Origin of the sequence: Frateuria flava (genome assembly GCF_017837635.1) — a bacterium.
Taxonomy (GTDB): domain Bacteria; phylum Pseudomonadota; class Gammaproteobacteria; order Xanthomonadales; family Rhodanobacteraceae; genus Frateuria_A; species Frateuria_A flava.
The window spans coordinates 1-114,784 of the sequence record NZ_JAGJRS010000014.1; the positions used below are offsets into that span (position 1 = coordinate 1).

Here is a 114,784-nt window from a genome sequence, read left to right on the forward strand (position 1 = left end):
GTTGGGTCGCACCTCCAGAATCCCGGGATCGCCCCGGGTGAACAACCTACTGAGAGATCACAGCTAGCCGGCGAGACGGTCCGTGCTGCCCCGTCCCCCGTCCGGCCTTCGGCGCGGAGGGCGTGCACGGGCGCCGAGCCAGCGGGCGAACCAGTCACGGGCGAGCTTCGAGGCCATCTCCAGGGTCCCCGGCTCCTGGAACAGGTGGGTGGCCCCGGGCACGACGGCAAGCTCGTTCTTGCCCGAGATGCGTCGCAGCGCGGCGCGGTTGAGCGAAAGCAGCGTGCGGTCGGCGCCCGGCGCGATCAGCAGGGTTGGCGCGGTGACGCGGGCCAGCGTGGCCGCGCCAGCGAGGTCCGGCCGGCCGCTGCGCGCCACGACTGCGGCGACGTCGCGGGGCCGCTGCGCGGCCACCGCCAGTGCCGCGCCCGCCCCGGTGCCGGCGCCGAACAGGCCCAGCGGCAACTCGGCCAGCGCCGGATCGTGGTGCACCCTGGCCACCACCGCGGCGAGCCGGTCGGCCAGCGTGGCGATGTCGAAGGCGGCCGCGTGCGAAAGTTGCTCGTCGGGCGTCAGCAGATCGAGCAGCAACGTGCCCATGCCCGCGCGCTGCAGGTGCTGGGCCAGGAAGCGGTCGCGCGGGTTGCCGCGGTCGGCGCCGCTGCCGTGGGCGAAGATCACCAGCCCGCGCGCGTGCGGCGGCATCGCCAGGTCGCCCGGCAGGCTCGCGTCGGGCAGGTCGAAGTGCATCGGTTCGGGCACCGGCAGTCCGGCCGCCGGCCGTGGCGGGGCCGACAGGCACTGCAGCACGTCCGCGTCGTCCACCGGCCGGAAGTCCCTGTAGAACGCGCCGACCGCGCGGAAACTGGCGGGCGCGTACAGGCAGACCACGTCGTCGGCGACATCGTCCAGGCCTTCCAGGCTGTCCCGTGCCGCTACCGGCACGGCAGCCAGCAGCGCGGCCGGATGCTGCCGGCGCACCGCCTCCAGCGCGGCGCGCATGGTGGCGCCGGTGGCCAGCCCGTCATCGACCACGATCACCACGCGGCCGGTGGGGTCCGCCAGTGCGCGGTGCGGGCTGTAGAGCGCTCGGCGCTTGCGGATCACCGCCAGCTGACGGGCGGCCTCGGCGCGCACGTAACCCATGCCCGCGCCGGCGACGGCGGAGCGTGCCGTCAGCTGGATGCGCCCCTGCTCGTCGACGGCACCGATGGCGAACTCGGGGTTGACCGGCGAGCCCAGCTTGCGCACCAGCACCACGTCCAGGTCGCCGTCGAGCGCATCGGCAACGATGCGTCCCACCGGCACGCCGCCGCGAGGGATGGCGAGCACCAGCGGGTGCTGTCCGCGGTAGCTGGCCAAGGCCTCGGCCAGTTGCAGCCCGGCGTCGCGGCGGTCGGCGAAACGTCGGGATCCGGATGCCACAAAGCCCTTCATGTTGGTATCTCCGGCCGCCGGCGCATTGGACGGCGGCAATCGCTCAACCGATCACGAAGCTGACCCGCATGCACACACGCCAGGCGACGATCTTGCCGTCGGGTTCAGTGACCACCTTGGTCTCGCTGATCCACGCGCCCTTGATCCCGTCGAGCGTCTGGGCGGCCCGCTCCAGGCCCTCCCTGACGGCATCCTCGACGCTCTCGGGTGATTCGGAAATGATTTCGATGACCTTGGCGACGCTCATGGGGCTTGCCCTCCGGCTGGGTTCGCTGCGGTCCGGCCAGCCGGTTCCGCAGGTACCCCACCCTAGGCCGCCAGGCGACCGCGGACTTGATCCCGATCAACCGGCGCAGTCGTGTCCCCGCCCTTGCCCGGCATGCTGGGACACGACCGTTCCGGCTGGATCGAGCACGCGCACGTCGACCTCGACGCCCTGGCGCACGCTGCCGGTGACCACGCAGAAGTCCTCGAACTGCGCCAGCACGCGATCGAGGTGTTCCAGCGACGCAGCCGCGTCGGCCAGTTGCAGGTCGACCTCGATGCGCGGCACGCGCCAGCGCTGGTCCACGTTGCGGGCGATGGTCGCGCGGGCTTTCGCGGTGATCGGCGCCGGCGTGTTGCCGAACTTGCGCAGCGCGAACAGCAGGCTCGCCGCCAGGCAGTTGGCGACCGCCGTGGCCAGCAGGCGCGAGGGGTTGGGGCCGTGGCCCTGCCCCAGCGGCGGCGGCTCGTCGGTGGCCAGTTCGGTTATCGCCGTGCCGTCGAAGCGCACGTTGAACTCGTAATCGCCCACCTGCGTCAGGCTGATCTCGACTGTCTGTGCCTCGCTCACGTCAGCTCTCCTCCGATCGGCGGCGCCCGGTGCGCCAGCCATGCGTAGTACAGCAGCGGGATCACCAGCAGGGTGAGCACCGTGGACACCAGGATGCCGAAGATCAGCGACACCGCCAGGCCCTGGAAGATCGGGTCGTCGATGATGAAGAAGCCGCCGACCATCGCCGCCAGGCCGGTCAGCACGATCGGCTTGGCACGCACCGCCGCCGCCTCGACCACCGCCTCACCCAGCGGCCGGCCGGCGGCCAGCGCGTGGTTGATGAAGTCGATCAGCAGGATCGAGTTGCGCACGATGATGCCGGCCAGCGCGATCATGCCGATCATCGAGGTGGCGGTGTACTGCGCGCCGACCAGCGCATGGCCGGGCATCACGCCGATCACGGTCAGCGGGATCGGCGCCATGATGATCAGCGGCACCAGGTAGCTCCTGAACTGGCCGACCACCAGCAGGTAGATCAGCAGCAGGCCGACCGAGTAGGCTAGGCCCATGTCGCGGAAGGTCTCGTAGGTGATCTGCCATTCGCCGTCCCACTTCACCGAGGGCGCGCTGGTGTCCGGCGGCTGCGCAATGAAGTGCTGGCCCAGCCGCGCACCGGCGACGTCGTGGTCGCGCAGGGTGCCGACCAGGCTGAACATGCCGTACAGCGGGCTGTCGGTGGCGCCGGCGTCGTCGCCGGTGACGTAGGCGTAGGGCAGCAGGTCCTTGTGGTAGATCGCCTGCTCCCAGCTGGCCGGGCGCACGCTCACCACTTCGGACAGCGGCACCAGCGCACCGTTGCGTGCGCGCACTTCCAGGGCCAGCAACTGCGCCAGCGACGCCTGGTCGCCGGCCGGCAGGCGCAGGCGCACCGGCACGGCGTAACGCGCGTTGCCGTCCATCAGGTAGGTGGCGTCCTCGCCGGAGAGCGCGGTGCGCAGGGCCTGCGCGATGCCGGCCTGGTCCAGGCCCAGCCGTGCGGCCCTCTCGCGGTCGACCACCATCACTTCGCGCGGCGCGGCGTCCTCCACGCTGGAATCGACGTCGACCACGTCCGGGTTGTCCTTGAAGCGACGCTCCAGTGCGCGGGCCGTACGCCGTACCGTGTCGTAGTCCGGTCCGTAGACCTCAGCCACGATCGGCGCCAGTACCGGCGGTCCCGGCGGTACCTCGACGACCTTCACCGAGGCGCCGTAGCGCGCGCCGATCTTCGCCAGCGCCGGACGAATGGCCAACGCGATGGCATGGCTTTGGCGGTCGCGCAGCGACTTGTCGACCAGATTCACCTGCAGGTCGCCGACGTTGGCGCCGCCGCGCAGGTAGTACTGGCGCACCAGCCCGTTGAAGGTGATCGGGGCGGCGGTGCCGGCGTAGCCCTGCCAGTTGGCCACTTCCGGCAGCGTGGCCACGGCCTGGGCCAGCTCGCCGAGCACGCGGTTGGTGCGCTCCAGCGTGCTGCCCTCGGGCATGTCCAGCACCACCTGGAACTCGGACTTGTTGTCGAACGGCAGCATCTTGAGGATCACCGCCTTGACCACCACCAGCCCGACCGCGGCCAGTACCAGCACGCCCATCGCGGCGAACAGCAGGCGCCGACGCCGGCGTGCCTTCTCGCCGGCAATGAATGGTGTCATCACCCGCCCGAACAGGCGGTGCAGGCGGCTGTCGGACGGCGCGTGGCCGCCTCCGCCGCCGTGCCCGTGGTGGCCCAGCAGCTTGAGCGCCAGCCAGGGCGTGACGATCAGCGCCACCGCCAGCGACAACAGCATGCCGGCCGAGGCGTTGATCGGGATCGGCCGCATGTACGGTCCCATCAGCCCCGACACGAATGCCATCGGCAGCAGCGCGGCGATCACCGTGAAGGTGGCCAGGATGGTCGGCCCGCCGACCTCGCTTACCGCCTCGGGAATCGCCTGGCGCAGCGTGCGGCCGCCCAGCGCCATGTGGCGGTGGATGTTCTCCACCACCACGATCGCATCGTCGACCAGGATGCCGATGGAGAAGATCAGCGCGAACAGCGACACGCGGTTCAGCGTGAAACCCATTGCCCAGGAGGCGAACAGGGTGAGCATGAGCGTAATGATCACCGCGGTGCCGACCACGATGGCCTCGCGCCAGCCCAGTGCGAACAGCACCAGCAACACCACCGAGCCGGTCGCGAAGATCAGCTTGTGGATCAGTTTGTCCGCCTTGTCGGTGGCGGTCTGGCCGTAGTCGCGGGTGACCGTGACGTGCACGTCGGCCGGGATCGTCACGTTGCGCAGCGCGGCCAGTCGCGCGGTGATGGCGGTGGTGATGTCGGCGGCGTTGGCACCCGGCTTCTTGGCCACCGCCAGGGTCACGGCCGGCGCATGGCCGGATGGGCCGCCCTTGCTCGCCGGTGCGCCGAACCAGACGTAGCGGCTGGGCAGGTCCGCGCCGGCGTGGATGCGCGCCACGTCGGAGAGGAACACCGGCTGGCCGTGCTTGAGGCCGATCACCAGGCTGGCGACGTCGCCGGCGTTGGCCAGGAAGGTGCCGGCGGTCACCGGCACGTCGCGGTCGCCGGCCACCCGGTCGCCGGCCTGGGTGACCACGTTCGCCGCCTTGAGTGCACCGGCCAGGTCGCCGACGGCCATGCCGTAGGCGGCCAGCCGCGCGGCGTCGAGCTCCACCACCACCGCGCGTGTCGGCGCGCCGAGGGTGTAGACATCGCGCGTACCGGGCACGCGCTTGAGGTCGGTCTCCAGCGTGTGCGCCACCTCGGCCAGGCGGGTGGGGTTCTGCGCCGGTGCGTCGCTCCACAAGGTCAGCGCCATCACCGGCACGTCGTCGATGCCCATCGGCCGGATCAGTGGCGGGCCGACGCCCAGCCCGGGCGGCACGAAGTCCTGGTTCTGGAACACCTGGTTGTACAGCCGCACGATCGCGGCCTGGCGGGGCACGCCGACTTCGAACTCGACCGTCAGCACCGCCATGCCCGGCTGGCTCACCGAATAGACGTGCTTGACGCCCTCGATCTCGGAGAGCTTCTGTTCCAGCGGGAAGGCCACCAGGTTTTCCACGTCGCGCACGTCGGCGCCGGGGAACGGCACCATCACGTTGGCCATGGTCACGTCGATCTGCGGCTCTTCCTCGCGCGGGGTGATCGCCGCCGCGGCCAGCCCGAGCAGCAGCGCGGCCAGCGCCAGGATCGGGGTCAGCGGGGAGGCCTGGAAGGCGCGAGCGATGCGGCCGGAGAAGCCGAGCTTCGGCTCGCTCATGGCGCCGCCTCGCCGCGATGCGCACCGATCCAGCGTGCCGTCGCGGCCGGATCGAGCGCGATGCGCTCGCCGTCGTCCAGGCCTGCCAGCACCTCGACCGCATCGCCATAGCGGGCACCGGTGCGTACCTGGCGCAGCTGCGGCGCGCCCTGCCCCACTACGTACACGCCCTGCAGCTCGCCCCGCTGCACCAGCGCCGAGGCCGGCACCAGCAGGCGCCGCTCGCGCCCGACCGCAAAGGCGACCTTGGCGGTCATGCCCGGGTACAGGCCGGTGTCGTCGCCGGGCAGCTCCAGCCGCACGCTGAAGGTGTGCGTATCCGGATCGGCGTAGGGAAACACCGTCACCTTCGTGGCCACCACGCGACGTGCGCCATTGGCCAGCAGCACCTCGGCGTGGTTGAAGCGGCGGATTGCGTCGACCGCGCTCTGTGGCACCTGCACGGTGACGCGCAGGTCCTTGAGCGAGACGCCGGCCATCAGCGGCTGGCCCGGCTGCACCGATTCGCCGACCTGCACGAAGCGGCGCGTGACGATGCCGGCGTAAGGCGCGCGCACCACGGTGTAGTCCAGTTGCTGGCCGACCTCGCGCATCTGCGCCTGCGCGGCCTGCAAGGCGGCCCTCGCAGCGTCGCGTCGGGCGCGCTCCTGGTCCAGCTGCTGGCGCGCGACCAGGCCGCGCTCGGCGATCGCCGCAACGCGCCGGTACGACGCTTCCGCCTCGTCATAGGCCGCCTGCGCCGCGGCGATCTGCGCCTGCGCGCGGTTGCGTGCGGACCTCTGTTCGACATCGGTGAAACGCACGATCACCGCGCCCTCGGGCACGGTGTCATTGACGTCGTAGGGCAGCTCGACCACGCGCCCGGCGGTCTGCGCCGACACGGTGGCCTGGTTGACCGCCTCGACCACGCCGTCCCAGGCCTGCTCGCGCGGAGCCTCCTGCAGGCGCACGACGCGGCTGGCCAGGTCGGGCGGCGCGGAGGTGGCGCGCGGCTCCGGCGGCTCGCCGCTCCGGCAGCCGGCCAGCAGCACGAGCGCCAGGACCAGTACCGGCCATGGTCGGAGCTTGCGCATCAGCGGGCCTCGTCGATCATCCGGCGCATCTGCGCCTGGACCTCGTTGGCCACCGGCTGCAGCGCGGGATCGTCCGACAGCATGCCCAGCAGATGGTCCGGCTCGATCATGCCGATGCGGGTCCGCCCCTCCTCGGTGTAGACCGAGATGCGGCAGGGCAGCGCCATGTTCAGGCGCATGTCCGTGGCCATCACCGTCGCCGCCTGCCGCGGATTGCACACCTCGAACACCTTGCACTCGCGCTCGAACGGCACGCCCTTGCCGCGCAGCGTGGCGCCGATGTCGTGCACGTGCAGCACGCCGAAGCCATTGCGGCGTACGGCGGCATCCAGGTCCTCGGCGGCCTGGGCGAAGGGCTTTGCGGTTTCGGTGATGTAGTACACGGCGGTTGCCTCGTGGTTCGGCGGGAAGGCGGGGTCAGCGGGGGAAGGCGCAGCCGGGCTTGAAGCCGAGCCCCTTGAGGATCATCGCCAGCGGACAGACGCCCGTGAACGAGGACTGCAGCAGGTTGGCGCCGACGAATACGGCCAGCCACAGCCACGCCGGCGACACCCACCAGCCAAGGGCGACGGACAACAGCACCACGCTTCCGGCAAAGCCGAATACGACACGATCGATGTTCATGGAAGATCTCCCTGGGAGGGTTTGACGGACGGCTTGAGCCGCTCGATGCCGAGCAGCTTGAGCACGTATTTCTCGTAGACCGGCTCGGTGTTGCCGGTGCGGATCTTGTGCAGGTAGTACTTCTCGAAGGCGAGCTTGGCCAGGTGTACCCACTTGCCCTCCCTCGCCCAGGTGACGTTGCGCGGCGGGATCTGCGGCAGCGCCACGAACGCCGCGCCGGTGCCGCCCATGTCGGCCAGGCACACCGCGTTCCAGGTGGCGCGCGCATCGGCCTGGCGACCGGCGATCTCCTCGCGCAGGTTGTGCGCGATGGCGGTCACCATCGACTCGATCATGAAGCCGGTCTTGGGGGCGCCGGTGGGCACCGGGGTGGCCTCCACCGGCGGGATCGCCACGCACACGCCGGCCGCGAAAATGTTGCGGAAACGCGGGTTGCGCTGGTGCTCGTCGATGAGGATGAAGCCGCGCGGGTTGGTCAAGCCCTCGATCCCGCGCACTGCGTTCACGCCGGTGAAGGCCGGCAGCAGCATCGCGTAGGCGAACGGCAGCTCGCTCTCGCCCACCGCCGCGCCCTTGGCGTCGACCTCCTGCAGCCGCAGCTTGCCGGCCTCGGCGCCCAGCACCTTCGCGCTGGTGACCCACTTGATGTCGCGCTGGCGCAGCTCGTGTTCCAGCAGGCTCTTCGAGTCGCCTACGCCACCCAGGCCCATGTGGCCGATGTACGGTTCGGGCGTGACGTAGGTGATCGGCACGCGATCTCGGAGCTTGCGCTTGCGCAGGTCAGTGTCGAGCAGGAAGGCGAATTCGTAGGCCGGGCCAAAGCAGCTGGCGCCCGCCGCCGCACCGACCACGACCGGACCGGGCGCGTCGAGGAACGCCTGGTAGGCGTCCCAGGCGCGCTGGGCGTGGTCGGCGGTGCAGATCGATTGCGTATGGCCGTCCGGCCCCAGCCCCGGCACCTCGCCGAAGGCCAGCCGCGGGCCGGTCGCGATCACCAGGTAGTCGTAGTCCAGCACCTGACCGTCACGCAGTCGCACGCGGCTCTCGGCTGCCATCACCTTCTCCGCCGGTACCTCGACGAAGCGGATGCCGTGGTGCGCCATCGGCTCGCCGATCGGGAAGCCAATGTCCTCGCGCCTGCGCGAGCCCAGCGCCAGCCACGGGTTGGACGGGGTGAAGCTGAAGCGCGGCCCGTCCCCTATCAGGGTGACGGCGTGTTCCTTGCCGAGCGCGGCGCGAATTTCGTAGGCCGCGGCAGTGCCGCCCAGTCCCGCGCCCAGAACGATGATGCTGGCCATATCGGTCGCTCCTGGTGGATGCCTCGGCAGGTTGCGCCAGCCTGTCCGGCGTCGGTTGACCGGCATCAACCCCGAGTTACATTAGCAGTAGCTAATATTCAATAAAGCTAATATCCAATGCTGCTAAAGTCAACCCGCCATGCCGTCCGAATCGCCATCCGACCTCTCCGCCATGCACGCCCGCGCCGACGAGGCCGCGCGCCTGCTCAAGGCATTGGGCAACCCGCAGCGCCTGCGGATGCTGTGCCTGCTGGTCGAAGGCGAGCTGACCGTGGGCGAGATCCACAAGGCATTGCCGGACCTGAGCCAGTCGGCGCTCTCGCAGCACCTGGCGCGGCTGCGCGAGGAAGGCCTGGTGCGCACGCGCCGCGAAGCGCAGTCGATCCACTACGCGCTCGAGTCCGGCCCGGCGCAGGCGGTGATCGAAACCCTCTACGGCGCCTACTGCGCGCCCCCGGCCCGGCGCAGGGGCGGTCGGCGCTAGCTCCTCAGGGCGAGTTGATCCCGGTCAACAGCACCACCGCGCCGCCCGCGCATGCTCCGCGCACACGCCCGCGGATGCCACGCCCATGAGCGAATTGATCGTTTCCGTGTCCGAGCCCGAACGCGAGGCGCCACTGCTGGACTATGCGTTTTCGCTGGCCCGCCAGTGGCACGCCTGGGTCACCGGGTTGTGCGTCATTCCCATCGATGCGCTCGTGCTGGCTCTGCCCGATGCGGCCGGCGTGCTGGCCGCGGAGGAAAGCGACGCGCTGGCCGACGGGGCGTGGTGGCAGGAACGCTGCCAGGCGGCCGCCGTGGGCGGCAGCTGGGAAGTGACGCGTGGCGTCTACCGCAAGGTGCTGGCCGAGCGGGCGAGCCTGGCCGACCTGGTGATCGGTCGCCTGCCCGGCTGGCCGGCCGCCCTGCAGGATGTCTCGCGCCGGCTGGCCGAGACGCTCGTGCACGGCGGTTGCCCGATCGTGCTGGTGCCCGACGACTGGGTCGCGCGCCCGGCGCTCGGCCACGTGCTGGTGGCCTGGAACGGCAGCGCGCCATCCGCCCGCGCCGCGCGCGCGGCGCTGCCGCTGCTGCGGATGGCGGAGCGCGTGACCATACTCGACGGGACACGTGGGCCGGGTGCGAGGGCCGCCGCGCCGCTGCGCGAGTGGCTCGCCCGGCAGGGCATCGCGTGCGAGTGGCTGCCGTTCCAGGCCCGTGGCGGCGTGGGCGAGGCCATCCATGCCGAGGCGGCCCGCCTCGGCGTGGACCTGCTGGTGCAGGGCGCGTGGGGACGCCGGCGAACCAGTGAGCGACTGCTGGGCGGTGCGACGCGCCATTCGCTCAGGCACAGCCGCGTGCCCTTGCTGCTCGCGCCCTGAAGCGGCGGCGCTGCTGCACCTCGACGCGCTGACGCGGCCGGCCCGCTAGGGAGATTCGCCCGCGATGGCCACCATTGCCTCGGCGACACGGGCGCTGACGTCGATCGCCGCCAACTCGCCCGGCACGGTGTTGCTGGTGACCAGGCGGGCGATGCCGGCGCCGTGCAGGGCGTCCAGCGCGCGGCGCCCGATCAGCCCGTGCACCACCACCGCGACCGGCGCCGCCTGCGGCAGTTGTTCGCGGATGCCGCGTGCGGTGTCGATCAGCGTGTGGCCGGAGGCGGCGATGTCGTCCAGCAGCACCGGCGTGTACCCGCGCCAGCGCGCCAGCGAAGGCAGCCGCACGCTGACGTCGCGGTCGCCGCGCCGCTGCTTGCGCGCCACCACGCAGGGCGCGTCCAGCCGGTCCGCCACCGCACGCACCCATTGCGCGCTCTCCCCGTCCGGCCCGACCAGCAGCGGCGCGCGGACGTTCGCGCCGATCCAGGCGGCGAGCGCCGGCGCTGCCTGGACCACCGTCGTGCGACAGGCGAACACCTCGGCGAGGTCGTGGATGCGATGCAGGTGCGGGTCGACCGTCACCACCCAGTCGAACGCATGACCGAGCAGGTCGCCGATGACCCGCGCGGAAACCGCCTCGCCCGGCCGGAAGCGCGCATCCTGGCGCATGTAGGCGAGGTAGGGCGCGACCAGCCCGACCTGGGTCGCACCGAGCTCGCGCGCGGTGGCCGCCGCGGCGAGCAGCGCGAACAGCTTGGCGTCCGGTCGCTGCAGCGAGCAGGCCAGAGCCACGACGCCGCGCGGTGGCGTGGCCAGTCGCAACAGCGCTTCGCCGTCGGGAAAGCGGTGCAGTTCGAGCTGGCCTCGCTGCCAGCCTGTGTGGCGGCACAGCGCGCGGGCGAAGGCGGCATTGCCCGGCAACGCATAAAGGAGGCTCATGGGTCGATTCCGAGGCGGACGATGTCCGGATGGCGCGAGACGTATTCCATGGCGTAGGCAAGTTCGCCCGGGCTCTGCGCATGCAGGGTGAAGAGCGGCTGGCCGACCCTCACCGCATCACCCGGGCGCACGTCGACCGTCAGCCCCGCCAGCGGCGAGAGCGGCGCGCCGGCGAGCTTGGCCGCCTGGGCCAGGCGCCGGTTGTCGATGGCGTCCACGCGGCCCGCCCGGGTGGACGCCACCGGCTGCCGGTATGGCGCGACGCCGGGCGTGCGCAGGCCGCCCTGGGCCTCGCAGATCGCCTGGAACTGGCGCCACGCGCGGCCCGAATCCAGGCATTCACGCGCCGATGCGAGTGCACCGTCCGACGTCGTGGTGCCCGCCTCGATCACCGCGGCGGCGAGCGCCAGCGCGCGTTCGCGCAGGTCCAGCGGTTGCGACGGCAGGTTGCGCAGCACGGCCAGCACGTCGTGCGCTTCCAGGGCCGGCCCCACGCCGCGCCCGACCGGCTGCAGCCCGTCCGTACGCAGCACCGTCACCCCCAGACCGAAGCGCGCCGCCACCGAGCGCAGCATCCGCTCCAGCGTGCGCGCGTGCCGTGGTTCGCGCACCTTGGCGGTCGGTCCGACCGGGATGTCGATCACCACGCGGGTCGCGCCGGCGGCGATCTTCTTGGACAGGATCGAGGCGACCAGTTGCCCGGGACTGTCGATGTCCAGCGCCCGTTCGATGCGGATCAGCGTGTCGTCCACCGACGCCAGGTTGATCGCCCCGCCCCACACGATGCAGCCGCCGGTGCGCTCGACGGTGCGCCGCATGTGTTCCAGGTCCAGCTCCACCGGCGCCAGCATCGCCATGGTGTCGGCCGTGCCCGCGGGTGAGGTGATCGCGCGCGAGGAGGTCTTGGGCATGGTCAGCCCCAGCGCCGTGCAGATGGCGACCACGATCGGCGTGGTGCGATTGCCCGGCAGCCCGCCCACGCAGTGCTTGTCCACGATCACCGCGCCGGGCCACTGCAGGCGTGCGCCCGAGTCGACCATCGCGCCGGTCAGGGCGACCACTTCGTCCAGGCCCAGGTGGTCGTTGCTGCAGGCCGCGATGAAGGCCGCCATCTCGACGTTCGAATAGCGCTGCGCGGCGATATCCGCGACGATCGCGCGCACCTCGGTGCCGGCGAGGGTGCGGCCGTAGAGCTTTGCGCGGACGCTGGAGAGCGACTCGACGCTCGGCGGGTGCGTGAGCGTCACCTCCTCGTGCGCGGCCGGCGCCAGCCGCAGCCAGGCCGATTCGGACAGGCCCACCTCGTCCGGGGCGAGTGCGTCGCCCTGCACGATCGCCAGCGTCGCCATCAGCCGGCGGTCGCCCACGCCCACCTGCAGGCGCGAGTGCGGCCCGAAGCCCTCGCCGTGGCAGGCGGGCGAGTCCTTGCGCAGGTAGGCCACGTGCTCGCCGCCGGTGTCGATGCCGATGCGGCGCGGACGAAGCCGCTCGCCCGACGACGTCGACCCGGGACCGGGGTTGGCGGACACGCACGGCTCCTTCAGAGGTAGGCCCGATCGAGCGTCGGCTGGGTGTTGAGCGTCTGGTTGATCCGCTCGGCCAATTCGGTGAGGGCGACCAGCACGTCGTCGGTGCTGACGATGCCGGCCAGCGCACCGGCGTCATCGATCAGCGGAAGCCGGCGCACGCCCCGCTGCTGCATGACGTCCACCACCTCGTCAATCGGCGCGTCCGGCCGGCAGTGCAGAAGCGGCGCGGACATGACGCATTCGAGTGCAGTGGTTGCCGGATCGAAGTGCGCGGCGATGCAGCGCGTGACCAGGTCACGGTCGGTGACGATGCCGACCGGTTCGAGCCGGCCGTCCTGCTCGCGCGTCACCACCAGGCAGCCGGCCTGGTGCCTGCGCATGATGCCGGCGGCCTCGCTCACCGTCGCCGAAGCGCCCGCCTGGATGACGCGCCGGGTACCGATGTCGATGGCACGCATGGGGTTCTCCTCGCCGGCCGCTGCGGTGCACTGAAGGATGACCGCTTGCGCGCATCCCCGGTTGACCAGGATCAACTGCCAGGACGCCGGCCTTGTTGACCGGCATCAACTGGCCGGCCGGCGGCCGTGGCTACCCTGCCCTTGCATGTCACCGCTCTGCCGGAGAGAGCCATGAACAAGACTGGGGTACTGGTGGCCGACAGCAAGAAAGCGCGCCTGTTCGAGTACGAGCACAGCCGCGAGCCGTGGTCCGAGACGGCCTGTTTCGTCAACCCCGATGCCGGGCGCCGCGCGGCCACCGATCGACCGCCGCGGGTCCAGGAGAGCGTAGGCGCGGCGCGTCACGCGATCGAGCCGCGCACCGACCCGAAGGACAAGGCCAACGCCCGCTTTGCCTGCGCCCTCATCGCCGCGCTGCGGGCCGGCCGCGACGAACAGCGCTTCCAGTCGCTGGTCATCGCCGCCGCGCCGCGCTTCCTGGGCACGCTCCACGGCGAGCTGGACAAGGACCTGCAGCAATGCGTGCGCCGCGAGATCCGGCGCAACCTGACTGGCCTGGACAGCGCCGGTATCCGTAGCTACCTGCTCGAGTAGCCGGCTCGCCTGCCCGGCCGCTCAGTGCGACAGCAGGATTGGCCGGTCGACATGGCTGAGCAACGCCTGGGTCATGTGGCTGCGCCCAAAGGCGCTGGTCCAGTGGTGGCCGTAGGCACCCATCACCAGCAGGTCCGCGTCCATCCGACGGGCGACGTCGGCGAGCGACAACGCCCGCTGGCGGGAAGGATCGAGTGACTCCCACTGCGCCTGGATGCCGTGCCGGATCATCCACGCCTGCAGCGGCAGCGGCGACGGGGTGATCCCCGGCAGGCAGGCCTGCTCGCCATCGAGCACGCAGATGTCGGTCGCCTTGGCCAGCAACGGAAGCGCGGCGCGGATCGCGTTGGCCGCCTCGGCCGAGCCGTTCCACGCCACCAGCACGCGGGCGCCGGTGGCGCCGTTCCAGGTGGAGGGCACCAGCAGCAACGGGCCGGCGGCCTGTACCAGCGCGCGGTCGGGTTCGGGCGAGAGCGCGTCGCGCGCTCCCCCGGCGACGGAGACCTCCAGGCAGACCAGGTCGGCCAGCCGCGAACGCTTGGCGATGGCCGGGCCGATCTCCCCGCGCAGGACTTCCCACTCGCCCTCGACGCCGGCCTGCGCGCACTGCGCCAGCCACCAGTCGCGGCGGGCGCGCGCGCCCTGCTCCTCCGCCTCCAGCAGGGTGGTCTCGAAGGAGAGCGCCACCGGCGGCTGCAGCGGCAGCACCTGGAAGCCGCAGGCAAAGCCTTCCACGTGCCGGGCCAGCGACAGCACGGTCTGGAGGAACGGGCCGCCCGCATGGGGGCCGGCATCCACGAGCATCTCGAACATGGGGGCTTCCTCGCATCGAGCCGGCGCCAGCATGGCGCGCGCCAGCGGGGAACGGTTGACCAGAATCAACCCCGCGCAGGAGGCGTTTTGACGCACGCTTGACCCCTTTCGCGCGTCCTTTGGACCATCTTTGGTATATCGCCCTCAGGTTTCGCCCTGGGCGAGGGCCCGCGGGCCTTCCTGATCCTGGCGACCGCACCGCCAACCAGCATGCGATGGGGCTCTCGTGTCAGCACAGGACCCAGACAAGCAAGGGGTGTATCTCCGGCAGGCGCACCTGCTGGTGGTCGACGACGACGTCGAAGTCGCCACGCTGCTCAAGCGCTATCTGTCCGCCCAGGGTTTCCAGGTGAGCACGGCCGGTGACGGCCGGGACATGCTCGCGCGGCTGGGCAGCGATGCGATCGACCTGGTGCTGCTGGACCTGGGCCTGCCGGGCGAGGATGGCCTGGAACTGACCCGCCACCTGCACGAGCACTGGCGCGGGCCGGTGATCATCGTCACCGGGCGCGGCGACTCGGTTGACCGCATCGTGGGGCTGGAAGTCGGCGCCGACGATTACGTGACCAAGCCGTTCGAACTGCGCGAGCTGCTCGCACGCATCCGCAGCGTGCTGCGCCGTACCGGCGAAGGCCCGCGCCAGGCGATGTCGCGGCCGGCGGTCTATCGGTTCGCCGGCTTCCGCCTGGAGCTGGACAGCCGCACCCTGCTCGCGCCGACGGGCGAGCCGGTGCCGCTGACCAGCGGCGAATTCGGCCTGCTGCGCGTGCTGGTCACGCACGCCAACCGGGTGCTGTCGCGGGACGAGCTGATGAATCACCTGTACGGCAGGGACTCCGGTCCCTACGACCGCGCGGTCGACGTGCAGATCGGCCGCCTGCGGCGCAAGATCGAGCCCGATCCGGCGGCACCGGTGCTGATCAAGTCGGTGCGCGGCGCCGGTTACATCTTCAGTGACTCGGTGCGCCAGGAGTGATGCCGTGGCAGCGGACCGTGCCGACGCCGACCTGTTCCGCACGCTGTTCGAGACCGCGCCGGACGCGATGGTGGTAGTCGACGAGGCCGGCGATATCGTGCTGGCCAATCCGCAGGCGCACCGGCTGTTCGGCTACGACCCGGGCGCGCTGCTGGGCCTGCGCGTGGAGAACCTGCTGCCCGAGGGCGCGCGTGCCGCCCACGTGGCCCACCGGGTCGGCTACATGGCGCATCCCCGGGTGCGTCCGATGGGGGTGGGCTACGAACTGGTCGGCGTGCGCCGCGACGGCGACACGTTCCCCATGGAGATCGCACTGAGCCCGGTCGGGAGCGGGCGCTACGCCGCCTCCATCCGCGACATCTCCGAAACGCAGCGGGCGCGGCAGGCACTCAGGCGCGCGCAGCGCGACGGCTACCTGGCCGATCTCGGCCGGCTGGTGCTCGAGGCCGGCAACGACGGCTCGCTGCGCGTCGCGGTATCCGGCCTGATCGCCAACGCCCTGGGTATCGATGCGGTAGCGGTGGCGGCCGGTTTGCCCGGCGCCAGGGCCTTGCCGATCCGCTCGGCCTCGGGCCTTGCCCCCGAGGAGCTCGATGCGCTGGCCGACGCGTTCGCGTGCGACGGCCTCGCCGCACGACTGGCCGAACGGCAGTCCACGGAGGCGTGGTTGCTCTCGGACGGTCCCACGGAGGCCCTGCCTGCACTACGGGCGGCACTCGCCGCGCACGGCATCGTCGATGCGGCAATCGTGCCGTTGCTGGATCGCCACGAGGCCACCGGCGCGCTGCTGGCGCTCTGCCGCGAGCCGTGTGCATGGGATGGCGACCAGCTGGCCTTCCTGCAACTGGCGGCCAACATGCTCGCCGGGGCCGTGTTGCGCGGCCGCAGCCAGGAGCAGCTCGCCCACGCGCAACGGCTGGACGCGCTGGGCCAGCTCACCGGCGGCATCGCGCACGACTTCAACAACCTGCTGACGGTGGTTTCCGGCAACCTGCAGATCCTCGACGCCGAGTACGCCGCCGTGGCCGACGCGCGCGAACTCATCGATAGCGCCTCGCGCGCGGTCGACCGGTGCATCACCCTCACCCGCAAGCTGCTGGGTTTTTCACGACGACGCGCGCTGACCCCGCGCGGCGTGCGCCCGCAGAATATCCTGGACGAGCTCGGCGACATGCTCGCGCGCACGCTGGGCGCGCGCATCCGCGTGGAACTGGACTGCCCTGTCGCGATCCCACCCGTGTATGCCGACCCGGGCGAGCTGGAGACCGCGCTGGTCAACCTGGCCATCAATGCGCGCGACGCGATGCCCGATGGCGGCCTGCTGAGGATCAGCGCCCGCGTGCGCGAGGTGGCCGCCGGCGATTCCGGCACCCTGCGGCCTGGCCAGTACGTCGCCTTCCTGGTCGAGGACAGCGGCACCGGCATGGCACAGGAGGTGCTGGACCATGCACTGGAGCCGTTCTTCACCACCAAGGACGCCGGCAAGGGCAGCGGCCTGGGGCTCAGCATGGTGTATGGCTTCGTCAGGCAATCGGGCGGGCGCATCGCGATCGGCAGCCAGCCCGGCCGCGGTACGCGCGTGGAGATCCTGTTGCCGACCGCGCCGCTGGAGGAGGAAGCCGGCGAGGCGCGCACGCCCGGCAGCGTCAGCCCGGGCCATGCGCGCGTGCTGGTGGTCGAGGACGAGCCGGGCGTGCGCAAGGTCGCCGTCCGCTTCCTCCACGCGCTCGGCTACGACACGCTGGAGGCCGGCAGCGCGAAGCAGGCGATGGAAATGCTGCGCATCGACCACGGCATCCAGTTGCTGTTCTCGGACGTGGCGCTGGGCAACGGCACCAACGGTTTCGAACTGGTGCGCGAGGCGCGCCGCCTGCGCCCGGGTCTGCCCGCCCTGCTGACCTCCGGCTACGAGCGTTCCAGCGACGGCGCCGGCGAGGCCCTGCAGAGCGGCGTCGGCCTGTTGCGCAAGCCGTACCGCCGCGAGCAGCTGGGCGAGGCGCTGGCGCAGGCGCTGGAGGCGCGACCGGGCTGAAGCGGCCTCAGTGCAGGGTTTCGCCCTGCCCTGCCATGCGGCGCAGGCCGTCGGTGTCGAGCAGGCGGATCTCGCGCCGCTGCACGTCGATGCACTGCAACCGGTCGAGCCGGGACAGCGCGCGGGTCACCGTCTCGTGCTTGATCCCCAGGAAGCTGGCGATGTCGGCCCGGCCCATGCGCAGCAGGAAATGCCGCGGGCTGAAGCCCAGCCGCAGGTGGCGCTCGGCCATGTCCAGCAGGAAGGCGGCGACGCGCTGTTCGGCGGTGAGGGTGCCCAGGGCCAGCATCCAGGCGCGGTCGTTGCGGATCTCCCCGGCGAGCGCCGCGGTCAGGCGGATCTGCAGTTCCGGCAGCTGCAGGCAGGCATGCAGCACCGGCGGGTAAGGCAGCTCCCAGATCTCGCTGTCGTCCAGCGCCACCACGTCGCAGGCATAGTGCGCCAGGCCGATCGATTCGACGCCGACCAGGTCGCCGCGCATGCGGAAGCCGGTCACCCGCTCGCGCCCGTCCTCGGACAGCTCGCAGGTCTTCAGGAACCCCGCATGCACCAGGTAGATCGCATGGAACGGTTGCCCTGCGCGATAGACATGCTGGCCCGGCGCGAGCTTGCGGCGAAGGACCTGCACGTGGCGCGAGAGCTCCTCGATGTCGATCGGCCCCGCTGCGGCCATCGCTTGCTGCGCGGGAAGCGTGGCGGGCATGGGCACGTGGGTGGCGAGGGCGTTCATGGCGGGGGTCCCATGGCTGGTGAGGGTTCCACGCTAGCCAGCCATTGCCACGGCACGACGTCGGCCGCGCAACCCTGTGTAACAGTCGGTAACAGTCGCGCGCCAGCCGGTTACGGCAGCAGCACCGCGGCGCCGTCGAGCCGGCCGTGGCGCAGGTCGTCCAGTGCCTCGTTCGCCGCTTCCAGCCGGTAGCGCCGCGTGGTGGCACGCACTCCTGCACGTGCGGCCTCGGGAAAGAAGGCCGCGGCATCGGCGCGGGTCAGGTTGGCGACCGAAACCAGCTCGCGTTCCTCCCACAGCAGCCGGTAGGGGAACGCGGGGATGTCGGACATGTGGATGCCGCCGCACACCACCCTTCCGCCCTTGCGCACCGCCTTCAGCGCGACCGGCACCAGGTCGCCAGCGGGGGCGAAGATGATGGCCGCATCCAGCGGCCCGGGCGCGGGTGCGCCGGCATCGCCCGCCCAGGCCGCGCCCTGCGAGCGCGCGCACGCCTGCGCCGCGAGGTCGCCGGTGCGGGTGAACGCAAACACGCGCCGCCCCTGGTGGCGCGCCACCTGGGTCAGCAGGTGCGCGGCCGCGCCGAAGCCGTAGATCCCCAGCGTGCGTGCCTGTCCCGTGCGGCACAGTGCGCGCCAGCCGATCAGCCCCGCGCAGAGCAGCGGCGCGGTGGCGACCGGGTCGGCGTCGTCCGCCAGCGGCAAGCAGAAGTCGGCGCGCGCCACCAGGTGGCTTGCGAAGCCACCCGGCCGCGTGTAGCCGGTGAAGCCCGGCGCGTCGCACAGGTTCTCGCGTCCGTCCAGGCAGTACGCGCAGGCGCCGCAGGTCGAGCCCAGCCAGGGCACGCCCACGCGCTGGCCGAGGGCGATCCGGTGCACGCCTGCGCCCAGCCGTTCGACCCGGCCGACCACCTCGTGCCCGGGCACGACCGGCGGCGTCACGGCCGGCAGCTCGCCGTCGACCACGTGCAGGTCGGTGCGGCACACGCCGCAGGCCTCCACGCGCAAGCGGAGCTCGCCCGGTCCGGGCTCCGGATCGGCCGACTGCCGCAGTACCAGCGGTTGGCCCACCGCTTCGAGCACCATGGCGCGCATGGCGCGACTTCAGTGGCGGAACAGCACCGGCAGCCGCGCATGCCACAGCACGTGCCGGGTGGCGCCGCCGAGCGCCCATTCGCTGAAACGCGTGCGGCCATAGGCGCCCATCACCAGCAGATCGGCGTGGAAGCGGTCGGCCTGCTCCAGCAAGGCCTCGCCGGCGGTGTGCTCGTTGGTGAGCAGGTCCTGCGAGCGGGCGCGGATGCCATGGCGCTGGAGATAGGCATCGATGTCGAACGGCGGCTTCCAGCTCACTTCCTGGAACGCTTCCTTGGGGGCCCCGCGCAGCAGCAGGACCTCGTTCGCGCGCTGCAGCAGCGGCAACGCCGAGTGCACCGCGCGGATCGCCTCGGGCGAGCCGTTCCACGCGATCGCCACGCGCGTGAGGGCCACGGCCTTCACCGGCTGCGGCGGCACCACGATGCATGGCAACCCCACGGCGAGGATCAGCGCGGCCAGATCGCTGGGTGAGGCCCAGGTCCGCAACGGATCGCGTTCGAGCACCAGCAGGTCATGCCAGCAGGCGATCTGCACCAGCGCGTCGGACAGGATGCCCTGCCCCACCACCCAGGCAGCGTGTTCGATGCCCATGCTGCTCGCCCAACTCACGAACGGCCGCTCGGCGGCCAGCGCGCTCGCCTCGAGCGTGCGCGCGGTCTCCAGTACCGCCTCGATCAGCTCGGGCGTGCTGAAACTGGGCGTGGCGTAGAGCGGCGAGGGATAGACGTAGGCGCCGGTCACCGACGCGTCCATCAGGACCGCCAGCTGCGTGCCGTACTGCACGCCGCGCGGCCACTCCTCGTAGTTGAGCGAGTTGACCAGGATGTCGTACATGGCCCTGCCTCCAGGGGTGCGCCGCGTGGATGGCGGCATCGTGGGCGACGTTAGGCCAGCGGCCACGGCGCGAACTGATGCAGGTCAACTGCGTGCCTGTCCGCCGCGCCACGCGAGGCTGACTTAGGTCAAATCCGCCTGGGGCGGTTGGGCCACGCTTGCTTCGCGGACGTCGTCCGCCATTGAAGAGGAGCCCGCCGTGCGCGACATCGTGGTCCACTGCACGGATTACCGCAGCTGGCACGGCACCGCACGCTACGCGGCCCAGCTTGCCGCTTCGCTGCACGCGTCGCTGACCGGGCTGTTTGTCGCGCCCCGCAGCGGCCCGGTGCCGGGACCGCCGAAGCTGGCGGCGGAAATGGCCGCCTACACGCAGGACGAACTGCACAACGCCATGCTCGCGGGCCGCGATTTCTCGGCCTGGGCTCGCCCGTTCGGCATCGAGGAAACCTTCTGGCAGGTCGCCATCGGCCAGCCGCACGATGCGCTGGCGATGGTCGGCGACTGGCATGACCTGGTGGTGCTCAAGGGCAACGAACCGCTGGGGTTCCCGGGCGAGCGGCTGGTCTGCGAGGTGCTGTTCTCCGGCGTCCCCTGCATCGCCGTGCCGGACGCCAACAATGCGCCCGGCAGCGTGGTGCACGCGTTGGTGGCCTGGAACGGCTCGGCGGCGTCCAGCCGCGCCCTGCACGCAGCGCTGCCGCTGCTCAGAAGCGCTAAGGTGGTCTCCCTGCTGCAACAGGAGCCGGAGCGCAGCGGTGGCCGCGCGCCGGATGCGCTCGCCCACCTGCGCGCGCATGGCGTGCCGGTGGCGGCCGTCGAGACGGTAACCGGCGCGGACGAGGCTGCGGGCGAACGGGTCCTCGCCTACGCCAGCGACACGCGGGCAGACCTGATCGTGATGGGTGCCAGCGGGCAACGGCGCCTGGGCGAGCGCGCGCTGGGAGCGACCACGCGCGCCGTGCTGGCGCAAAGCCGCTTGCCGGTGTTCCTCAAGCACTGAGCGTGCGCCTGTGGAGTGTGCCCCGGGTGATCGCACGGCATGTGCGCGCATGCGCGCTCCTCCCGGAAGCGGGAGTTTGCATGCAAGCGTCGCGCGCCCGGGATGGGCGCGCTCCGCCAGGCCTTGCGCGTCATGCGTGCTCCGGAGCCGTGCATCGCCTCAGGCAATGCGCACCCGGTTCTCCACCGAACGGACACCGGGCGCCGACCAGGCCGCCCGCTCGACCGCCTGCCGCTCCTCCCAGTCGTCCACGCGGCCGTCGATGGCGACGGTGCCGTCGGGACGGACATCGACGTTGATCCGCTCCGCTTCCACTTCCGCATGCCGCTTGAGCGCATCGACGATGCTCTTGCGCACGTCCACCGCGTGCACGTGGGGTTCGACCAGGATGTTGTTGGACACCCCTCGGACGCCGGAGAGCTTGCGGATATCCGCTTCGACGGCCTCGCGCTGGTAGTTCCATGGCACCGCACCGGTCAGCGTGACCCACCCGCCGGAAACCTTGACGTGGATGCCGTCCGACGGCGCCAGCACGTCCCAGGCGAGAATGTTGACCGCGCGCCGGGCGATATCGTCGTCACTGAGTTTCTTGCTCCCGGGAAGCTCGACCTCCAGCTTCTGCGCAATCGCCTTGACCCCGTGCACACGCCAGGTGGCGCGCTCGGCGGCGAATTTTTCCGCGTAGCTGGCGACGTGCCCGGTCAGGGTCACCACGCCGTCCTTGGCCATGACGGCGATGTTGGATGCGTCCAGGCTCGGCTCGTAGTCGAGCTCGCTCAACACGTTCTCCCGCAGCATCAGGTCGCTCATGACACACCTCTTTGGTTGGTGGTGGCCAGGCCCTCGGCGGCGCAGAACAGATACACGTTCTGCGCGATCGCGCCGGCATCGGCGCCGCAATAGAAGCGACGCTCGAGCGGATCGGACACCTCCATCCGCGACAGGTCCGCCACGTAGACCAGGTCCAGTGCGGCGGTTCCCACGAATTCCTGCAGGCCGGTGGACGCGCGTACGTCGCTGGCCAGCACCGCGTGCAGGCAATGGTCTTCCGGTTCGTAGCGCCAGGCACCATCGGCCGCCGCGACGTCGATGTCGATCTCGTGCCAGTTGCGTGCCGACGGCGCCGTGCGCCCACCGGTGGCGGGACGGTTGATGCCGCCCGCTGCCCACAGCAGTCCGGAAAGCAGCTGCGGCGAGAGCGCGCGTTCGGTGTACACGCGCGTGCTGTGCCGGCGTGCGAGCGCGCTCAACAGTGGCATGCCGCCGCTGGTGGCCGGGGCCGGGAGCGGGACGCGGCGGGTGCGTTCGATGTCCACGACGATGCCTCCTTGAGAAAAAGCGCGCCTGCCGGCAAGCCGCAGGCGCGCGCAAATCGCAGGCGCGTTGTGCGGCCCGCGCCCACCGCGTGCGCATCAGGTGCCATCAGTCGCCGAGGCGGCGCGCTGCTCCTGGTCGTGGCCGGAAAGATCGACCACCAGCGTGACCCGACGGTTTTCCATGCCTTCGTCGCGGGTCTTGCCCGGTGCGTCCTGACGATCGCGGGCCTCGCCGTAGCTGACGGCGCGCACCTTGTCGGCAGACAGGCCACCGCTGTTGACCAGATAGTCACGCACCGCCTGCGCGCGCTTCTCCCCCAGGCGCTGGTTGTAGGCATGGCTGCCTGCGGGGTCCGCGAACCCTTCGACCGTGACCAGCGCATACGGGTGGTAGTGCCCGATCACCTTGGCGAAGTCGTCCAGCATGGGTTTGTCCTGGTCCTGCAGCGTGGCGTCGTCAAACGCGAAGTGCGACATGCTGTCGACCTGGATGCGGCCGGCCACCTGGCGGATGGACGCGTCGTACTGGGCGAACTTCTGCTGCATGTCCTGCTCCAGCTGGTCGCTGCGATTCTCCTGGTTCTGCAGGCGTGCCTCGATCTGGCTGATCCTGGCGTCGTAGTCGGCCTGCTTGACGTAGCCGCGATCGGCGCAACCGGCGGCGACGAGCATGGTCAGCCCCAACGGCAGCCACGCCCATGGGTGCGATGCGTGTTTCATGGCGAACCTCCGGGGCGTTGCCGCCCTTGTGCGCCTTGCCACGAGCCTCGCAACCTCGCGGCATGCGGCGATGACCCCTGTAAAGGGGACCGTAGCCGCCGGCCCGGCATGCGGTTTGACGTGCATCAAGTGGGCAGAGGATGCCCCCCTTTCAGGGTGCAGGCTCACCCGCGGCCGTGTCGCGGCAGCATGCGCACAGGGTGTCGTCGCGCATGAAGTAGTGGTGGAAGAGCGCGGCGGCGGCGAGAGGACCGATCAGATACCGGCCCGCTTGCTCATGCCCATGGTCCCTGTTCTTCGGTTGTATGCCCGGTTCGCGTGCCGCCCGGCCATACGCACCCGCGCGCTACGGTTCAGTGCTGCAGGAAGATCGGAATCTGCGCATGTTCGAGCACGTATCGGGTCGCGCACCCGATCGCGCGCTCGCGCATCCGCGAGTGGGCGAAGGCGCCCATCACGATCAGATCAGCGCCCACCTGCTCGGCTTTCTTCAGCAGTGCCGCGCCGGCGGTGCGCGCCGGGATGCCCACGCACATCGGGTCCGCCTCGATGCCATGCCGGGCCATGTACACGAACGGCTCGAAGTGAGGCAGGTAGCACTCGCCTTCGGGGCTGTGTGGCCGGCCACCGTCGAGCAGCACGACGCGACGCGCTCCCTGCAACAAGGGCAAGGCTGCGTGGATGGCACGGATGGCCTCGGTACTGCCGTCCCATGCCACCAGCACGCGCTGGAACGGCGTGTCGCGGTTCCATTCCGGCGGCAGGATCAGGGTGGGCAACCGGCAGGCCAGCAGCACCTCGCCGAGCAGGCCGGTCAGGCTTTCGCCGTCGACCACGTCGCGCTCCAGCACCGCCAGGCTGTGCCAGGCGCCCAGCTCGCGCAGGACGCGCGCCAGCCCGGTATGGGCGACCACCCACGAAGCGTGTGGCACGCCACGGGAACGGGCAAACGCGCGGAACGCATCGGCGGTTTCGAAATCCTGGACCGGTGTGTCCAGCAGCAGGCCGAGTACGGAAGGCTCGCTCTCCGGCCCGCGCAGCATCCGCAGCGACGCGTCCACAAAGCAGCCGGTAAGCAGGCTTTGCCAGCGCGCGGCAAGGGTCGTCGCCACCTGCACGGCGGGGTTCCAGGGCGAAGTCGAGGTGGCGATCGCCACGATATCCGAGGGCTGGCTTTCCACCGGCAGCACGGGCCTGGCGGTACCTTCGGGGATCCGGTCGGGTGCGTGGATTACCGCATTCATGGGCGCGCCCTCACAAAGCCAGGGTATGGATGACCTGCGCCGGATCCTCCGGATCCAGCGAGCGCTTGAAGCCCAGGTACGCGGCGAGCTCCTGCATCGGCTGGTTGTCCGCCGAATCGACCGAGTACATCTGCTTGAAGCCGTGCTGGCGGGCCATGTCGATCAGGTGGCGCATCAGCACCACGGCCAGGCCGCGGTGGCGCCAGTGGTCGGCCACGGTGACCGCGCATTCGCAGCGCGTGCGGTCGCCGTTGGTGCTGTAGCGGCTGACGCCGACCTCGCGCAGTTTGCCGTCCTCGTGCGCCAGCGCCACGTACGCCATGCGCTTGTCGTAATCCACGTCCATCAGCTGTTTGACGAGCTCCGGGCTGGCCTCGCGGAAACTGCACATGAAGCGCATGCGCTTGGCGTCAGGGGACATCGCGCGCACGAACTCCTCCTCGCGCTCGCGATCTTCCGGCTGCAGCGGGCGGATCAGTACGACGGTGCCGTCGCGCAGGTGGTCGATCCAGTGCGTCCCCTCCAGCAGCACGGGTGCGGTCGTGCTGACGGGTGAAGTGATTCCGGTAGGTAGCGTGGCCATGGGCGAACCTCGTCGCGTGTGAAGCCCCTGTGGCTGCATTGGGGCATGGCGATCGCCGGGCGGGATTGATCCGTGTCAACTGCCTGCGTGGTTGCGCTGCGGCGGTCCGCCGCACATCCTGCCGTGGACCGCCAGGCGGACGCCTCAACGGCAGACCAGCACCGGCAGTGGGCTGCGCACCAGCACCTTCTGCGTTTCGCTGCCCAGCAGCAGCTTGGTGAAGCCATGCCAGCCGTGCGAGCCCATCACGATCAGGTCGCACCCGCGTTTCTTCGCGACATCGAGGATCGCGTCGCAGGGGTGCTTTTCGAACACGAAATCGCTGTCGCAGGGCACGCCCGCCTGGGCGGCCTTCTCGCGGACCTCGCCGAGGTAGTGCTCGGCCCAGCGTACCGATTCCTCGGTATAGCTGGTCTCGCTCTCGGGAATGATCTGCGTCATGTAGGACAGCGCCTGGAACGGCAGGATCACGTGCAGCGCGTAGACGCGCGCACCGAGCGTCTTGGCCAGTTCGAGGCCCTGGTCCACCGCGCGCCGGGAGACCTCGGAGCCGTCGGTCGGCAACAGGATGTGCTTGTACATGCGCTTCTCCTTTGGCGGCGGGTGGCCGCGGCTGGGGCCGTTGTGGCCTGCGCAGCAGCCTAGGCCGCCGGAACGGCCGCAACTTGATTTCGGTCAACGCACCGACGCACCGGCGCCGTGTTTGCCGGCCCACGTGCGCGGTTGATCCTGATCAAACGCCTGGCCTGCGCTGCGGCCGAGGATGGAGCCTCGCCGGAGGAACGCCCATGTACGAGTTGATCATCGACGTCGACCCGATGCGCGAGGACCTTCCCGCGATCCAGTTGGGCCTGGCCGTCGCGCGGCAGCAGCAGGCCTTCGTGGCGGGCGTCCATGTGGTTGCGCAGATACCGTCGGTGACCGCGATCCCCGACGCGCTGGCGATCCTGGAGGCCGAGGAGGAATCGGCGCGCCGGCGGGCGCCGTGGTGGCAGGAGCTGTGCCGGCGCGCGGGTGTGCAAGGCAGCTGGGAGGTGTTCCGCGGGATGTATGTGCCCGTGCTGGCCACGCGTTCGCGCATGGCCGACCTGCTCGTCTGCAGTGCGCCGCCCGGCAACGAGAACCTGCCGGTCGGCTGGGACAACGCCACCCGCACCCTGTTCGCCGGCGGCGTGCCGGTCCTGCTGGCGCCCGAGCGCTACGACGTGCGCGGCGCGCCCGAGCGGGTGCTGCTGGCCTGGAACGGCTCGGGCGAGTCCACCGAAGCTGTCCGCGCGGCCTTGCCGCTGCTGCGCAAGGCCACCGAAGTGCACCTGCTCGACGGCTGGCACGAGACCCTGCCCGGGTTCGGTCCGCCCACCCTGGCGATAGGCGAGTGGCTGGCGCGCCAGGGCGTGACCGTGCAGCAGCGCCGCCCGTTCCACCCCGGCGAGGACGCCGGCGTGCACCTGCTGCGCGAGGCCGAGGCGATGCGCGCGGACCTGCTGGTCATGGGCGCCTGGGGACGCTCGCGGATCAGCGAGCTGGTGCTCGGCGGCACCACCCACCACGTGCTCTCGCATGCGCAGCTGCCGCTGCTGCTTGCGCATTGACTGCAGGCCTTCACCCCTTCCACGCGGAGCCGGATCCATGTTCAACGACGACCCGACGCGAGCCCCGGAGCCTGCCATGTCCCTGCCGCTGTCCGACGCGCTGCTTGGCCGAATGGACGCCTATTGGCGCGCGGCCAACTACCTCACCGTCGGCCAGATCTACCTGCAGGACAACCCGCTGCTGGAGGTGCCGCTGGAGCGCAGGCACATCAAGCCCCGCCTGCTCGGGCACTGGGGTACGACCACCGGGCTCAACTTCATCTACGTGCACCTGAACCGGCTGATCAAGGCGCACGACCTGGACATGATCTACGTGATCGGCCCCGGCCATGGCGGTCCCGGCCTGGTCGCGCAGTCGTACCTGGAAGGCACCTACACGGAGACTTGTCCGGACATCGAGCGCGACCGCAACGGCATGCGCCGGCTGTTTCGCCAGTTCTCCTGGCCCTACGGCGTGCCCAGCCACGTGGCACCGGAGACTCCGGGCTCGATCCACGAGGGCGGCGAGCTCGGCTATTCGCTGGCGCACGCCTATGGCGCGGCGTTCGACAACCCCGAGCTGATCGTCGCGTGCATCGTCGGCGATGGCGAGGCGGAAACCGGGGCGCTGGCCACCAGCTGGCATTCGAACAAGTTCCTGGACCCGGCGCGTGACGGTGCGGTGCTGCCGATCCTGCACCTGAACGGCTACAAGATCGCCAACCCGACCCTGCTGGCGCGCATCACGCCAGAGGAGCTCGATGCGCTGTTCCGCGGCTACGGCTACGAGCCGCTGCTGGTCGAGGGCGACGATCCGGCCGCCGTGCACCCGCAACTGGCCGCCGCGCTCGACCACGCGCTCGCGCGCATCGGCGAGATCCAGCGTGTCGCCCGGACGGCAGCTGGCGACCGTCCGCCGGAACGCCCGCGCTGGCCGATGATCGTGTTCCGCACGCCCAAGGGCTGGAGCGGCCCCAAGGTGGTCGACGGCCTGCCGGTGGAAGGCACCTGGCGTGCGCACCAGGTGCCGCTGAAAGACTTCGACAAGCCCGGCCACGTCAAGCTGCTGGAGGACTGGCTGCTCAGCTACCGCCCGCGCGAGCTGTTCGACGCCGAGGGGCGGCTCAAGCCGGAACTGGCCGAGCTTGCGCCGACCGGTCGCCGGCGCATGGGTGCCAACCCGCACGCCAACGGCGGCACGCTGCTCGAGCCGCTCACCCTGCCCCGCTTCCGCGACCACGCGGTCGAGGTGCCGTCGCCGGGCGCGGTGGAGATGGAGTCCACGCGCGCCCTCGGCCGCTACCTGCGCGAGGTGATGCGGCTCAATGCCGACGCGCGCAACTTCCGCCTGTTCGGCCCGGACGAGACCGCCTCCAACCGCCTGCAGGACGTGTTCGAGGCGACCTCCAAGGCATGGATGGCGGCGATCGAGCCGCTCGACGTGAACCTTGCGCCGGAGGGCCGCGTGATGGAGGTGCTGAGCGAGCACCTGTGCCAGGGCTGGCTGGAGGGCTACCTGCTCACCGGCCGGCACGGGCTGTTCTCCTGCTATGAGGCCTTCATCCACATCATCGATTCGATGTTCAACCAGCATGCCAAGTGGCTCAAGACCACGCGGCAGATTCCCTGGCGCGCGCCGATCGCCTCGCTCAACTACCTGCTCAGCTCGCACGTATGGCGGCAGGACCACAATGGGTTCTCGCACCAGGACCCGGGCTTCCTCGACCACGTCGCCAACAAGAAGGCCGACGTGGTGCGCATCTACCTTCCGCCGGACGCCAACTGCCTGCTGTCGGTGGCCGACCATTGCCTGCGCAGCCGCAACTACGTCAACGTGATCGTGGCCGGCAAGCAACCGGCGCCGCAGTGGCTGGACATCGACGCGGCCGCCCGCCACTGCAGCGTCGGCGCGGGCATCTGGGACTGGGCCGGCAACGCCGGCGAGGCCGAACCGGACGTGGTGATGGCCTGCGCGGGCGACGTGCCGACGCTGGAGACGCTCGCCGCGGTCACGCTGCTGCGCGACTACGCGCCGGATCTGCGCGTGCGCGTGGTCAACGTGGTTGACCTGATGGTGCTGCAGCCGCCCGGCGAGCACCCGCACGCGCTGAGCGACCACGACTTCGATGCGCTGTTCACCCGCGACCGGCCGGTGATCTTCGCCTTCCACGGTTATCCCGGCCTGATCCATCGTCTGGCCTACCGCCGCCACAACCACGACAACCTGCACGTGCGCGGCTACAAGGAGGAAGGCACCACCACCACGCCGTTCGACATGACGGTGATGAACAACCTTGACCGCTACCAGCTCGCGCTGGACGCGATCCTGCGCGTGCCGCGGCTGGCGCATCTCGCCTCGGACGCGACCGACCGCTACTGGACGACGATGGAGCGCCACCGCCTGTACATCAGCGAACACGGCGAGGACATGCCCGAGGTGGCGCAGTGGCAATGGACGCCCGGGACGCCGCTGGCGTGAACCCCGGCGGCTTCCATGTGCTGGCGCTCAACGGCGGCTCGTCCTCGCTGAAATTCGGGCTGTTCGGGGCGCGCGGCTGCGAGATGCTTCCGCGCGTCACCGGCGAGGCGCAGGCGATCGGCAGTTCGGCTGGCCTGCTGCGCGTGCGCGACGGCCACGGCGGCACCACGCTGCACGAGGAAACCGTCGCGATCGCCGACAGCGTGCAGGCGTTCAGACGCATCGCCCGCCTGCTGGCCGGCCTGGACGTGCCGGCGCCGGATGCGATCGGCCACCGCATCGTGCACGGCGGGCCGCAGCTTCGCACGCACGCGCGCATCGACACCGCGGTGATGGCACAGCTCGAAGCGGCGAGCATCTACGCGCCGCTGCACGTGCCGGCGGCGCTGTCGGTGGTCCGCGCCGCGCAGGCGCGCTACCCGTCGCTGCCGCAGGTGGCGTGCCTGGACACCGCCTTCCACGCCGGCCTGCCCGAGGTGGCGCGCACACTGCCGGTGGATCGGGCGCTGCAGGCCGACGGCGTGCAGCGCTACGGCTTCCACGGCCTTTCGTGCGCCTCGATCCTGGCGCAGTGGCCGGAGGCGCCGCCGCGGCTGGTGATCGCCCACCTGGGCAGCGGCGCGAGCGTCACGGCGGCGCGCGACGGCCGCTCGATCGACACCAGCATGGGCATGACCCCCAACGGCGGCGTGATGATGGCCACGCGCAGCGGCGACCTGGACCCGGGTGTGCTGGCGTGGCTGGTGCGCGAACGCGGCATGGACGCACGCGGCCTCGAGCGCCTGGTCGATCACCGCTCGGGCCTGCTCGGCGTCTCCGGGATCAGCGGCGACCTGCGCCGCCTGCGCCAGATGGAACGCAAGGAGCCGGCCGCGAAGCTGGCGATCGACATGTTCGTGCTCTCCGTGCGCAAACAGATCGCCGCGATGGCAGCGGTGCTGCATGGCATCGATGCGCTCGTGTTTACCGGCGGGATCGGCGAGCACGATGCGCAGGCGCGTGCCGACATCTGCGAAGGGCTGGGATGGGCCGGGATCCGCCTGGATGCCTCACGAAACCGCGGTGGCGCCCTGCGCATCGGGGCGCGCGACGCGGCGTGCGAGGTGCGCGTCATGGCCTCGGAAGAAGAACGCCAGATCTGCCGCCACGTGCACGTGCTGCTCGCCGGCGCGGGCGATCAGCGCGAGGACAGCGCCTCGCCGCCGCTGCAGTCGCCGAGCAGCTTCGACGCCTGCAACCAGGCCGGGTCCGGATAGTAGGCGAACACCACCGAGCGGTCGGCGATCGCGTCGATCAGCTTGTGCGCCACACCCGCGCGCACGGCCGGGCAACCCCAGCTGCGGCCCAGGCGGCCCTGGCTCTGGGCGAAGGCCTCGCTCACATAGTTGGCGCCGTGGATCACGATCGCGCGTTCCTCGGCGCGGTCGTTGAAGCGCCCGTCGACGCCCTTCAGGCGCAGCGAGTAACCGTTGTGTCCGGTGTAGGTGCCGTCGGTGACGAAGGTGCCGAGGCTGGACATCAGGCTGCCCGGCTGGTTGGAAAAGCGCGTCGCCATGTTGTCGCCGCTGTTGCGCCCGTGCGCGACGCGCTCGTGGAACAACAGGCGCGGCTGCTGGCCGAGCTGGAACACCCACAAGCGGGGCGTGGTGGACGGCAGCGAGTAGTCGATCACGCTCAGCGTGTTCGCCGGCATGCTCCGTTGCACGCAGGCCAGCGCGCGCGAAGCCAGCGCCAGCACTTTCGGATTGGCCCTGGGGGCCGCCTGGCTCAGGGCCTGGGCCAGGTTGTCGGGAGCGGCGGGCGATGCGCCGGCCGCCAAGGGGGCGAGCAACAGCGCGGCGGCAGCAAGGCGTCGGACGAGGGCGGGCATATCGGGCACAGCAGCGAAAGAAGCAGCTTGCCGCCTCCCGCCTTAATAAAGCGCTAGGGGTGACGGGCGGCGGGCCTGGAAACGGCCTCGTTCGCCTCCAGCAGCGTGCCGTAGGGCACTGGCTGGCCACCGCGCGCCGGCAGGTCGGTGACGATCACCGTGGTGCCGGCAGCGATGCGCCCGCGCAACTGCGCGCCGAACGCGTCGGGCACCTTGAGCTCGCCGGCCAGGGTGCGCGGCGCCGGTGCCGGCCCCTCGCCGAGCACGCGGTAGGCCGACCACAGTCCGCCGTCCTGTTCCGCCAACTCGCCGACGTGCGCACGCCGGACGTACAGCAGCATGCCGCCGACGGTGAAGCCCTCCGGCACGTTCAGCGGCGTGCTCGCGATCAGCCGGCCCGACTGCAGCACGTACAGCGCCCGGTCGTGGGTGCTCGCCACCACGCTGACCGGCCCACCGTCATCCGCCGGCCAGGGCGCGCCCTCGTCCCCCGTCGCCGAGGGCTCGAGGCCGCCAATGTCCAGCGGGGCGATCGCCGCGGGATGGTTGATCGCCGGCGGCGCCACGCGCTGGTCGGTCACCACCACCACCGTTCCGCGCGGGCTGACCTCGAACAGGCGCTCGGCGAAGCTTTCCGGCAGGCGGATGCAGCCGTGCGAGGCGGGATGGCCCGGCAGCTTGCCGGCGTGCAGCGCAAGACCATCCCAGGTCAGGCGCTGCATGTAGGGCATCGGCGCATTGTCGTAGAGGTTGGAGTAGTGCTCGCGTTCCTTCTGCAGGATCGTGTAGATCCCGGTCGGCGTTTCGTAGCCGCTGCGCCCGGAGCTGATGCGGCTCGCCCCGATCGCCACGCCGTTGCGATAGACGTAGATGCGTTGCTCGTCCAGGCTGACCAGCATCACCATCGGCCCGACCGGGGCCAGTTCGGGGCGCCAGAACGGCGGGTCCTCGACGCGGCCCGCAGCGGGCCACGCCAGCAGCGCCACGGCACTCCACAGGAGCATGAGCAGGCCGCGGCGATGCGCCCTTCCGGACCTGGACTTGTCGAAACGTTCCACGGGCACCTCGTGTCGGGCCGGGCTCATCCTCGTTCGCGGAGGCGCCGGTCGGCTTGACCGGGATCAACAGCGGACCGCGACATCCGCCGGGGGTTCAGCCCACGGGGCGCGCCGGTTCAACTGTGCCTGTCCGCATCCGGTGGCCGGGCGACCGGCAGACGCCAGCCGTAGCGGATGGCCATGAAGCGCAGGCCGAAGCACAGGCCGGCGCCGGTAAGCGTGGTCGCCGTGGGCGGCATGTGCAGCATGTCGCCCACCACCACCACGCCGGCGCCCGCCAGCGCGGCCATCGCGTAGAGCTCGGCACGCAGCACCGCGGGGATATCCGAGACCAGCACGTCGCGCAGCATGCCGCCGCCGATGCCGGTGAGCATGCCCAGCAGCGCGGCCATGCCCGGCGGCAGGTCGTAGGCGAGCGCCTTCTGCGCGCCCGCCACGGCGAACAGCGCCAGGCCCGCGGCATCCGACAGTTGCATTGGGTTGCGCATGCGCTCGATGTCGGCGTAGCGGAAGAAGGTCAGCAGGCCGGCCAGCATCGATACGCCGAGGTAGCGCCAGTCCTCGATGGCGGCCGGCGGCGTGGCGCCGATCAGCAGATCGCGGGTGATTCCGCCGGCACTGCTCGCGGCGAAGGAAAGCACCAGCACGCCGAACAGGTCCAGTCCGCGCCGCACGGCGACCAGCGCGCCGCTCAACGCGAACACGAACGTGCCGAAGAGGTCGAGCACCAGCAGCAGCGTGTGCAGGGCCCGCGTCGTGTCGATCATTGCCTGGCCCGCCTCGCTTCGGTTTCGCTCGCGACAGCTTAAAGCAGGCGCTGCAGATTGAGTTTTTTCTGCGCCCGTGGGACCAGTCGGCGTCGCGTCCGGGGGAAAAGCTCGACCGCCGTAACCGGGCCTCGTTTCCGCGAAAGCGGATATCCATTCTGGGTTTTCGAACGCGTGGGATGTGAGGCGATATGGCGGGGCCGATGAGCTCCCTCTCCCCTCCGGGGAGAGGGTTGGGTTGAGGGGCCGGGGCTCGCCTGGAGCTTCAGGAGAGGAGTTTGGTTTTCTACTGACGCACGACCGGTTTCGAGGCAAGCCTTGCCCCCTCACCCCAGCCCTCTCCCCGGAGGGGAGAGGGGGCAGTCAAGGCAGCTTGGGATGCGAGGCGCTATGGCACTGGCGCAGACGAGCTCCCTCTCCCCGCCGGGGAGAGGGTTGGGGTGAGGGGCCGGGGCTCGCCGGAAGCTTCAGAAGATGGGTTGGCTTTCTACCGCTGCACACCGTTTCCCGTGGAAAATTTCCGACCTTTTCCTGCCCTCAGCCCGAGGGAAGAGGTGCCGTTGACACCGCACCACTTCGCCAGGCCGCCTGGAGCCCACTCCACGGTTGAGCACCCGCAGCGCGATGGCTACGCTGTCGACATGGTCGTGTTCCTGCGCTCCCGCCGTCGTCTGCGTTGCCTCTGCACATGGGCCCTCTTCGCGTGGCTGATGCTTGCGGTGGCGCCTTTTGTCGCGTGGCCGCAGATGGTGTCCGCGCAGCAGGCCCCGACGCCGCACACCCACGCGTCGATGGCTATGGATGATGCCGGTTGCTGCAATCACTACGCGGGCCAGCCCGATCGCTCCGCCACGCCGACCTGCCACTGTGCCAGCCTGCCCTGTTCGGGCATGTTGCCGTGCAGCGCGGACGGGCTTGCGGCCCTGCCGCTGATCCGCGCCGGTTACGCGCCGCCGCGTCCGATCGCAGCGCCCCTCTCCGGCTTCGCACCGCCTTTGCGACCACCGCTGGCCTGACCCCTGCGTCCGTCCCGATCGCCATGCGCGCTTCGGTGCGCTGGTGCGTGTTCCTGCGCGTCCGCCGGGCGCGCTCGCCAGAGTGGTTCCATGAATCAGCCTTCCGCTTTACCGACGGCCGGCCTGTCGCGCCGTCGCTTCGTGCAGGGCCTCGCCGTGGGCGGCGTGGCCGCCGGATTGGGGCTGGTGCGCCCCGCCCGCGCCCAGGCCGGTGTCCAGCCGCCGGGCGTGCTCGCCGGTACCGATTTCCAGCTTGACGTCTGCCGCACGCAGGTCAACTACACCGGCCGCGTGCGCCCGGCCACCACCGTCAACGGCAGCCTGCCCGGGCCGCTCCTGCGCTGGAAGGAAGGCAGCACGGTCACGCTGCGCGTCACCAACCATCTGCGCGAAACCACCTCGATCCACTGGCACGGCATCGTGCTGCCGTTTGACATGGACGGCGTGCCCGGCCTCTCCTTCGACGGCATCGCGCCTGGAGAGACCTTCACCTACCGCTTCGACGTGCGCCAGTCAGGCACTTACTGGTACCACGCGCATTCGCATTTCCAGGAGCAGACCGGACTGTTCGGCGCGCTGGTGATCGATTCGGCAGGGCCCGAACGCCATGTGGCCGATCGCGACTACGTGGTGATGCTCAACGACTGGACCGACGAGGACCCCGCGCGCATCTACACGCGGCTGAAGAAGCGCAGCGACTACTACAACTTCCACCAGCCCACCGTCGCCGACTTCCTGCGGGACGCCCGCGAGCAGGGCCTGGGCGAGGCGCTTGCGATGCGCCGGATGGGGAACCGGATGCGCATGAACCCGACCGACTTGGCCGACGTCGGCGGCGCGGCCTACACCTATCTGATGAACGGCACGGCGCCAGCGGGCAACTGGACGGCCCTGTTCCGGCCAGGCGAGCGGATCCGCCTGCGCTTCATCAACGGCTCGGCCTCGACGATCTTCGACGTGCGCATTCCCGGCCTGACCATGACCGTTGTGGCGGCCGATGGCCAGGACGTCGCGCCGGTGCCGGTGGACGAATTCCGCATCTCGGTGGCGGAGACCTACGACGTGATCGTCGAGCCGCATGAGGCGCGCGCCTACACCCTGTTTGCCCAGTCGATCGACCGTACCGGCTACGCCCGCGGCACGCTCGCGCCGCGCGAGGGCTTGCGGGCGGACGTGCCGTCGATGGACGCACGCGTGTGGCTCGGGGCGCAGGACATGATGGGAGCGATGCACGCCGGTTCCCCTCTTCCGCCGGGAGAAGGGTCGAAGGTACGCGCGAGCCACGACCACCATGCGTCGCCCGACCCCTCTCCCGCCGGGAGAGGGGTCAATCATGCCCGCACCGAATACGGCCCCAGTGTCGACATGCGCGTGGACATGCCGCGCACCGACCTCGACGACCCCGGCATCGGCCTGCGCGACAACGGCCGGCGCGTGCTCACCTACGCCGACCTGCGTTCGCTCGATCCGCCATCGGATCGGCGGGAACCCGAACGCGAGATCGAGCTGCACCTCACCGGCAACATGGAGCGCTTCCTGTGGTCGTTCGACGGCGTGCCGTTTTCCGACGCGTTGCCGATCCATTTCCGCAAGGGCGAGCGCCTGCGCGTCGTGCTGGTCAACGACACCATGATGAACCACCCGATCCACCTGCACGGCATGTTCAGCGACCTGGAAGACGCCGAAGGCAACGTGCTGGTGCGCAAGCACACCATCAACGTGCAACCGGCGCAGCGCATCAGCTACCGCGTGACCGCCGATAACCCGGGGCGCTGGGCCTACCACTGCCACCTGCTCTACCACATGGAGGCGGGCATGTTCCGCGAGGTGGTGGTGTCATGAGGCGCCCTGCCCTCGCCGCACTGGCATGGCTCGCCTGCATGGCGAGCGTCCAGGCCCAGGAGATGCCGGACAGGCATATGGGCGCCATGCCCGGCATGGATCACCACGGCACGCCCGCCGCATCCGCACCCGTCGACGGACACGATCCGCACGCATCAGCCGCTCACGATGCCATGGCCATGCCGGCCGACGGTCACCACCCGATGCCCGGTGCAACCATCCCGGCGCAGCATCGGCACGTCCCGGCCACGGACCACCCAAGCGCGCCCATGCACCACGACATGGGCCCCATGCAGGGCGGCAGCCCGCCGCCGCACGCGCGCGATCCGGACTATTCGGACGGCGTGCGCACGCCTCCCATGCACGGCATCGACATGGCGATGGGGGACGACCCTCGCTTCGCCACGCTGCATGTCGACCGCCTGGAGACCGTGCACGCGTCGCGCGGCGGCGGCCAGCAATGGGAAGTCCAGGGCGGCTATGGCGACAGCCGCGACAAGCTGTGGCTGCGCAGCGAAGGCGAGCGCAGCGGCGGCCGGCTCGAGGCGGCCGACATCGAGCTGCTCTGGCAGCACGCCGTGGCGGCGTTCTGGGACACGCGGCTGGGTGTGCGCTCGGACACCGGCGGTGGTCCGGGCCGCCAGTGGGTGGCCTTCGGCGTCCAGGGCCTCGCGCCGTACTGGTTCGAGCTGGAGGCGACCGGCTACGTCGGACCGGGCGGCCGCACCGCCGCACGCCTGCGCGCCGACTACGAGCTGCTGTTCACCCAGCGGCTGGTGCTGCAGCCGGAGCTGGAACTGAACGCATACGGCAAGGCGGACCCGGCGCGCGGCCTCGGCAGCGGCCTGTCGGACGTCGCCCTTGGCCTGCGCCTGCGCTACGAGGTCCGGCGCGAGGTGGCACCCTATGTCGGCGGTGTATGGATGCGCCGTTTCGGCGGTACGGCCGAGCACGGCCGCAGCGGGTTCGAATGGCAATGGGTGGCCGGCGTGCGCATCCGCCTGTAGGTCGCCGGAGCACTCGCCAGTCATGATCGGAGGGCCCCGGTCACGCCTGCGAGTGCTTGGACCCGATCGGCTGCTCAAGCCGGTACACCGCGACACACCTGGTGCGCCTGTGCGATGCCAGGAAGCCGTCGCGCTGCGGCGCCGGAACTTCCGCTTCCTGCAGCCCTTCACGCTGGGACGGCGGTGTCCGCGGGCCTGAACAGCACCCTACTGGAGCAGGCGCTTAAAGGTTCGACAGCCTCCTTTTCGCGGTTCGTAGACAGCCGCAACCAGAAACTACATCCAGTTGTTTTGGAACGTGTTTCGCCTCATGACCATGAACGTCCGCAGCCCCTCCACCCTCCGCCGCCATCCCGGTTTCATCCGTGACCACGACTGGACCATCAACGGTCCGGCGATCGGCCCCGAGCAGACCCCGCGCTGGCCGACCGACCAGGACGCGCCGCTGGACCGTCGCCACAGCGACATCGAGTGGCCGACTGAGGACCGTCGCACGCCGCGCATTCCGGTGCCCACCCCGGAACCGGACGAAGACGACCAGTTCCCCTGGATCTCGCCCACCCAGCCGGCGACCTGCTGGCTGATCTGACGGGCAGGCGCCCGCACCGATCCCTTCCGAAGGCCTGTCTGCCGCGACAGGCCTTCGGCGCATTCCGGCAATGGCACGTTGAGCGGCGCCCGGCGCGACGCTAGGCTGCGCCGATGCCTCCTTCCGCACACGGCGGTCGCCTCCGCCACGCCGCCCGCCTGCCATGACCACCGCGCTGATGCTGTTCCGGCGCGACTTGCGTCTGGCCGACAACCCCGCTCTGAGTTCGGCCTGCGCATCGCATGCACGTGTGCTGCCGGTCTACATCCACGCGCCGGACGAGGAAGGCGAGTCTGCTCCCGGCGCGGCCAGCCGGTGGTGGCTGCACCATTCGCTCGATGCGCTTGCGAAGAACCTGCGCGAGCGGGGTGCGGGCCTCCATCTGGCGCATGGCCCCACGCTCGACACCCTGCGCGGGCTGATCTCGCGCACCGGCGCCGAGGCGGTGTACTGGAACCGCCAGTACGAGCCGGCATCCATCGCACGCGACACCCGGCTGAAGGCCGCGCTGCAGGCGCAGGGCGTGGCGGTGCACACGCACAACGCGGCGCTCTGGTCCGAGCCCTGGACCGTTGCCACGCAGCAGGGCGATCCCTACCGGGTATTTACCCCGTACTGGCGCACCTTGCGTGCGCAAGTGACCGCGCAGGCGCCGTTGCCGGAACCGGCGTTCAGCGATTGGGCCGAACAGGTCGACGCGCTGCCCCTGGCTGCGTTCGACCTACTGCCGAGCCAGCCCTGGGATGGCGGGCTGGCCGCCACCTGGCGCCCGGGCGAGGCCGGCGCACACGAGTTGCTGGACCTCTTCGCCGACGATGCGCTGGCCGACTACGCGCGGCTGCGCGACCTGCCTGCCCGCCACGGCACGTCCCGGCTATCACCCCACCTGCATTTCGGCGAGATTTCGCCGGTACAGATCCATTACGAGCTGGAGCGCCGCAACGCGCGCGTCGATGCACGCCGGCGGGCCGACCTGGAACCCTACCTGCGCGAACTGGGCTGGCGCGAATTCGCACACCACCTGCTGTTCCACTTTCCGCACACGCCCAGGCAGAATTTCAACCCGCGCTTCGACGACCGCCTGTGGGAGCCGCCGGACGAACCCGTGCTGGAGCGCTGGCGGCGTGGTCGCACCGGTATCCCGCTGGTGGACGCGGGCATGCGCGAGCTGTGGCACACCGGCTGGATGCACAACCGCGTGCGCATGATCGTCGCCAGCCTGCTGACCAAGAACCTGCGCCAGCACTGGCGCCGAGGCGCCGAGTGGTTCTGGGACACGCTGGTGGACGCGGACCTGGCCAACAACACGATGGGCTGGCAGTGGGTCGCCGGTTGCGGTGCGGATGCGGCGCCCTATTTCCGCGTGTTCAATCCGGTCACGCAGGCGCAGCGCTTCGACCCGGAGGGCGAATACCTCGCACGCTGGCTACCGGAGCTGGCCGGCGCGCCGCCGGCCCTGCGGCACGAGCCGTGGAAGGACCCGGCGCTGCTTCGCCGCAGCGGCTATCCGGCCCCCATGGTCGACCTGGGTCAATCCCGCAAGCACGCCCTGGACGCCTACCAGCGAGCGAGAGGCTGAGCGATCGGCTCAGCCCAGCACGGAGGGGTTGAGCCGCCACACGGCCCAGTTCAACGCAGTGGCGAAGCTGACCCACGCGAGATACGGCAGCAGCAAGGCGCCGGCGATCGCGCGCACACGCCAGAACGCGACCAGCGTGGCTACCAACAGCAGCCACAGCGCGACAATGTCGGCGAATGCCCATCCCCCCAGGTGCCAGGCGAAGAACAGCCAGCTCCACAGCGCATTGAGGACCAGCTGCACCACGAACAAGGTCAGCGCCTTGCGTCGCCCCGGCTGTCCAGGCGCGCGCCAGACCAGCCAGGCGGCGAACCCCATCAGCGCGTACAGCACGGTCCACACCGGGCCGAACACCGACGAGGGCGGCGCCCACGACGGTTGCGCCAGTTGCCCGTAGAACGCCGCGGCCTGGATCGAGGCCAGCGCGCCGAGGGCGGCCGCCGCGAAACTCAGCAGCCACCAGCCGGCCAGGCCGAGCCAGGGGTGGGACGGTGTCTTCGGTGCCATGCAGGACCTCCAGAGATGGGTGGAAACGGACATCGCGGCGCATGCCGGTGATGCCTTTACGGTGGACACCGGCGAACGGATCACCGCAAGGCCGTGCATGCGGCGCGCCGCTCCCATGCATCCGATGGAACCAGCGCCCCCGTATAACCGCCGTCCATCTGGCCCAGTGCCGTGCCCGACTTCTTCGAGCAAGGATCCGCGATGAAAACGACGTCCATGCTGTATTGCCTGCTCGGGGCCATTGGGCTGCCCGGATGCACCCAGGCCGACCAGCCCCCCATCGTCCCGGTCGCCCACGTCGACGTGCCGCGCTACATGGGCCGGTGGTACGTGATCGCCACGATTCCCACCCGTCCGGAGCGGAACAGCTACAACGCCGTGGAGCTCTACCGGCTCACGCCCGACGGGGAGATCTGCACCCGCTACGTGCACCGCAAGGGCGGGTTCGCCGCGCCGATCGACACCATCGGCTCGTATGCCACGGTGGACGCCGATGCCAGCCAGGCCCGCTGGCACGTCCACTTCGCCTGGTTCTTCAAGACCCAGTACCTGGTCGCCTGGCTCGCGCCGGACTACGGCCAGGTCATCGTCGCTCGCGACAAGCGCGATTACCTCTGGTACATGGCGCGCACGCCGCAGGTGCCGGCGAGCGACTACCAGGCCATGCTGGCGCGTGTGGCCACGATGGGTTACGACCCCGGGCGCGTGGTCAAGGTGCCGCAGCGGTGGCCCGATCGTGGCGTGGAACAGGCGGTCGACAGCGCCATTGCCGATTGCCAGTAGCCCGTAGCGCAGCAGGCGTCGGACTGCGCGTACATTTCCGCCCGCAGAACTTGCGCCGCGATCTTTCGCGGCGCACGCGTGCATCGTGTCTCATGGCGCGTCCGCAGGCGTGTCCGGCTTACAGCCCGAACAGCGGTTGCAGGGTCCGGGCGAACCAGCCGTCGAAGCGCAACGTGCCGTCCAGGGCAGCCACGCAGATGCACGTCCCGCCCTCGGCGGTGACCGGCTGGTGTTCGATCTCGTCGTCCAGGTCCGCCATGTCGCCGGGCGCGAAATGGCCCAACTCGTCGTTGTAGGCGCCCTGCAGGATCTGGGTCAGTTCGCTGCCGTTGTGGCCGTGCACGGGCATGCTCCTGCCCGGCCCGATGCGCAGCATGAACAGGTTGCCCTCATCGACCCGGGCGCGGATCAGATGGACGCCCGGCGCCAGCCAGCGCCAGCGCAGAGCGCTCAGCGACGGCCCGAAATACGGATGGAGTGGCGCGGGCAGCGCGTCGGGATCGTCCGCCAGGGTCGCCGGCGGCAGCATCGACGCCCCTGCGGGGGCAGGCGTGTCGTCGAGCCGGGCAAGCATGGCCTGCCGGGCCTGTTCCGGCGATGGCCGGTCCTGCTGCATCTCGATCAGCCCGCCGCCGATGCGTTCGGCCAGGCGCAAGCGCTGCCGACACTCGGCGCAGATGCTCAGGTGCGCTGCGGCGACGACCCCAAGCGCGGTAGGCAATGCGCCGGCGGCGTAGCTGAGCAGCGTGGCTTCGCCCAGGTGGTGGCGTGGGTTCATCGGTCTCATCGAAGTTCGTTCTGCAGCTTGAGGAAGGCCCGGCGCAAATGGGACTTGACGGTCCCCAGCGGCATCGCAAGTTCGTCGGCGATCGCCTGGTGGCTCTTGGCCTCGAAATAGGACATGCGGATCAGCCTGGCCTGCACCGCGGGCAATTGCTCGATCGCGCGGCGGATGTTGGCTTCCTCGGTGAGCGCCTCGGTACCCGGCGGCTCGCTTTCGCCGGCACCGTCGAGCACGCCCATCTCTTCGAGGTATTCCTGCGTCTGGCTCCAGACCGGTTCCTTGCGGGCGCGGTCGATGAACAGGTTGCGGGCGATGCGGAACAGCCAGGTACTGAGGCTGCTGCGCGCCGCGTCGTATTGCGCGGCGCGCTGCCACAGGCGCAGCAGCGCTTCCTGGGCCAGCTCCTCGGCCAATCCCTCGTCGCCGCCGAGGCCCTGCAGATAGCGACGCAACCGTGGCGCGAAGTAATCGTAGATGCGCAGGAAGCTGTCGCGGTCGCGCCGGCACGCGACGGCATCCACCAGCACGGCCCAGTCGTGTCGTGCGGCGGAGGGGGGTCTTTGCAAGAGTTTCGCAGCCTCGAAGCGCGCCACCCGCGTGGTGGGGTGATCCAGGTCCATCATAGTCAGGTCGCCGGGTGGGTCGGCAACCTGTACGCAGCCTTTGGCCGGATGGATGCATCCGGTGCGCGCGGGTCAGGAGGTCAGTGGCTCCAGCACGGCCACCGGCAGGGGCGACAGCCACTGTGCCGGCTGCAGGGCATCGTCGACACTTCCCTCGCCCCCGCCGAGGAGGTTGCGGTATCGACCCGGGGCGACGCCGCGCACGCGCACGTCCGCTGCAAGAAGGGCGGTCGTCGCTGCCGCGTCCCAGCGCGGCTCGCGGGCATCCAGCAGCACGCCGCCGGTGTGCCGCAACGCCAGCACGACGACCGCCTGGCCGTCGAGCGTGCGCTGGAACGCCAGCAACCGGCCGGCGCCTGCCCCTTCCGGTTCCTCCACCGCCAACTGGCGGTAATCGCCTTGCGCGAACACGGCCCGATGGCGCGACCGCAACTGCAGCAGCGCGTGGAGCACGCGCTGCTTGAGTGCGCCGTCGCGCCATCGGCCGAGCAGCGCGTCCCACGGTGCGCCGGTCGCCAGTGCCGCGCGCCGCGCGTCGAAATCGACCGGACTGCGGTTGTCCGGGTCGACCAGGCTGAAGTCCCAGGCGTCGGTGCCCTGGTAGGTATCGGGCACGCCCGGTGTGGTCAGTCGCAACGCAGTCTGTAGCAGGCTGTTGGCGGCGCCTGCGGCGGCAATGCGCTGCACGAAGGCGTGCAGTTCGATGGCGAAACCGTGCACCGGTGCCAGCAGTGCGGCCAGGAACGCGTCGCAGGCATCCTCGTACGGCTCGTTCGGACGGCTCCAGCGCGAACGGCGCTTGGCCTCGCGCAGCGCCTTGCGCTGCCACTGGGCGATCCGTTCGCGGAAGGCGTCAAGACCTTCGCGGTCGTCCGCAGCGAGTGTCAGCGGCCAGGCGCCCACCAGCGTCTGGTAGAGCATGTACTCGTCTGCCGCGGATGGCGCGCGTGCGCCATCGACGGCCGTGCGAAGGCCATCGTTGCGCTCGCGCCATCGTTCGACCGTACTGGCCCAGTGCGGCACCACGGCCGCGTGCGAGAGCACCGCCAAGCGGGCGCGGGCGTCCTCGCCACGTTTGTGGTCGTGGGTGGCAGTGGCCAGCAGGTTGTTCGGGTAGTCGCGTGCGCGCTCGGCGCACAGCGCGTGGAAGGTGGGGATATCCAGCGCCAGGTGGCCCGGGTCGGCGCCTACTTCATTGCGCGAGAGCAGCCGTCCATAGCGATAGCAGGCCGTGTCCTCCACCGCCTTGGCGGCCATCGGCGAGGTAGCCTGCTGGAAGATCCGCATCGCCCGCTCGCGGGCCTGCCGCACGCGTCCCGGCGGCAGCCCGCGCGGCGCCTGGCCGCCGAGCCAGGCGGAGACTTCGGCGAGCAGCTCGCGGTCTTCGATGCGTACCTGGTGGCGCGCGCGTGCATAGGCCTGCTGGAACACCGCCTCGTCGGCCGCGTCGCGGCCCAGGCCGCCGGCGTAGGTGCGGTACACCGGAAAGTGCACCAGCAGCTCGACCAGCACGCGGCGAATCGCCGGCAGGCTGACGTCGCGGGTGGAGACGTCGGCGCGCGCGGCATCGAACAGGGCGCGGGCGGTGCGGTCCAGCTCCGCCTCGAAGCTGTCGACCAGGATCTGCCGCCGCGCCGCGCGCGCCACTGTCGCGAAGTCGGCGCGCTCGCCGCTGATCGCTTGCCACAGTTCGGTCAGCATCGGCTCGCCGGCGCCGTCGTGCAGCAAGGCGCCGACCTGGTCCATGAACTCGTACCCGGTGGTGCCGTCCATGCGCCAGTCCGGGCGCAGTCGTTCGCCTTCGGCCAGGATCTTCTCCACCACGAGGTAGGCCGGACCACGCGGCGCGCCGGCCGGGCGCTGTCGCTGCAGCCGGCGCAGGCGATGGCGCAACTGGCGGCAGTAGCGGTGCGGATCGGCCAGGCCGTCGACGTGATCCACGCGCAGGCCGTCGATCAGGCCTTCGGCGTAGAGCCGGAACACCAGCGCGTGGCTGTCCTCGAACACCCGCGTGCGGTCCATGCGCAGGCCGACCAGTTCGTTGATGTCGAAGAACCGCCGGTAATCGATCATGTCATTGGCGAGCTTCCACAGCGCCAGGCGGTAGTGCTGCTGTTCCAGCAGGGCGTGCAGTCGGCCGAAGCCCGCCTCGCGCGTGCCATCGTGCGCCGACAGCACCCGCGCGGCCTCCCCTGCCCCGCGCAAGGCCTCGATCGTCGGCGGTGCGAGCGGCAGCGGGTTGTCGTGCACGCGCAGGATGTACTCGTCGCTCTCCCGGTCCAGGTGCACGTCGCAGTCGCGCAGCGCCTGGGCATAGGGCTTGCCCAGGATGGGCAGCAGCACATGCCCGCGCACCAGCGGGTCGGGGCTGCGCCAGTCGATGTCGAAGTAGCTCGCGTAATGGCTGGCGCGACCGTGGCGCAGCACGTCCATCCACCAGGCGTTGCCGGGGCCGGCGAACATGTGGTTGGGGACAATGTCCAGCACCAGACCCATGCCGTGCGCGCGCAGCCTTTGCATCAACCGTTGCAGCGCCGGTTCGCCGCCGAGCTCGGGGTTGACCTGGTGGTAGTCGATGACGTCGTAGCCGTGGTTCGAGCCGGGGCGCGCGGTGAACAGTGGCGAGGCGTAGAGGTGGCTCACCCCCAGCTCGGCGTAGTAGTCGACCTGCGCGGCGGCATCGTCGAGGGTAAAGCCGGCATGCAATTGCAGGCGTGCCAGGGCGCGCGGCGGACCGGGTGCGGGCTCATTCATGCCGAGGGCCCTCGACTTCGACGTTCAGGGCGAACGGAGCAGGAGACGCCGCGCCTAGAAGCCCTTTCCCCCCGACAGGGAAAGGGTGCCGCGCTTGCGGGGGAACGGGGGACGCCTCCTTCGCGGCAAGGGCCGGACGAGAGGGGTCGAACGCGTGCGGTCGCACGCTCATGACGCGTTGTTTCGGGCCGTGGCAACGGCAGCGCAACATGCCTGCGCCACCGGGCCGTCGAACAGCAGCGCGGCAGTCTCCGGCAACCGCCGCCTCCAGTTGGGATGCAAGGCGTCGGTAGGTCCCGGCAGGTTGGGCTGTTCCGGCAATGCCAGCAGGTCTTCGGCGGGAATGATGACGAGCGGCGCCGGCGCGCGCGCCACGTGGCCGGCGGCGGCGATGGCTACCGGCGTCACCTCCTCCGGCAAAGGTGGCCGGTTCTCGTCCGGCGCGCCGCCGGCATCCTGCGCCGCCCCCGATGCGCACAGCGCGCGCCAGAGCCGGTCGCGGTCGAGCGCACGCTCGGCGATTTCGTCCACGCCCGGCTCGGCCAGGCCGGCGCGGGCACGCCACGCGATGTCGCGCCCGCTCCACCAGCCAGCCACGGTCGCCACGTCATGCGTGGAGGTGGTCGCCATCGCCGTGGGCGACCAGAGCTTCGGCGCGATGAAGCCGCGGTCGGCCGCGCGCTCGAACCACAGCACGCGGATACCCAGCACGCCCGCCTCGCCGATGCGTTGGCGGAAGTCGGCGGGCACGGTGCCGAGATCTTCGCCGATGACGACCGCGCGGTTGCGATGCGATTCGATCGCCAGCAGCCGCAGCATGTCCTCGAACGGGTAGCGCACGTAGGCGCCCTCGGTCGCGCCGTGGCCATGCGGCACCAGCCACAGGCGCTTGAGGCCCAGCACGTGGTCGATGCGCACGCCGCCGGCGTGCGCGAGCGCGGTACGCAACATGGCGAGGTAGCCGGCATAGCCACTGCGCCTGAGCCCCGCCGGCGAGAACGTGGTCAGGCCCCAGTCCTGCCCGTTGCGGTTGAGCAGGTCCGGCGGCGCGCCGACCGACAGGCCGTGCAGCAGTTCGCCCTGGTGGCTCCAGGCCTGGCTGCCGCCCGGATCGGTGCCGACCGCCAGGTCCGAGATCAGGCCGATCGCCATGCCCGAGGCGCGCGCCGTGTGCTGCGCATCTTCCAGACCGCGCATGGCCAGCCATTGCAGGAACGCGTGGAAGGCCACTTCGCGGCTGTGCTCGCGTGCGAAGGTCGCGACTGCGGCGCCGGCCGGGTCGTGGTATTCGGTCGGCCAGGCCTGCCAGCCGCCGGGCATGTCGTGCGCGCGGAAGTGCACCTGCAACGCCTCGAAGCGCGCGTGGCGTTCGAGCGCCTCGCCCTGCGCCTTGCGGAAGGCGCACAGCGCCTGGGTCAGCTTGGAGTCGGCGGTGGACCATTCGAACAGCGTGCGCAGCAGCGTCATGCGCGCACGCCCCGCCCGCGGCCAGTCGATCAGTTCGAGCCATTCCAGCTCGGCCAGTTCCTGGCGCAGGTTGTGTGCGTCGATGACCGTGCGCAGCGCCGAGGCGCCGCCCACCCGACCCGGGTCGGCGTAGAGCGGATTGAGGAACAGCCGGCTGGAAGGCGCGTATGGGCTGTAGCGCTCCGGCGCCGCGGCGAACAGCGCATGCACCGGACTGATCGCCAGCGCATCGGCGCCACGCGTGGCCGCCGCGCGGGCGCACTGTTCCAGTGCAGTGAAGTCGCCGATGCCGCCATCGCCCGGCCGGCGCAGGCTGGACAGCTGCACGGCCACGCCCCAGGGACGGCCGTGCGCGCCGGCGATGTCGCCCACGCCGAACGCGCGTGCCGGGGCGGCGGCGAGCGTACATTCGTCCTCGCCCAGCAGCAGGCGGTAGTAACCGGGTATCGCCGGCGCGCGCAGCATGCGCTCATCCGCCGCCAGGGTGCCCTCGTCGACCGGACTGCCCTGTTCGTCTTCCATGCGGTAATGGCGTGACGCGTTCGTGGGCGGCAGGCCGAAGGAGCCGCCGGCGTCGGCCACCAGCAGGCGCGGCAGCTGCGTCCCTTCGCGCTCGCGACGCAGCCGCTCGAGACTTGCCTCGATGTCGTCGTCGTTCGCACACGGCAGGCCGAGCGCATCGAGCACGGCGCGCAGCGTCGGCGGCGTTACTTCCTGCGGGCGATCGTTGGCATCGCGCCAGTGCACGTCCACGCCCGCCTGTTTGGCGAGTAGAGCGACGCGGGCATCGAGATCGCTCACGTACGTCCCCGGGAAAGGGGTGCACGCCCCGCAGGGTGGGCTTCGACCCACCACCGCACGCGCCACAGCGCATGGCGGGCTGAAGCCCAACCTGCGAGTTGCGCGGGCCGTGAGGCGTGTCGCTCAGTCAGACTCATGCCGAAGGTTCCAGGCAGACCAGGGTGCAGGCGGGATCGAGGCGGCCTTCGGCCAAGGCGGCGATCGCCGACGCCTCGCCGTGCAACCATCGCGCATCGGGTGTTGGCTTGACGTCGACGTCGGCTGCACGCTCGCCAAGGTTGCAGTAGACGTCGAGCCGGGCGTCGCCCAGCTGCCAGTGCGCCTGCAGCGCTCGATCGCCGAGGGCCCGGGCGCCCAGCGGTCGCGCCTGCTCCAGGCGCGGCACCAGGTAGTGCTGCCGTTGCGCCAGCAGCAGGCGGACCAGGCTGAGCCGCGCGAGGCCCTCCGCGCTGCCTGCTTCGGTGCTGTCCAGCGTGGACCGTTCGAAGGTGGCCGGTGCGTTCGGGTCGGGCACGTCCCCCTTGCCGTGGCTTTCGAAGTCGGCGAACTCCTTGCGCCGGCCCTCGCGCACGGCGGTGCGCAGTGCCTCGGTCTGGTGATCGGTGAAGAAAAGGAACGGCCGGCGGCTGCCCCATTCCTCGCCCATGAACAGCATCGGCACCGAAGGGGTAAGCAGCAACAGCGCGAGCGCCGCTTCGACGAGCCTGGGCTCGACCAGTTGGGTGAGCCGTTCGCCCAGGGCACGGTTGCCGACCTGGTCGTGGTCTTGCAGGAAATCGACGAAACACAACGGGCTCAGCTGACCGCTCGGTTCGCCGCGGGGCGTTCCGCGCATGGGCTCGCCCTGCCACGCAAAGCCCTCGGCCAGGCAGCGGACCAGCCGGTCCACGGGATCGTCGGCATAGGCGCCGTAATAGCCGGCGCGCTCGCCGGTGAGCAGCACGTGCAGCGCGTTGTGGAAATCGTCGTTCCACTGCCCATCGAAACGGTGCGGCCCGAGCAGGTGCGCCTGGTTGGCCTCGTTCTCGAGGATCAGATGCACCTGCCGCCCGTCCGCCGCAGCGTGCACGCGGTCTGCCAGCGAAAGCAGCCAGGCCGGGTTGTGCAGTGCGTGCACCGCGTCCAGGCGCAGGCCGTCGAAGCGGTACTCCTCGATCCAGTACAGCGCGTTGTGCACGAAGAAGTCGCCCACCGGGGGTTGCGCCACGTCGAGCGCCGCGCCCCACGGCGTCGGCGGGCCATCCTTGCGGAAGAACGGCGAGGCGTAGGCGCCCAGGTAATTCCCGTCCGGCCCGAAGTGGTTGTAGACCACGTCCAGGATGATCATCAGACCCTGCCCGTGCGCCGCATCGACCAGCGCCTTGAGCTCGTCGGGCGTGCCGTAGGCCGCGGCCGGAGCGAACGGCAGCACGCCGTCGTAGCCCCAGTTCCGCGCGCCGGGGAACTGCGCGATCGGCATCAGTTCGATCGCGGTGACGCCCAGCGCGCGCAGGCGCGGCAGCATGGCCTGCACGCCGCGGAAGCCGCCGCAGGCGCCTACGTGCAGCTCGTAGATCACCGCCTCGTGCCATGGCCGCCCGTGCCAGTCGGCGTGTTGCCACTGGAATGCCACGGGATCGACCACGACGCTGGCGCCATGCACGTCGCCGTCCTGCTGCAGCCGCGAGGCCGGGTCGGGCACGCGCAGGTCCGTGCCGACGTGGAAGCGGTAGCGGGTGCCCGGCGGCGCCTCGCAGAGGGACTCATGCCAGCCATCGTCCAGCGCGCGCATGGGCTGCATGTCACCCTGCCCGAGTTCCAGTTGCACCTGTGTAACATCGGGCGCCCACAACCGGAAGCGCGTACGTCCATCGCCTTGCCATTCGGCGCCGTAAGGCATGAGGTGGAGAAAACGTCCGCTCATGCACCGTCCTGCCGCGGCGCGGCCGAAAGCAGCATGACGCTCAGCCCCTTCAGTTCGATCGTGGGGGTCTCGACGTTGCGCTCGGGGGCCTCGGGGTTGCCGGTGTCGATGCGCATCCGCCACGGCAACTTCGGCTCGGGCAACTCGAACGCGTGTGGCTCGCCAGTGCCGTTGATCAGCAACAGGGTCACGTCGATGTGGCGCCGCCCCTTGGGCAGCGCACGGCGCAGCATCAGCAGGCGGCCCTGCGCGTCGTTCCAGTCGCTCTGCTTCATCGCGCTGCCGCGCTCGTTGTACCAGGACACCGGTGCCAGTCCGGGCAGCAGGTCGGGGCCGCCGTGCATGAAGCTGTCCGCGCGCAGGGTCGGGTGCTGCTCGCGCAGGCGGATCAGGCGGGCGACGAACCCGGTGAGCGCGAGGCCGCCGTCCGATTGCGCCAGCTTCCAGTCGAACCACGAGATCTCGTTGTCCTGGCAGTAGGCGTTGTTGTTGCCGCCCTGGCTGCGGTCGAACTCGTCGCCGCCAAGCAGCATCGGCGTGCCGTGCGAGAACAGCAGCGTCGCCAGCATGGCGCGCTTGGCACGGCCGCGTGCATCGAGGATGGCGGGGTCGTCGGTGGGCCCCTCCGCACCATGGTTGTTGCTCTCGTTGTCATTGGCGCCGTCGCGGTTGTCCTCGCCGTTGGCCTCGTTGTGCTTCTGCTCGTAGCTGACCAGGTCCTGCAGGGTGTATCCGTCGTGCGCGGTAATGAAATTGACCGATGCCCACGGGCGCCGATGCTGGTGGTCGAACAGGTCGGCCGAGCCCTGCAGCCGACCGGCCAGCGCGCCGCGCAGCCCAGCGTCCCCTTTCCAGAAGCGCCGCACGTCGTCGCGGAACTTCCCGTTCCATTCGGCGAAACCAGGGGGATGGTTGCCCAGCTGGTAGCCGCCGGGCCCCACGTCCCATGGCTCGGAGATCAGCTTGACGCCATTGAGCACGGGGTCCTGGCGCATGGCGTCGAACAGGCCGCAGTTCGGATCGAAGCCGTTCGCCTCGCGGCCCAGGGTCACGCCCAGGTCGAAGCGGAAGCCGTCGATATGGAAGGTCTGCACCCAGTAGCGCAGCGAATCCATCACCAGTTGCAGCACGCGCGGGTGCGCGGTGTTGACGGTATTGCCGGTGCCGGTGTCGTTGATGCAGTGGCGCGGGTTGTCCGGCAGCAGGCGGTAGTAGCTCGCGTTGTCCAGGCCGCGGAAGGAAAGCGTGGGGCCCAGCTCGCTGCCTTCGCCGGTGTGGTTGTAGACCACGTCCAGGATCACCTCGATGCCGGCCACGTGCAGCGCCTGCACCGCGGCGCGGATCTCGTTGAGCGCCCCTTCGGCCATGTACGAGGGCTCCGGCGCGAAGAACGCCAGCGTGTTGTAGCCCCAGTAGTTGCGCAGCTTCATCTCGGTGAGGCGGCGGTCCTGCACGAAGGCATGGATAGGCAGCAGCTCGATCGCGGTGATGCCCAGCTGCACCAGGTGGTCGATCACGTAGGGGTCGGCGAGCGCCAGGAAGGTGCCGCGCTCGTGTGGCCGGATACGCTTGAGCGTGCGGGTCATGCCCTTGACGTGGGCCTCGTAGACGATGGTCTTCGTCCATGGCGTGCGCGGGCGTTGCGTGCGGCCTTCCCAGTGCATCGGCTCGTCGACCACCACCGCCTTGGGCATGGCCGCGGCACTGTCGCGGCGGTCGAAGGAGAGGTCCGCGCGCGGCGAGGACACGCGGTAGCCGTGCAGTACATCCGACCAGCGCAATTGGCCGGCGAGCAGGCGGGCGTACGGGTCGAGCAGCAGCTTGTTGGGGTTGAAGCGATGGCCCTGTTCCGGTTCGTAGGGGCCGTAGGCGCGGTAGCCATAGAGCTGCCCGCCACGCAGGCGCGGCAGGTAGCCGTGCCAGATCTCGTCGGTGCACTCGGGCAGTTCGTAGCGTGCGATCTCGCGGCGGCCGGACGGATCGAACAGGCACAGCTCGATGCGTTCGGCGTGGGCGGAGAACACGGCGAAGTTCGTGCCGATGCCGTCGCAGTGCGCGCCCAGCGGATACGGTAGGCCAGGTTGCATGCGTTCGGGGAGCGTGGGCATCAGGTGTTCTGCTTCGTGTGGACGTGGGTGTGACGGGCTGAGGCAAGGCTTCCCCCATCCGCCCTTCGGGCACCTTCCCCCGCGGGCGGGGGAAGGGTCGGCTTCGGGGAGGCCCGGTAGTGAGCCTCCCCCCGTTCCACGGGGGAAGGTGCCGACAGGCGGATGGGGGTGGACGGAGCGCGATACCCCACGTCGCAGGCAGCCCCCGCGCTCATGCCCGATCCGCCAAGTAGATCAGCGTAGCCAGGGGTGGCAGCGAAAGCGCCAGCGAGTGCGACTGCCCATGGATCGGCATCGGCTCGGCCTGCGCCTCGTCCTGCCCCACGCCGGAGCCGCCGTAGCGGGCATCGTCGGTGTTGATCGCCAGTTCCCAGCGGCCCTCGCGCGGTACGCCGATGCGGTAGTCGTGCAGCGGCGTCGGCGTCAGGTTGCTCACCACCAGCGCCGGGCGTGCGCCTTCGGCGAAGCGCAGCCAGGCGAACACGCTGTTGCCCGCGTCGTCGCCGATCGCCCAGCGGAAACCGCGCGCATCGCCATCCCACGCATGCATCGCCGGCTCGCGCGCGAGCAGGTGGTTGAGGTCGCGCAGCAGTTGCTGCACGCCGCGGTGGCGCGGATCGTCCAGCAGGTGCCACGGCAGTTGCGCGTCATGGTTCCACTCGGTCGGCTGCGCCAGTTCGCCGCCGGCGAACAGCAGCTTCTTGCCCGGATGGGCCCACATGAAGCCGTAGTAGGCGCGCAGGTTGGCGAAACGCTGCCAGTCGTCGCCCGGCATGCGGCCGAGCAGCGAACGCTTGCCATGCACGACCTCGTCGTGGGACAGCGGCAGCACGTAATGCTCCGAATACGCATACACCATCGAGAAGGTCATCTCGTGGTGGTGCCAGCGCCGATGGATCGGATCGCGCGACATGTATTCGAGCGTGTCGTGCATCCAGCCCATGTTCCACTTGTAGTCGAAGCCCAGGCCGCCGTCGGTGGGCGCACGGGTGACGCCGGGCCAGGCGGTCGATTCCTCCGCGATGGTGAGCACGCCGGGATGGTGCTGGTGCACGACCGTGTTGAAACGCTTGAGGAAGGCGATCGATTCGAGGTTCTCGCGTCCGCCGTGGATATTGGGCACCCATTCGCCGTGCTTGCGACTGTAGTCGCGATAGAGCATCGAGGCGACCGCGTCCACGCGCAGGCCATCGATGTGGAAACGCTCGACCCAGGCCAGCGCGCTGCCGATCAGGAAGCCGGACACCTCGTTTCGCCCGAGGTTGTAGATCAGCGTGTTCCAGTCCTGGTGGAAGCCTTCGCGCGGGTCGGCGTGTTCGTACAGCGCGGTGCCATCGAAGCGGGCCAGGCCGTGCGCGTCGGTGGGAAAGTGCGCAGGCACCCAGTCGACGATCACGCCCAGCCCCGCCTCGTGGCAGCGGTCGACGAAACGCGCGAATGCTTCGGGCGGGCCGAAGCGCGCGGTCGGCGCGTACTGGCCCAGCGGCTGGTAGCCCCAGGAACCGCCGAACGGATGCTCGGCGACCGGCAGCAGTTCGAGGTGGGTGAAGCCCATGCCGACCAGGTAGGGAATCAGGCGTTCGGCCAGGCCGTCCCAGCCAGGGGACTCGCCCTCTTCGTTGCGCCACCAGGAACCGGCGTGCAGCTCGTAGATCGACAGCGGCGCATCGAGCCGCTGCCGCATGGCGCGTTCGGCCATCCAGCCGTGGTCGGTCCACCGGAACGGCGCATCGGGGGCGACCACCGAGGCGGTCGCCGGCGGCGCTTCCGTCGCCAGCGCGACCGGGTCGGCCTTCTGCTGCACCGAGAAATCCGCGCCCAGGATCTCGTACTTGTAGCGCGCACCGGCGCGCAGGCCCGGCACGAACAGCTCCCACACCCCATGCGGCAGGCGCACGCGCATCGGGTGGCGGCGGCCGTCCCACTGGTTGAAGTCGCCGACCACGCTGACCCGCCGCGCGTTCGGCGCCCATACGGCAAAGCGCACGCCCGGCACGCCATCGCGCTCGACCGGGTGCGCGCCGAGCTGACGCCAGAGCTGCGGGTGCTGACCTTGCGCCAGCAGGTCCAGGTCGTGGTCCTCGAGCAGGGTGCCGAAGGCGTAGGGATCGTCCAGCTCCTGCGATGCCGTGGGCCAGTGCACGCGCAGCCGATAGCCGCCCTCGCCCGGCACCGGGCCGGCGAACAGGCCATCGGCCACGGGTTCGAGCGGACCGAGGACCTGGCCCTGGCGGTCGATCGCCTCGACGCCATGCGCACCCGGCTGCAGCGTGCGCACCACGCGCTGGCCATCGACCCGATGCGGTCCGAGCACCGCGAACGGATCGGCGTGGCGCGCCTGCAGCAGCGCGTCGACGGCACCGGGATCGGGACGCCAGCGGCTCACGTGCCTGCCCCGCCGATGGCTGCCTCGTCGGTCAGGCGCAGCAGTCCCTGCAACGGCACGCCGAGCCAGCCGGGCCGGTTGGCCGCTTCGTAGGCGATCTCGTAGGCGGCCTTGTCGAGCAGGAACAGCTCGAGCATCGGTGCCAGCGCATCGGCGCGAACCCAGCGAACCGGGGCGCGCTCGAGCACGGCGATGTAAGCGGCGAGGAACACTTCCGAGGCGCGCAGGCGGAAGCGCTCCAGGAACGGCGCGAACAGCGGGTCCTCGATCGGCGCCACCCCTTCCTCGCCGCGCTGGGCGACGGCCGCGACATAGTCCAGCGAACGCAGGAAGCCCGCGACGTCGCGCAGCGGCGTGGTCTTGATGCGCCGGTCCTCCAGCGGACGTGCCGGCTCGCCCTCGAAGTCGATCAGCCAGGCGTCGCCCTGCACCACCAGCACCTGGCCCAGGTGGAAGTCGCCGTGCACGCGCGTGCGCAGCGCGCCTTCGCCGCGCCGTGCCAGCGCATCGATGCGCCGGCATAGCGCCTCGCGCCTTTCGAACAGGCGCTCGCGCTGTGCACGCAGGGCGCCGTCTTCGGGGTCGAGGGTTTCCAGCGCCTCCAGTGCGCGCTGCAGTTGCGCCCGCGCGTCGGCGGCCCAGCCGTCCAGATGGGACGCGTCGGCGGTTTCGGGCCGGAAGGCGTCGTCCTCGCTCGGCTGGGCGAGGACGGCATGCAGCTCGCCCAGGCGCGTGCCCACCGCCGCGGCGAAGTTGTCGTAGTCGGCCAGGATCTCCGCGCGCGCCGCGTCGTCCTCGGCGTGGCTGAACTCATCCCAGGTGCGTTGCAGGTAATCGAGCGTCCAGCGCCAGGCATCGCCCTGGTTGCGCACGAAGCCCTGCAATACCGCCAGCGCCGAGGGAATGCCGTCGGCGCCCACGTGCAGCACCTCGCCGAGCAGTGGCGGCGTGTTGGCGTAGCCTACCCGGGTCAGGTGGCGGCCCATCTCTAGCTCCGGGTTGATGCCGTGCGCGATGTGCCGGTAGAGCTTGAGCATGCCGCGCTCGTGCACGATCACGGAGCTGTTCGATTGTTCGGCCGACAGCCAGCGGTTCTCCGCATCGGGCGGGAATTCCAGCGCGTCGAACGCCGCCGTGGCGGTGAAGCGGATCATCCCGCCGCGCTTGAGCGGCATCTCCAGCCGCTGGCGCAGGCCGCGCAGCAGGCCGGAGATGAAGGCGTCGAGCACGAAACCATCGGTGAGATAGCCCACGCGCCGGCCACGGCGTACCCGTGCCAGCGCCAGCTGTTGCGCACGGGCGGGCGGGTTCTCGTCTTCCCAGATGATGCCCAGTGGCAGGCAGTAGCGCTCGATGCCGCCATCGTCGAGGGTGGCGATGATCTCGGTGATCACCAGATCCTCGCCACGGTCCGGCCAAGGCTGGCCGTACATCATGCTGATCGAGGCGATGCCGCGGTCCTTGGCGCCGAACCAGCGGCGCCGGCCCAGGTAGGTGGGCAGCACGTCGCGCTCGACCACGCCGCGGTGGTGCGCCATCACCGGCCCTTCCACCAGCGGCCCGCGCAGCACCAGTGTTTCGTACTCCGGCATCGGCTCGGCCGGCACCTGGTGCCAGGCCGGCATCTGCGCGTTGGCGCACAGCTGGAAGGCGTAGAAGCCGAACGGCGGCAGCGTCAGCAGGTACGGCAGGCGGCCGATCGGCGGGAACGAGGTGCCGCCGAGGATCTCCACCGGCACGCGGCCGTCGAAGGCGCCCAGGTCCAGCTCCACCGCCTGCAGCGTACGCGACATGTTGGCCACGCACAGCACCTGCTCGTCCTCGAACTCGCGCAGGTAGGCCAGGATCTTGCGGTTGCCCGGATAGAGGAACCGGATGCTGCCGCGGCCGAACGCCTTGTAGCGCTTGCGCACGGTCAGCACGCGGCGGGTCCAGTTGAGCAGCGAATGCGGATCGCGCGCCTGCGCCTCGACGTTGACCGCCTGGTAGCCGTACAGCGGGTCCATGATCGGCGGCAGCACCAGCTTGGCCGGATCGGCCTTGGAGAAGCCGCCGTTGCGGTCCATCGACCACTGCATCGGCGTGCGCACGCCGTCGCGGTCGCCCAGGTGGATGTTATCGCCCATGCCCAGTTCGTCGCCGTAGTACAGCACCGGCGTGCCAGGCATGGTCATCACCAGCGAGTTCATCAGCTCGATGCGGCGGCGGTCGCGCTCCAGCAGCGGCGAGAGGCGGCGACGGATGCCGAGATTGATGCGCGCACGGCGGTCGGCGGCGTAGGTCTCCCACAGGTAGTCCCGCTCGGCGTCGGTGACCATCTCCAACGTCAGCTCGTCGTGGTTGCGCAGGAAGATCGCCCACTGGCAGTTGTCGGGAATCGCCGGGGTCTGGCGCATGATGTCGGTGATCGGGAAGCGGTCCTCGCGCGCGATCGCCATGTACATGCGCGGCATCAGCGGGAAGTGGAACGCCATGTGGCACTCGTCGCCGTTGCCAAAGTAATCCTGGGTGTCCTCCGGCCACTGGTTGGCCTCGGCCAGCAGCATGCGGTCGGGGTAGTGCTCGTCGATCTCCTTGCGGATCAGCTTGAGGATGTCGTGCGTCTCGGGCAGGTTCTCGTTGTTGGTGCCCTCGCGCTCGATCAGGTAGGGCACCGCGTCCAGCCGCAGGCCATCGACGCCGAGGTCGAGCCAGAAACGCATCACGCCGAGCACCGCCTTGAGCACGGCGGGGTTGTCGAAGTTGAGATCCGGCTGGTGCGAGAAGAAGCGGTGCCAGAAATACTGGCCGGCGACCGCGTCCCAGGTCCAGTTCGACTTCTCGGTGTCGAGGAAGATGATGCGGGTGCCGGTGTACGCCTGATCGGTATCCGACCACACGTAGAAATTGCGCGCGGCCGAGCCGGGCTTGGCCAGGCGGGCGCGCTGGAACCACGGGTGCTGGTCGGAGGTGTGGTTGATCACCAGCTCGGTGATGACGCGCAGGCCGCGCGCGTGCGCCGCGGCGATGAATCGCTTCGCGTCGGCCAGTCGCCCGTAGTCCGGATGGACGTCCTTGTACTCGGAGATGTCGTAGCCATCGTCGCGGCGCGGGCTGGGGTAGAACGGCAGCAGCCAGAGCGTGTTGACGCCCAGCTCGGCGATGTAGTCGAGCTTGTCGATCAGGCCCTGGAAGTCGCCCACGCCGTCGTCGTTGGCGTCGAAGAACGACTTGACGTGTACCTGGTAGATGACCGCGTCCTTGTACCAGAGCGGATCGCTGGTGAAGCTGCGCTTGGGGGTTTTCGGATGAGCGCTCATGCGGGGGTCCTTGCACTTCGCCGCCGCAGGGCGGCGCTCCTGCATGGGGTGCGTAGCGCCGGGAAAGCCGCAGCGGCATGGCGGACGTTCATGCCTCCACCCGCCAGATCGCATACGGCATGCCCTGCCCCAGCCACACCTGCTGCCGGCCGCCGCGCCAGGTCAGCGTGGCGTCGTGGAGCAGGTCCTCGACGGTGAGCGGCGCGTCTTCGCCCACGCCCCAGTCGGCCAGCGGCAGGTGCAGGTCCGCCGACTGCGCGTGGTGCGGGTCGAGGTTGATCGCCACCAGCACGCGGTCGCGGCCGCCGGGTGCAGTCTTTTCGAAGAAGAGGACCTGGTCGTTGTCCGCGCGCAGGAAGCGCACGCCCAGGTGGCTCTGCAACGCCGGCTGCTCGCGGCGGATCGCGTTGAGCTGGGTGATCTCGGCGATGATGTTGCCGGGTGCTTCCCAGTCGCGCGGCTTGATCTCGTATTTCTCCGAATCGAGGAACTCCTCCTTGCCGGGGATGGGTACCGATTCGCACAGCTCGAAGCCCGAATACATCCCCCACAGGCCAGAGAGCGTGGTGGCCAGCGCGGCGCGGATAAGAAAGCCGCTGCGGCCGGAATGCTGCAGGAAATATGGGTTGATGTCCGGCGTGTTGACGAAGAAGTTCGGCCGGAAGAAATCGCGCGGCGGCCCCTGCGTCAGCTCGGTGAGGTAATCGGTGAACTCCTGCTTCGTATGGCGCCAGGTGAAGTAGGTGTAGGACTGGTTGAAGCCCAGCTTGGCCAGCCGGTACATCGGCTTCGGCCGGGTAAAGGCTTCGGACAGGAACAGCGTGTCGGGGTAGTCGCTGCGCACGCGGCCGATCATCCATTCCCAGAACGGAAACGGCTTGGTATGCGGGTTGTCCACGCGGAAGATGCGCACGCCCTCGCCCGCCCAGTACAGCACCACGTCGCACAGCGCCTGCCACAGCGACGGGATCGCGCCCTCGGCGTAGAAGTCGACGTTGACGATGTCCTGGTACTTCTTCGGCGGATTCTCGGCGTAGCGCAGGCTGCCGTCCGGTCGCCAGTCGAACCACTCCGGATGCTCGCTGAGCCACGGGTGGTCGGGCGAGCACTGGATGGCGAAGTCCAGCGCCAGTTCCAGGCCATGGGCCTGCGCTGCATCGCGCAGCGCGCGGAAATCCTCGATCGTGCCGAGCTCCGGGTGGATGTCGGTGTGGCCGCCCTCCGCCGAGCCGATGGCGTACGGGCTGCCCGGGTCGTGCTCGCCGGGCGTGAGTGTGTTGTTGCGGCCTTTGCGGAAGGCGCGGCCGATCGGATGGATCGGCGGGAAGTACAGCACGTCGAAGCCCATCGCCTGGATCGCGGGAAGGCGTCCGATCACGTCGCGGAAGGTGCCGTGGCGGTCGGGGCTGTCGGTGATCGAGCGCGGGAACAGTTCGTACCAGCTGGCGAACTGCGCCGCCCGGCGGTCGACCTCCAGCCGCAGCGGCGGATGCTCGACGGCAAACGCGCGCAGGTCGCCCTCGGTCATGGCCCGGGCGGTGTCCTCGGCGATCAGCAAGCGATAGCGCGCCTCGTCGTCCCCGGCCCTGGCCAGCGCCGCGGCCAGGGCGCGCAGGGGTTTGCGTTTGGCTGGCGCGGCGCCGGCGGCGGTCTGTTCGACCAGGTGCTGGCCTTCGCGCATCTCCAGCGCGATCGGCACGCCGGCATCGTGCTTGGCGACGATCTCGTGGCGGTAGCTCGCGTAGGCATCGCGCCACGCCTGCACCATGTATTCATGGCGGCCCATGCGGGTCGGTGTGAAGCGGCCGCGGTAGCGGTCGTTGCCGAGCGGCTCCATGCGTTGCTCGTGCCATTGCTTCTCGTCCAGCGCGCGCCAGCGCAGCGCCACGGCGAGCTTGTCGTGGCCGTCCATGAAGACGTCCGCCTCCACCGTCACTACGTCGCCAACCACGCGCTTGACCGCGAAGCGGCCATCGTCCACGCAAGGCGTCACGGCCTCGATGGCGACGCGCGGCGCCTGCGTGGCCGCGGTCAGCGCCTGTTTCGCGGCAGCCACGCCCGTGCGCGTGGCGACCGGCCGGGTGCGCGTGCCTTCGAGTACCTGCGTCTGACCCGGAGCGAGGGTGATCGGCTCGATCACGGGCGCGCCGTCCGGTGCGCTCCAGTCGGCGAAGTGGCTGGCCGCACCGCCGGCGATCGCCCCCAGGTCCACCGGCGTGCCGCTATCGAGCCGCGCGTTGAAGAGCGACAGCCAGGCGCGCTCGCCCTGCCGGCGCAGCACGCCGACCCAGGCATCGTCGATGTGGATCGCCGCCGGTTCACGCGCCTGTGCGCCGAGGCCGCGCAGCCAGTCGTTGATGGCGCGTACGTCGGCGGTGATGTCCAGCGCCTGCGTTTCGTCGCGCGCGAAGCCGGCGGGCATCAACCAACCGCCCGCGCAGGCCGCGGCGAACCAGGCGGCGCGACGGCGGTGGCGCTCGGCCAGCTCTTGTTGACCGAAACGCGGACCGGCCTCCGGATCGTCGAACGGCGCGCCGGCGCAGGCGAGCGGCGTCGCCACTTCGGCCATACGGCGCAATTCGCGACCGAGCCAGCCGGCGCGGAAATCCCACCATTCGGCCGAGCAGAAGGCGTAGTCGAACGCCACGTCGGCCAGCGCGGCCAGTTCCGCCGGCGCCAGTCCCTGGGTCCATCCCAGGAACAGCGCCTGCGGGGCCCGGCCGCGCAGACCGTCGACGAGGTGCGCCCACCAGGCCGCGGGTGCGGCATCGAGCGATGTCAGCCGGAAACCCGCGGCGCCAGCCTGCAGCGCGCCATGCAGCCGCTCGCACCACCAGGCAAGCGCCTCCGGCGCCACCGCATCATCGTGGAACCGCCAGCGCACGCCGGCTTCGGCGGCCGGGCGACGCGGGTCGGGCAGAACGCTCGTGTCGGCAAGCGCATGGAACCAGTCCGGGTGCTCGGCACGCAGCGGGGCGTCGGCGGGCAACGGACGGATCACGTCCACATCGACCAGCAGCTGAAGGCCATGCTCGCGGCACAGCCGCACGAGCGTGCCGATCGCCCCGGTCCCTTCGTCGAGCAAGGTGGCGGGAGCCAGCACGTGACTGAAACCCAGGTCGGCCGCGTAAGTGAACCAGGGCGTCTGCCCGCTGGTAGCGTCTGGCCCGGCGGGCAGGCTGAAGATGCGCGGTCGCGCAACCGGGTGTGCCGGCATGGAAACTCCCTGTGAGGATGGATCGGCCGCAGCCGCGGTCAGGCGGCGCTTGCGCGGGCCGCCGGTGCCGGGGTGGGCAGGCACGTCCGCTGTCCCCTGGCGCCGGGCCATCAGTCGCCGCGTCGGCGGCTTGCGCCGCGCGGCCTGTCCGCATGGCTGGCCTGCGGCCGGTTGGTGTACTGGCGCACCGCCTGGGTGTTGGTGCCGACGACCGCGATCGCCTCGCGCAGGTCGCGCTCGGAGATGCGCAACTGCTTGGACCAGTACCGCATCGCGAACGGATCTCTGTCGTTGATCGTGCTCAGGGTCCGGTCCGATTGGCTCATGATTCACCCGTGGCCGCGCGGTGCTGCGGCAGCACAGCCATCTTGGTGGGGGCGCATTGAAGGCGCCGTCACGGAAAGATGAGACAGTCGTAAAGCGTTTCTGTACGCACGCCACCTGAAGCCGGACCCTTGCCCTTCCCCACTGCACGCGCCGCGCGTGCGGGCGCCATACTTGCCGCCATGCATTCCGACCCGCTCGCTCGCTTCATTGACACCCATCCGCGCCTGTTCGTGCTCACTGGCGCCGGCTGCAGCACGGACTCGGGCATCCCCGACTACCGCGACAGCGACGGCGCCTGGAAGCGGACGCCACCGGTGACCTACCAAGCCTTCATGGGCGAGGAGCGCACACGCAGGCGCTACTGGGCACGCAGCCTGGTCGGCTGGCGCCACTTCGGAAAGGCCCGGCCGAACGGCACCCACCACGCCCTGCAACGGCTCGAGGCGCAGGGCCGGCTGGAGCTGCTCGTGACGCAGAACGTGGATGGCCTGCACCAGCAGGCCGGCCAGCGCCAGGTGGTCGACCTGCACGGACGGCTCGATCAGGTGCGCTGCATGGGGTGCGACTGGCGCGAGTCACGCGAAGCGTTTCAGCAGGCGCTCGATCGCCTCAATCCCGGTTGGTCCATGCTGGATGCGACGGAGGCCCCCGACGGCGACGCCGACCTGGAGGCGGCCCACTTCGACGAGTTCCTGGTGCCGCCCTGCCCGGCCTGTGGCGGCGTGTTGAAGCCGGACGTGGTGTTTTTCGGCGAGAACGTGCCCCGGGAGCGTGTGATGCAGTCCATGCAGGCGCTGGATGCGGCCGACGCGGTGCTGGTGGTCGGCTCCTCGCTGATGGTTTTTTCCGGCTACCGCTTCGTGCACGCGGCGGCGCGCGCGGGCAAGCCGGTGGCGGCGGTGAACCTGGGTCGCACACGGGCCGATCCGTTGCTGAAGCTCAAGGTCGAGGCGCCCTGCGCCGATGCTCTGGCCTACCTGCTGGCCTGATGATTCGCCGCCGGACACAGGCGGTTAACGGGTCCGCCGCTACCGTGGACTGTTCCGCCTGCACAGGAGACGTCATGTCAGACGTCCTGGATCGACACCACGTCCACGTCAGCGGCCACGGTGCCCGCACCATGGTCTTCGCTCACGGCTTCGGCTGCGATCAGAACATGTGGCGCTGGGTCGCGCCCGCATTCGAGGACCGCTTCCGCGTGGTGCTGTTCGACCACATCGGCGCGGGCCGCTCCGATCTTTCGGCGTTCGACCATGAACGGCACGGCTCGCTGGAGGGTTACGCCCAGGACGTGGTGGCGCTTTGCCGTGCGCTGGACCTGCGCGACGGGGTGTTCGTGGGTCATTCGGTCAGCGCCATGATCGGCGTGCTGGCCGCGCGGCAGGCGCCGGAGCTGTTCGCCGACATGGTGCTCGTCGGCCCTTCACCGCGATACATCGACGACCCTGCAACCGACTATGTCGGCGGCTTTTCCGCCGAACAGATCGAGGAATTGCTCGACTTCCTGGACAACAACCACATGGGCTGGTCGCAGAACATGGCGCCGGTCATCATGGGCAACGGTGATCGCCCCGAACTGGCCGAAGAGCTCACCAACAGCTTCTGCCGGACCGATCCGGACATCGCCCGCCATTTCGCACGCACCACCTTCCGTTCGGACAACCGCGACGACCTGGCCGGGCTTGCTGCGCGCGCGCTGGTGCTGCAATGCACGGACGACGTGATTGCCCCGGAAAGCGTCGGCCGCTACGTGCATGCCAGGCTGCCCGACAGCCAGCTGGTCCTGATGCAGGCCACCGGCCATTGCCCCAACCTCAGCGCGCCCGCCGAGACCGTGGCCGCGATCGATGCCTTCCTCTGAGGCCAGCACCCCCACGCCGGCAACCTCGACCAGCAATGACCAGCTGCTCGATCTTTTCGAGCATGCGCCCTGTGGCTATCTGACCGCCGGCCCGGACGGACGTATCGACCGGGCCAATCGCACCCTGTCCGACTGGCTCGGCGTCGAACCCGGGCAACTGGTCGGTCGCCGCTTTCCCGAGCTGCTGCCCATCGCCGGCAAGATCTACTACGAAACCCATTTCGCCCCGCTCCTGCGCATGCAGGGCGCCTTCGACGAGGTCGCGCTGGACCTGCGGCGCGGCGACGGCACGGTCGTGCCGGTGCTGGTCAACGCACGCGAGCGGCGCAGCGCGGACGGTCGGACAGTGTCTCTGCGCATCACCGTGATGCGCGCGCGTGACCGGCGCCGCTACGAGCAGGAATTGCTCGACGCACGCCGGCGCGCCGACGCGGCCACGGCGGAGCTTCGCGAGCTGACACACACGCTGGAAACCCGCGTCGCCGAGGAACTGACGCAGCGGCAGGAGGCCGAGAACCAGCTGCGCCAGTCGCAGAAAATGGAAGCGATCGGGCAGCTCACCGGCGGCGTCGCACACGACTTCAACAACCTTCTGACCGTCATCCTTGGCGGTCTGGAGACGATCGAGCGGCAGCTGGCGACTCCGGGCAAAGACCCGCTGGCCCGGATCGGGCGCGCCGTCGCCATGGCGCGCCAAGGTGCCTTACGGGCCGCCACGCTGACTGCACGCCTGCTCGCCTTTGCACGCCGCCAGCCCCTGCAGCCCAAACCCATTGACGCCAGCCGCCTGGTCACCGGTCTGGCCGATCTCCTGCAGCGCACGCTCGGCGCGACGATTGCCTTGGAAACCGTCGCCGGGGCCGGCCTGTGGCCGGCGCTGGCCGACGCCGGGGAACTGGAGAACGCGCTGGTCAACCTGGCGGTCAACGCCCGCGATGCCATGCCTGAAGGCGGGCGCCTGACCATCGAAACCAGCAATGCCTGCCTCGACGAAGATTACGTCGCCGGGGTGCCCGAACCGTTGCCGGCCGGCCACTACGTGCTCATCGCGGTCAGCGACACCGGGTGCGGGATGGACCAGGTCGCCCTGCAAAAGGCATTCGAGCCATTCTTCACGACCAAGGACGTCGGCAAGGGAACGGGCCTGGGCCTGAGCCAGGTGTATGGGTTCACACGCCAGTCCGGCGGGCACGTGCGCATCTACAGCGAGCCGGGCCATGGCACCACGGTCAAGCTCTATCTGCCGCGCTGCCTGGATACGCGCTGCGTGGACACCGTGGCTCCGCAGCCGGAGAACCAGGCATCGCCGCGTGGAAGCGAGACTGTCCTGCTGGTGGAAGACCACGAGGATCTGCTGGCGTATTCGGTCGCGGTGCTGCGCGAGCTGGGCTATCGCGTACTGGCCGCGCCCGATGCCGCGGCGGGCCTGGCGCTGCTCGGGCGCGAGCCGGAGATCGACCTGCTCTTCACCGACATGGTCCTGCCCGGGGGCGTGGACGGCCGCCAGCTCGCCGAGGAAGCGCGACGCGACCGCCCCGGCCTGAAAGTGCTTTTCACCTCCGGCTATGCGCGCAACGCCATTCTCCGCAACGGCCGGCTGGAAACGGGCATGGACCTCCTCCCGAAGCCATTCACCGGCGAGGCGCTGGCTGCGCGGGTCAGGGCGGCGCTGGACCGGTAGCCGAAAAGCTGCCCAAAGGCTCAGCGGCGCGAGCGGAAGAACTCGCGCAGCATGTCACCCGACTCGGCGGCCAGCAGCCCGCCCTGCACCAGCACGCGATGGTTGTGCCGCTCGGATATCAACGTGTCGAACACGCTGCCGGCCGCGCCGGTCTTCGGATCGGTCGCCGCGTAGACGACGCGGCCGATCCGCGCGTGCACCAGCGCCATCGCGCACATCGCGCACGGCTCCAGCGTCACGTACAGCGTGGCGCCGACGATGCGGTGGTTGGCCAGCTTTTCGCCCGCCGCGCGCAGCGCCATGATCTCGGCGTGCGCGGTCGGGTCATGCAGGGTGATGTTGCGGTTCCAGCCCAGGCCGACGATCTGGCCTTCGTGCACCAGCACGGCGCCCACCGGCACTTCGTTCTCCGCATCGCGCGCGTGCGCGGCCAGCTGCAGCGCGCGGCGCATGTGCTGGGTATCCTCCTCGGAGAAGGATACCGATGGCAGTTCACTGTTCATCCGGGCCGGAGGCGCTTCGCCTCATTCCCACTCGATCGTCGCCGGCGGCTTGCCGCTGATGTCGTAGACCACGCGGGAGACGCCGCGCAGCTCGTTGATGATGCGGCTGGACACCTTGCCGAGGAACTCGTACGGCAGGTGCGCCCAGTGCGCGGTCATGAAGTCGATGGTTTCCACGGCGCGCAGGGCGATCACCCACTCGTAGGCGCGCGCATCGCCCACCACGCCGACCGATTTCACCGGCAGGAACACGGCGAAGGCCTGGCTGGTCTTGTCGTAGAGGTCCGCCTTGCGCAGCTCGTCGATGAAGATCGCATCGGCGCGCGCGAGCAGTTCGGCGTACTCGCGCCTGACCTCGCCCAGGATGCGCACGCCCAGGCCCGGGCCGGGGAACGGATGGCGATAGACCATCTCGCGCGGCAGGCCGAGCGCCACGCCCAGGCGACGGACCTCATCCTTGAACAGTTCACGCAAGGGCTCGACGAGGCCCAGCTTCATGTGCTCGGGCAGGCCGCCGACGTTGTGGTGGCTCTTGATGACGTGCGCCTTGCCGGTCTTGCTGCCGGCCGACTCGATCACGTCGGGGTAGATGGTGCCCTGGGCCAGCCACTTGACCTGGCCATGGCCGGCTTCGGTGACCTTGGCCGATTCCTCGTCGAAGATCTCCACGAACAGGCGGCCGATGATCTTGCGCTTGGCCTCCGGGTCCGCCACGCCTTCGAGTGCCTGGAAGTAGCGATCGGCCGCGTCCACGCGGATCACCTTGACGCCCATGTGCTCGGCCATGGTGGCCATCACCTGGTCGCCTTCCTGGAAGCGCAGCAGGCCGGTGTCGACGAAGACGCAGGTCAGCTGATCGCCGATCGCCTTGTGCAGCAATGCGGCGACGACCGAGGAATCGACGCCGCCGGAGAGGCCCAGCAGCACGTGGTCGTTGCCGACCTTCTCGCGCACGCGCGCGATCTGGTCTTCGATGATGTTGTCGGCCGTCCAAAGCGTGGCGCAGCCGCAGATGTCGACCACGAAGCGCTTGAGCAGCGCCGTGCCCTGCCTGGTGTGGGTGACTTCCGGGTGGAACTGCACGCCGTACCAGCGCTTTTCCTCATTCTCCATCACCGCCACCGGGATCCGGTCGGTGGTGCCGGTAACGGCGAAGCCTGGTGGTGCCTTGCTGACGTGATCGCCGTGGCTCATCCAGACATCGAGCCGGTGCGCGTCGGCGTGATCGCTCAGGCCATCGAACAGGCGGGTGTTGTCGGCGATGTCGACCTGCGCATGGCCGAACTCGCGCTGGTCGGCCGCCTCGGTCGCGCCGCCGAGCTGGGCGGCCATCGTCTGCAGGCCGTAGCAGATGCCCAGGATAGGCAGGCCGGAGTCGAACACTTCCTGCGGCGCCTTGGGCGCGCCCGGCAGCGTGGTCGATTCGGGACCGCCCGAGAGGATGATGCCCTTGGCGCCGAAGCCGGCGATCTGCGCCGGATCGTGGTCCCACGCCCAGATCTCGCAGTAGACGCCGAGCTCGCGCACGCGGCGGGCGATAAGCTGGGTGTATTGCGCGCCGAAGTCGAGGATGAGGATCTTGTCGGAGTGGATGCTCTGCATCGGGGAAAACTCTCGGGAAGTCCAGAAACGATTGCGGCGTCATCCCCGCCCGTGCGGGAATGACGCCACGAAGGCGGGAAGGTCCGGGATGGGCATGCCGAGGCTCCCGGGATCCATGTGGTCTTACGAGTTCAGCCGGTAGTTCGGCGCTTCCTTGGTGATCTGGATGTCGTGCGGATGCGCCTCGGTCACGCCGGCCGAAGTCACCTTCACGAATTGCGCCTTCTGGCGCACGTCCTCGACCGTGGCGGCGCCCAGGTAACCCATCGAGGCGCGCAGGCCGCCGATCAGCTGGTGGATGATGTTGCGCAGCGGGCCGCGGTACGGCACGCGGCCTTCGATGCCTTCGGGCACCAGCTTGTCGGCGTCGGCCTCGTCCTGGAAGTAGCGATCCTTCGAGCCCAGCGCCATCGCGCCGAGCGAACCCATGCCGCGGTAGCTCTTGTAGGAGCGGCCCTGGAACAGCTCGACCTCGCCGGGCGATTCCTCGGTGCCGGCGAACATCGAGCCGAGCATCACGGTGGAGGCACCGGCGGCCAGCGCCTTGGGGATGTCGCCGGAGTAGCGGATGCCGCCATCGGCGATCAGCGGGATCTCGTCCTTGAGTGCGGTGGCGACCATGTCGATCGCGGTGATCTGCGGCACGCCGACGCCGGCGACCACGCGGGTGGTGCAGATCGAGCCGGGGCCCACGCCCACCTTGACCGCGTCCACGCCGGCATCGAGCAGCGCGCGCGCGGCCTCGCCGGTGACGATGTTGCCGGCGATCACCTGCACCTGCGGATAGCGCTTCTTGACCCAGCCGGCGCGCTCGATCACGCCCTGCGAATGGCCGTGCGCGGTGTCCACCACCAGCACGTCCACGCCGGCCTCGACCAGCGCCTCGACGCGCTGCTCGGTGTCGCCGCCGACGCCGACCGCGGCGCCGACCAGCAGGCGCTCGTGCGCGTCCTTGGCGGCATGCGGGTTGTCGCGCGCCTTCTGGATGTCCTTGACGGTGATCAGGCCGCGCAGCTGGAAGTCGTCGTTGACCACCAGCACTTTCTCGATGCGGAACTTGTGCAGCAGCTGCAGCACTTCGTCCTGGCTGGCGCCTTCGCGCACGGTGACCAGCTTGTCCTGGCGCGTCATGATGTTGCGCACCGGGTCTTCGAGCTTGCGCTCGAAGCGCAGGTCGCGGCTGGTGACGATGCCGATGAGCTTCTCGCCATCAACCACCGGCACGCCGGAGATGTTGTGTGCGCGGGTGAGCTGAAGCACTTCGCGGATGGAGGTGTTCGGGCCGACGCTGATCGGGCTGCGGATCACGCCCGCCTCGAACTTCTTCACCAGGCGCACTTCGGCGGCCTGCTGCGCGGCGGTCATGTTCTTGTGGATGATGCCGATGCCGCCCTGCTGGGCCATCGTGATCGCCAGCCGCGCCTCGGTGACGGTGTCCATGGCGGCGGACACGATCGGAATGTTCAGGCGCAGGTTGCGGGTGAGCCGCGTGGAGGTATCGACGTCGCGTGGGAGGACGGCCGAGTGGGCCGGAACGAGATACACGTCGTCGTAGGTCAGGGCCTCGGCGAGGATGCGCATGCGAAAAGTCCCGCTGCAAAGAGGGGATTATACGCGCGTGGGTGTCGTGGTCGCCAGATGGTGGGCGTGGGTGGGTCTGCGCAAGGCTTCCCCCATCCGCCCTGCAGGCACCTTCCCCCGCAAGCGGGGGAAGGATTCGGGGAGCACGAGCGCCAGCCTTCCCCGCTCGCGGGAAGCACGAGCGTGAGCCTTCCCCTGCTCGCGGGGAGGCACGAGCGTGAGCCTTCCCTGCTCGCGGGGAGCACGAGCGTGAGCCTTCCCTGCTTGCGGGAAGCACGAGCGTGAGCCTTCCCCGCTTGCGGGAAGCACGAGCGTGAGTCTTCCCTGCTCGCGGGGAGCACGACCGTGAGCCTTCCCCTACTCGTGGGAAGCACGAGCGTGAGCCTTCCCTGCTCGCGGGGAGCACGAGCGTGAGCCTTCCCCTGCTCGCGGGGAGCACGCGCATGAGCCTTCCCTGCCGGCGGGGAGCACGAGCGTGAGCCTTCCCCCGCTTGCGGGGGAAGGTGCCGACAGGCGGATGGGGGAAGCCTTGCCAGGCGGCTACCGCGCCTCCGCCGCCTCCAGCGTGTTCTCGATCAGAGTCGCCACGGTCATCGGCCCCACCCCACCGGGCACGGGCGTGATCCAGCTGGCGCGCTCCGCGGCGGGTGCAAACTCGACGTCCCCGACAAGCCGCCCGTCGTCGAGACGGTTGATGCCCACGTCGATCACCACCGCACCCGGCTTGATCCACTCCCCCTTCACCAGCCCCGGCCGGCCCACCGCGACAATGACGATGTCGGCCTGCCGCACGAAACCCTCCAGGTCGCGCGTGAAGCGATGGCAGCAGGTCGTGGTGCAACCGGCGATCAGCAGCTCCAGCGCGAGCGGCCGGCCGACGTGGTTGGAGACGCCGACGACCACCGCGTGCTGGCCGCGCACCGGACGGTCGGTGTGGCCTAACAGGGTCATTACGCCCTTGGGCGTGCACGGGCGCAGGCCGAAGCGGCGCAGGGCCAGGCGCCCCACGTTTACCGCCTGGAAACCATCCACGTCCTTGCTGGCATCGATGCGATCGACCAGCGCGTCCTCGTCGATATGCGGCGGCAACGGCGACTGCACCAGGATGCCGTGCACAGAGGGGTCGGCGTTGAGCCTGTCGATCAGCGCGAACAGCTCGGCCTGCGTGGTGCTTGCGGGGAGGTCGTAATCGAACGATCGGAAGCCCACCTGGTGGCAGGCCTTGCGCTTGTTGCGCACGTACACCGACGAGGCCGCATCGTCGCCCACCAGCACGACCGCGAGCCCCGGTTCCGCCAGGCCGCGAGCCTTGCGTTCGGACACGCGCCGCCCCACCCGCTCGAGCAGTTCCTGCGCGATGCGTTTGCCGTCGAGGATGCGTGCGGTCATGGGGCTGCCTGGTCTGCAAAGCGCCTATTATCCCGTCGCCACCGACCCTGCACAAACGCGCCAGGCATCGTAGGGTGGGCTTGAACCCACCTTTATCGACTGGCGAGGTGGGCTGAAGCCCACCCTGCAAAGTCCAAGGATGCCGCCGTGTCCCTGCCCGCCCATGTGGAACTTGCCGAGGGTCGGCTGCTTTTACGCCCCTGGCAGCCGGAGGATGCACCGGCGCTGCACCAGGCCGTGCAGGAGTCGCTGGAAACCGTCGGCCGCTGGCTGCCCTGGTGCCACGCCGGCTACGACCTCGACAAGGCGCGGGCGTGGATACGGCATTGCCGCGAAGGCTGGGCGAACCACGGGCAATTCGCGTTCGGCGTATTTGAGCGCGATAGCGGCGTATTGCTCGGCAGCGTTGGGTTGAGCCAGCGCAACCTGATGCACCGTAGCGCGTCGTTGGGCTACTGGGTGCGGCAGTCGCGGCAGGGCCAGGGCATCGCCCGGCAGGCTGCCAGGATCGCGGCACGCTTCGGATTCGACCGGTTGGGGCTGGTTCGCATCGAGATCGTTGCGTTGCCGGACAACCACGCTAGCCGGCGGACGGCCGAGCACGCCGGGGCGCGGTTCGAGGTCATCGCCCGGCATCGGCTCTGGGTGCGCGACCGCGCGATGGACGCCGCAGTGTACGCGCTCGTTCCCGCGGATCTCTGACCCCAACCCGTTGCAGGAGCCCGCTTGCGCGGCGATGCGCTTTGCCAACGGTCGGCGAAAGGCATCGCCCGCGAACGAGCTCCTGCCAGAGGCCCTTCACACAGCTATTTCTTGCGCTTTTTCATCTCGCGGATCATCCGCTGGCGCTTGCGCTGCTGGCCCTCGGTGAGGACGTTCTTGCGCCCGGCGAACGGGTTGTCGCCATCGCGGAAATCGATCCGGATCGGCGTGCCTTCCAGCCGGTAGCGCTTGCGGAAGAAGCCTTCGAGATAGCGGCGGTAGGCGGGCGCAATGTGCTTGGTGCGGCTGCCGTGGATCACGATGGTCGGCGGATTGGAGCCGCCCGGATGCGCGAAGCGCAGCTTGGGGGCATGGCCGCGGACCAGCGGCGGCTGGTAGGCCTCGTAGGCTTTTTCCAGCGTACGCGTCAGGTCGGACGAACCCAGCTCGTGTGTGGCCGAGGCATGCGCGCGGACGATCGCGCGCATCAGCTCGCGCAGGCCCGAACCGTGCAGTGCGGAGATGAACACGGTCTTGGCCCAATCGACGAAGACCAGCTTGCGCTCGAGCGTGCGCTGGCATTGTTCGCGCTGGTAGGCGTCCATGCCGTCCCATTTGTTGACGGCAATCACCAGCGCGCGGCCTTCTTCGACCGCATGGCCGATCAGGGTCAGATCCTGGTCGGCCAGGTTCTCGCGCGCGTCGACCATCAGCACGACGACCTGGCTGGCGGCCATCGACTGCAGCGTCTTGATGACGCTGAATTTCTCCACGCCCTCTTCCACCCGCGCCCTGCGGCGCACGCCGGCGGTATCGATCAGGGTGTAGCGCTTGCCGTCGCGCTCCAGCGGCACGCGGATGGGATCGCGCGTGGTACCGGCGACGTCGGAGACGATCAGCCGGTTTTCGCCGAGCAGGCGGTTGATCAGGGTGGACTTGCCGGCATTCGGGCGCCCGACGATGGCGACGCGGATGCTGTCGTCCTCGGCCTGCGCTTCGGATTCGTCCTCGTCCGGCGGAAGCAACGGCAAGGCCGCGGCGATCAGATCCTCGGTGCCGCGATTGTGCGCGGCCGACAGCGGCAGCATGGCGGCGATGCCGAAGCGGGTGAATTCGCCAAGGGCATCCTGCTCCTCCAGACCGTCGGTCTTGTTGACGCCAAGCAGGATCGGTTTGCCGCTGCGACGCAGCTCGGACAGGATGCCCTGGTCCTGCGGCAGCAGGCCGTCACGGGCATCGACCACGAACACCAGCACCTGGGCCTCGTCGATCGCCAGGCGTACCTGTTGCGCGGTGAGCGCGTCGAGGCCTTCCTCGACGCCGGACAGCCCGCCGGTATCGACCACCACGAACGGGCGCGGGCCGAGGTGGCAGACGCCGTAGTGGCGGTCGCGGGTGACGCCCGGCATGTCGGCCACCAGGGCGTCGCGGCTGCGCGTCATTGCATTGAAGAGGGTCGATTTACCGACGTTGGGGCGACCGACCAGGGCGACGACGGGCAGCATGATTCAGCATCTTCCTTGCGGGCGGTCAGCGCGTGCCGCCGAGACGGTAGGCGCCGATGCGGCCCTCCACGTCCTCGACGTACACGACGTCACCCACGACCAGCGGCTGGGCGCGGATGGCGTGCCTGGACAGGCGCTCACGGGCGGCCAGCGCGCCGTCGCCGGTCTGCAGCCAGTGCACGTAGCCTTCGATGTCACCGACCACCACGTAGTCGCCCTGCACTGCCGGCCCGGTCAGCCAGCGGTACTTGAGGTTGTCGTTCTTCCACATCTCGGCGCCGGAGCTCTTGTCGAACGCCCACACCAGCGAGTCGTCGTCCACCGCGTAGAGCGCGTTGCCCTTGGTCGCCAGCGAGACATAGGTGGAGAACGGATGTGCCCACATCGGCCGTCCGCTGGGACCGTCGATGGCCACCAGATTGCCGTGGTAGGCGGCGCCGTAGAGCGTACGGCCGTCGAGCAGGATGGAGCCGTCGGCGTCGTCCAGGCGCTCGATCTCGGTGCGGCCTTCGCCGCTGGCCAGGTTCTGCTCCCACAGCTTCTCGCCATTGTCCAGCCGCAGTGCGACCAGCTTGCCGCCGTCGCTGCCGAAGAACACCACACCGTTGGCGACCATCAGCGGACCGTTGCCACGCAGGCTGAGCAGCGGCACTTCGCTCTGGTCGTAGACCCAGCGACGCTCGCCGCTGGCGGTATCCAGGCCATAGACGCGACCGTCGCCGGTGCGTACCACCACCAGATCGCCCACGATCACGGGCGAGGCAAGCACTTCGGACTTGAGCGTGGCCTCCCAGCGCGGACTGCCGTCCTTCGCGTTGACGCCGTAGACGTGGCCATCGAGCGTACCGACGGCGAGCAGATCACCGCTGACCGCCGGGCCGCCGGCGTAGAAGACGTCCTTGCGCTTCTTGTCGCCCCAGCCGAACCAGCCGTGGGTGCGCGAACTCTTGGACCAGATCGTCTTGCCCGTGTTGGCGTCGAGCGCGACCAGCTTGCCGTCGGCGCTGTCGGCGTAGAGCACACCATCGACCACCGCCGGGCGCAGGCGTACGCCGGTGTCGCCAGCGCCATCACCGATCGTCTCGCGCCACAGGCGGGTGACCTGCACCGTCGGCTTGAAATCCTTCGACAGCGGCGTCGGCGGCTGGACGTTTTCCTTCTTGGCGCTATGGCAACCGGCCAGGGCCACAAGTCCGACCAGCGCCACGGCTATCGCCCGCTTCATGCCCATCACCTTCATGCGCCCTGCTTCCCGGCCACGGCCAGATCGTCGAGTTTGAGTTGCAAGGCGGCGCGCTGGGGCGCGTCTTCAGCCATGGCGGCCAGCGCCGCCTGGTAGGCCTTGCGCGCGTCATCCGCGCGATCAAGCTTGACCAGCGCATCGCCGCGTAGTTCCTGACGCAAGGCTTCGTAGCCCTTCGCATTGACCGCATCAAGCGTGGCCAGCGCGTCCTTGGCCTTGTCGGCGGCCATCTGCACCTTGGCCGTGCGCAGCTCGATGAGCGGCTTGAGCGCGTTGTCGCCCACATGGCTGCGCGCCCACTGCAGGGAGACCAGCGCCTTGTCCAGTTGCTTCGCTTCGACCAGGCGCTGCGCCTGGTCGCTGGCACCGAGCACCGCGTAGGTGGACTTGGCGTAGTCCTTCTCCAGGCGCTCGACCAGCTTGTCGGCCTCACCGGTATTGCCGGAAGCCAGCGCCGTCTGCAGCTGCTGGTAGAGGTTGGACGCCTCCATCTCGCGCGAGGCCTGGTGGTTGCGCCACTGCTGCCAGCCAAAGATCGCGACCAGACCGATGACGATGCCGATGACGATGGACAGGCCATTCTGGCGCAGCCATTGCTGTACGCGTTCGCCTTGCTCGTAATCGTCGTATGCGTCGAATGCCATGCAGATGTCCGTCAAAAGCGCGCGCCGCGACGGCATGGGCCGACCCGGCGCTGGGAAAAGTAGGTTGGAATAGCCCTGACCGAACGGGAACGTCGGTCAATGGGCAAGCATAACCGATGCACCGCGGCCGCGGGCAGTCTGACGTCCTTCGAACCGCGCAATCCGGGCGTTCGCCGCAGGCGAAAGGGATCAGGCGCCGCTGGGTGCCGGCTTGCCGTCCTGCACGCGGAAGTGGGCCACGTTGGCGCGGCGGTACGCCTCCAGCGGCAGCGGCTGGCCGTCGATGCTGACCTTGGCGCCGCCGGCGTTGCCGATGCGCACGTCCAGCGGCTGCGCGCTGTTCCACGTCTTGCTGGTACCGGCCGGCAACAGGCCGTATTCCAGGCGGGAGCCGTCGGCGGCCACCACTTCGACCCAACTGGCTTCGGCCAGCGTGAGACTCACACTGTGCCCGCCCGGCACGGCAGCCGCGGGAGCTGGCATGGGGCTGATGATCTCGGGCCGGGTGGCAGTCAGGCTTCCACTGTCCAGACCGGGGAACGGCGCCATCGAAGCCATCAGCGGCTGCTCCTCGACGGGCGGCGTGATGGTCGCCTTGCGAGCGGCCGCCGCCACAGCGGCGTTGGCATGGTTGCTGGCGACATGCGCGGGGGCGTCCTGCTGGGCGACCGGCGTGGCGTCCAGTGGCGCCAGATGGCTCAGGTCGCGGTCAAGCGTGCCGCGCACGCCCAGCCACACCATCGGCACCACGATCACCGCGGTCAGCACCACGTAGGTGGCGGCAGTGGCGTAGCGTTCGAGCAGGTAGCGCGAATGCGACATGCCGCCCGTGGCCACCAGCGTCGGCTCGGCGCGCTTGAGGCTCGCCAGTTCCGCCTGAATGGATTCCTCGTCCACACCCAGGTAGCGCGCGTACTTGGCGATATAGCTTGCCAGGTAGACGGCGTAGTCGATGCCTTCGCGCTGGTTGCTCTCCAACTGGCGCAGCACGCGCGCCGGGAGCTTGAGCGTGTGCGCGCAGGCATCGATATCCAGGCCGCGCGCCTCACGTGTGGCGCGCAGGCGGCTACCGAAACTGGGGGACTGATCGTTCGACGGGCCATCCGTGATCGCCGCGACGGCGAACAGGTCAATCGCGCGATGGCCGGGATTGGACTGCTGGAAGGTCATGGGCTAGCGGGTGCGTCGAGGGCGCGGGCCTGATCCGAATCCGGGAACTGGCTTTGCAGTCGCCTGCGGTAATTTTGGGCAGCATCCGTGTTACCCAGGCGGGTTTCGATGTCGTGGCCGAGCTTGAGCGCGTCGGCACTAGGCTGGCCCAGCGCGTCGAAGCGCTGGATGAACGCACGCGCGCGGAACGCGTCGTTGTTCAGGAACAGGGCCTTGGCCAGGTGCAGCAGCGCATCGCCATTCTGCGGATTGGCATCCAGCGCCTTTCGCAGAGAGGCTTCGGCGCCGGCCAGGTCGTTCATGCGCAACTGGCAGATACCCTTGTTGGTCAGCGCCACGTCCGGCGTCTGGTAGAACGGGTCTTTCAGCGCGGTGTCGAAATACCTGAGGGCTTCGGCGCCCTTGCCGATGCGGCACAGAAAGGTGCCGAGATTGTTGTTCGGCATGCCCCTGTCCGGCTCCAGCTGGACCGCGCGCCGGTAATGCTGTTCGGCCTGCGCAGGGCGATTGATGCGCTCGTCGAGCACGGCGATCACAGTGTGCGCCGGCGCGTAGTCCTCATCGAACTGGAGCGCCTTGTTGAGCTTCTCCAGCGCGGTCTTGAGGTCGCCGTTGGCCATGTACTGCTGGCCGAGTTCGGTATGGATGCGCGCGGCGTCCTGCGCCTCCTGGCTGCGGCTGGTGTGCGGAATCCGGCCGCCGAGACTGCCTTCCTCGGTGGTCGTGGTGACGCATCCTGCCAGCGCAAGCGCCAGCGCTGCCCCCATCCAGCGTTCAAGACGCATGCACCACTCCTTGTCCCTGATCAAGGCGTTTGCGGAACTCGGCTTGCCGGCGCGTGCGGTCCAGTACCTGACCCTTCAACTGGCCACAGGCGGCATCGATGTCGTCGCCGCGCGTACGGCGCAGCATGGTCAGGACGTTCGCGTTGAGCAGCAGGGTCTGGAACGCGCGGATGGTGTCGGCGTCCGAACGCTCGAAACGCGTGCCCGGGAAGGGGTTGAACGGGATCAGGTTGACCTTGGCGCTGCCGGTGGGCAGCTTGCGCATCAGCTTGATCAGCTGCTTCGCGTGCTCGGGCTGGTCGTTCACGCCCTTCATCAGGGTGTATTCGAAGGTGATCGAGGTGCGCGGCCGGCGCTCGATCCAGCGCAGACAGGCGCCCATCAGCTCGGCGATCGGGTAACGCTTGTTGAGCGGGACCAGTTCCGTGCGCAGCTCATCGTTGGCCGCGTGCAGCGAAACCGCCAGCGACACGTCGATCGTCTCGGACAGCTTGTCGATCATCGGCACCAGGCCGGCGGTGGAGAGCGTCACGCGCTTGGACGCCAGGCCAAAACCCAGATCGTCGCGCATCAGGCTCATCGCCGTGACCACGTTGTCGAAATTCAGCAGCGGCTCGCCCATGCCCATCATCACCACGTTGGTGATGCGACGGTTCTGGTGCGTGACGTTGCCCAGGTGCTTGGCCGCCACCCACATCTGCCCGATCACTTCGGACGCGGCGAGGTTACGGTTGAAGCCCTGCGTGGCGGTCGAGCAGAACTGGCAGTTCAGGCCGCAACCGACCTGCGAGGACACGCAAAGCGTGCCGCGGGTCGGCTCGGGGATGTAGACCGCCTCGATGGCGTTGCCGCCATCCATGCCCAGCAGCCACTTGTGCGTGCCGTCGGCGGCGGCCCTGTCGAACAGCGTCTTCGGGGGACCGACGTAGCACGAGGCCTCGAGCTTGGCGCGCAGCGCCTTGCCCACGTCGGTCATCTTGCCGAAGTCGTCTTCCAAGCGGTGGTAGATCCACTTCATCACCTGCTCGGCGCGATAAGGCTTCTCGCCGAGCTGCGCGAAGAAATCACGCAACCCCTGGCGATCGAAGTCGAGCAGGTTGACCTTGTCGCTTGCGGCTTTCGGGTCGGATGGAGTGGAAGTGGCCTGGTTCATTTTGAGAGTGCGGCCATGGATGGCCGCTTTTTGACCTTCGCGCTCATGGATGAGCGCACAAGTTACCTGGGGGAGACTTCCGTCTCCGCAAAGAAGTAGGCGATCTCGACCTTGGCGGTCTCGGCGGCATCTGAGCCGTGCACCGCGTTGGCGTCGATCGAATCGGCGAAGTCGGCGCGGATCGTGCCCGGCGCGGCGTCCTTCGGATTGGTGGCACCCATCAGCTCGCGGTTCTTCGCGATGGCGTTCTCGCCCTGCAGCACCTGGATCATCACCGGGCCGGAGATCATGAACTCGACCAGCGCGTTGAAGAACGGGCGCTCCTTGTGCACCGCGTAGAAGCCTTCGGCTTCCTTGCGGGAGAGCTGCTTCATCTTCGCGGCGATGACCTTCAGGCCGGCCTGCTCGAAACGGGAGTAGATCTGGCCGACCACGTTCTTGGCGACGGCGTCGGGCTTGATGATGGAAAGGGTGCGCTCCAGCGCCATGGGTCTGCTCCGGGAATACTGGTATCTGAGTGGGCTATCGGCTGGCTTGCCGATCAATGTAGGACCAAATCCGACACGAAATGCGGATTTAGCTCACGAAAGTTTGACAGATTCTAGCCTGATCGCAAGCGGACGCAGCGTGAACCAAACGGCCGTTTGACGGGCCGGAAGCTGCCCGCGTATGCTCAAACGATCGTTTGATTCCCACCCTGCGAGCGAGCCCACGCGTGAACAGTTCCGCCTCGACCAAGGAACGCATCCTCGCCGCCGCCGAGGTGCTGTTCGCCCAGCGCGGCTTCGACGGCGCCTCGCTGCGCCAGTTGACGGCCGCGGCCGAAGTCAATCTGGCCGCCGTGAACTACCACTTCGGCTCCAAGGACAAGCTGGTCGAAGAGGTGTTCCGCCGCCGCCTGGACACGCTGAACGGGCACCGACTGGCGGCCTTGTCCGAGGTCACCGGCAAGCCCGGCACCACGCTCGAGGACGTGCTCGACGCCTTCATCCGCCCTGCCCTGGCACTCTCCGGCGACGGCACCGGCTCGTTGTTCATGCGCGTGCTGGCGCGTGCGTTCGCCGAGCACGACGACCACCTGCGCCAGTTCATGTCCGAAAACTACGGTCACGTCATGCGCCAGTTCACCGCCGAGTTCGCCCGGTTGCTGCCGCAGCTAAGCCGCGAGGAATTGTACTGGCGCATCGACCTGGTCACCGGTGCGCTGACCCATGCCATGTCCGGCTTCGGCATGATCCAGCGCAAGGGCGGCGTCAGCGAGGCCGCCCACCGCGAGCAGACGATCGCGCACCTGATCCGCTTCGCCACCGCCGGCCTGAGCCACCCCTGACCTTATCGAACTCACCGGCCGGCCACGGCCGGCTGCCTAGCCTCTTTCCGTTTTGCTGTCCGCATCCCCTGGAGAAGCCAATGCCCGCAACACTACGCATCCGCAAGGCCGCCGTGCTGGGCGCCGGCGTCATGGGCGCGCAGATCGCCGCGCACCTGACCAACGCCGGTGTCGAAACCGTGCTGTTCGACCTGCCCGCCAAGGAAGGGCCCAAGAGCGGCATTGCGCTCAAGGCCATCGAGAACCTGAAGAAGCTCTCGCCCGCACCGTTGGCGGACAAGAACCTCGCCGCCGCGATCATCCCGGCCAACTACGACGAGGACCTCGACCACCTGAAGGAAGTGGACCTTGTGATCGAGGCGATCGCCGAGCGGATGGACTGGAAGCTCGATCTCTACAGGAAGATCGCCTCGCACCTGTCGAAGACCGCGGTGATCGCTTCGAACACGTCGGGGCTTTCGATCAATACGCTGGCCGAAGCCTTGCCCGAAGAAATGCGCCACCGCTTCTGCGGCGTGCACTTCTTCAACCCGCCGCGCTACATGCACCTGGTCGAGCTGATCCCGACCCGGCTCACCGACGCCAGCGTGATCGAAGGCCTCGAAGCCTTCCTCGCCACGACGGTCGGCAAGGGCGTGGTGATTGCCAAGGACACGCCGAACTTCATCGGCAACCGCATCGGCGTGTTCTCGATGCTGGCGACCATGCACCACACCGAGCAGTTCAAGCTCGGCTTCGACACCGTCGATGCGCTGACCGGCCCGGCCATTGGCCGCCCCAAGAGCGCCACCTACCGCACCGCGGACGTGGTGGGCCTGGACACCATGGCGCACGTGATCAAGACCATGGGCGACACGCTCGCCGATGACCCGTGGCACACGTACTTCAAGACGCCGGCCGTGCTGCAGGGACTGATCGATGCGGGCGCGCTCGGCCAGAAGACCGGCGCCGGCTTCTACAAGAAAGTCGGCAAGGACATCCTGGTGCTGGACCCGGCCAAGCGCGACTACGTGCCGTCCGAACAGAAGGCCTCCGATGAGGTCGCCGCCATCCTCGCGATCAAGGACCCGGCCGAGAAGTTCGCCAGGCTGCGCGCATCGGGCGATCCGCAGGCACAGTTCCTGTGGGCGATCTTCCGCGACCTCTTCCACTACACCGCCTACCACCTGGCCGACATCGCCGACACCGCGCGCGACGTCGACTTTGCCATCCGCTGGGGCTACGGCTGGAAGCTCGGTCCGTTCGAGACCTGGCAGGCCGCGGGCTGGCAGCAGGTCGCCAACTGGATCGCCGAGGACATCAAGGCCGGCAAGGCGATGAGCGACGCGCCGCTACCCGCCTGGGTCACCGATGGGCGCAACGGCGTGCACGGCAAGGAAGGCTCCTGGTCGGCCGCCGACGGCAGCTACAAGCCGCGTTCGCAGCACCCGGTCTACGCGCGCCAGCTCTTCCCCGACGCCATCCTGGGCGAGAAGTTCGACCAGGGCACCACCGTGTGGGAGAACGACGGCGTGCGCCTGTGGACGCTGGGCGACGACGGCGTGGGCATCCTCTCGTTCAAGACCAAGATGCACACCGTCAACGATCACGTGCTCGACGGCATCCAGCACGCCATCGGCGTCGCCGAAGAGAAGCTCAAGGCGGTGGTGATCTGGCAGACGTCCGAACCGTTCTCCGCTGGCGCCGACCTGAAGGGTGCGCTGGGCCTGCTCAAGGACGGCAAGTTCGACGCCTTCGAGTCGATGGTCGCGAACTTCCAGCGCACCAGCATGCGCATCAAGCATTCGCTGGTTCCCGTGGTCGCCGCCGTGCGCGGCTTGTGCCTGGGCGGCGGCTGCGAGTTCCAGATGCATTCGGCCCGCACCGTGGCTGCGCTGGAAAGCTACATCGGCCTGGTCGAGGCGGGCGTCGGCCTGCTGCCGGCCGGCGGCGGCCTGAAGGAGCTGGCCGTGCGCGCCGCCAACGCCAACCCGGCCGATCCGTTCGAGTCGCTTAAGAAGGTGTTCGAGACCGTGGCGATGGCCAAGGTGTCGGCCAGCGCGCTGGAAGCCAAGCAGCTCGGTCTGCTGCGCGAGAGCGACGTGGTCGTGTTCAACGCCTACGAGCTGCTTCACGTAGCGAAGCAGGTCGCCGCGTCCCTGGCCGAAAGCGGCTGGCGCCCGCCCCTGCCCGCCCGCGCGATCCCGGTCGCCGGCGACACCGGCACGGCCACCTTCAAGGCCTCGCTGGTCAACCTGCAGGCGGGCTACTTCGCCTCCGAGCATGACGTGGCGATCGCCAGCCGCATCGCCGACACGCTGTGCGGCGGCGGTATCGAGCGCGGCTCGCTGGTCGACGAAGCCTGGCTGCTCAAGCTCGAGCGCAAGCATTTCGTCGAGCTGGCCAGGACCGAGAAGACCCAGGCCCGCATCGCCCACACGATGACGACGGGGAAGCCGCTCAGGAATTGAGAATCGGGAATCGCAAATAGGGAATGGTCAAAAACCATTCCCGACACGCCTACACCTTTGCCACAAAGGCCGGACTCGCAGGGCTTCGGGACCATTCCCGATTCCCCATTCCCGATTCCCGGCTTTCGGAGAAAGCCACAATGACCAAGCAAATCCAGGACGCCTACATCGTCGCCGCCACCCGCACGCCGGTCGGCAAGGCGCCGCGCGGCGTCTTCAAGAACACCCGCCCGGACGACATGCTCGCCCACGTGATCCGCGCCGTGATGGCGCAGGCACCGGGCATCGACCCGCATCGCATCGGCGACGCGGTGATCGGCTGTGCCATGCCCGAGGCCGAGCAAGGCATGAACGTGGCGCGCATCGGCGTGCTGCTGGCCGGCCTGCCGCACACCGTGCCGGGCGTGACGATCAACCGCTTCTGTTCGTCCGGTCTGCAGGCCGTGGCCTACGCGGCGGACGCGATCCGCCTGGGCGAAGCCGACCTGATGCTCGCCGGCGGCACCGAGAGCATGAGCATGGTGCCGATGATGGGCCACAAGGTCGCCATGAACCCGGCGATCTTCGACAACGAGCACATCGGCATCGCCTACGGCATGGGCATCACCGCCGAGAACGTCGCCAAGCAGTGGAAGGTCAGCCGCGAGGAGCAGGACGCCTTCGCCGCCCGCAGCCACGAACGCGCCCTGGCCGCCCAGGCCGCCGGCGAGTTCAAGGACGAGATCACCCCGTTCCAGCTCGATGACCACTATCCGGACCTGGCCAACGACACGATCAGGACCGATAGCCGCGTGATCAGCCAGGACGAGGGCCCGCGCGCTGGCAGCACCCCCGAAGTTCTCGGCAAGTTGAAGCCGGTTTTCCGCAACGGCCAGTTCGGCGGCACCGTCACCGCAGGCAACTCCAGCCAGATGTCCGATGGCGCCGGCGCCGTGCTGATCGCCAGCGAGAAGGCGATCAAGGAATACAACCTTCAGCCGCTCGCCCGCTTCGTCGGTTTCGCCGTGGCCGGCGTGCCGCCGGAAGTGATGGGCATCGGGCCGAAGGAGGCCATTCCGCTGGCGCTCAAGCGCACTGGCATCAGTCGCGACCAACTGGACTGGATCGAACTCAACGAGGCTTTCGCCGCGCAGGCGCTGGCGGTGATGAAGGATCTCGAGCTCGACCCGGCCAAGGTCAATCCGCTGGGCGGCGCCATTGCGCTGGGCCATCCGCTCGGCGCCACCGGCGCCGTCCGCGTGGCCACGCTGGTGCACGGCCTGCGCCGGCACAAGCAGAAGTACGGCATGGTGACCATGTGCATCGGCACCGGCATGGGCGCGGCGGGTATTTTCGAGGCGCTCTGAAAGCTCGGCTCCTCCATTGAAAAGGAGGAGCGCGCATCGCTTGCAGGCATGCTGTTGGTGGGACCGCCGACGGGCGATCGCCAAACACGCCGGTCGCGCCCAAGGACGCTCCAACAAAAAGCCAGCGCCTTGCGGCGCTGGCTTTTTGCTTCGCCGGGCGCGTCAGCGCCCGACTCGAGGCCTTACTGCTGGCCCGCGGCGGTCGCCTGACCGTCGAAGTCCACCTTGATGCCGCGGCCCACGACCACCGGCACGTTCAGGTGCTTGGCAACCGGCTGGCCGTTCTCCGACAGCGTCACCGTGTAGACGCCCACCGGCAGCTCACGGATGGCGTAACGACCCTTTTCGTCCACCTTCACTTCGCGCTGGGTGCCATTGGTGGTGCTCTTGGCCAGCACGCTGCTGCCAACCGGCGCGTTGCCGAACACCTTGCCGGCAGTGGCCTGCGCGTAGACCGCAGCGGAACCTGCCATGCCGAAGGCCGCGACGGCTGCCGCCATCACGAAAGCCCGCACGGACTGGCCACGACGCGTCGAACCCGTTTTGATCGAGTGGAGGTTCTTCATGGTTTTTCCTTGTTCTCGTTTTCGATGTGGGGGAACCCGTGTGCCGCCAGGGGTTTGGCGTTGCGCCCACGGATCGTGCCGATGGCCTACCGCCAACGGCTGTCGCGCACTGGACGGCCAGCCGTCGTGCGGACGCGCGCAGCGTACCCGATGACGAAGCCGTGACGAAGGGCCAAAAGTCATTTGCGCTACCGATTCGACAAAGCACCTTCCAGAAGGCCATCTCGCGCGCGAAGGCAAAGCCCAGTCGGGCGATCCGTGCGCACGACATCCCGGCAAAACGAAGCGCCCGGCACCTGCGGCACCGGGCGCTTGCTTACGGGGTTTCACGATGGCGGCCCGTACCGCTCGCCAGCTGTCGCTAGTTGGCCGCGAGCTCCGAGCACCGTCCGTAGGCACACTCCATGTCCACACGCGAACCGCGGTCCACATAAACCTGCACGCTGGGATGCTGGGCACGCGGCTGGCCTTGATCGAGCACGGTGACCGTGTAGATGCCTACCGGCAGCCAGCCGACCTGGTAGCGGCCCTTCGCGTTGACGGGAATCGTGCGGCTGATGCCGAACTCGGCACTGGCTACCTGGACGGTCGAGCCGGCCGGCGCGTGACCGAAGACCCTGCCGGTCGTCACCGCAGCCTGCGCCGCACCGGAACCTGCGGCGCAGATGCCAACGACAGCGACCCATGCCAACTTACTTGCCAGCGAGCGGCGGGATGCGTCCGGATGAATCGAGAAGGATGCGTTCATGGGGATACCTGCTCTCATCGACGTGGAGGACCCATGAGCAGCCAGGGGTTTGGCGAGCTCATGAGGGTTCGGACGGACCGCCTGCCACACGCACGGCTGATCGCCTGCAACAGGCACCGCCCACGGCCTTCCGATCGATGACGACGCCATCCACCAGACGGCGCCAGCAGCCTATTCCGACCATCGTCCCCGTCGAGGGCCAAAGGTCACGTCTGCGCAAGAAATGATGTCAAGGTTCCATCGATGCGCGCGCTATCGTTCGCCACCTCGGCCTGAAAAAAAGGCCCCGCATTGCGGGGCCTTTTCACCTTGCAGGCTTCGAGAAATCAGCCGGCGTGCTTGTCCAGCCACGCATCGATTTCGGGCAGGCGGTCTTCGCGGATCATCATGCGGTACTTGATGTTCGCCACCACCTGTTCGGCCACGCGGCGGGACGTCGGCGCGATGTACTTCTGCGCGTAATCCTGGATCTTCTGGATCATCTCCGGCTTGGTCGAGCTGGCGCCCAACACCGGGTAGTAGCGGCTGCTGGAGGTCGAATCGACCAGCTTGTTGACCTGCTCGCGATGCGCCACGGCGAAGTCGAACGCCATTTCCGGATGCTGGTAGCCGACGGCACGGATCATGCCCGCGCTGTTGGTGGCGCCCGGCTCGTCGGTAAGCGCCAGGTTGAGCGCACGCTGCGCCAGCGCATCGTTCTCCGGAATGGAGAGCATGCTGTAGAGCTGGTCCTTGATCAGCGGCGTGGTTTCGGCCTTGGCTTTCGCGTGCAGCTGGTCCCAGGTTGCCGGATCAGCCTTCTGCGCGACGATCGCGGTGATGGTCTTGCGCAACGCCACCGGCACGGCATCGGGGTTGCTCTTTTGTGCGGCGAAACGGCGGCGAGCCTCGTTGATGACCTGCTCATCGCCCAGGTCCGCCATCACGGCGATCAGCGACTGGCGCAGATTCGCGGTCGGCGCACCCTCGCCAGCCTTGGCTTCCCAACCGATCTTTGCGAAGACCGGCTGCAACTGACCCAGCGCGAACGTGCGCAGGCGCTGCTGACGGGTCTGGTCGCCACGGTAGTAGTTGTCCAGCGAGGACAGGTAACCGGCCACCTCCGACCACACCTGCGGATCGGCATCGGCCGGGGTCGCGGTGATCAGCGCCAGCACGTTGGACACCGGCTCGTTGCCGGCCATGCCCAGCGCCCAGGTGTCACCCAGCAGGCCAAGCTGGTCGATCGGCGCGAGCTTGGCGAACTGGCCCTTCAGGGCATCGAAATTGTTCTGCGCGTACAGCGTGCGGTAGTAGCCCGTCTGGCCGGCGTTGACCAGCACCGGACCACAGCCGGGCACGGTCAGCGTGGCCTTTCCGTCCACCACGGTGCGCACCGTCTCGCCGCCGACCGTCTTGGCGATCACCGGCACGTGCCAGCGCAGCGGCTGCTTGTTCGGCCGGTCGCGGGTGAACTCGCCCTGGCGCAGCGCGATGGTGGTCTTGCCGTTGGAGCACGCCGCCGCGCGCACCTCGATCATCGGAATGCCCGGCTGCAGCGTGAAGTCATGCGCGATCTGCGTGATCGGCTTGCCGGCCGCGGCCTGCACGGACTTCCACAGGTCATCGGACACCGTGTTGCCGTACGCGTGCGCCTTGATGTAATTGCGCACGCCGGTGCGCCAGGCCTCCTCGCCCACGTAGCCTTCCAGCATGTGGATCACCGCCTCACCCTTGGAGTAAGTAATCGCATCGAACGCCTGGCTGGCCTGCTCCACCGTCTCCACGTGCTGCACCACCGGATGGGTGGTGGCGACCGAGTCCTGCGACATGGCGCCTTCGCGCACGCCCACGGCATCCAGCTCCGTATGCCATTCCGGATGCAGCTTCTGCGTGGTGCGCGCGGCCATCCACGAGGCGAAGCCTTCGTTGAGCCACAGGTCGTCCCACCAGTTCATCGTGACCAGGTCGCCGAACCACTGGTGCGCCATCTCGTGCGCGGCCACGTTGAACACACGCTCCTTGTCGCGCTGGGTGGAGATGTGCGGGTTCATCAGCAACGAATATTCAAAGGTAAAGATCGCGCCCCAGTTCTCCATCGCCGAGAAGAACTGGCTCTGGCCCGGCGCGGCGATGTTGTCCAGCTTCGGCAGCGGGTACGGCACGCCGAAGTAATCGTTGTATTCCTTCAGCACCAGCTTGGACGAATCCAGCGCGAACTGCGCCTGGTCGATCATCCCCTTCTGCGTGATCACGCCGATCTCGGTGCCTTCGGTATTCAGCGTCGCGCGCTCGAAATCGCCCAGGCCGAAGAACAACAGGTAGGTCGACATCTTCGGCGACTGCCCGAAGCGCACTTCGGTCATGCCGTTGCCCAGGTCCTTCTGCGAGGCGATCGGCATGTTGCTCACCGCCATCTCGCCGCTGGGCACGTTGGCGGTCAGCGTGAAGGTCGCCTTGTAGTTCGGCTCGTCCCACGAGGGGATGAAGCGGCGCGCGTCGGAATTTTCGAACTGCGTGTACAGCGCACGCTTCTTGCCGGCCTTGGTGTCGTAATCCAGCGCGAAGATGCCGTTGGCCTGCGTGCCGATCTTGCCGGTGTAGGTCATCGCCAGGCGGTAGGTGCCGGCGGGGATCGGGTGGTCGAAGGTGAAGGTCGCGGTCTGCGCCTTCTCATCCACCGAAATCTTCGGCGCGGCGAACGCCATCTTGCCCTTCTCCGCCGTCAGCGACGCCTTGGAGAAGGTCAGGTCCGCGGCATTGAGCGTGATCGAGGGGGTCGGCTTGGTGACCGCCAGCGTGATCGTCACCTGGCCGTCGAACGACAGCTTGTCCGCATGCGGCGTCACCGCCACGTCGTAGTGCGAAGGCACCACCCCGCGCGGCAACTGCGTCGTCGCCTCCCGCACCTCGGCCGCTGAAGCGACCCCCAGCGGAGCCATGGAAAACCCGGCCAGGGCCAGGCAGATTGCGGTGGAGAGATGACGGCGCATAGGGGTCCTTGTGGGGATGAGCGGGACGAAGATCCGTGCAGGCGGCACCACGCGGGTGACGGACGGCACAGAGCCGCGCGAGTGTTGCCCGAGTGGGGCGTGGGCGGACACCGCCGGAAGTCATGGGGGCGTCGGGGCGCTCCCCACCCCGGGTTATGCTTGCCAGGCACTCAGCCGACGAAACAAGGGGATCGCGAGCGCAGAGCTTCAGGTGCTAGACGCGCCTGTGCAGGCGTTCGCCCGCGCTGCAAGTGAGCGCAGGTTCGTTCCCGAAGTCGCCGTCCGCGCTGGCGCATCGTTTCGCAATGTCAAAGGGGAAAAAATGAAGCATCTCGCTCGTGGCTTGACCATCGCCTTCGCGCTGGCCGTACTCTCCGGCTGCGCCACCTCACGCTCGCGGCTTACGCTTGACGTGCCCTCCCCGGGTTCGGCCGTGGTCAGCGGAGGCAAGCCCATCGTTATCGACGCCGTGCGCGATGCGCGTACGTTCGAAGCCGACCCGAACGATCCCAGCACCCCCTCGCTGAAGAAAGGTGCGAGCTACCGGCTGGATGCCGAACAGCGCAAGCAGGCCATCGCCCGCAAGCGCGGCGGTTTCGGCCATGCCTTTGGCGACATCCTGCTGCAGTCCGGCAACGTCGAGTTGCTGACACGGGAACTTGTGGTCAACGCCCTGGCCTCGCGTGGCTACAGCGTGGTGCCGTCGGAGAACGCGCCCTCGGATGCGCCGCACGTCAGCGTGGATATCCGCCAGTTCTGGGCCTGGTTCACCCCGGGCATGTGGAGTGCCAGCATCGAGGCGCGCGTCGAAACCCTGTTGGACATCGTCGATCCCAGGGGCAAGCGCCAGCTCGACGTGAAAGGCTACGGCTACAACGCCATCCAGGTGGCCCGCGACGCCAATTGGCAGCTGGCCTACGAGCGCGCCTTCAAGGACTATCTCAAGCAGTTCGACCAGGCCGCCGCGAACAACGGGCTCTGAATCGGCCCGCCGAAGCTGCTGCTTCAAGGCAGCTTCGGCGGCTTCCAGACAACGACCGCAAGGATGCGGCGACGGCTCTGCGCACCAGCAAGACGACCTAGCCAGCAACCCTGGAAGCGCCGGTAGAACGCAAGGACTCATACAGCTGTCCCGGCCCAAGCAGGATGTCCTTCAAGCCGTTGCGCACCCGCTCCGAGCCGAGCGCCTGACCGCTCATCAAGGAGTGCGCGTCGAGGGTATCGATGATCGCGTTGAGCAGCGCATCCTTCAGGTCGGGCGAGTTGGCGAACTGCTCCTTGCTGTTGCTGCTGGCCTGCTGCACCAGCGTCTCGTTCTCCAGCAGCTTGCCCTTGATCACGCCATTGACGTACAGCAGCTGGTCACCGTCGGTGAGGTCGCCCTCGAAGAGACCGTTGACTCGCTCGATGATCTCGGTGAGGTAGGCCTTTTCTTTCTCTTGCACTGAACCGCTTCCGAGAGCATCAATCGGCGGCAACTTGTAGCTGCCATCGGCATTGAGGCTGAGCGGTTGGCGTCCGGCGCTGCGCAGCGTGTGATGGGTCAGCACAACCTTGGACAGGTCCACCGTCTCGCGCTCGCGCCCGAACTCCAGCAGCGGGATCAGCCGCTTGTAGAAGAGGAAGCGCTTCTCGATGTCGGTGTTGCCGTAGTCGAGCATCTGCGAGAGGAAGGCATACAGGCGCACGTAGGCGCCCATGTCGCCCTTGAACAGCTGCAGCGCATCCATGATGTCCTTCTGCGATTGCGCCGCCGGCTCGTCGCCGCGGGCCAGCGCATCGGCACGGGCGAGCTGGGCGGCACGGTAACGCTTGAGGAGACGGTCGGCGACCGGCGCCATCGCGGCACTGAGCTGTGCCTGCGTGGCGTTCGGGTCGGTCTCGATCCTGGCCACTCGATCCACTTCGAAGTCGTCGTAGTGGCCACTGGCGTCGAGCTTGGCGCGCAGGTCGAACACCAGGTGCGGATCGGTGGCCGCTTCCAGCTCGGCAGTGGCGTAGTAGGTCTTGAACGCCTTGAGAATCTCTGCCGCCTCGTTGACGAAGTCGAGGATGTAGGTGGTGTCCTTGCCCGGATGCGCGCGGTTGAGGCGCGACAGCGTCTGCACCGCCTGGATGCCGCCCAGCAGCTTGTCCACATACATGCCGCACAGCAGCGGCTGGTCGAAGCCGGTCTGGAACTTGTTGGCCACCAGCAGCAGGTGGTAATCCGGCTGGGCAAAGGCGTCGCGGATGTCGCGCCCTTTCAGGCCGGGATTGAGATGCGCGCTGGTTTCGGCGACCGGCTCCGGATAACTGTCCGGGTCGTTCACCTCGCCGGAAAATGCCACCAGCACGCCCAGCGGGTAGTTCTGCCGCGCGATGTACTCGCGCACGGCCTTCTGCCAGCGCACCGCCTCCTTGCGGCTGCCGACCACCACCATCGCCTTGGCCTTGCCGTCCAGCAGCGGCTGCACGTGCTCGCGGTAGTGTTCCACCACGATCTGCACCTTGGCGGCGATGTTGTAGGGATGCAGGCGTACCCACTGCATGATCCCCTTCATCGCTGCGCTGCGCTCGACCTCGGCCTGGTCGTATTCCTTGCCTTCGTGGGCCAGTCGGAACGCCAGTTTGTACGGGGTGTAGTTGCGCAGCACGTCGAGGATGAAACCCTCCTCGATCGCCTGCCGCATCGAATACACGTGGAATGGCAGCGGCAGCCCATCCGGCCCCGGCCGCCCGAACAGCTCCAGCGTCTTGGCCTTGGGTGTGGCGGTGAACGCCACGTAGGTCAGCCCCTGCTGACCGCCGACGCGGGCGGCCATGCCTGCGGCCAGCATGGTTTCGGTGTCCACCTCGCCGCCGTCCTGCAGCTCGGCCCACTCTTGTGCGCTCAGCAACTGCTTGAGCTTGGCGGCGGATTCGCCCGTCTGCGAGCTGTGCGCCTCGTCGGCGATCACCGCGAAGCGCTTGCCTTCGGTGGTGGCCAGCTCCTGCGCGGCGCTCATCGCGGCGGGGAAGGTCTGGATGGTGCAGACGATGATCTTCTTGCCCGCCTCCAGCGCGGCCTTCAGCTGCGCACTCTTGCTGCCGCGCTCGCTGGTGATGGTTTCGACCACGCCGGCGGTGCGCTCGAAATCGAAGATCGCCTCCTGCAGCTGCGCGTCCAGCACGTTGCGGTCGGACACCACCAGCACGCTGTCGAACAGCTTGGTGCTCCCCTGGTCGTGCAGGTCGGCGAGAAAGTGCGCGCTCCAGGCAATGGAATTGGTCTTGCCCGAGCCAGCCGAATGCTGGATGAGATACCGCTGCCCCGGCCCGTTGGCGCGCACGTCGGCCACCAGCTTCCGTGTCGCATCAAGCTGGTGGTAGCGCGGAAAGATCACGCTGCTGAGACGCTTCTTGTCGTCGCGCTTGCCGATCAGGTAACGGCCCAGGATCTCCAGCCAGCTGTCGCGCGCCCACACCTGCTCCCACAGGTAGGCGGTGGCGAAGCCGTTCGGGTTCGGCGGATTGCCCGCACCGCCGTCGTGCCCCAGGTTGAACGGCAGGAAGCGCGTGGCCGGGCCGGCCAGCCGCGTAGTCATCATCGCCTCGGCCTGGCTCACCGCGAAATGCACCAGCGCGCCGCCGGGGAAGGACAGCAACGGCTCGGCCACGCCGCCCTTGGGATGTGGATGCCGGTCGTAGCGGTACTGGTCCACCGCGTCGCCCACGCTCTGGGTAAAGTCGGACTTGAGCTCCGCCGTCGCCACCGCGATGCCGTTGACGAACAGCACCAGGTCCAGCGCGTCGTTGGGGTTGTTCGGCGAGTGCTTTACCTGCCGCACCACGCGCAGGCGGTTCGCTGCGTAGCGCTGCTCCAGCTCGGGGTTCATCGCCAGTGCCGGCTTGAACTGCACCAGCGCCAGCGGCGCCTTCAGCCCGACCATCTCCACGCCGCGGCGCAGCACCTCCAGCGTGCCGCGCTCGTCCAGGCTCTTGCGCACGCGCTCGGCAATGCGGGCCGCCGTTGCCGGACCGTGCGCTTTGGTCAGGCGCTCCCAGGCCTCTGGCTGGGTCGCCTCGATCCAGGCCAGCAGGTCCGGCAGGTAGAGGCCGTGCGTGCGGTCGTGTTGCTGGGCGTCGCCCTCGGCGTAGAGCCACCCGTGCGCGGCAAGGTGCTCGCAGATTTCGCGCTCGAAGTGGTGCTCGCGATGCAGATTCATGCCCTACCTTCCCCTGTCTGTTCCTGCCCCTGCGCCATCGCCTGCAGGCGACTGGCGACCACGTCCGCGCGCTCCGGCTCGGCGATCAAGCCGGGCAGCACATCGGTGAAGCCCGGCCGCGCCAGCAAATCGGCGAACGCGGCGGCGATGGCTTGCCGCACGTCCTGCGCCGCCTCTGCCACTTCCCTTACCAGCTCCTCGCGCCCATCGACAACGTTCAGCACGTCTTCCAGGTCGTGGCTGGCCAGCACATCACCGCGCCCCCGACTCGCGAACGCCTCCAACTTGGTCGCCACAAAGGCCACCGCGGTCGCCAACCGGATCTGCAGCCCCTCGCCCAGCGCCACCCTTTGCGCGGTGCCCACCGTATAGGGATACCAGCGGTTGGCAAAGCCCAGCACATCCGGGCTTTCCGGCATCAGGTCGAACACCGCACCGGAATCGCGATGGATCCAGCGACAGATCACGCTGCTGTCCGCATCCTCCTGAAAGCCGCGACGGGCCAGCTCGCGCTGCATGCGCTGGAACTGCGCCCGCCCGGCCTGCGCCACCGCATCCACATCGCGGGTCGCGCGCACGCCTTCGGCCAGCGGGTCTGTCACCAGCAGGCCAGCCACTGCACCACCGAGAAACACCACCTGCTCCCTCAGGTCGCCCAACGCCTGCGCGATCGTGCGCAGGGTGGGCAGGTTCGGGTCATCCCTGCGCATCCGTTCGCTCCAGCTCCTTGGTCAACAGGTCGGTGGCCAGCGATCGCTCGCGCGCGCGGCCCGCGCGGATCGCGTCCTGCAAGGCCAGCAGACGGTGCAAGGCGGGATCGAGCAGCGCGGCCTGCGGTGCCGAACGGTAGATCGGCGACAGACTCGGCCCCTTGGCCTTGCCCGCCGGATGCGCCCACACCGGCACTTCGCTGGCTGCCGCGGTGATCTTTCCGGCCAGGGGTTCCACGCCAAACGATGTCGGCAACCCGCGCTTTACCGGCCCGGGCTGCGCGGGCCAGACATAGCGCACGCCATGAACAGCGAACTCGGTCAGCGCCGGACGCACGGGCGCCCAGTCGCCGCGACCGCGCACCACCCCCAGCCCCGCGGCAATGGCGCGCTGAACGCTGCGATGGGCTTGCGATGGGCTGAGCCCAAGGTCATTGCCCAAGGCTGCGTAAGTCCAGCGCTGCCCGGGATGGGCCGCCGCCTTGAACAGCACGAGAAGATCCTGGGGCTTCAGTTCCATTGGAGGCGCTCCACATTCTGGAATATGGAATATCAACCACCCGCGCAGTTGATGCAAGCAGTGGCGGACGCTGCCGGTGAACGTCATGCGGCGGTAAATTGCTCGAACTGTCAGGCGGTGCGGCCTGCATGCAGCTACCGGGTAGCAAGGTGCTCGCAGGTCCCGTGCTCGGAGTAGGTATCGCGGTGCAGGTTCATGCGTCACCCAGCAGGTCAGGATGCCGCTCGCGCAACCCCGTTCGGTATGCGCCAGCAGTTTGCTCGCTTCGTCCAGACACGAGGCCAGCGTGGCGTCGGAAAGGGGTCGCCCTCGTAATCGCTCAGGTTGCGCTGCTTGCGCAGGGCATCCAGCACGATCACCGTCGCCGGCGACACGCCCATGGTGAGGGTCAGGCACTGGATCGCGGTCTGGTGATGGCCCGGCTGCCTGGTCGCGGTGCGGTAGCCGTTGGCCCACAGGCCGAGCATCGCGCACTGCATCAGGCACTTGTAGGCCGCATCGAAGCGGTTGTCGGGACTGATCGCCGCCACCCGCGCATCGGCGAGGTTGCGCCGTGCCGCGTCCAGCAACTTGCGGATCGCCGCGCCATCAGGCGCGTGGGCCAGCAACCGCTTGATCGCCAGCAAGTTCTGCAAGGTCATCCTTGTCTCCTGTCAGGAACACCTTAGGCTGGTCCAGCACCCGGCGCACGAACGCCTCGCCCGCGTCGACACGGCGGCGGAACTCCACCGTGGTGTAGAGCACCGGGTTGATCTCGCGCTGCAACGCCTGCTGCACGGGATACATCGCCTGCACCAGCTCGGCGAAGCCGACCTCGCCGACCACCAGCAGGTCGATGTCGCTGCCCGCCGACTGCGTGCCGCGCGCCATCGAGCCGAACACCACCGCCACCCGAATCCGGCTTGCCAGCGGCGCCAGCGCCTCGCGCAGCACCGGCGCCATGCCGTGGGTCTTGCGGAACATCGAGGCCAGCTCGCCGAACAGCGGGCATTGCGCGTTGGCCTGGTAGCGCACCTGGTTGCCCTGCTCGCGCCGCTCCAGCAAACCCGCCTCGGTCAGCTTGTCCAGCTCGCGCCCCAGCGTGCCGGCGTGGGTGCCGGTGAGGCGCGCCAGCTCGCGCAGGTGGAAGCTGGCCTCCGGTTCGAGCAACAGCACCACCAGCACCCGTTGGCGGGTGGCGGAGAAAAGCAAATCCATCGCGGCGGAAGTGTTGCTCATTGGGCAACAAACGTAGCCAATTCAGCAACACCGAACAATCGCCCGCAGACCCCCCTCAACTTTCGGCGTAGCTACGTTCGATGAGGGGCATGGCCCGCTGCAGGTCTGCCTTATCGCGGATGCAGACCTCGACGTCCCCGGTGCCCCATTTGCCGATGCCGCTCACATCTCGGCTGAAGCCGTCCTCAAGTACGACCGTGGCCGGGTCCAGCTTGAGCAGAACCAGCAGCTTGTCCTTGTACGGCACCACGCAGGCGAAGTTCTTCAGGCGGCGGAACGCGATGTATTGCTTGAGCTGCTTCTCCTGAACGTCGTCACCCAGCGAAAGCAGTTGACTGGCAAGCGCCTCATATACCTCCCTGATGATCGGCTGCGCCTGGCCAAGTTGATCCTCGGCCGTCTTGTCCTTGCCGCCGGCCTTCGCCTTCTCCGCTCCGGATGCCGAAGAAGCCGCCTTCGCGACGGTGGCGTCGCCCACGCTCACGCTGTTGACCAGATCCAGCAGCAGCAAATCGTCCCCGAACAGCTTGTAGCGGATCAGCTCGATGTTGCGAGGAATCTGCTGCACGGCGTGCTGGTCGTAGCGGGTGAAGTCGGCGGCGATGCACAGCAGGCGCGTGCCGGACCAGTCGATCTGCTCGGCCACGTCCTTACCCAGCTTTTCCATCACCAGCCACTGGAACTCCGCGCGGTGGTCCAGCAGCCAGTCCAGGTAGAACAGGCCCTGGTTGATCACGTTCTCGTTGCTGTGCCGCTTGTACTCGACAATCACCGGGCAGCCGTTCTCGTCCAGCCCCAGCGAGTCGATGCGGCCCTTGTGGGTCTTGCCGGTGACGTACTCGGTGGCGAGGAAGCGCACGCCGAGGAAGGTCGGCATCTGCGCCTCGATCAGGGATTGCAGGTGCTTTTCCACGGCTGCGGCGCGGCCGGCCAGCTCATGCGCGGTCCCTGAGGCGAGCCGGAACAATTGAATGTCACTCATACGCTTCCCTTCTCCCCTGAGTTGAAACCGGACTAACCAAAACCCGTCACCTTGCTGAAGACATTGACCAGCACGCCCTGCCCCATCGTCAGCGCACCGCGCGCGATCTTGGTCAATCGACTGGGCGGGTCGGGTAACTGGGGCAGGTAGACATGGCAGCCGGTTTTGAACGTGAAGTGCTCCGCCATGAAGCCGAGTTCGCCGGCGAGCGCTTCCTCGTCGAAGCCGGTGCCGTGGAAGCGGACGTAGCGCTCCAAGGCCACGCTGGCCAGCAGGAAGCCCTGTACTTCCTGCTCCCGGGAGGAATCGCCTTGCCAGCGCACGCGAAGCCAGCCCTCTTCCTCTTCATCGCCGGATTCGTCGACAGGCAGGATTAGCGTGCCGTCGGTGAGAGAACGGGCGCACCAGTCCCCGTCGTATCGCTCCCCCTGGTAGAGCGGCATCAGGTTGGCGATGAAGCCGACGATCGCTTCGCTCTTTTCGCTCATGCAGCGTGCCTCACGTCGATCTTGCCGGTGACGGCGGCGGAGATCAGGGCACTGCGGCGTTCTTTAAGAAGTTGGACAGCTTGCTCGGACTGCCAGCACAAGCGCGTCAGGCGACCCAATTCCTCATCCAAAAACTCAATAATTTTTCGCTGCTCATCGTTCGGCGGCAACGCGATTACGAACGACGCGATCTGATCCGGACTGATATGAGGCACGCTAACCCCCGTAGTCTCCGGCGAGAAGTGCGCAACAAACATCGGTGTTGACAGCCAATGCATCAGAAAATCCGAATTCAATTCGGAAGAGGTTCTGAGCAGTGCAACACGTTGGAGTAAGAGGCATGGCACATCCTCCTCTTTGACCTTTGCAACACGCATCCCGGCGGCGATCAGTGGGCGATCCATACCTATGACCAAGTCGCCCACCTGCAACTCATATTCATCAAGGCCGTCATCTGTCGATCTCTCCCAGTAGACGACATCGTCCCAGCGAAGTGACCCAACCGAGACGTTGACTCCACGCAGAAGTTTGGTGCCGTTTCCGTTGTGATCGAACCCAGCGGACGGAAACGCATAGCCCGACAAGACAGATAAAAAACGCCCGCACTTAGTAACACGCCAATGCGCCGGCACTTCGCCCAGCCAGGGGATGCCGGAGTCCTTCATGGGGGCGTTGGGGTTGAGGCCGCGGGTGACGGCGTGGGATATGGTGGCCTGGCGCTTTTCGGCCAGCAGCGCCAGCAGCTTTTCCTGTTCGGCGATCAGGGCGTCGATCTTGGCGGTTTCGCGGTCGAGGAAGGTGGCGATGACCCGTTGCTCGACCATCGGCGGAACGGCCAACGAAATGTTTTTCATCTCGGAGAAGTTGGTGCTCCAGAGATCAGCCACGATTCCTTTTCCGTACCGATAAAACTCTTCCTGAAACGGCACGCTTCGCAAGAGATGGTGCGCAAATCTGATGTCAATCTCAGGTCCTGGAACCAGGACTATGTTGATAAGCGAACACGAACCATCGTAGTCAGAGGCTCCCGACGAGCCTTTCCGATCTGACCGACCGTTGATAACGAAGTCGCCCCGGCAGACCTTCTTTCGGTTAGCCCCATCATCTGTCTTTGCGACGTGCTCTAGCTGCGGAACGACGCCGTTGCGTGTAATCGACAGTGGAGCGAAGTCTTCATCGCTAACCTTCTCGCGCCTCTCCGCAAAGTGGTAGCCAAGCCGTTGGACTGCCCAGTGTCCGGGCACAGGTCCCAGCCAGTTCACTCCGCTTTCTTTGTATTCCGGATAACGCGGCAAGCTCACGACCGCACCCCGCACAAGCCAAGGCGCTGGATGCCAGCGTGCGCTGGCATGACGGTGGGGCTGATGGTGATGCTGCTGCTGGTGAGGAGGATGGGGGGCTGGGCGTGGGCGTGCGGGAGCGCGCGGTGGGGCTGGGGCGGGATGGGCTGCGTGGTCATTCGGTCAGCTCTCCCAGCATGGCCATGATCCGCGCCGAGACGGCCTTCAGCTCCTCGTCGATATCGTGCAGCGGGCGCGGCGGCTCGAACACGTAGAAGTGGCGATTGAAGGGTATCTCGTAGCCGACCTTGCTCTTGGCCTCGTCGATCCAGGCATCGGGGGCGTGCGGCAGCACTTCGCGCTCGAAGTAGGCCTGGATGTCCTCACCCAGCGGCACGTTCTCGGTGTCGCGCAAGCTGCTGTCCGGTTGCGGCTGGCCCTTCTGTTTGCCCTTCTGGCCCAGCACCACCTTGCCCTGCTCGTCGCGCAGCGGGCGCTCGACGGTGATGGTGGTGTAGCCGAACTCCGCGTTGCGGAAGATGCGCGCGAGCGGGGCCACCTTCACCTTGCCGCCGGGCGGCGGCTCTGGGGCAAATTCGGCGGCGGCGATGATGCTGCGCTCCACTTCCTTGCCGTCGGCGTCGAACACGGTGGCCAGTTCCGCCTCCTGGAATTCGCCGAACAGTTTGGTGATGGCGTCGATGTGCTCGTCGCTCATTTCCTTGCGCTTGGAGCCGAGGCTCTTGCGCATCTTCTGCCAGAAGCTGCCGGCGTCGATGAGCTGCACGAAGCCCTTGCGCTCGGCCGGCTTCTTGTTGGAAACCACCCACACGTAGGTGGCGATGCCGGTGTTGTAGAACATGTCGGTGGGCAGGGCGACGATGGCCTCCACCAGGTCGTTCTCCAAGAGATACCGGCGGATCTCGCTCTCGCCGCTGCCGGCGCCACCGGTGAACAGCGGCGAGCCGTTGAGCACGATGCCGAAGCGGCTGCCGCCGTCCACCGCCGGGCGCATCTTGGACACCAGGTGCAGCAGGAACAGCATGGAGCCATCGGACACGCGCGGCAGGCCGGGACCGAAGCGGCCGTCGAAGCCCTTCTCCTCGTGCTCCTTGCGGATCGCCTTCTCGACCTTCTTCCACTCCACGCCGAACGGCGGGTTGGACAGCATGTAGTCGAACTTGCGCGCGGCATGGCCGTCGTCGCTGAGCGTGTTGCCGGGCACCAGGTTGGTGACTTCCTGCCCGCGGATCAGCATGTCCGCCTTGCAGATGGCGTAGGACTCGTCGTTGAGCTCCTGGCCGAACAGCGACAGGCGCGCGTCCGGGTTGTGGTCGCGCAGGAACTCGGCCGCCACCGAGAGCATGCCGCCCGTCCCCGCCGTGGGGTCATAGATGGTGCGCACCACGTTGTTGCCGGGGGTGAGCACCTCGTCGTCCTCGATGAAGATGAGGTTGACCATCAGCCGGATGACTTCGCGCGGGGTGAAGTGCTCACCGGCGGTTTCGTTGGAGAGCTCCGCGAACTTGCGGATCAGCTCCTCGAACACCAGGCCCATCTGCACGTTGTCTACGCGGTCCGGGTGCAGGTCGACGTTGGCGAACTTCTCGGTGACCAGGTACAACAGGTCGGCCTTGGCCAGCCGGTTGACCTGGGTGGCGAAGTCAAAGCGCTCGAAGATCTCGCGCACCTCGGGCGAGAAGCCCTGCACGTAGCTGGTGAGGTTGGACTCGATGTGGTCCTGGTCGCCCATGAGCCTGGGCAGGTCCAGCTCGGAGGTGTTGTAGAACTTCACGTCCGAGACGCGGCGCAGGAAGGGATCGGGGTCCAGCCCGGCGGCCTCGCGCTTCTTCTTTTCCGCCAGCACCTTCGGCTTGCTCGCTTCCAGCACGCAGTCGAGCCGGCGCAGTACGGTGAACGGCAGGATCACGCGACCGTATTCGGATTGCTTGAAGTCGCCGCGCAGCAGGTCGGCGACGGCCCAGATCAGGGCGGAAAGGGAACTCTGGTTCATGCTTGGAAACGCTTCCTTCGTGGGGCGCCAGCCGCGTCCCGGGTCTGCGGTCGTTGAGGCACGAGGGCACGTGGGCAAGCATCAGCCGGCGCAGCAGGCTGCCTGATGGCGTCACGGAGAACCCCCTGTGGTCCAACGCGTCCCGGCATCGTACGCAAAGGAGCCGGGTCAGGCGACCGCTGATTGCGGCAACGGGCGTCTGGCCGTGAAGCAGCATCCGTGGCGATGAAGGTGAAACGGCGCCGATCGTCAGATCAACCCTCGAAGGCGCTTGAGGAAGGCAACCACCTGGCCTGGTGCCCACCCCGGTTGGTTGAGACCCATTTGGCCCCACAGTTCGATGACGCTGGCTTCCCTCGGAGTCGGAACACGCCCACCACCTCCGCGAGCGCAATCGGGAGTAGCCAGCGTGACGGCAAGGTCCCCTGTATTGATTGCCACCGTGGCGCATACCGACAAGCCGTCCTTGCGACGGCGCTCGACCTGCTGCGTCACCCAATCGGAATCGGCGTCTTGCAGGTAACGCTCTTCGCCAGCGATTGATATGCGGATCATGTCGCCCCCTTCTCTCGCTCGATAGAGGCGCAATGCTGAGATACCTGCGTCTCTCGGACTGAGACCCTACCGAAGGCTAACGAGCTTGAGGCCTCGCTACTAAGCCACGAAAGAACCCAAGCGAACGACGGCCAGCGAATCCAGTGCGCGCACCCGGGTCAAGATGACGGGCGCGGATGAAGCGGCGCGCACTTTGGACTTGGGGGGGGCGACAGCCAGGCAGGCATAACCGGGATCAACCCTGGGAAGCGAGGGCCGCGGGTGCAACCGGCCTGATCGGCAGCAGCACCCGCACGCCATGCCCGCGCACGCGCGGCACGCTCTGGACCGTTCCATTCAGGTGCGAGGCGAGCAGGTGAACCAGACGGGTGCCCAGGCCGTCCTTTTTCGACGGCGGGACGCCGATGCCGTCGTCTTCCACGCTCAGGGCCATCCCTTCGCCGACGGCTTCCAGGGTGATCTGCACGGTGCCGCCCTGCCCGTCCGGGAAGGCGTACTTGAAGGCGTTGGTGACCAGTTCGTTGGCGATCAGGCCGATGGAGACGGCAACCGGGGCATCGACCTGCATGGGCGTGGCCAGCACGCGGACGCGGATCGGGCGGACGTCGCGCAGGAGTTCGGCCAGGCCGTGGCCGAGGGCGCGCAGGTAGGCGGCGACTTCGACTTCACCATGCTTGCCGGATTTGCGCAGGCGCTCCTGGGCTTCGGCGATCACGCGCACGCGGGCGACGGCTGACTCGAGCGCTTCGCGCGCGTGCGGATCGGTCTGGCGCATGGCCTGCAGTCCCAGCACCGAGGAGATCATCATCAGGTCGTTGCGCGTGCGGTGGGCCAGTTCGTCCAGCAACAACGAAGTTTCCGCTTCCGCATCCAGCAGCTTGCATACGGCAGCGCGCAGTGCGTCGACCACCACGGCGGTCGCTACGCCCACCGCGACGAAAAGCACGAAGAACAGCAGTTCATCGGTCGCAGGCGAGCGGCCATGAAGCGCCAGGCCGATGACCCCGTCGCCGAGCGAGGCGCTGAACAAGGTGGTGAACAGGCCGATCGGCCTGCCAAAGACGATCGCCGAGAAAAACACGACCGGCAGGAACGGCAGATAGCGGTGCAGCGCCGGCGTGAAAAGTTGCTCCAGCCCCAGTACCGCCAGCACCAGCGCGAACGACACGATATAGCCCACCGCGGCCGGAGGCCGCTTTCTGGACAGCACCGCGACGATCAGTTTTTCCATGCGTCCGCATCCCGCCTGAGAGGCAAGACTTGTGACTTGGAAGTTAAGCGGACGCCAAGGAAACGTGACGCTCGGGCCGAACTCAGGCAGCTCCGCTCGCTGGCACCGTCTGCATCTGCTTCGGTTGCACGAGCTCTTCGATGGCCATGGCGATGTCTGCCTGGCGGAACGGCTTGCCAAGGCGCGCCAATCCACGGGTGCCCTCCGCGTGGCCGCTGTAACCGGTGATCAGCAGCACGGGCAGGTCGGGCCGGGACAGGCGCAAGTGGCGCGCCAGCTCGGCGCCGTCCATGCGCGGCATTTTGTAGTCAGTCACGACCAGATCCACGCTGAGACCGTCGCGCAGCTTTTCCAGCGCCTCGCCTGCGCCACTGGCTTCGACGACGCCATGGCCCAGCTCGCGCAGCATCGCGGCGGTACCGTCGCGCACCAGTTGCTCGTCGTCGACCAGCAGTACGTCGAGCGGCCGTGCCGGGGTGGGCACGCGGCCATCGTCGGCGTCGCGTCGCAGTGCCAGCGGGGCGGAGGCCGTGACCGGCAGCCACAGCTCCACGCGTGTGCCCACCCCGGGGGTGCTGTCGATCGCGAAGTGGCCGCCGAGCTGGCCGGCGAGGCCGTGCACCATCGACAGGCCCAGGCCGGTCCCACGGCCGGTTTCCTTGGTGGAAAAGAACGGTTCGACCGCCCGCGCGAGGGTTTCCCGGTCCATGCCCATGCCGGTGTCGGTCACGGCGATGCGGACGTAGCCGGTACCCGGCAGATCCGGTGTTGGCGCCGAGGCCATGCTCGACAGTTCGATCACCAGCGTGCCGCCTTTGGGCATGGCATCGCGCGCGTTGACGCAGAGATTGAGGATCGCCAGCTCCAACTGGTGCGGATCGGCCAGCACCTGCGGCAAGTCGGCGGGGAATTCCGCGCGCAGGACGATGGTCGGGCCGACCGAGCTCTTGATCAGGTCGCGCATGCCATCGAGCAGCGCGGCCAGCTCCACGGCCTGCGTTTCCAGGCTTTGTCGTCGTGCGAACCCGAGCAGGCGCTGCACCAGGATCTTGGCGCGTTCGGCCGACTGCAGCGCGTTGGTGATGAGACGAGCGGCCCGCTCATCGTCCCCGCCGAAGCGGCGCTGGAGCATGTCGAGCGCGCCGGTGATCGGCATCAACAGGTTGTTGAAGTCATGTGCCACGCCACCGGTCAGCTGTCCGATGGTTTCAAGCTTCTGCGCCTCGTGCAGCTTGGTCGTTGCGTCCTCGCGAGCGGCGGCTTCCTCGATCACGCGTTGCTCCAGCGTGGCCGTCAGGTCGCGTAGCGATTGTTCGGTGGCGCGCTGGTCGGTGACATCGGTGTGTACGCCCACCCATTCACGGATCTGGCCGCCGCGGTCGAACGCGGGAATTGCACGGACGCTGAAGGTTCGCCAGGCACCGTCGCGGGTGCGCAGGCGGTGCTCGAACTTGAAAATGCGCTGTTCGGCCCGGGCTTTCTCCCATGCCGCGAGCGTCGGTTGCACATCGTCCGGGTGCAGCGCCTTGACCCAGCCGAAGCCAGCCGAATCGGCCGTGTCCTGCCCGGTGAGGCCAGCCCAGTCGGCTTGCTCGCCTTCCATCTCGCCTTGCGCGTTGTTGGTCCACAACACCCCTTGCACGGCCTGCACCGCGGCGCGGAAGCGCTGCTCGCTGTCATACAGCGCGGCAAGCCGCGCGCGGGCCTCGTACTGACGCCGACGCCCGCGCAGCGCCGACTTCGCCAGACTCACCAGCGTGGTCGGATGGAAAGGTCGTTCCAGGAAAGTAACGTTGCCCAACACCGCGAGCAGGCGCGCCGACGCCGGGTTGCGTTCGATACCGCCGCGGCGCGTGACCAGGATGAACGGGAAATCGGACCACTCAGGCTGGGCTTCCAGCCAGTCGGAGAGCGGACGCAGGCTCGCCTCCAGCAGGCTCTCTTCGGTCACGAGCGCGAAGCCGGCGCCGGCTTCCATGCCGGCCACCAGCGTGTCCAGCGAGGGCGAGGCAAAACAACGGATGCTCGCCTCGGCCAGGATCGCGGAGGCCACCTGGGCATCGCGACCGTGGGGAGCCAGGATGAGGGCGCGCTCGGAAAGGTGTGGGATCACGGTCGGTCCGGCAGCAGGCGGCTTTCTACGTCACCCGGCGAAATGCTCGGGACGCCGCGAAGCACGCCCTGGAAGTGGATCAATGGCTCGCCCAGGTGGAACCCATCGCGACCGATGCTGTATTCGCGAATCGTGTCTTCATGGGCGCTGGCGCGCTTTTTCACCACGGAAATCGCACGTCGAACCCGACCCAGAGCCTCGAAGTAACGCAGCAGGATAACCGTATCGGCGAGGTAGGTGACGTCAACGGGCGTCTTCATGTCCCCCACCAGGCCGTGCTGGGCAACCGTGAGGTAGGTCGTCACGCCGCGTCGGTTGAGGAACTGCAGCAGCTCGTGGATGTGCAGCACCAGCGCCTGCTCTTCCGGCATCGCCGCCTGGTAGCCGTTGAGACTGTCGACCGCCACCGTGCGCACGCCCTCTTCCACCAGCTCGCGGACACGGGCGGAAAACTCGCCAGGCGTCATCTGGGCGGCATCGACCTGCTCGACCACCAGCCTGCCGCTGTCGACCATGCCCTGCACGTCCAGGCCGACGCCGCGCGCGCGCTGGAAGAACAACGCCCGCTCTTCGTCAAAAATGAAGATGGCGGCGCGCTCGCCGCGCGAAATGGCGCTGGCGACGAAAGTCAGCACCAGCAGCGACTTGCCGGTACCGGCGGGACCCAGCACCAGCACGCTGGAGCCGCGTTCGATGCCGCCGCCGAGCAGCGCGCTGAACTGGGGCGAGGGACATGGCAGCATGTCACGCTCGAATTCCTCACCGTGTTCGCCGGACACCAGCCGCGGGAACACCTTGACCCCGCCCTTGCGGATCACGAAATCGTGGTAGCCGCCGCGAAACTGCCGTCCGCGGTACTTGAGTACGCGCAGGCGCCGGCGCTCGGCGCCGTAGTCGGGCGACAGCTCCTCCAGCCGCAGCACGCCGTGGGCCACGCTGTGCACGGTCCTGTCGGTGCTGTCGCTGGTCAGGTCGTCGAGCATCAGCACCGTGGCGCGGGATTGCGCAAAGTAGTGCTTGAGGGAAAGCACCTGCCGGCGGTAGCGGAGCGAGCCCTGTGCGAGCAGGCGGATCTCGGCCAGGCTGTCGAGCACGACCCGATCCGGGTTGATCTGCTCGAAGGCCTGGAAAATGCGGTTGGTCGTCTCGCCCAACTCCAGGTCCGACGAATACAGCAGGCTCTGCTGCTGGGCCTCGTCGAGCAGGTTTTCCGGCGGCACGAGTTCGAAGATACCGACCCCATCGAGGGTCCAGCCGTGGGAGACAGCGGTATTGCGCAGCTCGCTCTCCGTTTCGGACATGGTCACGTAAAGCACGCGCTCTCCGGCGTCGCGCCCGGCCAGCAGGAACTGCAGGCCCAGCGTGGTCTTGCCCGTGCCCGGGCTGCCCTCCAGCAGAAACAGGCAGCCCTTGGTCAGGCCGCCGTTGAGTACATCATCCAGTCCGGCCACGCCCAGGGAGGCCTGTTCGGTCAATAGGTCGTTCAAGGGTTCTCCTGTACGTGGATTGCGTCAATTAAAGGTGTTGGTAGCACAGACCACCGTAAACTGGCGCGATGGCTGAACACACCAGAATACGCTATTGAGGTGGTTTGGCGCTCGCACCGCGGGAGGCCGTGGCGGCGGCACGAGGCGAGGATGGGGCGCCAGTCGCCCGCCGCAGCTGCGCCGGCGAACGGAGGGCGTCTCAGCCGACCTGGCGACGAAGCGCGAGGTCGGTCGGCCTGCCCGTGCCTTCGTCCAGCAGGCGGGCTAAGGTCCCCATCAGATCGCATTGGCGGAAAGGCTTGGCCAGACGCGGCAAGTCGCCTGTTTCGGCCTGGGACAATTGCGCATAGCCGGTCACCAGCAGCGTCGGTAACCCGGGGCGCAGCTTTCGCACCTCGCGGGCGACATCCGCACCGCTCATGCCGGGCATCGCGAAGTCGGTGACCAGCGCATCGAAAACCAGTCCCTCGGTCACCTTGCGCAGCGCTTCGTAACCGGAGGCAACCTGGACGACCTTGTAGCCGCCGTGCAGGAGCATTTCGGCGGTGCCTTCGCGAACGAGCTCCTCGTCGTCCACCAGCAGCACGACCGCCGATCGGATGCAACGGATGGGCGTATCAGCCACTGCCTCACCGGCGGACTCCAGCGGCACTGGCGACACGGGTAGCCACAGATGCACGGTGGTGCCGGCCCCAGGTACGCTTTCCAGCGCCAGGTCGCCGCCGGACTGCACCGCCAGCCCATGCACCGAAGACAGCCCCAGGCCGGTGCCACGCCCCAGACCCTTGGTGGTGAAGAACGGTTCGATCGCACGGCGTGCGGTGTCGCCATCCATGCCCGTGCCCGTATCGGAAACGAAAAAGCGCACGAACCGCCCCTCCTTCAACTGGGAGCGCGCGGGACCGGCTTCTTCGACCGCGCCGACGACCAGCTCGCCGCCCTCGGGCATCGCATCGCGGGCGTTGACAGCAAGGTTGAGCAGGGCCAATTCCAGCTGGTTGGGGTCCACCATGACCGCGGGCAGATCGGCCATGCACTCCATCCGCACCCTGATCTGCGGCCCCACTGTGCGCGAGACCATGTCCACAACCCCTTCGGTCAGCTTGCCCACATCGATCGGCCGTGGCGCCAGGTGTTGCCGGCGTGAGAAGGCCAGCAGCCGGTGGATGAGCACCCGGGCGCGCTCGGCAGCCTGCAACCCGCCGGCCGCCAGGTGCTGGCCGCGCCCATCCCCTTCCAACCGCATCGCCAGCAGTTCCAGAGCACCTACGATCGGCGTGAGCAAATTGTTGAAATCGTGCGCCACGCCCCCCGTCAGCTGGCCAATCGTCTCCATCTTCTGCATTTCGTGCACCTGAGCCAGCGCCATCTGGCGCTCCTGCAGGGCATCCGCCACACGGTCCTCCAGTTCGGCCGTGAGTCGCTGCAACGCCTGCTCGTTGCGCTTGCGTCCGGTCACGTCGTGCGCGGCGCCGAACCATTCGGTGATATGGCCAGCGTCGTCCACCACCGGCACCGCGCGCGAGTGCGTCCAGCCGAAGCTGCCGTCCGCCAGGCGCACGCGGTGTTCCATGTCAAACAGGCTTTTGGTCGCAATCGCCTTCCCGATCGCGGCCGCAATCTCGTCACGGTCGTCCGGGTGTAGGTAGGTATCCATCCAGGTGGTGGTCGGCGACGGTGCGTCGAGCAGGAACGAATCGCTTTCCAGATAAAGCATCTCGCGCCAGTCCGGGCTCATCCGGTAGACGGTGTAGCCACCTGCCGTGACAAGCGCGCGAAAACGGCTTTCGCTCTCGCGCAGGGCGGCCACGGCGCGGGCACGGTCGACCGCCGCCCAGGTGCGGCTGGCCACATCCTCGATCAGTGCGATCTCGCCGGGCGTCCAGTGGTGGACCTCGCGAAAGTTCACGTACAGCGAGGCCTGCAGCCGACCATCGCGCACCCGCGGTACGGAAACGTAGGCGCGCGTCTGGAGGGCACGCCAGGTGGCGTGGACCTGGGCGGGGTCGGATTCCACGTCGGAGGCAACCTCGGTAAAGCCGGCCGCCTGTCGGGCGACGGCGTCGGGTCCGTAGGAAGACAGGCGGCTCGTGCCGAGAATCGGCGCCACGCCCTCGGCAAAGCAGGCCCGGCAAGAGATCGTTTCGCCATCTTCGGACATCTCGCTGAAACCCACCCGGCTCGCACCCAGGTGGCGGCCCAGCGCCGCGCTGGTGGTGGCCATGATCGCCCGGAGGTCGGTCAACTGGGCCTGCGCGCTATCCAGTTCGATCTGGAAGCGCTGGCGTCGCTCGTCGAGGACCTGCGTGGTGGTCTCCGCCACCACGCAGAACATGCCGACGACCTGATCCTGCTCGTCCTCCACCGGGGAGTAGGAGAAAGTGAACCAAGCCGGTTCCGGGTAGCCCTCGCGGTTGAGCAGCAACGGGAGGTTCTGGCGATAGATCGTCTGCCCCGCCATCGCCGCGGCGAGGAGCGGCGCCATATCGGGCCAGAATTCCGGCCAGACCTCGCGGAACGGGCGACCCAGCATGCCCGCATGCTTGCTGCCGAGGATGTCTGCGTAGGCATCGTTGTAGATGATGGCCTGCGATGGCCCCCAGGCGACGAACATCGGAAACCGGGATTTCAGCATCAGGCTGACGACCGGCCGTATCGCCGGCGGCCAGCCCTCGGGAGGACCCAGAGGCGAGTGGGACCAGTCATGCGAGCGCATGATCGCAGCCACGCCGCCGCTGCCCCGCGCGACTTCGGCCGCGTGCTTGTGGTCGGAAACCGCCATCGGAGTCTCCCGTTTATCCCCAGGTGCCGCGCAGGGCGTTCGACCCGCTTCCATCCGCCCCCAAGCGGACGGAAGCAAAACGCCAACTGCGTCACGTTTTGCAGTTTTGACAAAGGAGGTAAAGAAATGCAACCGGCAGGAACCGACCGGCCGCCTCGCCTCGGGACGCCGCTGGCCGCGAGCCGGACACCCACGGTGCAAAGCAGAGGTCGGCCGTCTTCCCTCACGCACACATCGGGACCGCACGAGCCGTCGTAGCCTTTTCCGCCAACCAGGCAAGGCCGAGGGCGAGATGAGTGCAAGGCATCGGATCGGGTGCGCGCGTCTGCGCGACAAGCGGATGAGCGCGGACGAAGCGGCCCGCTTCATTACCCCGCACAGCACGGTCGGCATGAGCGGCTTCACCGGGTCCGGCTACCCCAAGGCGGTGCCGATGGCGCTGGCGGCGCGGATCGAGGCCGAGCACGCGGCCGGGCGGCCGTTCCGCGTGCGGGTGTGGACCGGTGCCTCGACCGGGCCGGAGCTGGACGGGGCGCTGGCACGGGCCGAGGGCATCGAATTCCGCCTGCCCTACAACTCCGACCCGCTCGTGCGCGAGCAGATCAACTCCGGCCGGATGGAGTATTTCGACCTGCACTTGAGCCAGGTCGCGCCGATGGCGTGGCAGGGTTTTTTGGGACCGCTGGACACGGCGGTGATCGAAGTCAGCGGCATCCGGGAGGATGGCGCGCTGGTGCCCTCGTCCTCGGTCGGCAACAACAAGACCTGGATCGATCAGGCGCGCCAGGTGATCGTGGAGGTCAACCGCTGGCAGAGCGCGGCGCTCGATGGCATGCACGACATCTACTACGGCACCGCGCTGCCGCCCAACCGCGTGCCGATCCCGATCGTGCGGCCCGGCGACCGCATCGGCGAGCCGTACCTGCGCTGCGATCCGGACAAGGTGGTCGCGGTGGTGGAAACCGATGCGCCGGATCGCAACCTGCCGTTCAGGGCGCCGGACGCAGCCGCCCGGGCGATCGCCGGCCACCTGCTCGAGTTCCTGCGCCACGAGGTGAAGGTCGGGCGGCTGCCGTCCGCGCTGCTGCCGATCCAGTCGGGCGTGGGCAATATTCCCAACGCGGTGCTCGGCGGCCTGCTCGACAGTCCGTTCGAGCGCATGAACGCCTACACCGAGGTGATCCAGGACGGCATGCTCGAGCTGCTCGCGGCCGACCGGCTGGGCGTCATCTCGGCCACCGGCTTCTCGCTCAGCCCGGAGGCGGCCGCCGCGTTCAATGCCGACGTGGCGCGCTATCGCGAGCGCATCCTGTTGCGGCCGCAGGAGATCAGCAACCATCCGGAGGTGATCCGCCGGCTCGGTTGCCTGGCCATGAACGGGATGATCGAGGCCGACATCTATGGCGCGGTCAATTCCACCCATGTGATGGGCTCGCGCATCCAGAACGGCATTGGCGGTTCGGGCGACTTCGCGCGCAACGCCTACATCTCGATCTTCATGACGCCCTCCACGGCCAAGGACGGGCGCATTTCCGCGATCGTCCCGCAGGCCAGCCACGTCGACCACATCCCGCAGGACGTGCAGGTGCTCGTCACCGAGCAGGGGCTGGCCGACCTGCGCGGCTTGTCGCCCAAGCAGCGGGCGCGGCTGGTCATCGACACCTGCGCGCACCCGGATTACCGGCCCGCGCTGGCCGATTATTTCGCGCGGGCGCGGGCCCACTCGTACGGGCAGCAGTCGCCCTCGCTGCTCACCGAGGCGCTGTCGTGGCACCAGCGCTTTATCGATACGGGCACGATGCGGGTCTCTTCATAGTGCGGGCGCCTTGGAGGCGGACTGAAGCCCGCCCTGCGGAAGACCAGGGGCGGCCGCCTGCTGATTCAGATCAGCGCGCGGGTCGAGCTTGCCGATTAGCCTTGCGGCATGAGCTGGATTTCCCGTATCGGCCTGCGTATCGCGGCGGGCGCGGCGACGGTTTCGCCTTCCTGGGTGGCCGCGACGCCGCCCACGTCAGAGCGCCTGCCCGAGCCTTCACTCTTGCTGGCCTACGCCACGCAGACCGGCGTGGCCGAACACTACGCGCGCGATACGGCGGCACGTCTGCGACGCGCCGGCGTAGGCGTGCTGCTGATGGAGTTCGACGCGTTGACGCCCGAGCTGCTGGCCGCCAGCCCGCAGGCGCTGCTGGTGGTCAGCACCACCTACGACGGCGATCCACCGGATATGGCGCAGGGCTTCTGCGAACGCATGGGCGACCCGGCTGCGCTGAGCGCGCTGCATTACGGCCTGTTGTCCCTGGGAGACCGCTGCTATCGGGAGTTCTGCGGTTTCGGGCGTCGCCTGCATGCGTGGCTGCAGATCAGCGGAGCCCACGCCGGGTTCCCGCCGGTGGAAGTGGATGACGAGGACGCTGCCGCGCTGGCCGAGTGGCATCGGCAGGTGGATGCATGGCTGGTCGGGGGTACGCGCCAACGGGACGTTGTTATGTAGGAGCGGTTTCTTGCCCGATTGCACGCCAGCGCCACGGCGGATGTACGAAGGTATGCGATCCCAGGCTACACACGGGTCCGCCATGACCTCCCCTGCTTCCGTCAATCGCCAGATCACCCTGGCTTCCCGTCCGGTCGGTGCGCCAACGGCCACCCACTTCGCGCTGGCCGAGCGGCCAGCGCCGGTGCCCGGCGAGGGCGAGGTGTTGTTGCGCAACCTGTACCTGTCGCTCGACCCCTACATGCGCGGGCGCATGAGCGATGCGGAGTCGTACGCCGAGCCCATGGCGGTAGGCGACGTCATGGTCGGCGGCACCGTCGCGCGGGTGGTGTCTTCGCGGCATCCGGACTGGCAGGCCGGCGACCTGGTGCTGGCGTACGGCGGCTGGCAGGACTACGCGTTGTCGGATGGCCGGGGCCTGAGCCGGCTGGACCCGGGCATGGCGCATCCCTCGCTGGCCCTCGGCGTGCTGGGCATGCCGGGATTCACCGCCTACATGGGTCTGCTGGACATCGGCCAGCCGCAGCCGGGCGAGACCGTGGTGGTGGCCGCGGCGAGCGGCGCGGTGGAGTCGGTAGTGGGCCAGATCGCCAGGCTCAAGGGCTGCCGGGTCGTGGGCATCGCCGGCGGCAACGAGAAGTGCGGCTATGTGGTGGACGAGCTGGGCTTCGACGCCTGCGCCGACCATCGCGCGGAGGATTTTCCGCAGCAACTGGAAGCCGCCTGCCGGCAGGGCATCGACGTGTACTTCGAGAGCGTCGGCGGCGCGGTGTTCGACGCGGTGCTGCCGCTGCTCAACACCAAGGCGCGCGTGCCGCTGTGTGGTTTGATTGCGCAGTACAACGACACCGGCCTGCCGCCAGGCCCCGATCGCCTGGGCCTGCTCATGCGCACCCTGCTCACCAAGCGGATCAGGATGCAGGGCTTCATCATCTTCGACGACTACGGCGCGCGCTTTGGCGAGTTCCTGGCGGCGATGGGCGAATGGGTCCGGCAGGGCAAGATCAAATATCGGGAGGATGTCGTCGAGGGACTGGAGAACGCGCCGCAGGCGTTCATCGGCATGCTGGAGGGGCGGAACTTCGGCAAGCTGGTGGTGCGCATCGCGGACGACTAGCCTTCGGGCAAACTCCGGCCCTCAGCCGGCCCTTTCCACGGAACGGGTCGGCACCCACCGCGCGGCCAGCACCACCAGCGGGAACATCAGCGCGGTCACCGCCAGGGCGGCGTAGTCGAACCGCGCACCATCGATGACGTGCTCCAGGCGCGGTACGCCCTGGCCATCGAACCCCGAAACGAGCCGGTAGCAGACATTGCCGCCCCAGTGGATGCCGATGCTCATCCACAACGTGCCGGTCCTGATCACGCTCCAGGCCAGCGAGAGGCCGAGGATGGCTGAAAACAGCAGGTTTCCTACATCGATGCCCTCGTTCCAGGAATCGTCCAGTGCGTAGACCAGCACGGTCAAGGGAACGAACCAGCGCAGCAGATCGAAGCGCCGGCAGAAAGCCAGGCCGTAGCCGCGGATCATCAGATCGTTGATCGCCGAGGCAAGGAACATGGCAAACAGGGCCTTGCCCAGCAGCGGCAGCGCGAACGCGGCATCGCGCCAGCCGGCGATCTCGAACTTTCCCATCGCAAGCAACACCACGTTCTTCAGCGCCCAGATGCCAAAGCCGATGGCGAAACCAATCCACAGGCAGCGCGCCCAGCCGCGGGGCCGGTCCACGCCCAGCGAAGCCATGCGGTCGACGCCCAAGCCAAAGCGGCAGACCACGAACAGGAGCGCGAAGAACCCAACCACGTAGGTCAACCACACGGGCACCGCCAGGCCGACCAGTCGGGGCACGCCGTTGACATACAGGTCGAGCACGGCGAAGCCGAGCAACCACGCGAGGATAGCGATGGGCCGTTTCATGGATTCCCCCCGGATGCCGCCTCCACGGCGGCGCTGCATGGTAATACGGCCAGGCCCGCACCCGCCGCGCGCTTGCGGCCGCATCACGGACGCGGTCACAAACTCGAACCACACGCTTCGCCACTAAATTGCGCGTTTGCCTGGGACCATTTCCAGCGAAAGCGGAACCCGGTTGCTGTGGCGCCAGGCCAAAACGGATTCCCGTTTTCGCGGCCATGACGCCGTCGGTGGCTTTTTCCAGCTGCTTTCCAAGGACACCTCCATGACCCATGCCCCCGCCATCCATGCCTACGACGCGCAACCGCTCCAGGATCGCGTGGTGCTGGTCACCGGCGGCGCCCAGGGGATCGGGCGCGGCATCGCGCAAGCCGTACTGGGTGCGGGCGGCCGGGTACTGGTCGGCGACCTGGACAGGGAGGCCGGCCGCGCCTGCCTGGCCGAATGGAACGTCGGTGCACGGGCGGCGTTCGCCTCACTCGACGTGTCACGCGAGGCCAGCGTCCAGCGCTGGGTGCAGACGGCGCTCACGCGTTTCGGACGCATCGACGGGCTGGTCAACAATGCCGGCATCGCCGATCCGCACCGCGCGCCGCTGGCCTCGCTCCCGCTGGCCGACTGGAACCGCTACCTGGCCACCAACCTCACCGGCACCTTCCTGTGCAGCAAGCACGCCCTGCCCGCGTTGGCCGAAGCCGGCGGGGCGATCGTCAACATCGCTTCCACCCGCGCACTGCAGTCCGAACCGGACACTGAGGCCTATGCGGCGAGCAAGGGCGGCATGCTGGCCTTCACCCACGCGCTGGCGGTCAGTGCGGGACCTGCGGTGCGGGTGAACGCGATCCTGCCCGGCTGGATCGCCACCGACGCCTGGCAGAAGCCTGCCGAACGCCATGCACCGAAACTCGGGCGCAAGGACCATGCGCAGCATCCGGCGGGGCGCGTGGGCACGCCGCGGGACATCGGTGCGATGGCGGTCTACCTGCTGTCCGCGCAGTCGGCGTTCGTCACGGGCCAGCCCTTCGTGATCGACGGCGGCATGACGGTGAAGATGCGGTACGCCTGACAGGCACGACGGCACCGAGCTGGCGGTGCCCGTGCAGCGCTGTCGCCGGCGAAAGCGTTGGCGCGCGGCTGCCCGGCGCGCCATGCCGTCACATCGAAGGATCGGCCTCGACCCGGAACGCGTCGACCTTCATCACCACGCCCTTGGTCGGTTGCTTGCGGCCATCGACCCGCACGAAAGACACACTGAGCTTGTCCAGACTGTCCGGCCAGATCCGCTGCAGCACGTCGGTGGCCGGGAACACCAGTCGCACGCCATGGCTCTGCGATGCGGGCGTAGCTGCCATGTCCGGCATGCCGTGCATGCTGTGCATGCCCTTCATGCTCGCCTTCATCTGCGCCACGCTGATCTCGAAGGCACCCACCGACCCCAGCAGATAGGCCCCGGCCGCCTTGCCGATACCGGGCTGCGCCGGCAGGTTGAGGTAGACGTTGTAGAAGTACCCGCCCTTGTGGCCCAGCCCGGTCAGGTGCACGCCATCGAGGACGACGCGCACCGGGCCATCCGGTGTCGCATCGGTGGCGGCTGGCCGCAGCATGAGCGAGCGCACGCGGGCCGCGTCGGTCGCGCTGAGCCCCACGTCGACATTCATCGACTGCTCGTCGAGCGACAGCGCGCGCGACTTGCCGAACGGCACGCTCACGCGGGTGGCGGGCCGCGGTGGCGTCCTGCTCGCGGCCAACCCGCTGGCCGCCATTGCGGTGCTGGTGGACGGGCTGGGCATGGTTTCGTTGTCGTAGCGGTAGCCGAGGTATGTCGTGGTATCGGTGGTCCACACACGCGGCATGCCGCTCACGGCCGGCCCGTAATAAAGATCGCCCGACCAGTAGGTGTTGGTCGACAGCGGCTCCTTGCGCCCGCCGCCGGCCTTGAGCCAGGCGACCCAGAGCCGGTCGATGTTCGCGTGGTGTACCCAGAACAACGGGTCCCTGGGCGAGATCCTGATCGAGGACATCGCACCGCCGATCAGGTTGTGCACCAGGTTGTGCGGGCGCGACTCGGTGATGGTTTCGAACGCGTGCGACTTGCCGCGCTGGAAGCGCACGACGGTGTCGGCGAAGGCGTCGTAGCTGAGTGCGCCGGTGACGTCGGTTCCGGTGCGATCGCCGCGGTACAGCGGCGAGGTGGAATCGAGGAATTCCGGCGGGATGGCGGGCGTGTCGTAATAGTTCCAGTACGGCAGCGCCAGCGCCGAATCGCCGGACATCTCGCGCAGTTTCGCCTCGAAGCGATGGATGAAGCCGCGGTGCCAGGCCATGAAGTAGGACACGCCGTGGGGACAATTGGCGCGATGGGTTTCCACCCAGTACGCCCAGCTGTCGGGGTTGGTCGGATCCTTGACGGCCTTCATCTTGGCTACTGCGTCGTAGAAGGACTGCAGCTGGGGAGTGAGGCAGAACACCTGCCAGCTGGGCCGTACGGTCAGCGAGGTGGACAAGGCCACCCTGGGCAACAGCGGAACCAACGCCAGCGAGATCGAAGACTGAAGAAAGCGCCTTCTGGAAATCATGATCTTCTCCGTGAGATCGGGGCCTCGCGTCCGTAGGGCGCGACATCCGGTCGGCCGAACGGTCGTGGGACGGGGCCCATGACACGCAATCAATGGTTGTGCTTCGGGCATGGGGCACGCAAAAACGGCAGCCGGGCATCTGCGCCGCACACTGCCGTTTCCTCCCGCCCGGGCTCCTGCCTTTGGGGGCCGGAGAAGTGAATAGCTGGGCGCGTCAATGGGCGGTCAAGGTCACCGCCGAACCCGCCAGGACGTGCAGCATGGCTTTTTCCCGGGGCACCACCGCCGCCAGCGGACAGCGCTGGACGGTGCCGTTTTTTCCCCTGAGCCACCGTATGCCGCTACCATGCACGGCTCGCCTACATCGGTACGTGCATGTGGCGCCCGGGCAGGCCCAGCGTGGAGGGGAACGTGATCGAAAAATTCTCGACTGGCATCGAGGGGCTTGACCAGTTGACCGATGGCGGCTTTCTCCGTGGCTCGGCCTACATCATCCAGGGGCCGCCTGGCGCAGGTAAAACGATCCTCGCCAACCAGTTCTGCTACGCGCACGTTCGCGAGGGCGGTCGTGCGCTCTACATGACGCTGCTGGCCGAATCCAGTTCGCGGATGCTCGCCTACGTCAGCCAGATGGGGTTTTTCGAGGGCAGCGCGCTGCCCGACGCGATGCAGTACATCAGCGGCTATGGCGTGCTGGAGCGCGAAGGCCTGCCGGGCCTGCTCAAGCTGGTCCAGCACGAGCTCAAGCGGCACCGCGCCAGCGCGATGGTGCTCGACGGCACGTTCGTGGCGCAGTCGGTGGCGTCGGAGCAGGAGTTCCGCGCCTTCATCCACGCGCTGCAGGGCGTGGCAGGCATGGCCGATGCCGTGCTGGTCATGCTCACTCACCAGAACCGCGACTCCAGCTGCCCCGAGCACACGATGGTGGACGGCTGGATCGAGCTGAGCGACGAAACCAACGGTTTTCGCGCCTACCGCACGATCCAGGTCCGCAAGCATCGCGGCGCGGCGATCCTGCCGGGCAAGCACCGCGTGCGCATAACCGAGGACGGCATCGCTGTGTTTCCTCGTGCAGAAACCACGCTTGAGGCGATACCTGCCGCCCAGGCCCTGGCCCATCGCGTGGCGAGCGGGCACCAAGGACTGGATACCCTCCTGCAGGGTGGCCTGCCGGCCGGATCGGCCACCTTGCTGATCGGCCCTACCGGCGCGGGCAAGACCACGCTGGGACTGCACTTCCTCTCGCTGTCCACCGAGCAGGAGCCGGGCCTGATGCTCGGCTTCTACGAAACGCCCGCGCGACTGGTCCAGAAGGCGCGCAGCATCGCCATCGACCTGGACACCCCGCTCGAGCAAGGCGCGTTGGAGATCGCCTGGCTGCCGCCGGCGGAGAACATCGTCGACGAACTGGTGCGCGACATCGTCAGACGCGCCCGTGCGCGCAAGGTCAAGCGCGTGTTCGTCGACGGCCTGGTGGCAATCCGCGACAGCCTGGTGATACGCGACCGCATGGCCTACGTGATCAATGCGCTGAGCATGCAGCTGAGCGCGATCGGCGCGACCGTGGTCTACACCTCGGAAATCCCCGAGATGCGCCTGGACGATGCGCTGATGCCCAGCGACGAGCTCTCGGCGATGGTTGACAATGTACTGCTGCTCAACACGGGCCGACGCGCGCATGCGTTCCGGCGCTACCTTTCCATCATCAAGCTGCGCGACAGCGACTTCGATCCCCGCACGCACGAGTTCCACGTCAACGGTCGCGGCATTGCCTTCGGCGCTGACCCACGGGTCAATGCGTCCGGGGAAGCGGGCTGACATGCTGCGGGTACTTCTGGTCGAAGACGAACCCGACGTGTCGCTGGTCGCCGCCACCGTACTGGAGGAGGCCGGTTACCACGTGACCGTCGCCTCGGATGGGCACGAAGGCCTGGAGATCGCGCTGCAGGAAATGCCCGAGCTGGTCGTCACCGACTTCATGATGCCGTGCCTGAGCGGCCTGGAAATGATCGAGCGCCTGCGCGCGGCCGGTTACGACCGCCCGATCATCCTCACCACCGCCATCCCCGAAGACCACCTGCCCCGCCACCCGGGCTACGACGCCTACCTGGCCAAGCCCTACGGTACGCGCGCGCTGTTGACGCTGGTCGAGGCGTTCCGCGTGCAGCTGGGTCGATAACGCGCGGCGTCTCGCCGTGACTGTGAGGTATGCCGTCAGAGGCCAGCAGCAAAAGGCTGGCCTTCGGTGCCGGGGCCCGCGTGCATGATCTTCTGGTCCCAGCCCGCGGGGGCATTGGCGCCCATCGGCGAGCCGGCGAAACGGTGCAGGTCGAGCAGCCTGACGCTGCCGCCCAGGCAGGAAGCGTAGAGGACAGTGCTTCCTCGCAACTGCTTTGAAGTGGATGCAGGGAAGCACGCCATCGCCGTACCTCGCGTGCGACGATGGTTGGCAAGTGCGGACCTCTTGATGCGAATGACGGTCGCGCACAGGTGCGCGCCTACACGGTGGCCAAGGGCGTGAGTGCCTGGGCGTGGATCCCCTGCACGGCACGTCCGGAGGGATCGGGATGGCCGGCGAACGACGGATCCCAGGCCAGTGCCGCGGGCGAGGAGCAGGCGATCGACTTGCCGCCGGGCACCGTGGCCGCGCAGGCCTCGCCGGGAAAGAACTTCTCGAACAGTGTGCGGTACAGGTAGGCCTCCTTGGTCGCCGGCGTGTTGTACGGCCAGCGTGCCGCGGCGGCGGCAAATTCGCGGTCGCTCACCGCCTGGGCGGCATGCGCCTTGAGGCCGTCGATCCAGCCGTAGCCCACGCCGTCGCTGAACTGCTCCTTCTGGCGCCAGAGGATGGCATCCGGCAGCACGCCGGCGAAGGCCTCGCGCAGCACCGCCTTTTCGATGCGACCCTGGCCGGCCATCTTGTGGCGTGCGTCGAAGTCCATCGCCGTCTCGACGAACGCCAGGTCCAGGAAGGGCACGCGCGCTTCCACGCCCCAGGCCATCATCGCCTTGTTCGCGCGCAGACAGTCGTAGCGGTGCAGCGCGTCGAGCTTGCGCACGGTTTCCTCGTGGAAGGCTTCCGCCGAAGGCGCCTTGTGGAAGTAGAGATAGCCGCCGAACAGCTCGTCGGAGCCCTCGCCCGAGAGCACCATTTTCACGCCCATCGCCTTGATCCGCCGGGCCAGCAGGAACATCGGCGTGGAGGCGCGGACGGTAGTGACGTCATAGCTTTCGATGTGACGGATGACTTCCGGCAATACGTCCAGCCCCTCCCAGAACGTGTAGACGAAGCCGTGGTGCACGGTACCGAGCGCCTCGGCGGCCAGCTGCGCCGCGGCCAGATCCGGCGAGCCTTCCAGGCCGATCGCGAAGGAATGCAGGCGCGGCCACCAGGCTTCGCTCTGGCCGCCGTCCTCGACGCGCTCGCGGGCGAAGCGCGCAGCACAGGCAGCCACCAGCGAGGAATCCAGCCCGCCGGACAGCAGCACGCCATAGGGCACGTCGGTCATCAGCTGGCGCTGGACCGCCTGTTCCAGCGCGATACGCAGGT

At 68.6% G+C, this 114,784-nt stretch carries 95 protein-coding genes (1 of these 95 cut by a window edge); 29 read left to right on the top strand and 66 right to left on the bottom strand.

The annotated features are described in order from the left end of the window. Positions 1–63: 63 nt before the first annotated feature. The 8 genes from J7I44_RS06810 to J7I44_RS06845 form a co-directional block, all read right to left on the bottom strand. A complete protein-coding gene (locus J7I44_RS06810) occupies positions 64–1,425 on the bottom strand; it encodes a phosphoribosyltransferase family protein (RefSeq protein WP_209617925.1) in 1,362 nt (453 codons plus the stop codon). Positions 1,426–1,480: 55 nt separating this feature from the next. Beyond that, complete coding sequence (locus tag J7I44_RS06815) at positions 1,481–1,684, bottom strand: dodecin family protein (RefSeq protein ID WP_209617928.1); 204 nt, start codon at positions 1,682–1,684, stop codon at positions 1,481–1,483. Positions 1,685–1,780: 96 nt separating this feature from the next. After that, positions 1,781–2,272 carry an OsmC family protein gene (locus J7I44_RS06820; RefSeq protein WP_209617931.1) on the bottom strand — a complete coding sequence of 164 codons (492 nt, stop codon included), beginning with the start codon at positions 2,270–2,272 and terminating at the stop codon, positions 1,781–1,783. Further along, positions 2,269–5,493, bottom strand: a complete 3,225-nt coding sequence (locus J7I44_RS06825; protein WP_209617934.1) for an efflux RND transporter permease subunit — start codon at positions 5,491–5,493, stop codon at positions 2,269–2,271. The genes J7I44_RS06820 and J7I44_RS06825 overlap by 4 nt, the downstream gene beginning before the upstream one ends. After that, a complete protein-coding gene (locus tag J7I44_RS06830; protein WP_209617936.1) occupies positions 5,490–6,566 on the bottom strand; it encodes an efflux RND transporter periplasmic adaptor subunit in 1,077 nt (358 codons plus the stop codon). The genes J7I44_RS06825 and J7I44_RS06830 overlap by 4 nt, the downstream gene beginning before the upstream one ends. Continuing rightward, positions 6,566–6,949 carry a DUF302 domain-containing protein gene (locus J7I44_RS06835; protein ID WP_209617938.1) on the bottom strand — a complete coding sequence of 128 codons (384 nt, stop codon included), beginning with the start codon at positions 6,947–6,949 and terminating at the stop codon, positions 6,566–6,568. Before J7I44_RS06835 ends, J7I44_RS06830 begins: the two co-directional genes overlap by 1 nt. 34 nt (positions 6,950–6,983) lie before the next feature. Further along, on the bottom strand, positions 6,984–7,190 hold the full coding sequence (locus J7I44_RS06840) for a YgaP family membrane protein (RefSeq protein ID WP_209617940.1): 207 nt from the start codon (positions 7,188–7,190) through the stop codon (positions 6,984–6,986). After that, complete coding sequence (locus tag J7I44_RS06845) at positions 7,187–8,488, bottom strand: NAD(P)/FAD-dependent oxidoreductase (protein WP_209617942.1); 1,302 nt, start codon at positions 8,486–8,488, stop codon at positions 7,187–7,189. Before J7I44_RS06845 ends, J7I44_RS06840 begins: the two co-directional genes overlap by 4 nt. Positions 8,489–8,627: 139 nt before the next feature. Here J7I44_RS06845 and J7I44_RS06850 point away from each other — a divergent pair, with 139 nt between their 5' ends. Both J7I44_RS06850 and J7I44_RS06855 read left to right on the top strand, forming a co-directional pair. Then, positions 8,628–8,972, top strand: a complete 345-nt coding sequence (locus J7I44_RS06850; protein ID WP_209617945.1) for an ArsR/SmtB family transcription factor — start codon at positions 8,628–8,630, stop codon at positions 8,970–8,972. A gap of 85 nt (positions 8,973–9,057) precedes the next feature. Continuing rightward, a complete protein-coding gene (locus J7I44_RS06855) occupies positions 9,058–9,849 on the top strand; it encodes a universal stress protein (protein ID WP_209617950.1) in 792 nt (263 codons plus the stop codon). Between the two features lie 45 nt (positions 9,850–9,894). Here J7I44_RS06855 and J7I44_RS06860 read toward each other — a convergent pair whose 3' ends face one another. Genes J7I44_RS06860 through J7I44_RS06870 form a run of 3 tightly spaced genes read right to left on the bottom strand, consistent with a single transcriptional unit; the run spans position 9,895 to position 12,775 of the window. Further along, the gene (locus tag J7I44_RS06860; RefSeq protein ID WP_209617954.1) at positions 9,895–10,788 is read right to left on the bottom strand and encodes a ribose-phosphate diphosphokinase; all 894 of its coding nucleotides are present in this window, start codon (positions 10,786–10,788) and stop codon (positions 9,895–9,897) included. Further along, positions 10,785–12,317 (bottom strand): thymidine phosphorylase family protein, encoded by a 1,533-nt coding sequence (locus J7I44_RS06865; RefSeq protein WP_209617957.1) that lies wholly within the window; start codon positions 12,315–12,317, stop codon positions 10,785–10,787. The genes J7I44_RS06860 and J7I44_RS06865 overlap by 4 nt, the downstream gene beginning before the upstream one ends. Positions 12,318–12,328: 11 nt before the next feature. Then, positions 12,329–12,775 carry a CBS domain-containing protein gene (locus J7I44_RS06870; RefSeq protein ID WP_209617976.1) on the bottom strand — a complete coding sequence of 149 codons (447 nt, stop codon included), beginning with the start codon at positions 12,773–12,775 and terminating at the stop codon, positions 12,329–12,331. A 171-nt stretch (positions 12,776–12,946) separates the two neighbouring features. Between J7I44_RS06870 and J7I44_RS06875 the strand changes: the two genes are divergently transcribed. Next, entirely contained in the window at positions 12,947–13,369 is a 423-nt protein-coding gene (locus tag J7I44_RS06875; RefSeq protein ID WP_209617980.1) for a host attachment protein, read from the top strand. A 21-nt stretch (positions 13,370–13,390) separates the two neighbouring features. Here J7I44_RS06875 and J7I44_RS06880 read toward each other — a convergent pair whose 3' ends face one another. Then, on the bottom strand, positions 13,391–14,182 hold the full coding sequence (locus tag J7I44_RS06880; protein ID WP_209617983.1) for a universal stress protein: 792 nt from the start codon (positions 14,180–14,182) through the stop codon (positions 13,391–13,393). 226 nt (positions 14,183–14,408) lie between these two features. Between J7I44_RS06880 and J7I44_RS06885 the strand changes: the two genes are divergently transcribed. Then, positions 14,409–15,158 (top strand): response regulator, encoded by a 750-nt coding sequence (locus tag J7I44_RS06885; protein ID WP_209617987.1) that lies wholly within the window; start codon positions 14,409–14,411, stop codon positions 15,156–15,158. Between the two features lie 4 nt (positions 15,159–15,162). After that, on the top strand, positions 15,163–17,190 hold the full coding sequence (locus J7I44_RS06890; protein WP_209617990.1) for a PAS domain-containing hybrid sensor histidine kinase/response regulator: 2,028 nt from the start codon (positions 15,163–15,165) through the stop codon (positions 17,188–17,190). A gap of 7 nt (positions 17,191–17,197) precedes the next feature. Here the strand turns inward: J7I44_RS06890 and J7I44_RS06895 are convergent, their stop codons facing one another. The 3 genes from J7I44_RS06895 to J7I44_RS06905 all read right to left on the bottom strand — a co-directional run bounded on the left by J7I44_RS06895 (position 17,198) and on the right by J7I44_RS06905 (position 19,851). Continuing rightward, a complete protein-coding gene (locus tag J7I44_RS06895; protein ID WP_209617993.1) occupies positions 17,198–17,920 on the bottom strand; it encodes a Crp/Fnr family transcriptional regulator in 723 nt (240 codons plus the stop codon). Positions 17,921–18,030: 110 nt separating this feature from the next. Then, positions 18,031–19,014: a zinc-dependent alcohol dehydrogenase family protein gene (locus J7I44_RS06900; RefSeq protein ID WP_209617996.1), complete on the bottom strand. Its 984-nt coding sequence runs from the start codon at positions 19,012–19,014 to the stop codon at positions 18,031–18,033. A 9-nt stretch (positions 19,015–19,023) separates the two neighbouring features. Further along, positions 19,024–19,851: a universal stress protein gene (locus J7I44_RS06905; RefSeq protein ID WP_209617999.1), complete on the bottom strand. Its 828-nt coding sequence runs from the start codon at positions 19,849–19,851 to the stop codon at positions 19,024–19,026. Between the two features lie 199 nt (positions 19,852–20,050). On the opposite strand from J7I44_RS06905, the gene J7I44_RS16960 reads away from it, so the two are divergent. Continuing rightward, on the top strand, positions 20,051–20,854 hold the full coding sequence (locus J7I44_RS16960; RefSeq protein ID WP_209618004.1) for a universal stress protein: 804 nt from the start codon (positions 20,051–20,053) through the stop codon (positions 20,852–20,854). A 159-nt stretch (positions 20,855–21,013) separates the two neighbouring features. On the opposite strand, the gene J7I44_RS06915 is transcribed toward J7I44_RS16960, so the two are convergent. The 6 genes from J7I44_RS06915 to J7I44_RS06940 all read right to left on the bottom strand — a co-directional run bounded on the left by J7I44_RS06915 (position 21,014) and on the right by J7I44_RS06940 (position 25,299). Next, positions 21,014–21,664 carry a BON domain-containing protein gene (locus J7I44_RS06915; protein ID WP_209618006.1) on the bottom strand — a complete coding sequence of 217 codons (651 nt, stop codon included), beginning with the start codon at positions 21,662–21,664 and terminating at the stop codon, positions 21,014–21,016. Continuing rightward, entirely contained in the window at positions 21,661–22,170 is a 510-nt protein-coding gene (locus J7I44_RS06920; protein ID WP_209618010.1) for a SagB/ThcOx family dehydrogenase, read from the bottom strand. The genes J7I44_RS06915 and J7I44_RS06920 overlap by 4 nt, the downstream gene beginning before the upstream one ends. Positions 22,171–22,266: 96 nt before the next feature. Beyond that, positions 22,267–22,890 carry an OmpA family protein gene (locus J7I44_RS06925; protein ID WP_209618014.1) on the bottom strand — a complete coding sequence of 208 codons (624 nt, stop codon included), beginning with the start codon at positions 22,888–22,890 and terminating at the stop codon, positions 22,267–22,269. Positions 22,891–23,243: 353 nt separating this feature from the next. Further along, entirely contained in the window at positions 23,244–24,134 is an 891-nt protein-coding gene (locus J7I44_RS06930) for a universal stress protein (RefSeq protein WP_209618017.1), read from the bottom strand. A 10-nt stretch (positions 24,135–24,144) separates the two neighbouring features. Then, positions 24,145–24,717, bottom strand: coding sequence for a GNAT family N-acetyltransferase (locus J7I44_RS06935; RefSeq protein ID WP_209618021.1), 573 nt, complete (start codon positions 24,715–24,717; stop codon positions 24,145–24,147). A 144-nt stretch (positions 24,718–24,861) separates the two neighbouring features. Beyond that, positions 24,862–25,299 carry a universal stress protein gene (locus J7I44_RS06940; protein ID WP_209618024.1) on the bottom strand — a complete coding sequence of 146 codons (438 nt, stop codon included), beginning with the start codon at positions 25,297–25,299 and terminating at the stop codon, positions 24,862–24,864. A gap of 206 nt (positions 25,300–25,505) precedes the next feature. Between J7I44_RS06940 and J7I44_RS06945 the strand changes: the two genes are divergently transcribed. The 3 genes from J7I44_RS06945 to J7I44_RS06955 all read left to right on the top strand — a co-directional run bounded on the left by J7I44_RS06945 (position 25,506) and on the right by J7I44_RS06955 (position 30,023). Then, positions 25,506–26,309 (top strand): universal stress protein, encoded by an 804-nt coding sequence (locus tag J7I44_RS06945; protein WP_209618027.1) that lies wholly within the window; start codon positions 25,506–25,508, stop codon positions 26,307–26,309. Between the two features lie 76 nt (positions 26,310–26,385). Further along, positions 26,386–28,767 carry a phosphoketolase family protein gene (locus J7I44_RS06950; RefSeq protein ID WP_209618030.1) on the top strand — a complete coding sequence of 794 codons (2,382 nt, stop codon included), beginning with the start codon at positions 26,386–26,388 and terminating at the stop codon, positions 28,765–28,767. Further along, on the top strand, positions 28,740–30,023 hold the full coding sequence (locus J7I44_RS06955; protein ID WP_209618033.1) for an acetate/propionate family kinase: 1,284 nt from the start codon (positions 28,740–28,742) through the stop codon (positions 30,021–30,023). The genes J7I44_RS06950 and J7I44_RS06955 overlap by 28 nt, the downstream gene beginning before the upstream one ends. Here J7I44_RS06955 and J7I44_RS06960 read toward each other — a convergent pair. The 3 genes from J7I44_RS06960 to J7I44_RS06970 all read right to left on the bottom strand — a co-directional run bounded on the left by J7I44_RS06960 (position 29,945) and on the right by J7I44_RS06970 (position 32,441). Beyond that, positions 29,945–30,637 carry a murein L,D-transpeptidase catalytic domain family protein gene (locus tag J7I44_RS06960; RefSeq protein ID WP_209618036.1) on the bottom strand — a complete coding sequence of 231 codons (693 nt, stop codon included), beginning with the start codon at positions 30,635–30,637 and terminating at the stop codon, positions 29,945–29,947. The two genes, J7I44_RS06955 and J7I44_RS06960, sit on opposite strands and share 79 nt — an antisense overlap. 53 nt (positions 30,638–30,690) lie before the next feature. Then, complete coding sequence (locus tag J7I44_RS06965; RefSeq protein WP_209618038.1) at positions 30,691–31,695, bottom strand: L,D-transpeptidase family protein; 1,005 nt, start codon at positions 31,693–31,695, stop codon at positions 30,691–30,693. 116 nt (positions 31,696–31,811) lie between these two features. Next, positions 31,812–32,441, bottom strand: coding sequence for a trimeric intracellular cation channel family protein (locus J7I44_RS06970; RefSeq protein WP_245188015.1), 630 nt, complete (start codon positions 32,439–32,441; stop codon positions 31,812–31,814). A gap of 662 nt (positions 32,442–33,103) precedes the next feature. Here J7I44_RS06970 and J7I44_RS06975 point away from each other — a divergent pair. From J7I44_RS06975 to J7I44_RS06995, 5 genes are all read left to right on the top strand, one after another. After that, positions 33,104–33,478 carry a hypothetical protein gene (locus J7I44_RS06975; protein ID WP_209618044.1) on the top strand — a complete coding sequence of 125 codons (375 nt, stop codon included), beginning with the start codon at positions 33,104–33,106 and terminating at the stop codon, positions 33,476–33,478. Between the two features lie 90 nt (positions 33,479–33,568). After that, positions 33,569–35,320, top strand: a complete 1,752-nt coding sequence (locus J7I44_RS06980; RefSeq protein WP_209618047.1) for a copper resistance system multicopper oxidase — start codon at positions 33,569–33,571, stop codon at positions 35,318–35,320. Then, positions 35,317–36,327, top strand: a complete 1,011-nt coding sequence (locus tag J7I44_RS06985; RefSeq protein ID WP_209618050.1) for a copper resistance protein B — start codon at positions 35,317–35,319, stop codon at positions 36,325–36,327. The genes J7I44_RS06980 and J7I44_RS06985 overlap by 4 nt, the downstream gene beginning before the upstream one ends. Positions 36,328–36,637: 310 nt before the next feature. Then, positions 36,638–36,916 (top strand): hypothetical protein, encoded by a 279-nt coding sequence (locus tag J7I44_RS06990; RefSeq protein ID WP_209618053.1) that lies wholly within the window; start codon positions 36,638–36,640, stop codon positions 36,914–36,916. A gap of 163 nt (positions 36,917–37,079) precedes the next feature. After that, positions 37,080–38,495: a cryptochrome/photolyase family protein gene (locus tag J7I44_RS06995; RefSeq protein WP_209618056.1), complete on the top strand. Its 1,416-nt coding sequence runs from the start codon at positions 37,080–37,082 to the stop codon at positions 38,493–38,495. A 9-nt stretch (positions 38,496–38,504) separates the two neighbouring features. On the opposite strand, the gene J7I44_RS07000 is transcribed toward J7I44_RS06995, so the two are convergent. Next, positions 38,505–39,002, bottom strand: coding sequence for a TspO/MBR family protein (locus J7I44_RS07000; protein ID WP_209618059.1), 498 nt, complete (start codon positions 39,000–39,002; stop codon positions 38,505–38,507). Between the two features lie 201 nt (positions 39,003–39,203). On the opposite strand from J7I44_RS07000, the gene J7I44_RS07005 reads away from it, so the two are divergent. Then, positions 39,204–39,785, top strand: a complete 582-nt coding sequence (locus J7I44_RS07005) for a lipocalin family protein (protein WP_209618061.1) — start codon at positions 39,204–39,206, stop codon at positions 39,783–39,785. A 118-nt stretch (positions 39,786–39,903) separates the two neighbouring features. On the opposite strand, the gene J7I44_RS07010 is transcribed toward J7I44_RS07005, so the two are convergent. From J7I44_RS07010 to J7I44_RS07055, 10 genes are all read right to left on the bottom strand, one after another. Then, entirely contained in the window at positions 39,904–40,563 is a 660-nt protein-coding gene (locus tag J7I44_RS07010; RefSeq protein ID WP_245188016.1) for a ChrR family anti-sigma-E factor, read from the bottom strand. 5 nt (positions 40,564–40,568) lie between these two features. Continuing rightward, a complete protein-coding gene (locus J7I44_RS07015) occupies positions 40,569–41,135 on the bottom strand; it encodes a sigma-70 family RNA polymerase sigma factor (RefSeq protein ID WP_209618067.1) in 567 nt (188 codons plus the stop codon). Between the two features lie 129 nt (positions 41,136–41,264). Next, positions 41,265–43,946 carry a malto-oligosyltrehalose synthase gene (gene treY / locus J7I44_RS07020; RefSeq protein WP_209618070.1) on the bottom strand — a complete coding sequence of 894 codons (2,682 nt, stop codon included), beginning with the start codon at positions 43,944–43,946 and terminating at the stop codon, positions 41,265–41,267. Positions 43,947–44,114: 168 nt separating this feature from the next. Continuing rightward, complete coding sequence (malQ, locus tag J7I44_RS07025; RefSeq protein WP_209618073.1) at positions 44,115–46,214, bottom strand: 4-alpha-glucanotransferase; 2,100 nt, start codon at positions 46,212–46,214, stop codon at positions 44,115–44,117. A gap of 133 nt (positions 46,215–46,347) precedes the next feature. Continuing rightward, the gene (gene treZ, locus J7I44_RS07030; protein ID WP_209618077.1) at positions 46,348–48,117 is read right to left on the bottom strand and encodes a malto-oligosyltrehalose trehalohydrolase; all 1,770 of its coding nucleotides are present in this window, start codon (positions 48,115–48,117) and stop codon (positions 46,348–46,350) included. Beyond that, complete coding sequence (glgX, locus tag J7I44_RS07035) at positions 48,114–50,225, bottom strand: glycogen debranching protein GlgX (RefSeq protein WP_209618080.1); 2,112 nt, start codon at positions 50,223–50,225, stop codon at positions 48,114–48,116. The genes treZ and glgX overlap by 4 nt, the downstream gene beginning before the upstream one ends. Positions 50,226–50,436: 211 nt before the next feature. Next, positions 50,437–52,611 carry a 1,4-alpha-glucan branching protein GlgB gene (gene glgB / locus J7I44_RS07040; protein ID WP_209618083.1) on the bottom strand — a complete coding sequence of 725 codons (2,175 nt, stop codon included), beginning with the start codon at positions 52,609–52,611 and terminating at the stop codon, positions 50,437–50,439. Next, positions 52,608–55,910 carry a maltose alpha-D-glucosyltransferase gene (gene treS / locus J7I44_RS07045; RefSeq protein ID WP_209618086.1) on the bottom strand — a complete coding sequence of 1,101 codons (3,303 nt, stop codon included), beginning with the start codon at positions 55,908–55,910 and terminating at the stop codon, positions 52,608–52,610. Before treS ends, glgB begins: the two co-directional genes overlap by 4 nt. 88 nt (positions 55,911–55,998) lie before the next feature. Continuing rightward, positions 55,999–59,127, bottom strand: a complete 3,129-nt coding sequence (locus J7I44_RS07050; RefSeq protein ID WP_209618088.1) for a maltotransferase domain-containing protein — start codon at positions 59,125–59,127, stop codon at positions 55,999–56,001. Positions 59,128–59,237: 110 nt separating this feature from the next. Next, positions 59,238–59,453 carry a DUF3606 domain-containing protein gene (locus tag J7I44_RS07055; protein ID WP_209618091.1) on the bottom strand — a complete coding sequence of 72 codons (216 nt, stop codon included), beginning with the start codon at positions 59,451–59,453 and terminating at the stop codon, positions 59,238–59,240. Between the two features lie 180 nt (positions 59,454–59,633). Here J7I44_RS07055 and J7I44_RS07060 point away from each other — a divergent pair, with 180 nt between their 5' ends. The 3 genes from J7I44_RS07060 (at position 59,634) to J7I44_RS07070 (ending at position 62,996) form a co-directional block, all read left to right on the top strand. Beyond that, entirely contained in the window at positions 59,634–60,443 is an 810-nt protein-coding gene (locus J7I44_RS07060; RefSeq protein ID WP_245188019.1) for an NAD-dependent protein deacetylase, read from the top strand. Between the two features lie 74 nt (positions 60,444–60,517). Beyond that, the gene (locus tag J7I44_RS07065) at positions 60,518–61,315 is read left to right on the top strand and encodes an alpha/beta fold hydrolase (protein ID WP_209618097.1); all 798 of its coding nucleotides are present in this window, start codon (positions 60,518–60,520) and stop codon (positions 61,313–61,315) included. After that, positions 61,302–62,996, top strand: coding sequence for a PAS domain-containing hybrid sensor histidine kinase/response regulator (locus tag J7I44_RS07070; RefSeq protein ID WP_209618100.1), 1,695 nt, complete (start codon positions 61,302–61,304; stop codon positions 62,994–62,996). The genes J7I44_RS07065 and J7I44_RS07070 overlap by 14 nt, the downstream gene beginning before the upstream one ends. A 20-nt stretch (positions 62,997–63,016) precedes the next feature. Here J7I44_RS07070 and tadA read toward each other — a convergent pair whose 3' ends face one another. The 4 genes from tadA to folD form a co-directional block, all read right to left on the bottom strand. After that, positions 63,017–63,499, bottom strand: a complete 483-nt coding sequence (gene tadA, locus J7I44_RS07075; protein WP_209618103.1) for a tRNA adenosine(34) deaminase TadA — start codon at positions 63,497–63,499, stop codon at positions 63,017–63,019. A gap of 21 nt (positions 63,500–63,520) precedes the next feature. Then, entirely contained in the window at positions 63,521–65,101 is a 1,581-nt protein-coding gene (gene guaA, locus J7I44_RS07080) for a glutamine-hydrolyzing GMP synthase (RefSeq protein ID WP_209618106.1), read from the bottom strand. Between the two features lie 123 nt (positions 65,102–65,224). Next, positions 65,225–66,682, bottom strand: a complete 1,458-nt coding sequence (gene guaB / locus J7I44_RS07085) for an IMP dehydrogenase (RefSeq protein ID WP_209618109.1) — start codon at positions 66,680–66,682, stop codon at positions 65,225–65,227. Between the two features lie 540 nt (positions 66,683–67,222). Continuing rightward, positions 67,223–68,071, bottom strand: coding sequence for a bifunctional methylenetetrahydrofolate dehydrogenase/methenyltetrahydrofolate cyclohydrolase FolD (folD, locus tag J7I44_RS07090; RefSeq protein WP_209618112.1), 849 nt, complete (start codon positions 68,069–68,071; stop codon positions 67,223–67,225). 147 nt (positions 68,072–68,218) lie between these two features. On the opposite strand from folD, the gene J7I44_RS07095 reads away from it, so the two are divergent. Further along, on the top strand, positions 68,219–68,773 hold the full coding sequence (locus tag J7I44_RS07095) for a GNAT family N-acetyltransferase (protein WP_209618115.1): 555 nt from the start codon (positions 68,219–68,221) through the stop codon (positions 68,771–68,773). 104 nt (positions 68,774–68,877) lie between these two features. Here J7I44_RS07095 and der read toward each other — a convergent pair whose 3' ends face one another. The 7 genes from der to ndk all read right to left on the bottom strand — a co-directional run bounded on the left by der (position 68,878) and on the right by ndk (position 75,761). Beyond that, positions 68,878–70,278 (bottom strand): ribosome biogenesis GTPase Der, encoded by a 1,401-nt coding sequence (gene der / locus J7I44_RS07100; protein ID WP_209618118.1) that lies wholly within the window; start codon positions 70,276–70,278, stop codon positions 68,878–68,880. Between the two features lie 25 nt (positions 70,279–70,303). Further along, positions 70,304–71,518, bottom strand: coding sequence for an outer membrane protein assembly factor BamB (bamB, locus tag J7I44_RS07105; RefSeq protein ID WP_425599748.1), 1,215 nt, complete (start codon positions 71,516–71,518; stop codon positions 70,304–70,306). Continuing rightward, positions 71,515–72,165: a YfgM family protein gene (locus J7I44_RS07110; protein ID WP_209618124.1), complete on the bottom strand. Its 651-nt coding sequence runs from the start codon at positions 72,163–72,165 to the stop codon at positions 71,515–71,517. The genes bamB and J7I44_RS07110 overlap by 4 nt, the downstream gene beginning before the upstream one ends. A 189-nt stretch (positions 72,166–72,354) precedes the next feature. Further along, a complete protein-coding gene (locus J7I44_RS07115) occupies positions 72,355–73,335 on the bottom strand; it encodes a helix-turn-helix domain-containing protein (protein WP_209618129.1) in 981 nt (326 codons plus the stop codon). After that, on the bottom strand, positions 73,332–74,120 hold the full coding sequence (gene pilW / locus J7I44_RS07120; protein WP_209618131.1) for a type IV pilus biogenesis/stability protein PilW: 789 nt from the start codon (positions 74,118–74,120) through the stop codon (positions 73,332–73,334). Before pilW ends, J7I44_RS07115 begins: the two co-directional genes overlap by 4 nt. Further along, positions 74,110–75,273 (bottom strand): dual-specificity RNA methyltransferase RlmN, encoded by a 1,164-nt coding sequence (gene rlmN, locus J7I44_RS07125; protein ID WP_209618134.1) that lies wholly within the window; start codon positions 75,271–75,273, stop codon positions 74,110–74,112. The genes pilW and rlmN overlap by 11 nt, the downstream gene beginning before the upstream one ends. A 62-nt stretch (positions 75,274–75,335) precedes the next feature. Further along, complete coding sequence (gene ndk / locus J7I44_RS07130; RefSeq protein ID WP_209618137.1) at positions 75,336–75,761, bottom strand: nucleoside-diphosphate kinase; 426 nt, start codon at positions 75,759–75,761, stop codon at positions 75,336–75,338. Positions 75,762–75,988: 227 nt separating this feature from the next. Here ndk and J7I44_RS07135 point away from each other — a divergent pair, with 227 nt between their 5' ends. The 3 genes from J7I44_RS07135 (at position 75,989) to J7I44_RS07145 (ending at position 80,399) form a co-directional block, all read left to right on the top strand. Beyond that, on the top strand, positions 75,989–76,603 hold the full coding sequence (locus J7I44_RS07135) for a TetR/AcrR family transcriptional regulator (protein WP_209618140.1): 615 nt from the start codon (positions 75,989–75,991) through the stop codon (positions 76,601–76,603). Positions 76,604–76,683: 80 nt separating this feature from the next. After that, positions 76,684–79,053, top strand: a complete 2,370-nt coding sequence (locus tag J7I44_RS07140; protein WP_209618143.1) for a 3-hydroxyacyl-CoA dehydrogenase/enoyl-CoA hydratase family protein — start codon at positions 76,684–76,686, stop codon at positions 79,051–79,053. A gap of 140 nt (positions 79,054–79,193) precedes the next feature. Beyond that, complete coding sequence (locus J7I44_RS07145) at positions 79,194–80,399, top strand: acetyl-CoA C-acyltransferase (protein WP_245188001.1); 1,206 nt, start codon at positions 79,194–79,196, stop codon at positions 80,397–80,399. Between the two features lie 182 nt (positions 80,400–80,581). Here J7I44_RS07145 and J7I44_RS07150 read toward each other — a convergent pair whose 3' ends face one another. From J7I44_RS07150 to J7I44_RS07160, 3 genes are all read right to left on the bottom strand, one after another. Beyond that, the gene (locus J7I44_RS07150) at positions 80,582–80,965 is read right to left on the bottom strand and encodes a carboxypeptidase-like regulatory domain-containing protein (protein WP_209618146.1); all 384 of its coding nucleotides are present in this window, start codon (positions 80,963–80,965) and stop codon (positions 80,582–80,584) included. 361 nt (positions 80,966–81,326) lie between these two features. Further along, entirely contained in the window at positions 81,327–81,713 is a 387-nt protein-coding gene (locus J7I44_RS07155; RefSeq protein WP_209618149.1) for a carboxypeptidase-like regulatory domain-containing protein, read from the bottom strand. A gap of 326 nt (positions 81,714–82,039) precedes the next feature. Next, on the bottom strand, positions 82,040–84,685 hold the full coding sequence (locus J7I44_RS07160; protein ID WP_209618152.1) for a M1 family metallopeptidase: 2,646 nt from the start codon (positions 84,683–84,685) through the stop codon (positions 82,040–82,042). Between the two features lie 322 nt (positions 84,686–85,007). Between J7I44_RS07160 and J7I44_RS07165 the strand changes: the two genes are divergently transcribed. Next, complete coding sequence (locus J7I44_RS07165; RefSeq protein ID WP_209618155.1) at positions 85,008–85,667, top strand: YajG family lipoprotein; 660 nt, start codon at positions 85,008–85,010, stop codon at positions 85,665–85,667. Between the two features lie 97 nt (positions 85,668–85,764). Here J7I44_RS07165 and J7I44_RS07170 read toward each other — a convergent pair whose 3' ends face one another. The 14 genes from J7I44_RS07170 to J7I44_RS07235 form a co-directional block, all read right to left on the bottom strand. Continuing rightward, positions 85,765–88,872 carry a type I restriction endonuclease subunit R gene (locus tag J7I44_RS07170; RefSeq protein ID WP_209618159.1) on the bottom strand — a complete coding sequence of 1,036 codons (3,108 nt, stop codon included), beginning with the start codon at positions 88,870–88,872 and terminating at the stop codon, positions 85,765–85,767. Then, positions 88,869–89,582: a hypothetical protein gene (locus J7I44_RS07175; protein ID WP_209618163.1), complete on the bottom strand. Its 714-nt coding sequence runs from the start codon at positions 89,580–89,582 to the stop codon at positions 88,869–88,871. Before J7I44_RS07175 ends, J7I44_RS07170 begins: the two co-directional genes overlap by 4 nt. After that, positions 89,569–90,102 carry a hypothetical protein gene (locus J7I44_RS07180; RefSeq protein ID WP_209618165.1) on the bottom strand — a complete coding sequence of 178 codons (534 nt, stop codon included), beginning with the start codon at positions 90,100–90,102 and terminating at the stop codon, positions 89,569–89,571. The genes J7I44_RS07175 and J7I44_RS07180 overlap by 14 nt, the downstream gene beginning before the upstream one ends. A gap of 212 nt (positions 90,103–90,314) precedes the next feature. Beyond that, entirely contained in the window at positions 90,315–90,743 is a 429-nt protein-coding gene (locus J7I44_RS07185; protein WP_209618168.1) for a hypothetical protein, read from the bottom strand. Continuing rightward, the gene (locus J7I44_RS07190; RefSeq protein ID WP_209618172.1) at positions 90,691–91,320 is read right to left on the bottom strand and encodes a nucleotidyltransferase domain-containing protein; all 630 of its coding nucleotides are present in this window, start codon (positions 91,318–91,320) and stop codon (positions 90,691–90,693) included. The genes J7I44_RS07185 and J7I44_RS07190 overlap by 53 nt, the downstream gene beginning before the upstream one ends. A gap of 55 nt (positions 91,321–91,375) precedes the next feature. Further along, the gene (locus J7I44_RS07195) at positions 91,376–92,302 is read right to left on the bottom strand and encodes a DUF5655 domain-containing protein (protein ID WP_209618174.1); all 927 of its coding nucleotides are present in this window, start codon (positions 92,300–92,302) and stop codon (positions 91,376–91,378) included. Between the two features lie 32 nt (positions 92,303–92,334). Beyond that, a complete protein-coding gene (locus J7I44_RS07200) occupies positions 92,335–92,790 on the bottom strand; it encodes a hypothetical protein (RefSeq protein ID WP_209618178.1) in 456 nt (151 codons plus the stop codon). Further along, positions 92,787–94,091 carry a restriction endonuclease subunit S gene (locus tag J7I44_RS07205; protein WP_209618181.1) on the bottom strand — a complete coding sequence of 435 codons (1,305 nt, stop codon included), beginning with the start codon at positions 94,089–94,091 and terminating at the stop codon, positions 92,787–92,789. Before J7I44_RS07205 ends, J7I44_RS07200 begins: the two co-directional genes overlap by 4 nt. Before the next feature lie 154 nt (positions 94,092–94,245). Beyond that, positions 94,246–96,084 (bottom strand): type I restriction-modification system subunit M, encoded by a 1,839-nt coding sequence (locus J7I44_RS07210; protein ID WP_245188002.1) that lies wholly within the window; start codon positions 96,082–96,084, stop codon positions 94,246–94,248. Between the two features lie 249 nt (positions 96,085–96,333). Next, positions 96,334–96,639 carry a hypothetical protein gene (locus J7I44_RS16810; protein WP_245188003.1) on the bottom strand — a complete coding sequence of 102 codons (306 nt, stop codon included), beginning with the start codon at positions 96,637–96,639 and terminating at the stop codon, positions 96,334–96,336. Positions 96,640–96,874: 235 nt separating this feature from the next. After that, positions 96,875–97,870, bottom strand: a complete 996-nt coding sequence (locus J7I44_RS07220) for a sensor histidine kinase (protein ID WP_209618187.1) — start codon at positions 97,868–97,870, stop codon at positions 96,875–96,877. An 82-nt stretch (positions 97,871–97,952) separates the two neighbouring features. Then, on the bottom strand, positions 97,953–99,983 hold the full coding sequence (locus tag J7I44_RS07225) for a hybrid sensor histidine kinase/response regulator (RefSeq protein ID WP_209618191.1): 2,031 nt from the start codon (positions 99,981–99,983) through the stop codon (positions 97,953–97,955). Then, on the bottom strand, positions 99,980–101,470 hold the full coding sequence (locus tag J7I44_RS07230) for an ATPase domain-containing protein (protein WP_209618194.1): 1,491 nt from the start codon (positions 101,468–101,470) through the stop codon (positions 99,980–99,982). Before J7I44_RS07230 ends, J7I44_RS07225 begins: the two co-directional genes overlap by 4 nt. 199 nt (positions 101,471–101,669) lie before the next feature. Beyond that, positions 101,670–104,252: a PAS domain-containing protein gene (locus J7I44_RS07235; protein ID WP_209618199.1), complete on the bottom strand. Its 2,583-nt coding sequence runs from the start codon at positions 104,250–104,252 to the stop codon at positions 101,670–101,672. Positions 104,253–104,544: 292 nt separating this feature from the next. Between J7I44_RS07235 and scpC the strand changes: the two genes are divergently transcribed. The 3 genes from scpC (at position 104,545) to J7I44_RS07250 (ending at position 107,860) form a co-directional block, all read left to right on the top strand. Beyond that, the gene (scpC, locus tag J7I44_RS07240; protein WP_245188004.1) at positions 104,545–106,068 is read left to right on the top strand and encodes a succinyl-CoA:acetate CoA-transferase ScpC; all 1,524 of its coding nucleotides are present in this window, start codon (positions 104,545–104,547) and stop codon (positions 106,066–106,068) included. A gap of 108 nt (positions 106,069–106,176) precedes the next feature. Further along, complete coding sequence (locus tag J7I44_RS07245; RefSeq protein ID WP_209618205.1) at positions 106,177–106,743, top strand: flavodoxin domain-containing protein; 567 nt, start codon at positions 106,177–106,179, stop codon at positions 106,741–106,743. Positions 106,744–106,825: 82 nt separating this feature from the next. Then, complete coding sequence (locus tag J7I44_RS07250; RefSeq protein WP_209618208.1) at positions 106,826–107,860, top strand: NADP-dependent oxidoreductase; 1,035 nt, start codon at positions 106,826–106,828, stop codon at positions 107,858–107,860. A gap of 21 nt (positions 107,861–107,881) precedes the next feature. Here J7I44_RS07250 and J7I44_RS07255 read toward each other — a convergent pair whose 3' ends face one another. Further along, complete coding sequence (locus J7I44_RS07255; RefSeq protein ID WP_209618211.1) at positions 107,882–108,661, bottom strand: CPBP family glutamic-type intramembrane protease; 780 nt, start codon at positions 108,659–108,661, stop codon at positions 107,882–107,884. A 262-nt stretch (positions 108,662–108,923) separates the two neighbouring features. Between J7I44_RS07255 and J7I44_RS07260 the strand changes: the two genes are divergently transcribed. After that, positions 108,924–109,724 carry a glucose 1-dehydrogenase gene (locus J7I44_RS07260; protein ID WP_209618214.1) on the top strand — a complete coding sequence of 267 codons (801 nt, stop codon included), beginning with the start codon at positions 108,924–108,926 and terminating at the stop codon, positions 109,722–109,724. Positions 109,725–109,812: 88 nt separating this feature from the next. On the opposite strand, the gene J7I44_RS07265 is transcribed toward J7I44_RS07260, so the two are convergent. Further along, positions 109,813–111,075 carry a tyrosinase family protein gene (locus tag J7I44_RS07265; RefSeq protein ID WP_209618217.1) on the bottom strand — a complete coding sequence of 421 codons (1,263 nt, stop codon included), beginning with the start codon at positions 111,073–111,075 and terminating at the stop codon, positions 109,813–109,815. Positions 111,076–111,645: 570 nt separating this feature from the next. On the opposite strand from J7I44_RS07265, the gene J7I44_RS07270 reads away from it, so the two are divergent. After that, the gene (locus tag J7I44_RS07270) at positions 111,646–113,052 is read left to right on the top strand and encodes an ATPase domain-containing protein (protein WP_209618219.1); all 1,407 of its coding nucleotides are present in this window, start codon (positions 111,646–111,648) and stop codon (positions 113,050–113,052) included. 1 nt (position 113,053) lies between these two features. Beyond that, a complete protein-coding gene (locus J7I44_RS07275; RefSeq protein ID WP_209618222.1) occupies positions 113,054–113,413 on the top strand; it encodes a response regulator in 360 nt (119 codons plus the stop codon). Positions 113,414–113,732: 319 nt separating this feature from the next. On the opposite strand, the gene asnB is transcribed toward J7I44_RS07275, so the two are convergent. Beyond that, positions 113,733–114,784, bottom strand: the 3' portion of a protein-coding gene (gene asnB / locus J7I44_RS07280) for an asparagine synthase B (RefSeq protein WP_209618225.1). Its footprint extends 631 nt past the window's final position; only the last 1,052 of its 1,683 coding nucleotides appear in the window; the start codon falls outside the window, past its right edge; the stop codon is at positions 113,733–113,735.

What these genes read in the sequence shown, in the direction of transcription:
- J7I44_RS06815 (WP_209617928.1), bottom strand. Translation starts at nt 1,684, where the DNA reads ATGAGCGTCGCCAAGGTCATCGAAATCATTTCCGAATCACCCGAGAGC.
- J7I44_RS06825 (WP_209617934.1), bottom strand. Translation starts at nt 5,493, where the DNA reads ATGAGCGAGCCGAAGCTCGGCTTCTCCGGCCGCATCGCTCGCGCCTTC.
- J7I44_RS06830 (WP_209617936.1), bottom strand. Translation starts at nt 6,566, where the DNA reads ATGCGCAAGCTCCGACCATGGCCGGTACTGGTCCTGGCGCTCGTGCTG.
- J7I44_RS06840 (WP_209617940.1), bottom strand. Translation starts at nt 7,190, where the DNA reads ATGAACATCGATCGTGTCGTATTCGGCTTTGCCGGAAGCGTGGTGCTG.
- J7I44_RS06845 (WP_209617942.1), bottom strand. Translation starts at nt 8,488, where the DNA reads ATGGCCAGCATCATCGTTCTGGGCGCGGGACTGGGCGGCACTGCCGCG.
- J7I44_RS06850 (WP_209617945.1), top strand. Translation starts at nt 8,628, where the DNA reads ATGCCGTCCGAATCGCCATCCGACCTCTCCGCCATGCACGCCCGCGCC.
- J7I44_RS06855 (WP_209617950.1), top strand. Translation starts at nt 9,058, where the DNA reads ATGAGCGAATTGATCGTTTCCGTGTCCGAGCCCGAACGCGAGGCGCCA.
- J7I44_RS06860 (WP_209617954.1), bottom strand. Translation starts at nt 10,788, where the DNA reads ATGAGCCTCCTTTATGCGTTGCCGGGCAATGCCGCCTTCGCCCGCGCG.
- J7I44_RS06870 (WP_209617976.1), bottom strand. Translation starts at nt 12,775, where the DNA reads ATGCGTGCCATCGACATCGGTACCCGGCGCGTCATCCAGGCGGGCGCT.
- J7I44_RS06875 (WP_209617980.1), top strand. Translation starts at nt 12,947, where the DNA reads ATGAACAAGACTGGGGTACTGGTGGCCGACAGCAAGAAAGCGCGCCTG.
- J7I44_RS06880 (WP_209617983.1), bottom strand. Translation starts at nt 14,182, where the DNA reads ATGTTCGAGATGCTCGTGGATGCCGGCCCCCATGCGGGCGGCCCGTTC.
- J7I44_RS06895 (WP_209617993.1), bottom strand. Translation starts at nt 17,920, where the DNA reads ATGAACGCCCTCGCCACCCACGTGCCCATGCCCGCCACGCTTCCCGCG.
- J7I44_RS06900 (WP_209617996.1), bottom strand. Translation starts at nt 19,014, where the DNA reads ATGCGCGCCATGGTGCTCGAAGCGGTGGGCCAACCGCTGGTACTGCGG.
- J7I44_RS06905 (WP_209617999.1), bottom strand. Translation starts at nt 19,851, where the DNA reads ATGTACGACATCCTGGTCAACTCGCTCAACTACGAGGAGTGGCCGCGC.
- J7I44_RS06915 (WP_209618006.1), bottom strand. Translation starts at nt 21,664, where the DNA reads ATGAGCGACCTGATGCTGCGGGAGAACGTGTTGAGCGAGCTCGACTAC.
- J7I44_RS06925 (WP_209618014.1), bottom strand. Translation starts at nt 22,890, where the DNA reads ATGAAACACGCATCGCACCCATGGGCGTGGCTGCCGTTGGGGCTGACC.
- J7I44_RS06930 (WP_209618017.1), bottom strand. Translation starts at nt 24,134, where the DNA reads ATGAATGCGGTAATCCACGCACCCGACCGGATCCCCGAAGGTACCGCC.
- J7I44_RS06935 (WP_209618021.1), bottom strand. Translation starts at nt 24,717, where the DNA reads ATGGCCACGCTACCTACCGGAATCACTTCACCCGTCAGCACGACCGCA.
- J7I44_RS06940 (WP_209618024.1), bottom strand. Translation starts at nt 25,299, where the DNA reads ATGTACAAGCACATCCTGTTGCCGACCGACGGCTCCGAGGTCTCCCGG.
- J7I44_RS06945 (WP_209618027.1), top strand. Translation starts at nt 25,506, where the DNA reads ATGTACGAGTTGATCATCGACGTCGACCCGATGCGCGAGGACCTTCCC.
- J7I44_RS06950 (WP_209618030.1), top strand. Translation starts at nt 26,386, where the DNA reads ATGTCCCTGCCGCTGTCCGACGCGCTGCTTGGCCGAATGGACGCCTAT.
- J7I44_RS06955 (WP_209618033.1), top strand. Translation starts at nt 28,740, where the DNA reads ATGGACGCCCGGGACGCCGCTGGCGTGAACCCCGGCGGCTTCCATGTG.
- J7I44_RS06960 (WP_209618036.1), bottom strand. Translation starts at nt 30,637, where the DNA reads ATGCCCGCCCTCGTCCGACGCCTTGCTGCCGCCGCGCTGTTGCTCGCC.
- J7I44_RS06975 (WP_209618044.1), top strand. Translation starts at nt 33,104, where the DNA reads ATGGTCGTGTTCCTGCGCTCCCGCCGTCGTCTGCGTTGCCTCTGCACA.
- J7I44_RS06980 (WP_209618047.1), top strand. Translation starts at nt 33,569, where the DNA reads ATGAATCAGCCTTCCGCTTTACCGACGGCCGGCCTGTCGCGCCGTCGC.
- J7I44_RS06985 (WP_209618050.1), top strand. Translation starts at nt 35,317, where the DNA reads ATGAGGCGCCCTGCCCTCGCCGCACTGGCATGGCTCGCCTGCATGGCG.
- J7I44_RS06990 (WP_209618053.1), top strand. Translation starts at nt 36,638, where the DNA reads ATGACCATGAACGTCCGCAGCCCCTCCACCCTCCGCCGCCATCCCGGT.
- J7I44_RS06995 (WP_209618056.1), top strand. Translation starts at nt 37,080, where the DNA reads ATGACCACCGCGCTGATGCTGTTCCGGCGCGACTTGCGTCTGGCCGAC.
- J7I44_RS07000 (WP_209618059.1), bottom strand. Translation starts at nt 39,002, where the DNA reads ATGGCACCGAAGACACCGTCCCACCCCTGGCTCGGCCTGGCCGGCTGG.
- J7I44_RS07005 (WP_209618061.1), top strand. Translation starts at nt 39,204, where the DNA reads ATGAAAACGACGTCCATGCTGTATTGCCTGCTCGGGGCCATTGGGCTG.
- J7I44_RS07010 (WP_245188016.1), bottom strand. Translation starts at nt 40,563, where the DNA reads ATGAACCCACGCCACCACCTGGGCGAAGCCACGCTGCTCAGCTACGCC.
- treY (WP_209618070.1), bottom strand. Translation starts at nt 43,946, where the DNA reads ATGAATGAGCCCGCACCCGGTCCGCCGCGCGCCCTGGCACGCCTGCAA.
- treZ (WP_209618077.1), bottom strand. Translation starts at nt 48,117, where the DNA reads ATGAGCGGACGTTTTCTCCACCTCATGCCTTACGGCGCCGAATGGCAA.
- glgX (WP_209618080.1), bottom strand. Translation starts at nt 50,225, where the DNA reads ATGCCCACGCTCCCCGAACGCATGCAACCTGGCCTACCGTATCCGCTG.
- treS (WP_209618086.1), bottom strand. Translation starts at nt 55,910, where the DNA reads ATGAGCGCTCATCCGAAAACCCCCAAGCGCAGCTTCACCAGCGATCCG.
- J7I44_RS07050 (WP_209618088.1), bottom strand. Translation starts at nt 59,127, where the DNA reads ATGCCGGCACACCCGGTTGCGCGACCGCGCATCTTCAGCCTGCCCGCC.
- J7I44_RS07055 (WP_209618091.1), bottom strand. Translation starts at nt 59,453, where the DNA reads ATGAGCCAATCGGACCGGACCCTGAGCACGATCAACGACAGAGATCCG.
- J7I44_RS07060 (WP_245188019.1), top strand. Translation starts at nt 59,634, where the DNA reads ATGCATTCCGACCCGCTCGCTCGCTTCATTGACACCCATCCGCGCCTG.
- J7I44_RS07065 (WP_209618097.1), top strand. Translation starts at nt 60,518, where the DNA reads ATGTCAGACGTCCTGGATCGACACCACGTCCACGTCAGCGGCCACGGT.
- J7I44_RS07070 (WP_209618100.1), top strand. Translation starts at nt 61,302, where the DNA reads ATGCCTTCCTCTGAGGCCAGCACCCCCACGCCGGCAACCTCGACCAGC.
- tadA (WP_209618103.1), bottom strand. Translation starts at nt 63,499, where the DNA reads ATGAACAGTGAACTGCCATCGGTATCCTTCTCCGAGGAGGATACCCAG.
- guaA (WP_209618106.1), bottom strand. Translation starts at nt 65,101, where the DNA reads ATGCAGAGCATCCACTCCGACAAGATCCTCATCCTCGACTTCGGCGCG.
- guaB (WP_209618109.1), bottom strand. Translation starts at nt 66,682, where the DNA reads ATGCGCATCCTCGCCGAGGCCCTGACCTACGACGACGTGTATCTCGTT.
- folD (WP_209618112.1), bottom strand. Translation starts at nt 68,071, where the DNA reads ATGACCGCACGCATCCTCGACGGCAAACGCATCGCGCAGGAACTGCTC.
- der (WP_209618118.1), bottom strand. Translation starts at nt 70,278, where the DNA reads ATGCTGCCCGTCGTCGCCCTGGTCGGTCGCCCCAACGTCGGTAAATCG.
- bamB (WP_425599748.1), bottom strand. Translation starts at nt 71,518, where the DNA reads ATGAAGGTGATGGGCATGAAGCGGGCGATAGCCGTGGCGCTGGTCGGA.
- J7I44_RS07110 (WP_209618124.1), bottom strand. Translation starts at nt 72,165, where the DNA reads ATGGCATTCGACGCATACGACGATTACGAGCAAGGCGAACGCGTACAG.
- J7I44_RS07115 (WP_209618129.1), bottom strand. Translation starts at nt 73,335, where the DNA reads ATGACCTTCCAGCAGTCCAATCCCGGCCATCGCGCGATTGACCTGTTC.
- pilW (WP_209618131.1), bottom strand. Translation starts at nt 74,120, where the DNA reads ATGCGTCTTGAACGCTGGATGGGGGCAGCGCTGGCGCTTGCGCTGGCA.
- rlmN (WP_209618134.1), bottom strand. Translation starts at nt 75,273, where the DNA reads ATGAACCAGGCCACTTCCACTCCATCCGACCCGAAAGCCGCAAGCGAC.
- ndk (WP_209618137.1), bottom strand. Translation starts at nt 75,761, where the DNA reads ATGGCGCTGGAGCGCACCCTTTCCATCATCAAGCCCGACGCCGTCGCC.
- J7I44_RS07140 (WP_209618143.1), top strand. Translation starts at nt 76,684, where the DNA reads ATGCCCGCAACACTACGCATCCGCAAGGCCGCCGTGCTGGGCGCCGGC.
- J7I44_RS07145 (WP_245188001.1), top strand. Translation starts at nt 79,194, where the DNA reads ATGACCAAGCAAATCCAGGACGCCTACATCGTCGCCGCCACCCGCACG.
- J7I44_RS07150 (WP_209618146.1), bottom strand. Translation starts at nt 80,965, where the DNA reads ATGAAGAACCTCCACTCGATCAAAACGGGTTCGACGCGTCGTGGCCAG.
- J7I44_RS07155 (WP_209618149.1), bottom strand. Translation starts at nt 81,713, where the DNA reads ATGAACGCATCCTTCTCGATTCATCCGGACGCATCCCGCCGCTCGCTG.
- J7I44_RS07160 (WP_209618152.1), bottom strand. Translation starts at nt 84,685, where the DNA reads ATGCGCCGTCATCTCTCCACCGCAATCTGCCTGGCCCTGGCCGGGTTT.
- J7I44_RS07165 (WP_209618155.1), top strand. Translation starts at nt 85,008, where the DNA reads ATGAAGCATCTCGCTCGTGGCTTGACCATCGCCTTCGCGCTGGCCGTA.
- J7I44_RS07170 (WP_209618159.1), bottom strand. Translation starts at nt 88,872, where the DNA reads ATGAATCTGCATCGCGAGCACCACTTCGAGCGCGAAATCTGCGAGCAC.
- J7I44_RS07175 (WP_209618163.1), bottom strand. Translation starts at nt 89,582, where the DNA reads ATGCGCAGGGATGACCCGAACCTGCCCACCCTGCGCACGATCGCGCAG.
- J7I44_RS07180 (WP_209618165.1), bottom strand. Translation starts at nt 90,102, where the DNA reads ATGGAACTGAAGCCCCAGGATCTTCTCGTGCTGTTCAAGGCGGCGGCC.
- J7I44_RS07185 (WP_209618168.1), bottom strand. Translation starts at nt 90,743, where the DNA reads ATGACCTTGCAGAACTTGCTGGCGATCAAGCGGTTGCTGGCCCACGCG.
- J7I44_RS07190 (WP_209618172.1), bottom strand. Translation starts at nt 91,320, where the DNA reads ATGAGCAACACTTCCGCCGCGATGGATTTGCTTTTCTCCGCCACCCGC.
- J7I44_RS07195 (WP_209618174.1), bottom strand. Translation starts at nt 92,302, where the DNA reads ATGAGTGACATTCAATTGTTCCGGCTCGCCTCAGGGACCGCGCATGAG.
- J7I44_RS07200 (WP_209618178.1), bottom strand. Translation starts at nt 92,790, where the DNA reads ATGAGCGAAAAGAGCGAAGCGATCGTCGGCTTCATCGCCAACCTGATG.
- J7I44_RS07210 (WP_245188002.1), bottom strand. Translation starts at nt 96,084, where the DNA reads ATGAACCAGAGTTCCCTTTCCGCCCTGATCTGGGCCGTCGCCGACCTG.
- J7I44_RS16810 (WP_245188003.1), bottom strand. Translation starts at nt 96,639, where the DNA reads ATGATCCGCATATCAATCGCTGGCGAAGAGCGTTACCTGCAAGACGCC.
- J7I44_RS07220 (WP_209618187.1), bottom strand. Translation starts at nt 97,870, where the DNA reads ATGGAAAAACTGATCGTCGCGGTGCTGTCCAGAAAGCGGCCTCCGGCC.
- J7I44_RS07235 (WP_209618199.1), bottom strand. Translation starts at nt 104,252, where the DNA reads ATGGCGGTTTCCGACCACAAGCACGCGGCCGAAGTCGCGCGGGGCAGC.
- scpC (WP_245188004.1), top strand. Translation starts at nt 104,545, where the DNA reads ATGAGTGCAAGGCATCGGATCGGGTGCGCGCGTCTGCGCGACAAGCGG.
- J7I44_RS07245 (WP_209618205.1), top strand. Translation starts at nt 106,177, where the DNA reads ATGAGCTGGATTTCCCGTATCGGCCTGCGTATCGCGGCGGGCGCGGCG.
- J7I44_RS07250 (WP_209618208.1), top strand. Translation starts at nt 106,826, where the DNA reads ATGACCTCCCCTGCTTCCGTCAATCGCCAGATCACCCTGGCTTCCCGT.
- J7I44_RS07255 (WP_209618211.1), bottom strand. Translation starts at nt 108,661, where the DNA reads ATGAAACGGCCCATCGCTATCCTCGCGTGGTTGCTCGGCTTCGCCGTG.
- J7I44_RS07260 (WP_209618214.1), top strand. Translation starts at nt 108,924, where the DNA reads ATGACCCATGCCCCCGCCATCCATGCCTACGACGCGCAACCGCTCCAG.
- J7I44_RS07265 (WP_209618217.1), bottom strand. Translation starts at nt 111,075, where the DNA reads ATGAAGGCCGTCAAGGATCCGACCAACCCCGACAGCTGGGCGTACTGG.
- J7I44_RS07275 (WP_209618222.1), top strand. Translation starts at nt 113,054, where the DNA reads ATGCTGCGGGTACTTCTGGTCGAAGACGAACCCGACGTGTCGCTGGTC.